This is a genomic window from Sphingobacterium sp. UBA2610, from assembly GCF_002339225.1.
Taxonomy (GTDB): Bacteria; Bacteroidota; Bacteroidia; order Sphingobacteriales; family Sphingobacteriaceae; genus Sphingobacterium; species Sphingobacterium multivorum.
This window is the reverse complement of sequence record NZ_DDKA01000001.1, coordinates 1-112,367: the sequence shown is the minus strand read 5'-3', so window position 1 is coordinate 112,367 and position 112,367 is coordinate 1. Positions and strand designations below refer to the sequence as shown.

At 39.5% G+C, this 112,367-nt stretch carries 95 protein-coding genes, 1 tRNA gene, 1 pseudogene and 1 riboswitch; of the genes and pseudogenes, 53 read left to right on the top strand and 44 right to left on the bottom strand.

Annotated elements, in window-relative coordinates; all coding sequences use genetic code 11:
* Positions 1–433 precede the first annotated feature (433 nt).
* Together nhaA and B4Z47_RS00470 are read left to right on the top strand one after the other, a co-directional pair.
* Positions 434–1,621: a Na+/H+ antiporter NhaA gene (gene nhaA, locus B4Z47_RS00475; protein WP_115045740.1), complete on the top strand. Its 1,188-nt coding sequence runs from the start codon at positions 434–436 to the stop codon at positions 1,619–1,621.
* A 143-nt stretch (positions 1,622–1,764) separates the two neighbouring features.
* Positions 1,765–2,991, top strand: a complete 1,227-nt coding sequence (locus B4Z47_RS00470) for a DEAD/DEAH box helicase (RefSeq protein ID WP_046674542.1) — start codon at positions 1,765–1,767, stop codon at positions 2,989–2,991.
* 72 nt (positions 2,992–3,063) lie between these two features.
* Here the strand turns inward: B4Z47_RS00470 and B4Z47_RS00465 are convergent, their stop codons facing one another.
* From B4Z47_RS00465 to B4Z47_RS00395, 15 genes are all read right to left on the bottom strand, one after another.
* Entirely contained in the window at positions 3,064–3,429 is a 366-nt protein-coding gene (locus tag B4Z47_RS00465) for a VOC family protein (protein ID WP_115045742.1), read from the bottom strand.
* 232 nt (positions 3,430–3,661) lie between these two features.
* On the bottom strand, positions 3,662–4,243 hold the full coding sequence (locus B4Z47_RS00460) for a DMT family transporter (RefSeq protein ID WP_286726544.1): 582 nt from the start codon (positions 4,241–4,243) through the stop codon (positions 3,662–3,664).
* A 143-nt stretch (positions 4,244–4,386) separates the two neighbouring features.
* Positions 4,387–4,530 carry a hypothetical protein gene (locus tag B4Z47_RS00455; protein ID WP_286726542.1) on the bottom strand — a complete coding sequence of 48 codons (144 nt, stop codon included), beginning with the start codon at positions 4,528–4,530 and terminating at the stop codon, positions 4,387–4,389.
* 305 nt (positions 4,531–4,835) lie between these two features.
* Positions 4,836–6,272 (bottom strand): efflux transporter outer membrane subunit, encoded by a 1,437-nt coding sequence (locus B4Z47_RS00450; protein ID WP_115045746.1) that lies wholly within the window; start codon positions 6,270–6,272, stop codon positions 4,836–4,838.
* Position 6,273: 1 nt separating this feature from the next.
* A complete protein-coding gene (locus tag B4Z47_RS00445; protein WP_115045748.1) occupies positions 6,274–9,435 on the bottom strand; it encodes an efflux RND transporter permease subunit in 3,162 nt (1,053 codons plus the stop codon).
* A gap of 184 nt (positions 9,436–9,619) precedes the next feature.
* Positions 9,620–10,738: an efflux RND transporter periplasmic adaptor subunit gene (locus tag B4Z47_RS00440; RefSeq protein WP_115045750.1), complete on the bottom strand. Its 1,119-nt coding sequence runs from the start codon at positions 10,736–10,738 to the stop codon at positions 9,620–9,622.
* A gap of 240 nt (positions 10,739–10,978) precedes the next feature.
* Positions 10,979–11,740, bottom strand: a complete 762-nt coding sequence (locus B4Z47_RS00435; protein ID WP_115045752.1) for a LytR/AlgR family response regulator transcription factor — start codon at positions 11,738–11,740, stop codon at positions 10,979–10,981.
* Positions 11,740–12,843, bottom strand: coding sequence for a sensor histidine kinase (locus B4Z47_RS00430; RefSeq protein WP_070565481.1), 1,104 nt, complete (start codon positions 12,841–12,843; stop codon positions 11,740–11,742). The genes B4Z47_RS00435 and B4Z47_RS00430 overlap by 1 nt, the downstream gene beginning before the upstream one ends.
* Before the next feature lie 384 nt (positions 12,844–13,227).
* Positions 13,228–13,710 (bottom strand): DUF4822 domain-containing protein, encoded by a 483-nt coding sequence (locus B4Z47_RS00425; protein ID WP_115045754.1) that lies wholly within the window; start codon positions 13,708–13,710, stop codon positions 13,228–13,230.
* Between the two features lie 290 nt (positions 13,711–14,000).
* Positions 14,001–14,615 carry a TolC family protein gene (locus tag B4Z47_RS00420; RefSeq protein ID WP_236560224.1) on the bottom strand — a complete coding sequence of 205 codons (615 nt, stop codon included), beginning with the start codon at positions 14,613–14,615 and terminating at the stop codon, positions 14,001–14,003.
* Positions 14,612–15,427: a TolC family protein gene (locus tag B4Z47_RS00415; RefSeq protein WP_236560223.1), complete on the bottom strand. Its 816-nt coding sequence runs from the start codon at positions 15,425–15,427 to the stop codon at positions 14,612–14,614. Before B4Z47_RS00415 ends, B4Z47_RS00420 begins: the two co-directional genes overlap by 4 nt.
* A gap of 24 nt (positions 15,428–15,451) precedes the next feature.
* Positions 15,452–18,640 (bottom strand): efflux RND transporter permease subunit, encoded by a 3,189-nt coding sequence (locus tag B4Z47_RS00410; RefSeq protein ID WP_070565477.1) that lies wholly within the window; start codon positions 18,638–18,640, stop codon positions 15,452–15,454.
* Positions 18,641–18,654: 14 nt separating this feature from the next.
* The gene (locus tag B4Z47_RS00405) at positions 18,655–19,857 is read right to left on the bottom strand and encodes an efflux RND transporter periplasmic adaptor subunit (RefSeq protein ID WP_115045755.1); all 1,203 of its coding nucleotides are present in this window, start codon (positions 19,855–19,857) and stop codon (positions 18,655–18,657) included.
* Positions 19,858–19,934: 77 nt separating this feature from the next.
* Complete coding sequence (locus B4Z47_RS00400) at positions 19,935–20,534, bottom strand: TetR/AcrR family transcriptional regulator (RefSeq protein ID WP_046674552.1); 600 nt, start codon at positions 20,532–20,534, stop codon at positions 19,935–19,937.
* A gap of 89 nt (positions 20,535–20,623) precedes the next feature.
* Positions 20,624–21,937 (bottom strand): ATP-binding protein, encoded by a 1,314-nt coding sequence (locus tag B4Z47_RS00395; RefSeq protein WP_115045757.1) that lies wholly within the window; start codon positions 21,935–21,937, stop codon positions 20,624–20,626.
* Between the two features lie 501 nt (positions 21,938–22,438).
* Here B4Z47_RS00395 and B4Z47_RS00390 point away from each other — a divergent pair.
* From B4Z47_RS00390 to B4Z47_RS00375, 5 genes are all read left to right on the top strand, one after another.
* Positions 22,439–22,894 carry a DUF1572 family protein gene (locus tag B4Z47_RS00390; RefSeq protein WP_115045761.1) on the top strand — a complete coding sequence of 152 codons (456 nt, stop codon included), beginning with the start codon at positions 22,439–22,441 and terminating at the stop codon, positions 22,892–22,894.
* 55 nt (positions 22,895–22,949) lie between these two features.
* The gene (locus tag B4Z47_RS00385) at positions 22,950–23,102 is read left to right on the top strand and encodes a hypothetical protein (protein ID WP_159333051.1); all 153 of its coding nucleotides are present in this window, start codon (positions 22,950–22,952) and stop codon (positions 23,100–23,102) included.
* A complete protein-coding gene (locus B4Z47_RS24640; protein ID WP_115045762.1) occupies positions 23,089–23,376 on the top strand; it encodes a GNAT family N-acetyltransferase in 288 nt (95 codons plus the stop codon). The genes B4Z47_RS00385 and B4Z47_RS24640 overlap by 14 nt, the downstream gene beginning before the upstream one ends.
* Positions 23,377–23,466: 90 nt before the next feature.
* Positions 23,467–26,022 (top strand): BamA/TamA family outer membrane protein, encoded by a 2,556-nt coding sequence (locus tag B4Z47_RS00380; RefSeq protein ID WP_115045764.1) that lies wholly within the window; start codon positions 23,467–23,469, stop codon positions 26,020–26,022.
* Between the two features lie 29 nt (positions 26,023–26,051).
* Positions 26,052–26,831: a helix-turn-helix domain-containing protein gene (locus tag B4Z47_RS00375; protein ID WP_115045766.1), complete on the top strand. Its 780-nt coding sequence runs from the start codon at positions 26,052–26,054 to the stop codon at positions 26,829–26,831.
* 46 nt (positions 26,832–26,877) lie between these two features.
* Here B4Z47_RS00375 and B4Z47_RS00370 read toward each other — a convergent pair whose 3' ends face one another.
* Complete coding sequence (locus tag B4Z47_RS00370; RefSeq protein WP_115045768.1) at positions 26,878–27,540, bottom strand: DUF1349 domain-containing protein; 663 nt, start codon at positions 27,538–27,540, stop codon at positions 26,878–26,880.
* Between the two features lie 266 nt (positions 27,541–27,806).
* Here B4Z47_RS00370 and B4Z47_RS00365 point away from each other — a divergent pair, with 266 nt between their 5' ends.
* Both B4Z47_RS00365 and B4Z47_RS00360 read left to right on the top strand, forming a co-directional pair.
* Positions 27,807–28,415, top strand: coding sequence for a class I SAM-dependent methyltransferase (locus tag B4Z47_RS00365; RefSeq protein ID WP_115045770.1), 609 nt, complete (start codon positions 27,807–27,809; stop codon positions 28,413–28,415).
* Between the two features lie 10 nt (positions 28,416–28,425).
* A complete protein-coding gene (locus B4Z47_RS00360) occupies positions 28,426–29,334 on the top strand; it encodes an NAD(P)/FAD-dependent oxidoreductase (RefSeq protein WP_115045772.1) in 909 nt (302 codons plus the stop codon).
* 208 nt (positions 29,335–29,542) lie between these two features.
* Here the strand turns inward: B4Z47_RS00360 and B4Z47_RS00355 are convergent, their stop codons facing one another.
* Positions 29,543–29,839 carry a winged helix-turn-helix transcriptional regulator gene (locus tag B4Z47_RS00355; RefSeq protein WP_201303552.1) on the bottom strand — a complete coding sequence of 99 codons (297 nt, stop codon included), beginning with the start codon at positions 29,837–29,839 and terminating at the stop codon, positions 29,543–29,545.
* Positions 29,840–29,981: 142 nt separating this feature from the next.
* Between B4Z47_RS00355 and B4Z47_RS00350 the strand changes: the two genes are divergently transcribed.
* On the top strand, positions 29,982–30,581 hold the full coding sequence (locus B4Z47_RS00350) for a nitroreductase family protein (RefSeq protein ID WP_070565457.1): 600 nt from the start codon (positions 29,982–29,984) through the stop codon (positions 30,579–30,581).
* Between the two features lie 41 nt (positions 30,582–30,622).
* Here B4Z47_RS00350 and B4Z47_RS00345 read toward each other — a convergent pair whose 3' ends face one another.
* Positions 30,623–31,567, bottom strand: a complete 945-nt coding sequence (locus tag B4Z47_RS00345; protein ID WP_070565455.1) for an MBL fold metallo-hydrolase — start codon at positions 31,565–31,567, stop codon at positions 30,623–30,625.
* A gap of 63 nt (positions 31,568–31,630) precedes the next feature.
* The gene (locus B4Z47_RS00340) at positions 31,631–34,897 is read right to left on the bottom strand and encodes a TonB-dependent receptor (RefSeq protein ID WP_159333049.1); all 3,267 of its coding nucleotides are present in this window, start codon (positions 34,895–34,897) and stop codon (positions 31,631–31,633) included.
* Positions 34,898–35,179: 282 nt separating this feature from the next.
* Here B4Z47_RS00340 and B4Z47_RS00335 point away from each other — a divergent pair, with 282 nt between their 5' ends.
* The 4 genes from B4Z47_RS00335 (at position 35,180) to B4Z47_RS00320 (ending at position 37,298) form a co-directional block, all read left to right on the top strand.
* Positions 35,180–35,692, top strand: coding sequence for a DUF4269 domain-containing protein (locus B4Z47_RS00335; protein ID WP_159333048.1), 513 nt, complete (start codon positions 35,180–35,182; stop codon positions 35,690–35,692).
* A gap of 17 nt (positions 35,693–35,709) precedes the next feature.
* Complete coding sequence (locus B4Z47_RS00330; protein WP_070565449.1) at positions 35,710–36,267, top strand: Crp/Fnr family transcriptional regulator; 558 nt, start codon at positions 35,710–35,712, stop codon at positions 36,265–36,267.
* Positions 36,268–36,344: 77 nt separating this feature from the next.
* Entirely contained in the window at positions 36,345–36,662 is a 318-nt protein-coding gene (locus B4Z47_RS00325; RefSeq protein WP_046674567.1) for a DMT family transporter, read from the top strand.
* Positions 36,663–36,827: 165 nt separating this feature from the next.
* Entirely contained in the window at positions 36,828–37,298 is a 471-nt protein-coding gene (locus B4Z47_RS00320) for a hypothetical protein (protein ID WP_046674568.1), read from the top strand.
* A 91-nt stretch (positions 37,299–37,389) separates the two neighbouring features.
* On the opposite strand, the gene B4Z47_RS00315 is transcribed toward B4Z47_RS00320, so the two are convergent.
* Positions 37,390–38,121, bottom strand: coding sequence for a 3-keto-disaccharide hydrolase (locus tag B4Z47_RS00315; RefSeq protein WP_115045806.1), 732 nt, complete (start codon positions 38,119–38,121; stop codon positions 37,390–37,392).
* 684 nt (positions 38,122–38,805) lie between these two features.
* Between B4Z47_RS00315 and B4Z47_RS00310 the strand changes: the two genes are divergently transcribed.
* From B4Z47_RS00310 to B4Z47_RS00275, 9 genes are all read left to right on the top strand, one after another.
* Positions 38,806–38,928: a hypothetical protein gene (locus B4Z47_RS00310; RefSeq protein ID WP_256604641.1), complete on the top strand. Its 123-nt coding sequence runs from the start codon at positions 38,806–38,808 to the stop codon at positions 38,926–38,928.
* Positions 38,929–38,955: 27 nt separating this feature from the next.
* The gene (locus tag B4Z47_RS00305) at positions 38,956–39,333 is read left to right on the top strand and encodes a DUF7674 family protein (RefSeq protein ID WP_112376186.1); all 378 of its coding nucleotides are present in this window, start codon (positions 38,956–38,958) and stop codon (positions 39,331–39,333) included.
* Positions 39,334–39,411, top strand: a complete 78-nt coding sequence (locus tag B4Z47_RS24635) for a potassium-transporting ATPase subunit F (protein ID WP_376782394.1) — start codon at positions 39,334–39,336, stop codon at positions 39,409–39,411. It begins immediately after the preceding gene.
* Positions 39,412–39,552: 141 nt separating this feature from the next.
* Complete coding sequence (gene kdpA / locus B4Z47_RS00300) at positions 39,553–41,238, top strand: potassium-transporting ATPase subunit KdpA (RefSeq protein ID WP_115045778.1); 1,686 nt, start codon at positions 39,553–39,555, stop codon at positions 41,236–41,238.
* A gap of 26 nt (positions 41,239–41,264) precedes the next feature.
* Positions 41,265–43,274, top strand: coding sequence for a potassium-transporting ATPase subunit KdpB (gene kdpB / locus B4Z47_RS00295; protein ID WP_115045780.1), 2,010 nt, complete (start codon positions 41,265–41,267; stop codon positions 43,272–43,274).
* A 25-nt stretch (positions 43,275–43,299) separates the two neighbouring features.
* Positions 43,300–43,866, top strand: coding sequence for a K(+)-transporting ATPase subunit C (locus B4Z47_RS00290; protein WP_115045781.1), 567 nt, complete (start codon positions 43,300–43,302; stop codon positions 43,864–43,866).
* Positions 43,867–43,913: 47 nt separating this feature from the next.
* On the top strand, positions 43,914–44,999 hold the full coding sequence (locus tag B4Z47_RS00285; protein ID WP_070565437.1) for a porin: 1,086 nt from the start codon (positions 43,914–43,916) through the stop codon (positions 44,997–44,999).
* A 61-nt stretch (positions 45,000–45,060) separates the two neighbouring features.
* On the top strand, positions 45,061–46,182 hold the full coding sequence (locus B4Z47_RS00280; protein ID WP_070565435.1) for a histidine kinase: 1,122 nt from the start codon (positions 45,061–45,063) through the stop codon (positions 46,180–46,182).
* 24 nt (positions 46,183–46,206) lie between these two features.
* On the top strand, positions 46,207–47,943 hold the full coding sequence (locus B4Z47_RS00275) for a HAMP domain-containing sensor histidine kinase (RefSeq protein WP_070565433.1): 1,737 nt from the start codon (positions 46,207–46,209) through the stop codon (positions 47,941–47,943).
* Between the two features lie 127 nt (positions 47,944–48,070).
* Here the strand turns inward: B4Z47_RS00275 and B4Z47_RS00270 are convergent, their stop codons facing one another.
* Together B4Z47_RS00270 and B4Z47_RS00265 are read right to left on the bottom strand one after the other, a co-directional pair.
* Positions 48,071–49,072, bottom strand: coding sequence for an aldo/keto reductase (locus tag B4Z47_RS00270; protein ID WP_286726511.1), 1,002 nt, complete (start codon positions 49,070–49,072; stop codon positions 48,071–48,073).
* 82 nt (positions 49,073–49,154) lie between these two features.
* Complete coding sequence (locus B4Z47_RS00265; protein WP_115045785.1) at positions 49,155–50,063, bottom strand: helix-turn-helix domain-containing protein; 909 nt, start codon at positions 50,061–50,063, stop codon at positions 49,155–49,157.
* Positions 50,064–50,247: 184 nt separating this feature from the next.
* Here B4Z47_RS00265 and arsC point away from each other — a divergent pair, with 184 nt between their 5' ends.
* From arsC to B4Z47_RS00235, 6 genes are all read left to right on the top strand, one after another.
* A complete protein-coding gene (arsC, locus tag B4Z47_RS00260) occupies positions 50,248–50,601 on the top strand; it encodes an arsenate reductase (glutaredoxin) (protein WP_112376581.1) in 354 nt (117 codons plus the stop codon).
* Between the two features lie 700 nt (positions 50,602–51,301).
* Positions 51,302–51,949, top strand: coding sequence for a hypothetical protein (locus tag B4Z47_RS00255; protein ID WP_201303551.1), 648 nt, complete (start codon positions 51,302–51,304; stop codon positions 51,947–51,949).
* A 33-nt stretch (positions 51,950–51,982) separates the two neighbouring features.
* On the top strand, positions 51,983–52,720 hold the full coding sequence (locus B4Z47_RS00250; RefSeq protein WP_115045787.1) for a DUF1266 domain-containing protein: 738 nt from the start codon (positions 51,983–51,985) through the stop codon (positions 52,718–52,720).
* Position 52,721: 1 nt separating this feature from the next.
* Positions 52,722–52,919: a hypothetical protein gene (locus B4Z47_RS00245; protein ID WP_115045789.1), complete on the top strand. Its 198-nt coding sequence runs from the start codon at positions 52,722–52,724 to the stop codon at positions 52,917–52,919.
* 138 nt (positions 52,920–53,057) lie between these two features.
* Entirely contained in the window at positions 53,058–53,432 is a 375-nt protein-coding gene (locus B4Z47_RS00240; protein WP_147281970.1) for a hypothetical protein, read from the top strand.
* A 91-nt stretch (positions 53,433–53,523) separates the two neighbouring features.
* Positions 53,524–53,970 carry a hypothetical protein gene (locus tag B4Z47_RS00235; RefSeq protein WP_115045793.1) on the top strand — a complete coding sequence of 149 codons (447 nt, stop codon included), beginning with the start codon at positions 53,524–53,526 and terminating at the stop codon, positions 53,968–53,970.
* A 1-nt stretch (position 53,971) separates the two neighbouring features.
* Here B4Z47_RS00235 and B4Z47_RS00230 read toward each other — a convergent pair whose 3' ends face one another.
* On the bottom strand, positions 53,972–54,421 hold the full coding sequence (locus B4Z47_RS00230; protein WP_147281971.1) for a hypothetical protein: 450 nt from the start codon (positions 54,419–54,421) through the stop codon (positions 53,972–53,974).
* Positions 54,422–54,723: 302 nt separating this feature from the next.
* Here B4Z47_RS00230 and B4Z47_RS00225 point away from each other — a divergent pair, with 302 nt between their 5' ends.
* Positions 54,724–55,158: an SRPBCC domain-containing protein gene (locus B4Z47_RS00225; RefSeq protein ID WP_115045798.1), complete on the top strand. Its 435-nt coding sequence runs from the start codon at positions 54,724–54,726 to the stop codon at positions 55,156–55,158.
* Positions 55,159–55,203: 45 nt separating this feature from the next.
* Positions 55,204–55,989, top strand: a complete 786-nt coding sequence (locus tag B4Z47_RS00220) for an alpha/beta fold hydrolase (protein WP_115045801.1) — start codon at positions 55,204–55,206, stop codon at positions 55,987–55,989.
* A 34-nt stretch (positions 55,990–56,023) separates the two neighbouring features.
* Here the strand turns inward: B4Z47_RS00220 and B4Z47_RS00215 are convergent, their stop codons facing one another.
* Positions 56,024–56,224, bottom strand: coding sequence for a YqaE/Pmp3 family membrane protein (locus tag B4Z47_RS00215; RefSeq protein ID WP_046674694.1), 201 nt, complete (start codon positions 56,222–56,224; stop codon positions 56,024–56,026).
* 285 nt (positions 56,225–56,509) lie between these two features.
* Between B4Z47_RS00215 and B4Z47_RS00210 the strand changes: the two genes are divergently transcribed.
* The gene (locus B4Z47_RS00210) at positions 56,510–56,713 is read left to right on the top strand and encodes a hypothetical protein (protein ID WP_139144971.1); all 204 of its coding nucleotides are present in this window, start codon (positions 56,510–56,512) and stop codon (positions 56,711–56,713) included.
* A gap of 107 nt (positions 56,714–56,820) precedes the next feature.
* On the opposite strand, the gene B4Z47_RS00205 is transcribed toward B4Z47_RS00210, so the two are convergent.
* Positions 56,821–57,366: a hypothetical protein gene (locus tag B4Z47_RS00205; RefSeq protein WP_115049336.1), complete on the bottom strand. Its 546-nt coding sequence runs from the start codon at positions 57,364–57,366 to the stop codon at positions 56,821–56,823.
* A 248-nt stretch (positions 57,367–57,614) separates the two neighbouring features.
* Between B4Z47_RS00205 and B4Z47_RS00200 the strand changes: the two genes are divergently transcribed.
* Positions 57,615–58,061: a GNAT family N-acetyltransferase gene (locus B4Z47_RS00200; RefSeq protein WP_115049334.1), complete on the top strand. Its 447-nt coding sequence runs from the start codon at positions 57,615–57,617 to the stop codon at positions 58,059–58,061.
* A 200-nt stretch (positions 58,062–58,261) separates the two neighbouring features.
* Here B4Z47_RS00200 and B4Z47_RS00195 read toward each other — a convergent pair whose 3' ends face one another.
* The gene (locus tag B4Z47_RS00195) at positions 58,262–59,464 is read right to left on the bottom strand and encodes a transglutaminase-like domain-containing protein (protein WP_115049332.1); all 1,203 of its coding nucleotides are present in this window, start codon (positions 59,462–59,464) and stop codon (positions 58,262–58,264) included.
* A 337-nt stretch (positions 59,465–59,801) separates the two neighbouring features.
* Between B4Z47_RS00195 and B4Z47_RS00190 the strand changes: the two genes are divergently transcribed.
* Entirely contained in the window at positions 59,802–60,587 is a 786-nt protein-coding gene (locus tag B4Z47_RS00190) for a hypothetical protein (protein ID WP_236560222.1), read from the top strand.
* Between the two features lie 105 nt (positions 60,588–60,692).
* Positions 60,693–61,832: an acyltransferase family protein gene (locus tag B4Z47_RS00185; protein WP_070565408.1), complete on the top strand. Its 1,140-nt coding sequence runs from the start codon at positions 60,693–60,695 to the stop codon at positions 61,830–61,832.
* 135 nt (positions 61,833–61,967) lie between these two features.
* On the opposite strand, the gene B4Z47_RS00180 is transcribed toward B4Z47_RS00185, so the two are convergent.
* The 3 genes from B4Z47_RS00180 to B4Z47_RS00170 all read right to left on the bottom strand — a co-directional run bounded on the left by B4Z47_RS00180 (position 61,968) and on the right by B4Z47_RS00170 (position 64,438).
* Complete coding sequence (locus B4Z47_RS00180) at positions 61,968–62,468, bottom strand: hypothetical protein (protein ID WP_070565406.1); 501 nt, start codon at positions 62,466–62,468, stop codon at positions 61,968–61,970.
* A 90-nt stretch (positions 62,469–62,558) separates the two neighbouring features.
* Complete coding sequence (locus B4Z47_RS00175) at positions 62,559–63,242, bottom strand: dihydrodipicolinate reductase C-terminal domain-containing protein (RefSeq protein WP_115049329.1); 684 nt, start codon at positions 63,240–63,242, stop codon at positions 62,559–62,561.
* A 140-nt stretch (positions 63,243–63,382) separates the two neighbouring features.
* Positions 63,383–64,438, bottom strand: a complete 1,056-nt coding sequence (locus B4Z47_RS00170; RefSeq protein ID WP_115049327.1) for an SDR family oxidoreductase — start codon at positions 64,436–64,438, stop codon at positions 63,383–63,385.
* 88 nt (positions 64,439–64,526) lie between these two features.
* On the opposite strand from B4Z47_RS00170, the gene B4Z47_RS00165 reads away from it, so the two are divergent.
* The 7 genes from B4Z47_RS00165 to B4Z47_RS00135 all read left to right on the top strand — a co-directional run bounded on the left by B4Z47_RS00165 (position 64,527) and on the right by B4Z47_RS00135 (position 70,140).
* On the top strand, positions 64,527–65,315 hold the full coding sequence (locus B4Z47_RS00165) for an AraC family transcriptional regulator (protein ID WP_115049324.1): 789 nt from the start codon (positions 64,527–64,529) through the stop codon (positions 65,313–65,315).
* A 140-nt stretch (positions 65,316–65,455) separates the two neighbouring features.
* Positions 65,456–66,022 (top strand): DUF6624 domain-containing protein, encoded by a 567-nt coding sequence (locus tag B4Z47_RS00160; RefSeq protein ID WP_115049322.1) that lies wholly within the window; start codon positions 65,456–65,458, stop codon positions 66,020–66,022.
* 32 nt (positions 66,023–66,054) lie between these two features.
* On the top strand, positions 66,055–66,642 hold the full coding sequence (locus tag B4Z47_RS00155; protein WP_046674594.1) for a TetR/AcrR family transcriptional regulator: 588 nt from the start codon (positions 66,055–66,057) through the stop codon (positions 66,640–66,642).
* A 140-nt stretch (positions 66,643–66,782) separates the two neighbouring features.
* Positions 66,783–67,085, top strand: a complete 303-nt coding sequence (locus B4Z47_RS00150; protein WP_147282053.1) for a hypothetical protein — start codon at positions 66,783–66,785, stop codon at positions 67,083–67,085.
* Between the two features lie 7 nt (positions 67,086–67,092).
* On the top strand, positions 67,093–67,323 hold the full coding sequence (locus tag B4Z47_RS00145) for a hypothetical protein (protein ID WP_046674596.1): 231 nt from the start codon (positions 67,093–67,095) through the stop codon (positions 67,321–67,323).
* 304 nt (positions 67,324–67,627) lie between these two features.
* Positions 67,628–68,683, top strand: coding sequence for an NAD(P)-dependent alcohol dehydrogenase (locus B4Z47_RS00140; protein WP_115049320.1), 1,056 nt, complete (start codon positions 67,628–67,630; stop codon positions 68,681–68,683).
* Positions 68,684–68,841: 158 nt separating this feature from the next.
* Positions 68,842–70,140, top strand: a complete 1,299-nt coding sequence (locus tag B4Z47_RS00135) for a cryptochrome/photolyase family protein (protein WP_286726497.1) — start codon at positions 68,842–68,844, stop codon at positions 70,138–70,140.
* A 76-nt stretch (positions 70,141–70,216) separates the two neighbouring features.
* On the opposite strand, the gene B4Z47_RS00130 is transcribed toward B4Z47_RS00135, so the two are convergent.
* A complete protein-coding gene (locus B4Z47_RS00130; RefSeq protein ID WP_046674599.1) occupies positions 70,217–71,002 on the bottom strand; it encodes an alpha/beta fold hydrolase in 786 nt (261 codons plus the stop codon).
* A 221-nt stretch (positions 71,003–71,223) separates the two neighbouring features.
* Here B4Z47_RS00130 and B4Z47_RS00125 point away from each other — a divergent pair, with 221 nt between their 5' ends.
* Positions 71,224–71,778, top strand: coding sequence for a cysteine hydrolase family protein (locus B4Z47_RS00125; RefSeq protein WP_115049316.1), 555 nt, complete (start codon positions 71,224–71,226; stop codon positions 71,776–71,778).
* An 85-nt stretch (positions 71,779–71,863) separates the two neighbouring features.
* On the opposite strand, the gene B4Z47_RS00120 is transcribed toward B4Z47_RS00125, so the two are convergent.
* The gene (locus B4Z47_RS00120; RefSeq protein ID WP_046674601.1) at positions 71,864–72,715 is read right to left on the bottom strand and encodes a helix-turn-helix domain-containing protein; all 852 of its coding nucleotides are present in this window, start codon (positions 72,713–72,715) and stop codon (positions 71,864–71,866) included.
* 560 nt (positions 72,716–73,275) lie between these two features.
* A complete protein-coding gene (gene map, locus B4Z47_RS00115; protein ID WP_115049314.1) occupies positions 73,276–74,037 on the bottom strand; it encodes a type I methionyl aminopeptidase in 762 nt (253 codons plus the stop codon).
* A gap of 335 nt (positions 74,038–74,372) precedes the next feature.
* On the opposite strand from map, the gene B4Z47_RS00110 reads away from it, so the two are divergent.
* Positions 74,373–75,008 (top strand): NAD(P)H-dependent oxidoreductase, encoded by a 636-nt coding sequence (locus B4Z47_RS00110; protein WP_046674603.1) that lies wholly within the window; start codon positions 74,373–74,375, stop codon positions 75,006–75,008.
* 66 nt (positions 75,009–75,074) lie between these two features.
* Here B4Z47_RS00110 and B4Z47_RS00105 read toward each other — a convergent pair whose 3' ends face one another.
* Complete coding sequence (locus tag B4Z47_RS00105; protein ID WP_115049312.1) at positions 75,075–77,486, bottom strand: TonB-dependent siderophore receptor; 2,412 nt, start codon at positions 77,484–77,486, stop codon at positions 75,075–75,077.
* A 248-nt stretch (positions 77,487–77,734) separates the two neighbouring features.
* On the bottom strand, positions 77,735–79,972 hold the full coding sequence (locus B4Z47_RS00100; RefSeq protein WP_115049310.1) for a glycosyl hydrolase family 95 catalytic domain-containing protein: 2,238 nt from the start codon (positions 79,970–79,972) through the stop codon (positions 77,735–77,737).
* Positions 79,973–80,487: 515 nt separating this feature from the next.
* On the opposite strand from B4Z47_RS00100, the gene B4Z47_RS00095 reads away from it, so the two are divergent.
* From B4Z47_RS00095 to B4Z47_RS00080, 4 genes are all read left to right on the top strand, one after another.
* Positions 80,488–83,244 (top strand): DUF1553 domain-containing protein, encoded by a 2,757-nt coding sequence (locus B4Z47_RS00095; RefSeq protein WP_115049308.1) that lies wholly within the window; start codon positions 80,488–80,490, stop codon positions 83,242–83,244.
* Between the two features lie 168 nt (positions 83,245–83,412).
* A complete protein-coding gene (locus B4Z47_RS00090) occupies positions 83,413–84,912 on the top strand; it encodes a DUF1501 domain-containing protein (protein ID WP_159333045.1) in 1,500 nt (499 codons plus the stop codon).
* Between the two features lie 4 nt (positions 84,913–84,916).
* Positions 84,917–85,789, top strand: a complete 873-nt coding sequence (locus tag B4Z47_RS00085; RefSeq protein WP_115049305.1) for a sugar phosphate isomerase/epimerase family protein — start codon at positions 84,917–84,919, stop codon at positions 85,787–85,789.
* Positions 85,786–87,198, top strand: a complete 1,413-nt coding sequence (locus B4Z47_RS00080; protein ID WP_236560221.1) for a c-type cytochrome domain-containing protein — start codon at positions 85,786–85,788, stop codon at positions 87,196–87,198. Before B4Z47_RS00085 ends, B4Z47_RS00080 begins: the two co-directional genes overlap by 4 nt.
* A 283-nt stretch (positions 87,199–87,481) precedes the next feature.
* On the opposite strand, the gene B4Z47_RS00075 is transcribed toward B4Z47_RS00080, so the two are convergent.
* From B4Z47_RS00075 to B4Z47_RS00065, 3 genes are read right to left on the bottom strand one after another with little or no spacing between them, the layout of a single operon-like run.
* The gene (locus B4Z47_RS00075; protein WP_112376215.1) at positions 87,482–88,780 is read right to left on the bottom strand and encodes a hypothetical protein; all 1,299 of its coding nucleotides are present in this window, start codon (positions 88,778–88,780) and stop codon (positions 87,482–87,484) included.
* Positions 88,781–88,810: 30 nt separating this feature from the next.
* Positions 88,811–90,565, bottom strand: coding sequence for a class I mannose-6-phosphate isomerase (locus B4Z47_RS00070; RefSeq protein WP_115049303.1), 1,755 nt, complete (start codon positions 90,563–90,565; stop codon positions 88,811–88,813).
* A gap of 50 nt (positions 90,566–90,615) precedes the next feature.
* Positions 90,616–91,953 carry a sugar porter family MFS transporter gene (locus B4Z47_RS00065; protein ID WP_115049301.1) on the bottom strand — a complete coding sequence of 446 codons (1,338 nt, stop codon included), beginning with the start codon at positions 91,951–91,953 and terminating at the stop codon, positions 90,616–90,618.
* Between the two features lie 93 nt (positions 91,954–92,046).
* Here B4Z47_RS00065 and B4Z47_RS00060 point away from each other — a divergent pair, with 93 nt between their 5' ends.
* Positions 92,047–92,781, top strand: coding sequence for a GntR family transcriptional regulator (locus tag B4Z47_RS00060; protein ID WP_046674612.1), 735 nt, complete (start codon positions 92,047–92,049; stop codon positions 92,779–92,781).
* Between the two features lie 64 nt (positions 92,782–92,845).
* Here B4Z47_RS00060 and B4Z47_RS00055 read toward each other — a convergent pair whose 3' ends face one another.
* Positions 92,846–94,180 carry a hypothetical protein gene (locus B4Z47_RS00055; protein WP_201303550.1) on the bottom strand — a complete coding sequence of 445 codons (1,335 nt, stop codon included), beginning with the start codon at positions 94,178–94,180 and terminating at the stop codon, positions 92,846–92,848.
* A 353-nt stretch (positions 94,181–94,533) separates the two neighbouring features.
* Between B4Z47_RS00055 and B4Z47_RS00050 the strand changes: the two genes are divergently transcribed.
* Entirely contained in the window at positions 94,534–96,864 is a 2,331-nt protein-coding gene (locus B4Z47_RS00050; protein ID WP_286726488.1) for a GH92 family glycosyl hydrolase, read from the top strand.
* Positions 96,865–96,927: 63 nt separating this feature from the next.
* On the opposite strand, the gene B4Z47_RS00045 is transcribed toward B4Z47_RS00050, so the two are convergent.
* The 4 genes from B4Z47_RS00045 to B4Z47_RS00030 all read right to left on the bottom strand — a co-directional run bounded on the left by B4Z47_RS00045 (position 96,928) and on the right by B4Z47_RS00030 (position 103,112).
* Entirely contained in the window at positions 96,928–98,109 is a 1,182-nt protein-coding gene (locus B4Z47_RS00045) for a homoserine dehydrogenase (protein ID WP_115049297.1), read from the bottom strand.
* 37 nt (positions 98,110–98,146) lie between these two features.
* A complete protein-coding gene (locus tag B4Z47_RS00040; RefSeq protein ID WP_115049295.1) occupies positions 98,147–99,190 on the bottom strand; it encodes a homoserine O-acetyltransferase family protein in 1,044 nt (347 codons plus the stop codon).
* A 33-nt stretch (positions 99,191–99,223) separates the two neighbouring features.
* A complete protein-coding gene (locus B4Z47_RS00035) occupies positions 99,224–100,534 on the bottom strand; it encodes an O-acetylhomoserine aminocarboxypropyltransferase/cysteine synthase family protein (protein WP_046674616.1) in 1,311 nt (436 codons plus the stop codon).
* Between the two features lie 255 nt (positions 100,535–100,789).
* A riboswitch (SAM riboswitch) is annotated at positions 100,790–100,902 on the bottom strand.
* Positions 100,903–101,084: 182 nt separating this feature from the next.
* Positions 101,085–103,112: an FUSC family protein gene (locus B4Z47_RS00030; protein WP_159333044.1), complete on the bottom strand. Its 2,028-nt coding sequence runs from the start codon at positions 103,110–103,112 to the stop codon at positions 101,085–101,087.
* A gap of 300 nt (positions 103,113–103,412) precedes the next feature.
* Here B4Z47_RS00030 and B4Z47_RS00025 point away from each other — a divergent pair.
* Positions 103,413–105,905: pseudogene (locus B4Z47_RS00025) on the top strand (TonB-dependent receptor domain-containing protein).
* Positions 105,906–106,013: 108 nt separating this feature from the next.
* On the opposite strand, the gene B4Z47_RS00020 reads toward B4Z47_RS00025, so the two are convergent.
* Together B4Z47_RS00020 and B4Z47_RS00015 are read right to left on the bottom strand one after the other, a co-directional pair.
* The gene (locus B4Z47_RS00020) at positions 106,014–108,203 is read right to left on the bottom strand and encodes a glutamine synthetase III (RefSeq protein ID WP_070565356.1); all 2,190 of its coding nucleotides are present in this window, start codon (positions 108,201–108,203) and stop codon (positions 106,014–106,016) included.
* Between the two features lie 175 nt (positions 108,204–108,378).
* Positions 108,379–111,198, bottom strand: a complete 2,820-nt coding sequence (locus B4Z47_RS00015) for a S9 family peptidase (RefSeq protein ID WP_115049289.1) — start codon at positions 111,196–111,198, stop codon at positions 108,379–108,381.
* Positions 111,199–111,293: 95 nt separating this feature from the next.
* Between B4Z47_RS00015 and B4Z47_RS00010 the strand changes: the two genes are divergently transcribed.
* Together B4Z47_RS00010 and B4Z47_RS00005 are read left to right on the top strand one after the other, a co-directional pair.
* Entirely contained in the window at positions 111,294–112,031 is a 738-nt protein-coding gene (locus B4Z47_RS00010; RefSeq protein ID WP_046674621.1) for an SIMPL domain-containing protein, read from the top strand.
* Between the two features lie 114 nt (positions 112,032–112,145).
* Positions 112,146–112,225: transfer RNA gene (locus B4Z47_RS00005), tRNA-Leu, on the top strand.
* The last annotated feature ends 142 nt before the right edge of the window (positions 112,226–112,367 follow it).

The following is a 112,367-nucleotide window of genomic DNA, read 5'->3' as shown; positions in this document are numbered from 1 at the left end:
TTATTCATTAAATTTCCTCTTTTGCCTCCTGTATAATATATAAACAATGACAATAATAGCGATGATTGCTAAAATAATGTAATGGGAACCTGAATGTTGGGTTTTATCCTCTGTCGTCTGCGCATATGTAAAATTTGCCACGAAAAGAAGTACCATGAAAATCCACTTCTTGCACATAATAAACGGTTTATTAACTATAGTAGCAAGCTAAGTATTTTTTGCAACAAAGCCAAATTATTTCATTAAAAAATGACAAAGCTTTTTATAAAAATTTAATGTATAATGTCTGTTTCTCCCATTTGATTTGTTAGGTTCGAAAAATAAAAGGGTAGCTACATTGGATATAGCCCGGGATATCGTCGCTCGAATTCGGTAAATGGTCCTAAAAATCGTATCTTGTGAACCTTTGTAAGCGTTTTTAGATATTCAAATCATGTCAAAACTTATCAATTTAACTGTCTTTAGAGAATTCTTAAAATCCAGCTTTGCAGGTGGAATTATACTTTTTTCCTGTGTTATTCTAGCATTGATCGTTGCAAATACACCTTTGTATGCCAGTGTAATGGAATTCCTGAACAAGGAAGTAGGCTTTGAGAGCGATTATGTTCATTTAAAATATTCGTGGTTATTGTGGCTCAACGATGGTTTGATGGCTATTTTCTTTTTACTGGTGGGGCTCGAGATAAAACGTGAAATTGTAGAGGGTGAACTCTCATCGCCAAGTAAAGCAATCCTGCCCATTTTGGCTGCGGTTGGTGGGGCACTTTTGCCAGCCATCATTTATTTTGTATTAAATCAGGGAACCAATACGGCAAACGGCTGGGGTATCCCTATGGCGACGGATATTGCATTTGCTTTAGCTGTTATCACGCTTCTGGGAAATAAGGTTCCTGCCAGTCTTAAAATCTTTTTGGCTGCTCTGGCCATTGTTGATGACTTACTTGCCATTTTGGTCATTGCGATCTTTTATAGCAATGGTATTCATGCGACCTATTTATTTATTGCTTTAGGCATCTTTCTGTTTTTGATCGTGTTGAATAAACTGGGCGTTAAAGCGATATGGGCTTACCTTATTCCGGGTCTATTTATTTGGTACTTTGTTCACCACTCGGGAATTCATGCAACAATAGCTGGCGTGTTGGTGGCTATGACGTTACCAACAACACCGGATGCGGAAGAATCTCCCCTGGAAAAATTGGAGCATCTATTGACCAAACCCGTCAATTTTATTATCATTCCGCTGTTTGCATTTGCGAATACGCTTATTCCAATCCATGGGGAAATGATTGGTGGTTTGACTTCAAAATTGGGGATTGGTATTATCCTTGGTCTTATCGCTGGTAAATCAATTGGTATATTTTTGATCTGTTATATTGCGAAGAAGTTGAAGATTGCGCAATTACCGGAAGGGGCTGGCTGGAAACAGATTTTTGGAGTAGGCTTATTGGGGGGAATCGGTTTCACGATGTCGATCTTCATCTCGATACTGTCTTTTGATGATAGCATGCTGATTGAAGAGGCCAAGTTCGCGGTTCTGATCGCTTCTTTATGCGCCGGCCTGCTAGGCTACGTCGTTTTGAGCGCTGTGTCAGCTACAAAGAAAACAGGGGTTATTGATTAGATTTTGAATAGATAGCAGTCGAAGGTTAAAGATTAATCCTATTTGGGCATCTATTTGAAAGCGGATAACGAGCTATAGGTATTAATTTTAGACTTTTATGAATTAGATTTAGTAATTTAGGGCACAACAATAAAAACAATACGTTGAGATTTGATGAATTTGGCTTTGTTCCGGCTTTGGAAGAAGGTTTAGAAAGTATGATGTTTGAGGAGGCTACGCCGATCCAAGAACAGACCATCCCGATTATTAAAGAGGGAAAAGATATGATTGCCTGTGCACAGACAGGTACAGGTAAAACAGCAGCTTATATGTTGCCGATCCTCGATGCAATAGCACGGAATTCAAGGGAATCTATCCTCGCTATTATCCTTGTTCCGACCCGGGAACTTGCTATGCAAATTGACCAGCAGATTATGGGCATGTCTTATTATACGGGTGCAACATCCATAGCCATTTATGGTGGTGGTGATGGTATGGGGTATGAACAGCAAAAACGGGCCATACGAGAGGGGGTAAATATTATTGTTGCTACGCCGGGAAGGTTGATAAGCCATCTTACCTCCATGAAGATTGATCTCTCTCATTTAAAGCACTTTGTTTTGGATGAAGCCGATAGTATGCTGGATATGGGATTTCAAGACGATATTTTACGTATTGTAAGTTATCTACCGAAGAAAAAGCAGATGCTTTTGTTTTCGGCGACGATGCCGATGAAGATCAGATCTTTTGCCCGAAAAATTCTGCAAGAGCCTGTGGAAGTTAATATTGCCATTTCTAAACCTTCGGAAGGGATAGATCAACGTGTATATCTTGCGTATGATCAACAGAAAATGGAGCTTCTGAAGAATATACTGAAGGATCCGAACTATGTATCTGTTATTATTTTTGCGTCCCAAAAAACTACGGTCAAACTTCTCGCTCAGGAATTACAGAAGCAGGGGATTGATGCGGAGGGTTTCCATTCGGATCTCGAGCAGTCGAAACGGGAAGATATCATGGCTAGATTCCGGTCTCGTCAGGTACGGGTACTGGTAGGGACAGATGTGATATCTCGCGGTATCGATGTGGTGGGGATCAGTTTGGTCGTTAATTACGATGTTCCACCGGATCCGGAAGACTACGTACACCGTATTGGACGTACTGCACGGGCAGCAACTACAGGAACAGCCATTACCTTTGTCAATGAGAAAGACCAAAACCGTTTCGCTCAGATCGAGAATTTAATAGGTTATCCGATTGAACAACTTCCATTGCCAGAGGGGTTTGAAGCGGGACCTACTTACAATCCTGCCAAAAAGAATCCACAGCATAAGAAGAAGCGTTTCAATAGGAATAAAAATAAAAACTATCAGAAAGCTAAAAGAGCCTGATTTTAAAATACAAAGCCCCCATATGAGAAAAATATGGGGGCTTTGTATTTGAGTATATATTGTATTTAACTTTTATTCAACAGTCCATACGGCTAATTCATATCCATCAGGATCCTGGAACTGAAATCTTTTTCCTCCGGGAAAGCTAAAAATATCTTTTAATATGGTCCCGCCAGTACGGATAACCTGATCACGCGTAGCCTGTAGATCGTCGGCATAGATAACGACGAGAATACTGCCATTTCTGGGGGCACCAAGTGTAAAACCACCATCAACATATTTTCCGCCAAAAGCCGTATATGCTGGTCCGTAATCCGTAAACTCCCAACCGAAACTCGTTGAGTAGAATGCTTTGGCACGTTCAAGGTCGCTTGATACAAACTCAAGGTATTGGATCTGCTGGTTGACAAATTTGTTTTCTGTACTGCTATTGCTCATAACGGAACTATCTATTTAATGTATATATAATAAATTGCTTGACCGGTTGTGCCGGTTTTGGAATTAACCCGAATCGTTTCATAAATATAAGGCTTTGTTGAAAATGACACACATTTTTCTTTTCAACATGTTTTTTCGGGGCTACCTGTTTATCGGGGCTACCTGCTTGGCACAAGGAGGAAACAATATTCATTTCCCAATCTTCGTTGGACTGGGAAATGAATGGAGGTTCTTAAGCGCTCTTTTTACTGCTGATCCAATACTGCAATAACACAGATGAAACTACCAAAAACAGTCCAACATAGAAGGATAGGTTTAATTCTCTTGCTTCATTAAGAAGTAAAAATGCAATCAAAATAGCATATACTGGCTCAAGATTTAAGCTTAAGTTCAATGTAAATGCTGATATCTTCTTTAAGATTTCTGTAAATGCGAGATAGACTCCCACAGTGCAACATAAAGATAGGATGATCAGATAGAAAATATCCAGGGCATTGGGAATGAAAGTGCTGATTGGATAGTGCTGAATGTAAAAAGGAAGTAGACATGCCAGCCCTATTGTTCCACCGATCATTTGATAATAATTAATGCATATTGCATTGTACTTTTTGGTCAATTTTTCATTGTGAACCGCATAGAGTGAGGCAAAAGCCGGAGAAATTATCCCTAAGACTATGCCAAGCTGGTGCGAGGTATCGAAGTGAAATATCAGTGCTATCCCACACAACGTAAGTCCACTCAACAGAAGTTCAGACAATCTAAATTTGGTTTTATTGATCATCGGTGCAAAAATAGCGGTAAAAAAACTTGCCATACAGTAGCAGATCACGCCGATGGAAATGTTTGAATATTTGATGCTAGCATAGAATAATAGCCAGGATGCTGTCAATAGTAGCCCATTTTTTGCAATATGCAGTTTCTCTTTGAAAGTAAAATCTGTAGGTATTTTATACCATTTTAGAATAAAAATAGGATAACGGCAGCTAAAAATACACGGTACCATGTGAGTATCCCCTCGTTGAGTGAAATCACTTTTCCAAATACGCCAGATAGTCCCAGGCACAGCACAGCAAGGTGCAGCATGAAATATGAATGTTTCATAAGAAATTGTCTTCCAGTTCCGCCCAATAAGGACGAAAGATGTTAAATAATAAAATTGATAGAAAATAAGAAGCACAGCAAATCGGTCCATTTCTGGTATTGGGCTTCAGTAATATCGGGAAAAAATATTACGCTACTGGAGGAGGAAGACAACTCGTTCTATTCATCATATTTGTATTTACCCGAAGATAGGGAATTTTGGGCGCAGCTGCAAAAAAGTAATGAAAAAGCCCCTAGGAAGTTTTTGCTTCTAGGGGCGTATATTTATTCAGTTGCCTTTATTTTGTGCTTTTTATTTTCTGCTTTTATGGCGTATTTGGCGGTAAAGTATCCGTTCCGCCCCCCAGTGCACGGTAAAGATCTATGGCCGCATTGAGCTTTTCCCGTTTTACTGTAATACGTTCCAAATCATTTTGAAGTGCATTGTTTTGGGCAGTTATCACTTCCAAATAGTTTGCCATCCCACTTTTGTAAAGTAAGGCCGCATCAGCGGTGGCTTTGGCGAGGGCATTTGATTTGGCGTGGATAAGTCGCAGGCGCTGTTCTGTATGTTTGATTTTTGCCAAGGCATCAGAAACTTCCGAAACTGCGACCATAACCGACTGTTTAAACTGCAAAGCTATCTTTTCGCGTTCGATGACCGATATCTCATAGTTTGTTTTCAAGGCCCCTTTCTGAAAAATCGGTTGAGCAATATTCCCTGCTATTGTTTTCACAATAGAACCCGGTAGATCAAACCATTTGCTAAATTGAATGGAGTTTGTACCAATGGATGGAGTCAAGCTTATGGAGGGGTACATTGCTGCTTTAGCGAGTCCCATTCTGCTTGTCGCAGCCACAACAGCGTATTCAGCTGCTCTGACATCTGGTCTGCGGCTTAATAGTTCGGCCGGTACCCCTGCGGCAAGTCCGTCTCCAACAATCGTATCATCTAAACTTGCTGTACGTTGAATGCCCTCGGGGAAACCTCCGCAAAGAATGCTCAGTGCATTTTCTTCGACCGCCATATTTTGATGGGCTAGGGGAATTAATAATTCAGCAGTTTTCTTCTGAGCTTCGGCTTGCTCCACAGCAAGCGAACTGACCAGTGATGAGTTGTATTGCAAACGTATCATATTCAGTGTGCTATCGCTCAATTGAACATTTCTTTGTGCAATCTTAAGCTGTTCATCCAAAGCAATCAGATTGTAATATGACTGGATGACCTGTACAATAACCCGGGTTTTCAAAGCCGATAAATTTTCCTTTTGGCCAAAAAAATTGGCCAAGGATTCTTCTTTTTGCATTTTTACCTTTCCCCATATATCGGCTTCCCAAGACAATCTGAGCGTAGCACTATAATCGTCCATATGAGGCGTCCCGATAAATTGGTCACTTAGTGAGCCATTTAAAGAGTTGCTCGATAACCAGGTTCTATTCGCTCCAATACTTAAATCAGCTGTTGGTAGTAATCCTTTCTTAGACTGCTTGTACGCGAGTTCCAATTGTTGCATGTTCAGGAGTGCTACATTGACGTCCGTATTATTGGACAAAGCCTTTTCAATGAGTGATGTCAACAGGGGATCCTGTACAAAGTTACGCCAGGATAGCTGTAGCGTATCAGACGTCACGACAACCTCGCTGTTTTTGAAATTTTCGGGCATTGCTATCTCCTGACGGGTGTATTTTTTGCCCACGCTGCATGCGGACAACAACAGGGTAGTGCTTGCGAAAATTGTTATATAGTGATGAAATTTTTTCATTTTAATCGTTTGTATTGTGTACTGTATTGTCCGTAAGTTTTTTACCCGAAACTTTTTCTTGCAAATATTGGAACACCAGGTACAGTAATGGTATAATAATTACCCCAAGGATAACACCGCTTAACATACCCATTGCTGCTCCTGTACTGATGGAATGGTTACCTGTAGCCGTTCCGCCGGTCGCAAACATCAAGGGGACCATACCCGCAATGAAAGCCAATGAAGTCATCAAGATTGGGCGTAGACGAGCTCTTGCGCCTTCTAAAGCCGAATCAATGAGTGAGGAGCCTGCTCTTCTCCGCTGTAAAGCAAATTCAACAATCAAAATGGCATTTTTTGCCAAAAGACCGATGAGCATGATCAAGCCGACCTGGACGTAGATATTGTTGTCCAATCCAATAGCACGTGTTCCTAGGAAAGAGCCGATCATACCTGTTGGGATTGATAACAGGACGGCAAGAGGCAATAAATAACTTTCGTACTGTGCTGATAGTAAGAAATAGACAAATAGCAAGCTTAATGCTAAGATAAGTACGGTTTGATTGCCTGATGACTTCTCTTCCAAGCTAAGTCCCGTCCATTCGTAGCTGTAGTCTCCCGGTAACTTGGTCAATACATTTTTCTCCAATGTTTCCATGATCGCACCATTACTGATACCAGGCGTACTAACAACGTTTATCGTGAGCGAATTGTATAAATTATAACGGGTTACCGACTCAGGACCATACACTTTACGAAGTGTGACCAAGGTATTTACAGGGACCATTTGGCCAAGATTATTCTTGACAAATATTTCGTTGAATGCTTCTTTATCGGTTCTATAAATGCCATCAGCTTTAACTGCTATCCGATAGAATTTACCGAAACGATTGAAATTCAATGATTGGTCACCCGCAAAGTAAGTTTGAACGGACGAAAGCATTTCACTGACATCTACGCCAAGTTGGGCCGCTTTGTCTTCATCTACTTCTAACTCCATCTGTGGATAATCTGCTCTGAACATGGTATAGGCAAATTGCACTCCCGGTTGTTTCATAATCTGCGCAATAACGGAGTCGGACATTGCTTTGAGCTCTACCGGCGATTTACCAGCTCTGTCCTGCAAAACGAGTTCCGCGCCATTCATCATACCATAACCATCAACAGGAGGGGAGCGAAATGCCATTGCGTTACCTTCTTTGACACTGGATAATTTTTGTGAGATAACTTGGTGAATCTGATCAATATCGTTCATCTCACCACGTTTCTTTTTATCTTTCAAGCGTATAAATCCTGTCGCATAGGCTGCGCTGGAGTTGTTACCGATCATATTGAATCCAGTAATACTTGTATGGCTTTCAATCGAAGGGATATCGGCCAGTAGTTTTTCGATTTTTTCTACTGCTTTTGTTGTTCGGTCCAGTCCCGTTCCTGGGGGCATTTCCAAACTGTATACGACAAAGTTATCATCTTCCATTGGTACGAAACTTTTGGAAGTGCTTGTCATGAGGTACCCCGCAACGCCAATTGTAGCCAGGATCAAAAGTGACGAAATCCATTTTTTCTTTGCAAGGAATTTTAATGAACCAACGTATCGATTGGTCATGTTTTCGAAGCCTGCGTTAAACGCTTTGAAAAAACGCTGAGAAAACCCAGTTTTTGAGGTCTGTCCATCTTGATTTTCGGCGTGTGTATTTTTAAGTAATAATGCACATAGTGCAGGTGTCAGCGTCAAGGCATTGATCGCAGAGATCACAATGGCGATCACAAGAGTATAGGCAAACTGTTTATAAAACATGCCCGATGAACCTGTCATAAATCCAATGGGAATAAAAACTGCACACATCACCAAGGTAATGGAGATTACAGCTCCCGTGATTTCACTCATGGCACTATGGGTAGCCTGTTTACCTGTTAAATTGGAAGTCTCCATCTTTCCATGTACTGCTTCGACAACGACAATTGCATCATCGACAACAATACCAATGGCGAGTACGAGGGCAAATAACGTCAATATATTGATGGTAAAGCCAAATACGAGCAAGAAGAAGAAGGTACCTACGATAGCTACAGGGACTGCAATTGCTGGAATAATAGTCGATCGTATGTCTTGTAAGAATAAGAATACAACGAGGAAAACCAAAATGAAGGCTTCAATTAATGTCGAGCGTACTTGGGCTGTACTTTCATCCAAGCGCTCCTTGGTACTGATCAATTTAAAAATCTTGATTCCAGGAGGGAATGAGCGTTGCGCTATTTCAATCTGTTTGTCGATTCCAATTTCAATTTCATTGGCGTTGGAGCCTGATGTCTGGAATATACCGATGGTGACGGTATTGAGACCGTTATTTTGGGAATTACCGCTATAGCTGATCGAGCCAAACTCAATACGTGCCACATCCTTTAAACGTACGATCTGGACATTATTGTTTTTAACGATAATGTTTTCATACTGCTCTGGAAGATTCTTTTTCCCCTTATAGCGTATAACATATTCAAGAGGTGCTTTTGATTCTTCACCTAATTTTCCAGGTGCAGATTCCAGACTTTGTTTGGAAATTGCAGCGATGACTTCTTGCGGCACAAGTCCATAACTTGCCATTTTTTGCGGATTCAACCATACACGCATCGAATAGTCTTTGGAACCAAATACCATCGCCTGACCGACCCCGGGAACACGCTTGATCTGTGGGATCAAGTTGATGTTCACATAATTCTGTAAAAATAGTTCATCATATTTTTTATTATCTTCTGTATAGATATTAAATATCATGATCATACTATTTTGTTGCTTGGAGGTCGTTAATCCCATCCGGACAACTTCCTGTGGCAAGATCGGAGTAGCCTGTTGTACTCTGTTTTGCACGTTGACGGCTGCTTGATCTGGGTTTACACCTGCTTTAAAGACAATGCGCACAGAGAATGTACCATCGTTACTTGCAGTCGATGTAATGTATTCCATGTCCTCCACACCATTGATTTGTTCCTCAAGGGGTGTAACAACTGATCTCAATACTGTTTCGCTATTTCCTCCGGGATAGCTTCCGGTAACTTGGACCGTGGGCGGGGCGATATCCGGGAATCGCGTTTGGGGCAGCCTAAAAAGACCGATGACCCCCAGTATGACAAATATGATCGATATAACAGTTGCCAAAACTGGCCTGTCAATAAATTTCTTTAACATTTTAGTATAATTTTTATAAAGCTTTTAGTACCATTTTTTAAAAACGCATACGGAACGTAAAGGCGTGTTACCGCTCTTTGGACGTTGCAGCTTTTGCCATGATCGCTATTGCCTAGATTTCTCCCAAATATTTAAAAAGGAACTTTTTCAGCAGCTCTGTCGTTGCTATCTACGCTCCATCTGGTTACATGGTGGATTTTTTAGTCGGTTGAACTTGCATTCCATCGTTAAGCATGTCAATTCTATTCATAACGATTTTTTCACCAGCTGTAAGTCCTGATTTAAGTAAATAGGCGTTGGCGGTATTTCCCGCAATTTCAATCTGTTTCATGGAAATTTTGTTCTTTTCGCCAATAACATAAACGAAGTAGCGATCTTGAATATCCTTGACAGCCGCCATAGGTACCAACAATACGTTTTCGTGCGCTTTTTTCAAGATTACTTTGGCTGAACCACCCGAACGGAGAATTTTATCAGGGTTGGTGAAACTTGCTTTAAGTGCCATGCTTCCGGTTGTTCTGTCGATGTTACCACTGGCTAATTCTACTTTCCCCGAATGGTTGTATGCCGTTCCATCAGCTAGTAATAGCGTTGCTTGTTGATTGGATGATTTGTTATTCTGATCTTTGATAAAGGCTATAAAATCGGCCTCACTCAATGAAAAATACACATTTACGGTATTGATTTCAGATAGCGTTGTTAACGGTGTCGCATCTGCTGCGGTAATTAAATTTCCGATCCGATTAGGAATACGGCCGATATAACCACTCACTGGTGCATTGATCAACGTAAATTTGGCATTTATTTGAGATGAACCGAGTGCAGCTTGTGCTTGCGCTACCTGTGCTTTAGCTGCGGCATAATTGGCCTCTGCAGTTTTTAACTGTAATTCGGTATACACTTTACCTTCAACAAGTGGTTTGATTTTTTCAATCTCCAATTTCGCGTTTTGTTCTGCCGATAAAGCAGCTTGGTAAGCTGCCTTGCTGTTGTTTACTTGTTCGTTGTAGATATCAGCTTTTATTTTGAAAAGGGGTTGACCCTGGGATACATAGTCTCCTTCTTTGACATAAATCTGATCTAGATATCCCGTTACTTGCGCTTTGACATCGACGTTGACGGTCCCCTCTAATGTACCAGGATATTTTTTTTCGGTCTCCGCGTGGGTAGGAGATAATTCGATAAAGTCAACAGTAACTGCCTGCTCTTGCGGTTGATCTTGGTTGCCTCCACAGGACGATAATAATGCTGCTGCTGTAATAAGTGTAAGGAAAGGTTTTAAAGTCATCGTTCTTTGTGCCATTTTATCATTTTATAATGAAACAAAGAAAAGAATTCTTTTAAGCCATAAGGCAAAGAAATCTACCGAGACGTTACAATTGCTTACTGAAACGTCACAGTGGTGAGCTGAATTTTACGATATTAAATGGTACGATCCAATTGTGTTGAAGATATTGGGCTTATAGATTAACATCCCTTCTTCATCGCGAAAACTTACTTTGCCTTTCTGACGAAAAAAGGAGCAAGCGGATCAGTTTTAACATTAATAGTCTAACCAATTTTTTAGCAGTTGAGCCTTTTCTCTGCTCACAAGGATTTCCACTTGATCGTTATTTTTAATTTCTATTTTTAGTTTTCCGTTGAAGTGGTTATGTAATCTTTTGATCGCATCTATATGTACAATGAATTGCCTGTTGGCGCGAAAAAATACTTTTGGATTCAATTGCTGTTCGAGTTCTTCCATTGTTTGAGGGACAATTTCGACAGTACCACATTTGAGTTGCGCATGGGTAAGTTTAAATTCGGAGTAAAAGTATAATATTTCTTCGACGAGAATGGTCTTATAACCGTCTTTGAATGGAATTAGAAAACGTGAGCGAAAATCTTTTGGATAGATAAAATCCAATAAACCTTGAAGCGGTTGTTGGTTGATCTGGAGATCTTTTTGATAGTCAAGTTTTTGGATGGCATTTCCCAGCTCTATTTTTTCTACAGGTTTGAGCAAATAATCTATGCTATTGAATTTAAAAGCCCTCACAGCGTATTCGTCAAATGCTGTTGTAAATATGATTGGACAGTCTATTTTTATAGTCTCTAATATTTCAAAGCTTAAACCATCGGATAAACGAATATCCATCATGACCAGGTGGGGAAGTTCATTGCTATTGAACCAATTGATGCTATCCGCAATATTATCAAGTACATCCAAAATAACGATGGATGGTTTTATTTCTTTCAAAAGTCGCTTTAAACGATCGGCATTGAGTTTTTCGTCCTCGATGATTAATACTTTGGTTATATTCATTATGCTTGCGCTAAAAGTGGGAGGATAACGTTAAATGTTTTGCCATCATTCTTTATTTGCAGTTTTAAGTTGGATAGCAAATCGTATCTTTTAATGATGTTTGAAATTCCGATTCCCGATGATTCGGATACATTCTCAATAGGAATTAATATATTTTCAACAACAAGTTGATTCTGGGCGTTGGTGTAGACTTTAATTTTCAGCGGTTTTCTCTTATTTGTCTGATTATGCTTTAATGCATTTTCTACCAATAACTGTAAGGTAAGAGGAGGTAATTGGCAATTGCGTTTGGCGGGATTGACGTTTATTTCGAAGTTTACCCCATCGCCAAATCGGTTTTTGATGAGAAATATGTATGAATTTAGAAAGTTGAGTTCTTCTTCGAGCGAGATAATGTCCTTTTTGGAATTGACAAGAAGGTAGCGATATATTTTGGAGAAGTTTTCTGCATATTCATAGCCTAATTGTTGGTCTTCGAGGATGATTTCTGAGAGCACGCTCAGGTTATTAAAGACAAAATGGGGGTCGATCTGTAATTTTAACGATTGAAGTTCTGTTTCAAGAATGACCTGATCAAGCTTTGCAGCGCGCATGGATTCATTCTTCCAGTTGGTGATCAAATGACTACCAATATTGATCCCCATGATCATCAACGCAATCAATACACTGATTGTAATGTTTTGAATCATCCCCCTTTTTTCCTCCAAAGATGGGGCTATAGTAACATTTTGAGGTCCAAAATAATATTTTGAAATCAGGTACTCCAGAAGTAAATTGATAAAGAGTACTGCAAAAAGGTTGATGACGGTTTCAAGTAGAAGTCGCTCTGTCGGACTATCTTTCCAGGTTAAGAACTTATTAAGCTTGTCATGGACAATGATACTAAATTCGGAAATGATAAAGCTATAAATGATCGTAAATGTCCATTCACCGAGTATTTCAAACATATTCCGTTTAAAATAGCCATCCCAGCAACTCGAGAATGGATCAATAATATAGGCAACGAGATAAATAAGCAGAAAGGACAGAAAGGTAAATATCAGCCTTTTTTTATTTGTACTAATTAGAGTCTTATCGTTTTTATAGATCGCTATATCCTGCATTCTTTTAACTTATCTGTATCGGTGAAATCTATGCAAATTTCGTAATTCCTTTTAGTATTGGACGACAAATTTCTGCTGAAGCGTATAAAGCCCTGACTGAAATATCAATTTGATGCACTCAGGCGTATATTGACGAAGGCTGATAGATGATCTAACCTTGGCCTATCAGTGTATAATTCATAATGAAATCCCTGTGATATTTTTTTAATATATTGTAAATCTTGTAGTTATCTTTTGTTTTATAATCATTTGATCTAATCGTGTCAAAGAGTGACTTTGAATATGGAATTCGTTTTTAGCGATAGACAGAAAGGCTTGACATCATTTCGTCAAGCCTTTCTGTTTTATTGTGGTTACTATTTTTTCGATGTGTTATCTAATAAATTATTTTGGCTCTTGATGAGTTGTTGGTGTATGGATGATATCGAAATAGATCGTTTTGTCATTAGCGTTTGGATAAACTCTATAAGTGAATTCTTTCTTTGTCAATACCGTAATATCAACCACACGAGTAAACAACGTTTCTCCAGCAGCATTTTTAGCAACAATTGTTCTCGTTTTACCATCTGCAGATACGGTCCAGTCGCCGTGCATTTTTGGAGAATTGTCAAGATTGAACATTGTAAAAGTACCATCAGGTTTGAAATAAGCAAATCCTACAAAATTTGCGACGTTAGCATCTGTTAATACTACACTTTCACCTTTATTATTCTTTGCGTTTGTTGTTTCCCATGGCGTACTGGCTAATATTTCGCTTGGGGTAAGCTGGGGCTCAACAACAGTTTCATCATCTTTACTGCAGCTCACGACTGCTAATGTGCATAAGGCGATACATACCGCTAGTGCAATCTTTTTTAAATCTCTCATTTTATAAAATTTATATTATGAAACAAAAGTAATCGCATTGGTTCAGTTGCATTTGTCTCTTTTATTCCAAGGTTTGAAGGATTTATAAATTGAATGCGATCGGGTTGTTGAAGAAATTCTAAAAAATAGAAAAAGCTTATGTATTGCCTAATTTGAAGTTTGCTTTACAGGGCGTTATGTTAAAGGTGGTGTAAAAATGAACTTCGGATAAAAATAAAACAGGGGACCCTAAGGGCCCCCCATCTACCAGATATGTATAATAAAATTAGAAAATTGCTTTTTATACCGCATTAGTTATTGCTCCATCCACCTCCCAATGAACGGTATAGATCAACAACAGCAGAAAGCTCCGCTTTTTTTACCTGAGCAAGTTCGAGCTCACTTTGTAAGATATTGCTTTGCGCTGTGATTACTTCCAAGTAGGTGGCCATTCCTGTTTCAAACAAAAGATTGGCATGCTTTGTCGCTTGCTTTAAACGCGTCGTTCTATCCGAAGTAATCTTTTGTTTTTCTTTCAATTTTTGAATTGAAATTAAAGCATCGGATACTTCCCCAGCGGCTGAAATTACTTTTTGCTTGAAGATCAATACATTCTTTTCTTGTTCGACACGCGCCAGCTCATATTGCGTTTTTAATTCCTTGCGTTGGAAAATAGGTTGTGTAATACTCCCTGTAATTGCACCAAATAATGACGCGGGCAAGTTGAACCAATTACTTGCTTTGAATGCGTTTACGCCAGCTTCGGCACTAATCACCAAGGAAGGATACATGCGCGCTTTTGCATACTGTTGATAGGCCTGTGAAGCTGTAACAGCTAGTTCGGCCTGTTTTACATCCGGACGGTGGCTCAACAAATCAGCTGGTATGCCAGTTGCTAGCTCTTCGGGGAACTGGAGGTCTGTCAATTTCTCCGCTGTCTTAATCTCTTGGGGAGTTTTCCGCTAAGAATCTGAATGGCATTTTCTTGAATAGTGATCTGCCGTTCAAAGTCAGGGATTAACGCCGCTGCGGACAATCGTTGCGCATCAACCTGTTCCAACGCAAGCAGCGTAATGTCACCAACTTCATATTGCTGTTGGACGATGCGTAAGGTTGTATCGCTTAATTGCAAGTTTTGTTTGGCAATATCACGCAATTGATATAGCATCAGCAGTTGATAGTAACCTTGTGCAACTTGTGCAATTAATTGGGTTTGAATTACTTTTTTAGCTTCTTCTGTCTGCAGATAGGAAGCTAAAGCAGCGATATTTTGATTTTTGATTTTACCCCATAGATCGGCCTCCCAGGATAAACCTAAGGATGCCGTATAATCCTCCACATGATGTTGGCCTAAAAACTGTCCGAGGCTCAATCCATTCATACTGTTATTGGATGGATTGGTGCTATTTCCCCTGATCTGTAGCTGGGCTGAAGGAAGATAGTTCGCTTTTGCTTGTTTCAGGCTCAGTTGAGACGCTTCTATGTTTTTCAGTGCTAGCTTCATATCTAAGTTATGTTGTATTGCACTGTCAATCAATGTCTGTAGGATTTGATCTTTAAAAAAATCACGCCATGGAATAGAGCCAATGCTAGTTTCCTGCGGAGCTTTAGCTTGGTCGCGGTACTGTTCGGGTAAGTTAGGGGCAAGGTGTTGATTGCTGACCAACTTATCTGTTTTACAGGACCATGCGACAAAAGATAAGATGAAAACCGTCAGTAACTTTGCTTTACTATTCATATATTTAAATTTTGTCATGATATACTAATTGTTTGTATGCACGGGTATTTCCAACGAAGCGGTCTCGCTTTCATACTGTTTTTGCTTCGGGACACCAGCTATTTTCTCTTGGATAAATTGGAAGAAAATAAAGAGAATCGGGATAATAAAGAGTCCTAAAACTACTCCGGTGAACATCCCACCCGCAGCGGCAATACTGATGGAATGATTTCCTTGAGCAGACGGACCTACGGCTGTCATCATTGGAATCATACCAACAATAAAGGCTAAAGAAGTCATTATAATAGGCCTCAAACGTAATCTTGCGGCTTTAAGTGCAGCGCTAGGAATCGATAGCCCCTGTTTGCGCCCTTGAATAGCAAATTCCACAATTAAAATGGCATTTTTGGCCAGTAAACCAATCAACATGACAAGTGCAACTTGTACATAGATGTTGTTGGCGATATCAGTGAAGCTAATTGCTGCAAAGACGCCAAATATGCCGGTCGGAATGGATAGAATAACCGCTAATGGAATGATGTAGCTTTCATATTGTGCCGCAAGCAAGAAGTAAACAAATATCAGACAGAGAATAAAAATCAATGTAGACTGTCCTCCGGAGACAATTTCTTCCTTGGTCATACCTGAGAATTCATAGGTAAATCCAGTAGGCAATTGTTGTTTTGCAACTTCCTCAACTGCACGGATAGCGTCTCCAGAACTATATCCGGGTTTTGGTATTGCATTTATGCCAATTGAATTAAACAAGTTGTACCGCGATGCTGTTTCCGGTCCATATACACGTTCTAATTTGACTAATGTATTGATGGGAACCATATCACCTAATCTGTTTTTTACAAAAATACCGTCCATTGAAGTAGGTTCACTTCTATCCTTGGCATCAGCTTGGACCATCACACGATAGTACTTTCCAAAACGATTAAAATCTGAAGCTTGGGCACTACCAAAATAGGCCTGCATGGTTTGTAATATACTTTTTGTGCTTACGCCAAGTTGCTCTGCCTTGATATCATCTACCTGGAGCTCATATTGTGGATAATCTGCTTTAAAGGTTGTGAAAGCCATCATGATTTCAGGACGTTTCATCAGTTCGCCAATAAACTTCTGGCCTACGCCACTGAATTTTCCAAGTTGTCCACCGGTTCTGTCCTGCAATACCATATCGAGACCGTCAACATTACTGAACCCTGGTACTGTAGGGAAGGTAAAGACAAAGAAATTTGCGCCTTTGATATTTGCCAGGCGTTGATTCACATCGGCCATAATCGCATTGATGTCTTTTATCTGACCACGTTCTTCATGTGGTTTAAGGAGGATAAATGCAACACCCGCTGAAGGACTTGTGGATTGTGTTAAAATATTGAAACCAGCAAGTACATTTAAAGTTTTGGTAAAATCAGCATGTTGAAGTTGCTTCTCAGCTTCGGCTAATGCCCCAGAAGTACGATCTAACGAAGCGCCTGCAGGCATGGATAAAGAAATGGCAATAAATCCTTGGTCTTCCGACGGAATAAATCCAGTAGGTGTTTTACGGATCATAAATATTGTCAAAAGTAGGGTAATCGCCAATCCTGCAAATGCAACCCACTTGTAACGGATCAAGAAGCGTAGACTACCTAAATAGTTTTTAGTCAACCGGTCAAATCCAACATTGAATCCAGCAAAGAAACGTTCCTTGAAATTAAGTTTCTTAGCATCAGAATGACCATGATGCGTTGGTTTTAAGAAGAGTGCACATAACGCAGGACTTAGTGTCAAGGCATTAATTGCTGAAATAACGATTGCAATCGCTAACGTGAAAGCAAATTGTCGGTAAAACACTCCGGTAGAACCTTCCATAAAGCCGATGGGAAGGAATACGGCAGACATCACCAATGTAATCGAGATAATTGCCCCGGTGATTTCGCTCATGGCAGATGTTGTAGCGAGCTTAGGTGGGAGATTTTCATGTTCCATCTTGGCGTGCACTGCCTCGACGACCACAATTGCATCATCGACGACAATCCCAATGGCAAGCACCAGGGCAAACAAGGTCAATAGATTGATTGAAAAGCCGAAGAGCTGCATGAAGAAAAATGTTCCAACGATGGCTACTGGTACTGCAATCGCTGGTATTAATGTCGATCTAAAGTCCTGAAGGAATAGAAAGACAACTAAAAATACCAATATAAATGCTTCAACTAGTGTATGTTTTACTTGGTCAATAGATTGATCAAGTGCATCTTTTGTGTTGTATAAAACGAGATATTTGACACCTTTCGGAAAGCTTAAAGAGGCTTTCTCCATGAATTTTTGAATCGCGATCTGAATTTCATTTGCATTCGAACCTGCCAGCTGCATTACCCCAATATTCAATCCTGCTTTGCCATTGATACGGGTGTGGCTCGCATAGGTATAGGATCCCAGTTCAACACGAGCGACGTCTTTGAGTTTAAGTACTGAACCGTCAGTGTTGGAGCGGATAATAATATTTTCGTAGTCACTTGGTTGGTTGAGTTTACCTTTATATTTGATCACAAATTCAAAAGCTTCACGGCTGCTCTCGCCGAATTTACCAGGAGCAGCTTCAACGTTTTTATCTTGAATTGCAGCCATAACTTCCTCAGGCGTTAGTTTATAGGTCGCCATTTGATTTGGATTAAGCCATACCCGCATGGAGTAGTCTTTGCTACCACCAAACGCCAATGCTTGTCCAACACCAGGTATCCGTTTCAGTTCGGGAATAATATTGATTTGCGCGTAGTTGGTAATAAAGGTCTGATCGTATTTACTCTGATCTTCCGTATAGAGATCCAATACCATGATCAAGCTGTTTTGCTGTTTTGCTGTTGTAATTCCGGCTTGTACAACCTCAGCGGGCAATTGGCTGGTTGCCTGAGCCACACGATTTTGGACGTTCACAGCAGCTTGGTCAGGGTCAGTGCCAAGTTTAAAATATACGGTAATCATTAACGAGCCGTCGTTACTGGCAGTAGAGCTCATGTAGCTCATATTTTCAACACCGTTGATTGACTCTTCGAGTGAGGGAGCTACGGCACGGAGTACCGTTTCGGCATTTGCCCCAGGATATAATGCCGTTACTTGCACCGCGGGCGGTGCAATATCGGGAAACTGCTGCAAAGGCAGTTTAAGGATACCAATCACCCCCAATATGACAAGTAATATGGAGATAACGGTAGCAAGTACAGGTCTTTCTATAAATTTCTTAAGCATGTGATTTTCTAATATTATAATGAATTGATGCTATCCCTTGATAAAGCTTGTGGCGTAATTTTCTGCCCATCCTGAAGCAGGTCAATGCCTTTGTAGACAATCCGATCTCCCGCATTCAGTCCTTTGCTTACGAGGTAATTTGCACCACTTTTTCCGATGACAGTAATGGGCTGTTGAACAACTTTATTTTCTTTGCCAACGGTGTAAACGAAGATTTTATCCTGCATTTCAAGGGTAGCAAGTTGAGGTACCAATAATGCTTGTGCATACTTCTTCTGTAGTCTTACACGGCCGGTATTTCCGTTACGTAAAACCCCTTCCGGATTGTTGAACGTCGCGCGGAGGGTAATCGCACCGGTATTTTTGTCAAACTGGCCATCCACCATATCAATTTTTCCTTTCTGATCATAAATTGTCTGATCCGAAAGAACTAAGCTGATCGGAGGTAGGTTGTGAAGCTTTTGTTGTAAATTACTACCTTCTGTATTGTTTTTGAATGCGATAAAGTCATTTTCTCCCAATGAGAAATAGACATGGAGATCCCTTACATTTGACAATGCTGTAAGTGGTTGGGAGTCTGTAGGTCCCACTAAACTCCCTTGTTTGCGCTGCAATCTACCGATGTATCCTTCTGCTGAAGCCCGTATTAGCGTGTATCCGACATTGATTTTTGCCGTTTCAACCGCCGACAGAGCCAGTTGTACATTTGCTCTAGCGGCGTTACGTGCGCTAATTGCAGTTTTTAACTGAAAGTCTGTCAGTACTTTGGTGTTCACCAGCTTTGTTTTCTTTTCCACTTCTAACTCGGCGTTTTCCAAGGAAGCTTTTGCTGCCAGCAAATTTGCCTTAGCTTGATTTAATTGTTCCTGATAAGGGCGGTCGTTAATCTTAAAAAGCGCCTGACCTTTATTTACTTTAGCACCTTCATCGACATAGATGTTTTCCAAAATCCCTTCGACTTGTGGCCTGATCTCAATATTGGCCGAAGCTTCAATAGTTGCTGGATATTCTTGATAAACCGTCTCGTTACCATTCTCGATGGTAACGACCGGAAGGTTAACCGGTGGTGGATCAATGGGTTTGCTCGTGCCTGTTGAACAACTATATAGAAAGATTGCACTGAGCACATATGCAGTCTTTACGATATTAATTCGTTTAACACTGTTAAGTGTTGGAACGTAAATCCTTTTAAGACTTGGTGATAGATTTGTTTTCATGTGATATTAAAAATTGAAGTTTTGGTATATTTAACGGTGTTAGATTTCTTAACGTTGTATTTTTTGGTGTAAAAAAATTAATCAGTCAGGGAGCGTGTGATGCCGTAAATAGCATCCTTTAAAACCTCTTGATTGGTATTGTCGCCATTGCCTTGGTTTACCAAATTGATCGAAATCAATCCATGTATAATTGACCAGTACGTAAAATACTTCCTGCAGATCAATTCTTCGGATGGGTTTTTCTCTTTCATGATTTCACGGATGACATCACTTATCAATTTTCCATGGGATTCAGCACATTTATAGGTTTTTTCAAAACCACAACAGGCCGTTCCCACACCGAACATTAATTGGTACAATTCGCGTTCTTCGAAGGCGAAATCCCAATAGCTAAACCACATTGCTTCCAATTGTTTCTCCAAATCGGTTTCAGTTGATTTGGCTTGTTTTACTTTTTTGGCAAGCAGGAGATAACCTTGGTTAGCAAGCTCCATCAGAATGGCATCTTTATTGGCGAAATACTCGTATATCATGGGGGCAGTATATTCGATGATATCTGCAATTTTGCGCATACTCAAGGCCTGCCATCCTTCTTCTTTGACGATTTGGAGCGCAGCATCTAGAATATTAGTTCTATTCTCATCTTTGAGCCGTTGTATGCGTTCTTTGCTACCCATGCTATGCGTAAATAATTTAACAGTGTTAAGCAAAAGTGATACTTTTAATTTTATTTATTGACATCTAAAAGTCATTAAATAAAAATGTGTTATTTTTTCTGCTCGGAAGAAGTGTTTTCATCGTTCACAGCGCGGGTTATAAGCTGTTTTATGCGATTCTTTTCTTTGTCAGTTAGAGGAAGTGCCTGTTCGATGATAGGGAGGATTTCCGTGCTTTTTTCCGACTGCAATAACAAGTCGATGAAACCGAGATAGGTGCGGATAAGGTCTGTTTTAATGCCGAAGAAAATGCGTGGATCTACAATAAATAGTTCCTGTATTAATGCTAACAATAGGTTTTTTCTTTTTTTATCTTGTTCCGAGCTGCTGTATTCGGGCAATAGGCCTTTTCTTTCTAGATCTGTTAATTTTACCGCGACAGCGTGCTCTAGTACATATTTTTTTTGCTTTCTATCCAGTAAATCACGTAACTCAGCATGTAAATTCCGATAAATAACTTGTTTGGCCTTCCCCGAGAAAAGATTATCTTCTGTAGATAGGAGGATATCTTGTTGTTCAAAATGATCAAAGAAGGTAGATTCAACATAGACGGAGTGGTGGAAATTGATCGCGTTATTGTTGAAACTGCTAAGTACTTTGGCAATTTCCTTTTTATCGCTATTCAGAAAATAATAATAATATCGATCACCAATTTGTTGGTTCCAGCGAATGTAATTGATGGTAAAATGATAAGAAGTATCACGATCAGGGCTATAGCCTGTCCAAGAAAGCTGGTCTGTCTCTTCGATTAAATGGTCATAAGCTAATAGCTTCCCATTGACGCGTATGGCGTAATTCCTATCCTTATTCAAGTAGAGAAACCAGCCAAACTCTTGTGCGAGGAAATTGTTAAAGTCGTCGCTTTCAAAAAATGTAGCATTAAGTCCAAAAACGCCTTCAAGAGTAACTTGCGTTCCCGTATTTTTAGATTCTACCAGCCTGCTTTCACTGATATCGTATTGCTCTTTACTTTCGCGATCAATTTGAATTCGGTAGCTTGAGAAATATTCATTCTCCTGAAAAACGGTATCCCAAATCGCACGTGTTGCAAAAAGCGAGAAAGAAAATCGACCCTTTCCCTTTTTTCCTCTGGTATAGGAGCTCCGTTTGAGACTATTTTTTTTTATAGAATCCAAAAAGTTTCCAAATGAGGAAGAAAGTGTCTCTAGGGGTATGCCTTCGCCATTGTCCTGTATGCTTACACGATTAATGTAGCCTAATTCATTACTGTCTATAGAGAGTTCAATCTGTGTGGCTTTTGCATCAAATCCATTCCAGAAATATTCAGCAATGGCATGTTTAGGGTCTTTGGGAAGTCCTGCAGATTCGATACTTTGGTTGGTTATTTTTGTGCTCCTCTTCATCGGAAAGGCGGTTTAGCTTAAAACTTGTAAAAAAAGATGGAAATAATTTGGTCGATTAATTCCATTTCAATGTACACTATTTTTTAGATCTCTTGATTAAAAATGTGAAAAAATAAGCAAGTCCAAAATAGATAATAAGATCGAAAAGAAGATAAATAGGATTGAAACTACTTCGATTCTCAGGTTCCATTGAGCGCTTGCCACCCATATATTCATAAAAAGGAAATGGAAAACCCAATCTGTCATTTCCATCGGATGGGCCATCGCATTTAGCGAAGAGAATGGTAGCCGCGACTGTTATTACACTAAAAATTACCCAAGTTTTCTTTGGGAAATTTGAAACTATCTTCATGGTTATAGCTCTTTAAGTTGTTTAAAATTACATAATATCATGTGGAGATGTATATTTCTGATTCGTATCAATATGGCTATTTAAGGCTAAAGCTGATGTGTTGATATAGAAATTGCTTTTTTGAGTAGAAATATATCTAAATTTAGTCTATGCTTATAGAAACTTTAAAAAGCCTTTTCCAACGGGACTTAAACAGGCTGCGGGATGAAATTTCATTGTACAAACAAGAAGGAAATATATGGCTTATTGAACCAAATATTGCCAATTCAGCGGGCAATCTATGTCTACATTTGATTGGAAATCTTCAAACGTACATCGGTGCTGAAATAGGAAAGACAGGGTATATTAGGGATCGAGCTGCTGAGTTTTCGTTAAAAGATATTCCTCGAACACGATTAATAGATCAGGTAGATGATACGATTGATGTGGTTACCCGCTCTTTGGATCTCTTGTCAGAAGAGAATCTGCAAGAGATATATCCCATACTCGTGTTTGAAGAAAAAACAACGACGCAGTATTTGCTCGTTCATCTGACCACCCATCTAACTTATCACCTTGGCCAAATAAATTATCACCGCCGATTGTTGGATCAACCTGATGCATAACTGAAGTATTGGGTGATCTATTCTTATTCTAAAACATAGGAAACAAATTTATAGTATGGACTTAAGAAAAGCGGTATTATCTGATGCCTTGGAGCTCGTAAGGTTGACCGAGCAACTGGGTTATCCAGCCGATATTGAAGGAATGAAAATTATTTTGGAAAGATCTATTACGGCAGCAGGAGTATGCTGTATTTGTGGGGGCCATTGACAATAAAACTGTTGGCTGGATTCAAGTTCATCAAGTTATCAGTATGGAGACTGGTGTTTATGCGGAAATCATGGGATTGGTTGTCGATGAAGAATATCGAGGTCGGGGGCTGGGTCGATTATTATTGCATGCGACATCCGATTCGGCTAGGTCAATAGGGTGTCGCCGTTTGCGTGTTAGATGTAATACCATTCGAACCGAGAGCCATAAGTTTTATCAAAATAGCGGTTTTATACTAAAAAAGGAGCAGAAAGTTTTTGATTCTTTGCTTTAAAAGGTGAACTTTAGCCCAAATAGATATCGAGACCATCAAACATTCTACCTGTATCGACTGTTGATTTCTCGATGACCCGACTTAGATAAAATGAGAAGAATCTTTACATTAATTGCCTGTTGCTGTGTTTTTAATTCGCATGCGCAGCGTATGGACAGTATTACCACGGTGATCGCACCTGAGTATGACCGAGTGGGATTATTGCATCGATTTTGGCTTGGAGATAGTTACCGTAAATTATACAATACTCCTGTTAAGATGCGTTTGATGGATCTCGCTACAGAGCGAGGTGGACTTCAGATCGTTAAGTTGGGCGGCGGAATGCAGACCCAGTCGCTTCGACTGGTAGATTCTTCGGGTAGGGAGTGGGTTCTCAGGTCCATTCAGAAATACCCTGAACGCAGTCTCCCGGAAAGCCTCCGAAAGACATTTGCAAAAGATATTGTACAGGATCAGATTTCGATACATCATCCATTTGGAGCATTGACCGTTCCGCCATTTAACAAAGCCTTAGGAATTCCTTCAGCGTCGCCGGAACTGGTTTTTGTGGGAGATGATCCAAGGTTTGGCGAGTATCGTGAGGTATTTAAGAATAGGGCCTATATGTTTGAGGCGCGTACCCCTTTTGAGGATCAAAAAACGGATAATAGCGCAAAAGTCATGCGTAAAGTGTTGGAAGACAATGATACACAAATTGATCAGAATCTCACACTACGTGCACGATTGTTAGATTTTACGTTGGGCGACTGGGATCGCCATCAAGACAACTGGCGTTGGGACCCTGAAAAAGAAAAAGGTAAAAAGATCTATACGCCTGTCCCTAGAGATAGGGATAAGGTGTATTATAAAACTTCGGGGGTATTTCCAACATTACTTTCCTATCAATGGTTGAAGGCCCATTTGCAACCCTTTAGTCCACATATCCGAAATGTGCCCCATTGGAATTTTAATGCAAGTACTTTTGATCATTTTTTTCTCACACATCTTACAGAGGACGAGTGGATTGACGAAATACAATTTGTTCAGAAAACATTGACGGATTCGTTGATTCATCAGGCTATGTTAACGATGCCTGATACCATTGTGAAAATGAGCGCGAATGAACTGGAAACAAATATTCGTTCAAGAAGGGACGAACTGATGGAAAGTGGATTAACCTACTACCGATTTCTAGCCCGTGTCGTTGAACTACCATTGTCCGCCAAATCTGAATTTGTAGATGTCGATTACAATAGTGATGGTTCGGTCACTGTCAATATCCATAACAAGAAAAAGGATGGCACCGAAGGGCGAAAATTGCTAAAACGTACTTTTGTACCTGATCAGACCAAAGAAGTTCGCATATATGGTATATCGGGCGCTGATGAATATAAGTTCCATGGATCGGGCAAATCGCCCATAAAGGTTCGGATTATTGGTGGTGATGGTCAGGATTTGTACCGTACAACAGACAAATTTGCCAATGGCAGCAAAGTTTATATCTATGATGGTAAAGAGCAGGTTCAGGGTACTATCCAGGTTGATGATGCTATTCATCTGAAATTGAGCAAAGACAGCGCTGTCCATACGTTTGACTATGACAATTTTGTCTATGATCGTAAAGGAGTTGTTTTTAATTTGGACTATGGCGTTGACCGCGGACTTATTTTTGGACTGGGGTATATGATCGAAAATCAAGGATTCAGAAAGAAACCTTATGCGTATAGGCATGAGTTTCTTGCCAGTTATTTGACCGGTCGCGAATCATTTATGTTTGATTACAAAGGTAATTATAAGGAACTCATTGCAGGGCATGATCTTTACATTCATCTTTCATCCCTTGGGCCCAAAAACCTGAGCAACTTCTTTGGGTATGGAAATAATACCATTTTTGATAAATCGGACTCAAAGCGCATTTCCTATTACCGAAATCGATTTGATCTTGTGAATGGTGATATTTTTCTAGAAAGATACCTAGCCCCCAAATTCAAGGTTTTCTATGGATCCTCCTCCGAATATTATAATAGTAAAGAATTAAATAATGTTGGACGATACTTTGAAGAGTTTCATGAAAAATATCCTTCGGAGCCTATCTACGGTAGTAATTTTTTCACTGGGGTCACCACTGGTATAGATTACGATACCCGCGATAATATCAGTAATCCAAAATCGGGAGTACATTTTCACACTAGATTGGGGTGGAATGCTGAAATCGGAGGGGAGGGCCGCAACTATACAAAATTACAGCATTCCATGAGTTTTTATAAAACGGTTGCCGACAACTATATTACTTTTGCTAATCGTGTGGGATTTGATGCGGTATGGGGAGATTCCTATTTTTATCAGCACGCACAAATTGGAGGAGAAATGAGCTTAAGAGGGTATAATTCTCGGCGATTTACTGGGAAAACAGCGCTTTATAATAATTTTGACATGCGATTGAAATTATTTAGCTACTCTTCTTATATCGTTCCTGGAACAGTCGGGGCAATTGGTTTCTATGATGTAGGAAGGGTCTGGATGAGTCATGAAAATTCCAATGACTGGCATATGGGATATGGTGGCGGAATTTATTTTATGCCAGGAGATCTATTAACTATTCAAGGAGTAATAGGGTTCAGTAAAGAAGCAACCTTGCCCTATCTCCGAATTGGACTTTCTTTTTAAAGACCTAAAACGAAGCTTTTAAGTATAAAATGAAATCGGAGATCAAAAAAAAATTAGATAGAAATTTTGCTGAGCGTAGATTACGAAATAGCAGCATCGATTTATCTGTGCTAAAACACTATAAGAGTTACGCAAAAACTTTTGCCGACATTCATAACGGTATAGTCGTACTGAGTGACCTGACGGCAAACTGGAGTTATACCTATATGGGGACAATTGCAGAACGACTTTACCTTCCTTCATATGACAGGAAGCTGGAAATAAACGGTATTTGGGAAGATTTTCTTCTCGAACGTGTTTACCCCGATGATTTGGCCATTAAGCATGCTTTGGAGCTTCAATTTCTCAACTTGGTCAAAAAAAAGGATCTGGCGGAGCGATTCAATTATCAAGCAAACAGTATACTTCGGGTCGAAGGGAGAGAGGGGCAAATCATCCAGCTGTCCCATCAGATTTTTTACTTGGACACCTCAGGACCGGAATTCCCCCAGCTGGCTTTATGCTGTTATACCTTACTACCAGAAACTGAAACTTCAATTAATCTTCGAAATTATATCCTCAATCAGGTAACAGGCGTAGTCCATCATTTAGATGGCTATGGTGCGAAAACTTCGATTAGTACACGAGAGAAAGAAATTTTAAGCTGCATCAAGGAGGGGATGATTAGTAAACGAATTGCCGAAAAATTAGGGTTGAGCATTAATACCGTTAACAGGCATCGGCAAAATATACTCCAAAAGCTTCGTGTACGAAATTCATATGAAGCAGTGAGTGTGTTTAACAAGATGCAGCAGGACATACTGACTTAAGATGACGCCCGTCTATGGGGCTGTCTTAGACGGGCGTCGATATTTTTTAGTTTGAATTATTCTCTTTCAGCCATTTGCTTCGACGTTGATCTGCAAGGTGTTTGATCGTAAAATAGTCAAATTTCGCCTGAAAGCCATTGCCGTCTGGTGAAGCTGCCATTAAACCAACCATAACAGGGTGATTATCCTGCAGCCAGGCATTCCTCATCATGATATACTCCTTGTCATCAAAAGAATAGAAAAATTCGACAGCATCTAATCGACGTATTGCTTTGATCCAAATAAAAGGGATTTCCTTATCTATTGGAATAATGCTCCAATCACTCGTTTTATGCGTAACGACTGTACTCAAATTGTATTTTCCTTCCACAAATTCTATCCCTGCTTTTATATAGTTTTCATGATCAATGCGCAGCATGAGACCTGCTTGGTCAAAGCGGGTTTGGTAGTTCGCCGAGATCTTTGCCTTGACTTCAAACTCTCCCCCGCGTAGCGTATAGAAAAAGGGGGCGTCGTCTACTGTAAATCCATAATGAGAGATACGCCAATAATCGCTTTTAGGCGTAACGAACATCGAAAGTGAATTGTCTTTGATGTTCCATTCTGTTGGTTCGTTAAACCAAAGCATCTTATCCAATTTTTGTGCGCTGGCCTGTATCGTAAGCAATGGAAATAATGAAGCTGCTAAAAATGTCTTTATAGTTTTCATGTTTTTGTTTTTGTAATGATATTCATTTTCATCAGCAAAGATATTTAAGCATAGCCCAGGTTTTCAATACTGATAAATAACCATGATTTCAATAATTCATCCTATTGTAATTTATTTGCAATTTAATTGCATTTAATGTTTTTGCTACATAGTTGCAATAGTGAAAAATACTATCTTCGCTGAGTTGACTTTTAATCCACTGTAGTACCGAATCGGTATAGCAAACAAGATCGATTTCAATTTTAAACAATATAAGCAACAGCAGTATGGAATTTTGGGAACGTAATTTTATAGAGAAGCAAGAAATGTGGGGGGATGAAGCCGCTAAGTCTACAACGTTTGCAGTAGGCTTTTTTTTGGAACACAACATCAAAAATATACTGATTCCTGGGTTCGGCTACGGTCGCAACGGTCGCCCTTTTTTGGAAAATGGAATAAAAATTACAGGCATTGAGATCTCGAAAACGGCAATAGAACTCGCCCGGAAATCCTTTGGGGCAAATACGGTTATCCATCATGGTTCGGTTAATGAAATGCCTTTTGATCAGGATATATATGACGGTATATTTTGTTACGGGCTTATTCATCTATTGGATGCTGAAGAACGTAATGCGTTAATCCAGCATTGTTTTGACCAATTAGCTGAAGGAGGTTATATGATTTTTACGACCGTATCAAAGCTAGCGAGCATCTATGGAAAGGGGGAGGCCATAGGCACTGATCGATTTGCAATGTTTGGTGGAGTACATATGTTTTTTTACGATGTCGATTCCATTCATGCCGAATTCGATCCCTATGGATTAATGGAAATTAGGGAAGTGGAGGAAAATTTTCCATTCTACTTCATCATTTGTCAGAAGAGGATTAATATTTAAATATATATTTATGAAAGATGATAGAAGCTATGAGGTAATTATCGTTGGGGGAAGTTATGCGGGGCTTTCTGCAGCGATGGCATTGGGCCGTTCCTTGCGGAATGTGTTGATTATCGATAGTGGGCTACCTTGTAATCGACAGACGCCGCACGCTCATAATTTCATTACGCATGATGGTGAAAAGCCGCTTAGTATAGCGAAAAAAGCGAGGGAGGAAGTTCTGAACTACCCGAGTGTCAAGTTCCAGAAAGGGCTTGCTGTGAGCGGCACGAAGACAGCTACAGGGTATGAAATAACCACCGAAAATGGGGACGTCTTTCAGGCTAAAAAGCTCATTTTTGCGACTGGTGTGGAAGATATTATGCCTAGTATACAAGGATTTTCAGCCTGTTGGGGAATTTCGGTTATCCATTGCCCATATTGTCACGGTTATGAATTCCGAAAAGGAAAAACTGCTATTATGGCCAATGGAGAGCGTGCACTTCACGTAGCGGGATTGGTCAATAATCTCTCGAACGACTTAACGCTATTGACTTCGGGTAAGGCTAGTTTTGATGTTAAGCAGAAAGCAAAACTGAAGTTACATGGTATTTCGATTATTGAAGAAGAAATAACTAAAATCCAGCATAAGAATGGATGGGTCCAACAGGTACAATTAAAAGACGGTCGTGAACTTGCCTTTGATGCTGTTTATGCTGCCATACCTTTCAGGCAACATTCGCTTATTCCTGCAATGTTAGGTTGCGAATTGACCGATCAGGGACATATAAAAACAGACAATTTCCAGAAAACAACAGTTGCGGGTGTTTTTGCCTGTGGAGATAATTCCAGTATGATGCGTTCGGTGGCGAATGCGGTTGCTGCAGGAAACCTAGCTGGAGCAATGGTTAATAAAGAACTTGTTGATGAGGTTTTTTAGTGGCCATATTGATCTGTTTTCCGGCAGTGGTGACACATTGTTAATTCATCAGGAAGTTTTTACAAAAACTTCCTGATGCGTAAATGCTGTCTTTATTAAATTTTTTTGTCCAAATTTTACTGAAATAATAGCTGCCGATAAGATAAACCGACACCAGGAAGTGATCCTTTATGATGGATAATCGTTTTAAAAGTCGACGGTTCCTACTCTACATTTGTTGAATACGTTCGGTCCGACTAGCCGTTTCCCGTCCCCATTCTGCAATAGATTCTAATAGCGGAATAAGCGTCTTGCCGAATGGTGTAAGTTCGTAATCTACTTTCAAAGGAGCTTTTTCGGTATGTACTGTACGCTTTACTAAACCATCAGCCTCAAGTTCCTTTAATTGTAAGCTTAATGTACGCTCGGTAATTAATGCACATTCTTTTCTTAATTCATTATAACGTTTTTTTTCAATTAGATGAATCAAAATTACTGCTTTCCATTTTCCGCCTATGTATTTCATAGTTAGGCTGGTACTGCATGGGTATTGTTTGTTGTCTATCAAATACATCTGTTACTATCAAGTTTGACCGTTATTGCAAATATATAATACTATATTTAAGTTTGCAACTATAAAATATATAGTTAATTTAATCTTGTATGTTATGGCTTTTTTAGAAACTGCAAAGCAACGTTACACAACGAAAAAGTATAATTCAGAAGCGCTAATTCCGGAGGAGAAAATCGCTGAATTAAAGGAAATAATCCGATTGAGTCCATCTTCCATCAATAGCCAGCCATGGAAATTCTTCTTTGTCTCTTCTGGGGAGATGAAACAAAAACTCGCTGCCGCATCCTATTGGAACGCACAGAAGATAAATGAGGCAAGCCATCTGGTTGTCTTTAGCGCACTTACCGATGTAGATCGCTTTGAAGAGCAGATCGCAAACACGCTTCCAGAGGGATCGATTAATTACTATAAGCAATTTTTGCAGTCGAAAGGGGAGTTCCATGTTCAATCCTGGATGAAGCAACAGGTGTATCTTTCTTTGGGATTTTTCCTTGCAGCCTGTGCTGCAAATCATATTGACGCAACCCCAATGGAAGGAATTGAAAATTCCGTCTACGATGAAATACTAGAACTCGATGGCTATCAGACGCTGTTTGCAGTTGCTATTGGCTATCGACATGTGGAGGATGCAAATCAGCCTGCAATTACCGCAAAATCACGTTTGACAATTGCAGATATAATTGAAGAGTTCTAGGTAAAAAAGATGAAACCAATAGTGGTTTCATCTTTTTTACATTAGTTTAAACTTATCTTTTTGCCCTGTTCGGGGAAAACATAATTTATTTTAAGTGGATTATTGTTGAGCAATTCGTTTTTAATGATTTCAGGGTTGTTACCAGTTGGTTTTCGGTGTGTGACCACTATGCTTAGCCCTTCCAAGTTTTTTAGTCCCGTTTTTTCTTTGAGCTTTACGAGTTCTTCTAGCAGCAAATTGGGGGTTAGGTGACCGAAGAGTAAATTTTCTGGCTGATTATTTGGGAAGGAGACTTCAATCAATATGCTGTTTAATTGTTTATTTTTGATCAGTGGGGTAATCTTATTCCAGAGCTTATCTAGCTGATCGGATTTTTCCACCCGGTCCGCGCCAGTATCGCCGAGGTAAAGGAGGTAGTGATTATCATGGCGGACAAGTGCTGCACTACTTTTATATGGATTTACATGGCTCAGCTCATATGCCGTCAAAGATAATGCTGTATTTGGTACTTGCATTTCCAGCCCCTCCTGTAAACTGTTGTAATGATACTTTCCTAGTATGGGTTTTTGGCCCTGATCCCCAAAATTGATCCAGGTATCCGTGATGAAATAGTGATTTTGTAGAATTTGAAGGACCGGATCAATAGCGAAAATGTTCTTTTTGCTATCGGCAGGTGAATTAATAATAAGACCCGATAGATGATCGAGATGTCCATGGGAAATGAAATATCCCTTTATTTGGTTATGCAAAATTGTTTCGACCGATCCATTTAGACTTTTCAACACAATAGCTTTTCTAATCCCCGTATTTATGGTTCCGGCGTCGAGGCAAAGGAAGGCCGTATCTCTTGGAGTGCCTACTAAATAAGCAGAAAGATTGTCTTCTTGTTCGCCACCATATATTCCCAGCGGGACAAGGTCAAAATGCTGTGCCTGACAGGTCATGGTCACAAGAAATGTAAAAATGGAAAGCGCTAGTTTTTTCATGATTATTAAACTAAAAACCCATCCGTTGTTATAGGATGGGTTCAAATTTACGTTATTTTTTGTTTATTGGTTGAATCGGTAACGTACACCCAGCTGAATTCTCCAGCGTGAAGTTTCATCCACACTGTTCGAGAAAGTGTTGGTTAAAGGAATCTGATTTGTTGCATCTAAATACGGGAATGAGAATGTTGGTTGTCCCTGCGCATTCAATCCTTTGTAATTTAAGATACCGTTCGCTTTGTTGGCAAATTGGGCAACTCCCCAGCTTTTGTTGATCATATTACCGAAATTAAATACATCAAAAGTAATCTGCAATTGATGTTTCTTTCCGCTGGTATTTAAAAATACATCTTGCGCGATGCGGATATCCAGTGTTCCGATCATTTTTCCTACCAATGCGTTACGTTTCGCGTATTGGCCTCTGTGCGCGTTCAGGTAATTGTCCTGATTAATGTATCCGTTCAATTGAGACCATAATTGATCAGCTGTCCGAGTGTCTTGCGCATTGTCGCCAACAAGTGCAATTTCAGCTTTACTATTTGGAATGTAGATCAAGTCATTACCAGACAAACCATCATTGTTCAGGTCACCGCCATAAGTATAAGAGTAGCGAGGTCCGTCCTGCAGTTGATAAAATAAGGAGAATGTCGTTCCTAAATGATCCAGGTATTCTTTACGGTAAGAGAAGTTGGCAATAAATCTATTTTTAACCAAATAAGTTGAATAAGATAGGTCAGCGCTATTTGGATTACCCGACACATAGCGATCACGCCACATGGATTGAGCAATAGATCCTCCATCGTTCACAGATCTTGAATCTGTATAGGTATAACCGATATTTGCAAAAAATCCACCTTTGAACTCTTTCGACAATGTTCCTGTCAAGGTATAACTATAACCTTTTGATGTATTGGACATCACAATGGCGTCGGAAATATTCGGATTTTCGGGAGTAGGTTGAGCAGCACCATAAATACGTGGAGTATTGTAACGCATACGGTTATCGGCACCAACTAAAGCTTTACCGTCCGTCGTATTTAGATTGACGTTACGGAAATAGACCGAATTGATATCTTTTGAATACATGGCTTCAAAAGTACCAATAACACCGCCTGGTAATTTTTGGTCAATGGCAAGGTTCGTTCTCCAAAGCTGCAAAAATTTGAAGTTATTATCCGTTACCGCCAAGTTATAACTCGAGTTGTTGGCTGCAGTTTGGTGGTTCACATTGCGATAAGCATCTACATCAGGTGTAAATGGGCGGTTTGTAGGATTATTAATAGATTCAGAACCAAACATAACACCATTATTGCCGGCCTGATTAGAAATCCATACTAATGGCGGACGACCCGTAAAGATTCCCGATCCACCACGTACCTGCGTTTGATTTGTTCCATTGACATTCCAATTAAATCCAATTCGTGGCGACCAAAGAATTGCACTCTTTGGATATTTTGATACATCGATCTTTTCACCTTGATCAAAATTCAACTTGGTTACATTATCATTTTTCAGTTCATTGGGGGATGATATGTTAGTCAAATCGGCTCTCAATCCAGCAGTCAATTTAAAATGATCATTTACAGCATAGGCATCCTGTGCATATAGACCAAACATACGTGCTGAAATTTCTGCATAAGGAAATGACCCATCAGGTAAAACAGAATATTGGATTTGGTATTTGGTTGCGTTGGAAACATTATTTTTTGCAGAGTTGTAGAAGTCATCTAAACTGGCAAATGTATAGGCTCCATAATAGTTCGGTGCAAATCCATTGGTGGTTTTGTAATTTTCAAAATTGGCTCCCAAGGTAATCTCATGCTTTCCGGCATAAATATTAAAGTTGTTGGTTGCTTGAAATACCTTCGTCTTTAAGCTATTAAATGCTGTAAATGGTTCGTAACCAAATGCTGTCATGCTACTACCGTCGGGGTTCATGATGTCTACCAGAGGAAATGGTTGGCCACCTTTCGACTCTCTATAGTCGTTCATGACATTGTATCCTACGGTCAATGAATTAGAATATTTGCTACTGATACGCGTACGTAATTCTAAATTCACATTGTCCATGTTGTTGTTTATACCGTAGCCTGCTGAGCTGAAAGGTAGGCCAAGGTTGGACGGTTGCCGATTATTTTTGGGCGCACCACTATTGGACGGTAAGATGTCACGATAGGAACGAAAGTAGAAATATTTAGCGCTTAAGGTATTTTTTTGATCGATATTGTAATCTAATTTAACGGAAAATTTGTCACTGCGTGTATCCAAAGGATAATCTTGATAAGATCCAGGATTATACCCGATCGATTTAAGGTAGTTGGCTAGCTCATCAAGTTTCTCCGCAGATACGGTTGAAACATTCGGCCCCGTATTTCCTCCGCGTGAAGCTATAAAATTTGTTCCTGGGTCTGTTCTTCGCTCAAGCTCGCCGCTTGCAAAAAAGAATAGCTTGTTTTTGATAATTGGTCCCCCCACGGTAAAACCATAGCCTTTTAAGCTGAAGTTGTTGACTGGTGCTCTTAGTCCGGCCGAATTGTATTTGTTGACTAAATTCTGATTTCTGAAATAATAATTTAACGAACCTTGTACTTCGTTGGTACCACTTCTTGTTACGGCATTGATTGCAGCACCGGTAAAACCATTTTGTCTTACGTCATAAGGAGCAATGTTTACTGAAATCTCCTCAAAGGCATCCATATTGATAGGTTGCGAGTTTGTTTGGCTTCCGATGGTTCCTTGTAGTCCAAACGCGTTGTTAAATAGCGCGCCATCGATGGTAAAGTTATTGGCAAGGTTGCTTCTTCCTGCAAAAGAAGGATTACCGTACTGCATCGAAAATTGAGGGGTCAGTTTGACAAAGTCTGTAAAGCTTCGATTGAGTGTGGGTAGATTTTGAATCGCTGTGCGGGAAATGTTTTGTGCCGCACCTGTTCGGCCGGAGTTGAAGACTTTGCCCTGTCTCGTACCTACAACGACAGCTTCATCCAATACTTGCGATGCGGACTGCATCTGAATATCTAATGTTGAGCTTTGTCCCAAAGCCAGTTTCTCGATCTGCTTGATATTGGGTGAATGCCCAAGATAAGTTACAGTGATTTGATAAGGGCCACCAATTCTCATATTGGGGAGATTATAGCGTCCGTCACTTCGCGATGAAGTAACGTACTTTGTCCCAGAAGGTAAATGTATGGCTTCAATTGTCGCCCCATTGATTGGCGAATTTCCCTCTCTGACGGTTCCATTCAGAGCAGAGGTGGTTTCATTTTGCGCATAGGTAAGTGAGGTACCGATTGTGCTTAGCAAAATACTGGTAATCAAATGTTTTCTCATTTGTTTTGTAGCTGTTTAAATGACTAGGTGATTTTTAAACCGCGATAAAGGTAGGAGAGTAGTATTGATTTTGTGTTAAGTAAATATTAGTTAACGGTTTCCACTGTCGTAGGTATAAACCGTTTTTTATTATTGATAATTCAGTCCAATCTTGCTTGCGGCTATTTTTTAATTTTGATTATGTTTACGTTTTTTCTTTTGTTGTTTAGTATATTCAAACCTATTTAACCGGATTGGATTTTATCGTTACTTATGACCATAAATTTTAAAAACATAGATTATTTGAAGTCTGGAAACGACGTGCAGAAAAAAGCCTATCGGTTATTGACTGACTATCAAATTACTACTCTTCTTGATGCTTATGATCCGATTGTAGTTGGTACGATACCGATTCAGCTAGATGTGGGTGGGAGCGATATAGACATTATTCTGTGTGTCAACGATTTTGATGCTCTTGAAGAAATGCTGTCTCTTAATTTTTCGAAACATGCACATTTTCGGTTACAGCGGCCGGCCGATCGTGTAATCGTCTGCCGTTTCACGATTGAAGAGCAGCTTTTTGAAATTTATGCAACGGATAAAGCAACTGAAATTCAGAATGGATACTTACATATGCTTAAAGAGCATGAAATTATTCAATTGAGGGGTGGAGAATTCGCTGAACAGGTCAGACAGCTCAAGAGGAGTGGGATAAAAACTGAGCCTGCATTTTGTCAGCTATTGGGAATTGAAGGCGATGCATATACAGAACTTCTAAAGTATAATCCAGCAGATAACACGATGAACTATGAATGATTTTAATCTATAATAGAATGAATCCCCTAGTTGAACAGTTCAAAAAATATGGCTATCTCAATGAAGCAATTGAGAAAGCGGTAGAAAATAGAACGCGTTATTTCTTTAAGAAAAAGGGCGAGCATTTTTTGAGAGAAGGGCAGCATTTATCCAGCTATTTTGTTTTAAGTACAGGATTACTACGAGCTTATTTTTTTAAAAACGGACGTGAAATGAACAGCTGGTTTGGTGAGGAAAACCAGATTTTTGGATCGATTTTACCCGTTTATACTGAAAAACCCTCTTTTGAAAATATTCAGCTTCTTGAAGATTCCGAGATCTATGCTATTTCTGTAGACGATTTAAATGAATTGTATAGAATTTATCCTGAACTAAATCTTATCGGTCGGAAGATTGCCGAGGAGGTTTGTATTATTCTTGAAGAACGGATTATGTCGCTGCATACCGAATCTGCAGTAGAACGATATCAATCGCTCATACGCTTACAGCCCAATTTGTTAAATAGAATTAATCTCGGTCATATTGCATCATATTTAGGGATTACACAAGAAACACTTAGTCGGATCCGGCGATAAGGTACGATTTTGATATAAGTCAAAAAATGCACCTCATTTAGCGATTATCTTTGCTGTAGAAATTTAAACTATTGAAAATGAATTGGATTGCATTGATCATCGCTGGCATTTTTGAAATTGGCTGGCCGCTCGGATTAAAAATGGCTCAACAGCCAGATTCAAATAAATTGGGTTGGATCATATTGGCTATTGTTTCTATGAGCATTAGTGGAGGATTATTGTTTTACGCTCAAAAGGCAATTCCTATCGGTACAGCTTATGCCGTATGGACAGGTTTGGGAGCTGTGGGAACATTGATTGTTGGAATCTTTTTTTTCGGAGATTCTGCCAATATATTTAGGCTCCTTTCAGCAACATTGATCGTCGCTGGAATTATCGGTTTAAAAATATTCTAAAAAGCCACAGGAAATGCTATTTATGTTAGGGAAGATTTAAATAAATTATATAGGTGAGCTCAATTTGCTTGACTAGAATGTTCAAAGTCGTTTGAAACGCACTTTTTTAATCAAAACTCCTTATAAAAGAGTAGGTTGGGATGATTTTTGCTTGATAATCAAATTATGAGGCAAGAACTAGCAGAAAAAATAGAATTGTATAGTAAAAGGTACGGCCTATTTATGCGGCCGGAGTATATTAGCTTTGCTCGGGACACGACAAGACTTTTGCTTCGCAATGAATGTCTCCGTGAAGGTGATATAAAAGCGTACCAAGACTATATTGCTTCTCATTATCCGGAAGATCTTCCCTGGGAAATGAAACAATATCAGGAAACGACCAAAGCATTGGAACGAATGAGTAAGGAAATGGCAATTGCTTGGGTGAATACGCATCAAATCAATATTTTCGAATCCGATATTTTTATCGATGATGAAGATTCAATTTTGCGCCCTATTCAGTCAAAGGATGAAGATATGTTTCGCTATAATTTTAATGCGTTGGAAGAACTCATCTACAATCACCAAAGACCAGAAGATCTATTTCGGCGGAATAGGGATTGTTTTTGGATAGATACAAGAATTGAATGGCGGTAGTAATACTTCTTGCGATATTTTTTATAATCGAGACGCTAAAACAATTTTTTGTTTTAGCGTCCAAGTCCTTCGCATATGTGAAGGACTTTTTTTATAAAAGCTTTATTTTTAGATTTCTAAACGATACGCCTCTCGACCAATCCTGCAGTGCTAATTTCCCATTGATATGCTTACCAAACTCCGGATAATCTTTGAAATTACTATGCTTTACTAAATCTTTCCATTTAGCTGAATTAAAATCCATTTCAGCAGTGATTTTTCCATTTAGGAAGAATGTAATTTTTCCATCTTTCTGAACGATACTGGATTCATTCCAATCATCTTGCGTTTTAATGTTGACAAAGTTTTGTTGCGGTAGAAATGTATAAAGACAGCCCGAACGCTTTAGCGGTTTATCAAAATCAGGATGGGAATCTGCCAACAGTTGGTACTCCGGTCCAGAATGGTAGGTCGCATTAATATCGGGTCTTTCCTGTACGTTGACAAAAACGCCACTATTTCCCTCTTTTTCCAGCTTCCATTCAAACTTAAACTCATAATTTTTATACTCTTTGTCCGATACCAAGTCGTATTTTTGGCTTTCACTGTTTGGGTCACAGTAAATTGTTCCATTTTTTACAATCCAGGCCGTAGGCGCATTTTTGCTATTATTGTACGTATGCCAATTGTTGAGCGTGCTACCATCAAATAAAAGTTGCCAGCCATTACGTTGCTCTTCTTCTGTCAATGTATTGGGACTGCTTTTTTCATTTTGACAGGAGAGTAAAATACAGCCCAGAAAGACCCATAAGGTGATTTTTTTGAAAAGGTTTAAGTTTATCATTGTTTTTATTTTTATAAGTGTCTCTTTAATACGTTTTCCCAACCAATATGTATTCCCTAAAATAATTTTTAATGTGAACTTTTGGAGACAATTTCATATTCCTTTGCAAATTTGTTACATAGTGCTTCTGCTAATACTTATCCCGAGGTTCACATATTCTCCCATTCATTCATGAATTTTTAAAATGTGCTGGCCCATCATTTTAAAAGATAAATCGGCTCAAGCCGTCTATACTTCTTTGGTCACCTTTCAAGCATAGATGACAAGGTACACATTATAATGATTTGATCACATTTTCAGCATAGTCATTCTCATTTTGATAAAATAACCTTATCAAAATGATAGGATTCTCCAATTCTATTTTGTGACTTATTTTTTTTATATCATCTGATTAATAGTGTTTTATGATGTTTTTCGGTACAGTGGAACAGGATTTGGCTTATGGGGACAAATGAATGTAAATATGAAAACAGGACGGAAAAGAAAAGTATGTGGTAAGAGTCCGCCGAGGGGGACGATCGGCAAAGCTACTAGCATTAAATTCAAGTTTAAAAAATGAAATCGCAAGTCACTAATAAAGTTTAACAATGGTAATAACAATTGTACTCATCATAACTGGACTATTTTTCTTCTGGTTATTCTATAAAATGGTCGACTTTTTCGGCAAAATATAAAATAAATAATATGAAAGAGAAGCAAGAAAATAAAGGCAGAGGTTCCGCTCATAATGTGTCGGGCGACCGTATAGCGAAGGTCATCGTAGTGGTATTGATTATTGCAATGATTTTTCAACTCTATATCGGGTAGATTTTGATACATAGTTTTACGAACAACATGAAAAAATTAAATCAATACGGTGCAGGTCTGTATATGGCGCTCCATTACAAAGAAATCCGATCAGAGATTAGTTTCCTATTACGGAAGCACAATTTTGCAGGAGCTTTACAGGCTGTTATTAATCATCTTCGGAGCTTAATAGTACTGCAAAGCACGGACAAAATCTGCCAGCATATTCATTTCCTCGGAATGATTTATGGACGAGGAAACAATTATGTAAAATACATTTTGGAAAATCTTTTTGTTAGATCTTTAGGAGGTCTTCGACGCATAAGTTCGGTCCATGCATGGGCAGAAATCGAAGCCCAGCTACCAACACCATTTTTAGAGGTCCTCAAAGGACAACAAATCCATAACCTTCTAATATCAAAGTAAATGACAGCTTTATTTATTGTAGCACTACTGGTTTTTACATACATCTGTTATGTACTCTTAAGGCCAGAAAGATTTTAATAACAAGATTACTCATTCGTCATTGTCAGCGATGAAACTGCGCTTTCAGTCAGTCCTTTTGGCATTACGAAGTCAAAAGAAGGGCTTAAAGTTAGCTGACGATTGATCATGATACACTTTTTATACAAATCAATTAAAGAAATGAATACAGAGATTCTTGGAATCATAGTGATGTTCATCGTAACATTACTACTCGGACTTCCCCTCGGGAAATATATAGCTAAGGTATATGGTAACGAAAAGACCTGGTTAGATCCATTGTTTCAACCATTGGAACGTTTTTTTTATCGAGTGGCAGGAATTAATCCCAATGTTCAGATGACTTGGCAAAAGCACCTCCTTGCTCTTCTGACAATTAATCTAGTGTGGTTCCTGTTGAGTATGGCTATCCTGATGAATATGGGAAGTTTGCCTTTAAATCCAGATGGAAATCCTGGAATGACTGCTGATTTGGCTTTTAATACCAGTATATCCTTTTTGGTTAATTGTAATCTCCAACACTATTCTGGGGAGTCGGGCGTGAGTTATCTAGGACAAATTTGGCTCATGTTTCTCCAATTCGTGACTGCAGGCGTGGGAATGGCTGCTGCAGTGGTTATTTTTAAAGCTTTTAGGGATAAAACAACAACGCAATTGGGCAATTTTTACGATTTCTTTGTGAAATCTTGCACCCGCATTTTACTCCCTATCTCGGTCCTGGTTGCTGCCATTTTCGTGTTCCAAGGCATGCCGATGACATTCGAAGGTAAGGACAGTATGATTACAGTTACTGGAGATACCGTACAGGTAAGTCGAGGACCAGTAGCTGCCTTTGTTCCAATTAAACATCTGGGAACAAATGGAGGTGGTTTTTTTGGTGCGAACAGTGCGCATCCATTCGAAAATCCCAATTATTTGACCAACATGGTGGAAATGATTGCCCAGTTTATTATCCCGATGGCGATGATATTTGCATTCGGCTTTTTTATTCGCAAGCGTAAATTTTCATGGATGATGTTTGGCGTGATGACCATTGGGTTTATCATCCTGACGATTCCAAATATAAAAATGGAAATGGCTGGAAATCCAGCGATCGCACAGATGGGTATTGATACGTCTATGGGGGCTATGGAGGGAAAGGAAATACGTATTGGTGCCGCAGCATCCGGCTTTTGGAGTATTGTCACAACGATGATTTCGACGGGATCAGTCAATTCTATGCATGATAGTTACATGCCCTTATCTGGTATGAACGAACTGATAGCCATGATGGTGAATGCCTTTTATGGCGGTGTGGGCGCGGGAATACTCAATTTCTTCATTTTTATTATACTCGCCGTTTTCATTAGTGGCTTGATGGTGGGGCGCACACCAGAGTTTATGGGTAAGAAAGTTGAAGCGCGCGAAATGAAAATCGCCATGATTGTTGCTCTTGCCCATCCTTTTCTAATCCTTGTCGGTACAGCACTTGCGACAGCGTTTCCAGCCCAAGGTGCTTCTACATTGAATAACCCTGGATTCCATGGTTTTAGTGAAATATTGTACGAATATACTTCATCCGCAGCCAACAATGGTAGTGGTTTTGAAGGTCTTGGAGATAATACCATTTGGTGGAACATTTCGACGGGTATCGTATTGTTACTCGGCCGATTTATACCGATTATAGGCCCAATTGCTATTGCTGGGTTATTGGCTGAGAAGAAATTTATACCTGAAGGCGAGGGAACGCTAAAAACTGATACAAGTACATTCGGTTTAATGGTATTCGCTGTGATCGCGATTATTGCAGCACTCTCTTTCTTCCCTGCGTTGGCACTGGGTCCAATTGCGGAATATTTTTCCATGTAATACGTAAAAATTAAAGAATTCTAAAAATGAGCAGTCAAAAAACATTGTTTCAGAAAGAGCTTGTACAACAAGCGTTAAAGCAATCTTTCGTGAAGCTAAATCCTAAAATAATGTTCCGTAATCCAGTGATGTTTACCGTGGAAATCGGGACGTTGATTATGGCCGTGGTTTGTCTTTGGATAATGACCGGAGAAAAATCACAAGGTACACTTGGTTATAATTTTACAGTATTTCTTATCCTATTTTTAACCTTGCTGTTTGGCAATTTTGCGGAGGCAATTGCCGAAGCCCGCGGAAAGGCGCAAGCAGATAGTCTTCGGAAAACTCGGGAGGAAACTCCTGCAACCCTGCGCGATGGTGGGGTCGTTTCATCCGCTCAATTGAAAAAAAATGATGTTTTTGTTTGTCAGGCTGGTGATGTAATTCCATTGGATGGGGAAATTATCGAGGGGTTGGCGACAATAGATGAAAGTGCAATTACCGGTGAATCAGCACCGGTGATCCGCGAGGCTGGGGGCGATAAAAGTTCAGTTACAGGTGGCACCAAGGTTTTATCCGATCGAATTGTCGTGCAGGTAACGACAGAACCGGGTGAAAGCTTTCTGGATAAGATGATCGCACTGGTCGAAGGGGCAAGCCGCCAAAAAACACCTAACGAGATTGCCTTAACCATCCTTTTGGCAGGTTTTACACTTGTTTTTATTATCGTAACGGTGACCTTAAAACCATTTGCGGATTATGCCAATGTCGGTATCACCATTGCTTCGTTTATTTCACTTTTTGTCTGTCTGATTCCAACGACAATAGGTGGTCTTTTATCGGCGATTGGTATCGCGGGAATGGATCGCGCACTTCGTGCAAATGTTATTACAAAAAGTGGCAAGGCAGTTGAAACGGCGGGTGACATTGATGTCTTGTTGCTTGATAAAACTGGAACCATTACGATCGGAAATCGTAAGGCGACAAATTTTTATCCCGCCGATGGTGTCATGAAAGAAGCGCTGGTACGTGCAGCAACATTGAGCTCCATGGCGGATGAAACACCAGAAGGGAAATCAATTGTCGAATTGGCTGGTGTCAACCCATCGAGCTATAAGGTCGAAAACCCGGCATTCATTAAGTTTACCGCCGAAACCCGTAGCTCGGGAATAGACTTTGAACAGACACGTATTCGTAAAGGTGCAACAGATGCTATTCGAAATATCATTGTAAAGGCTGGAAATCTATTTCCTCAGGAAATAGATGAGCGCGTAAAGCTTATCTCTCAAAATGGGGGGACCCCATTGGTCGTAGCCGAGAATGAACAAGTACTCGGTGTCATAGAATTGCAGGATGTGATAAAACCCGGGATTCATGAACGCTTTGAAAGGTTGCGAAAAATGGGTATTAAGACTGTTATGGTGACAGGAGACAATCCGTTAACGGCCAAATATATTGCCGAAAAAGCGGGGGTGGATGATTTCATCGCCGAAGCGAAACCCGAAGACAAGATGAACTATATCAAAAAAGAACAGCTTGACGGGCGATTGGTCGCCATGATGGGGGATGGTACAAACGATGCTCCGGCACTTGCACAAGCGGATGTTGGTGTAGCAATGAATAGCGGTACGCAAGCTGCAAAAGAGGCTGGAAATATGGTCGATCTCGACAATGATCCGACCAAATTGATCGAGGTTGTGGAGATAGGTAAGCAATTGTTGATGACCCGGGGTACGCTGACAACATTCAGTATTGCAAACGATGTTGCCAAATATTTTGCGATTATTCCGGCCCTGTTTATTGCGGCAATACCGGCACTTCAAGGTTTAAATATTATGCAGCTCAGTAGTCCACAAAGCGCCATACTATCGGCTGTCATCTTCAACGCAATTATTATCCCATTACTGATTCCTTTGGCATTAAAGGGAGTTGCATACAAACCTATAGGCGCAAGCGCATTGTTACGGAGAAACCTGCTCGTTTTTGGACTTGGTGGAGTGCTCGTTCCATTTATTGGTATCAAGGTCATAGACCTGCTGGTTTCGCTATTTATCTAATACATTTTTAATAATTAAAGCAAAGATGAAAACACAAATATATCCAGCAATAAAGATTACAATAGTTTTATTGCTCCTGCTGTCAGTTGTATATCCGGCCCTTGTTTGGGCAATAGCTCAGATAGCACCTAATCATGGAAAAGGGGAAATGCTAGCGTACAACGGGCAAAAGTATTACAGAAATATTGGACAGGCCTTTACGCGTGATGATTACTTCTGGTCGCGTCCTTCCGCTGTTGGTTATAATGCAGCAGGATCGGGAGGAAGTAACAAAGGACCCTCTAATGGGGAATATCTTTCGGAAGTTAAGGCCCGTATTGATACGTTCTTAGTCCACAATCCCACCGTAAAACGCGAACAGGTACCGGTAGACATTGTTACAGCCAGTGGCAGTGGTTTGGATCCAGATATCTCGGTAGAGGCCGCAAAAATACAAATCGATCGTGTTGCGAAAGCAAGAGGTATATCGGTAAATAGCTTACAGTCTCTCGTTGATGCTCACGTTCAGACCCCTCTATGGAATATGTTTGGACCTCGCAAAATCAATGTCCTTGAACTAAATATTGCTTTGGACAAGATGGTTGAAAAATAAAATTGACCTGATGGGTCATTGATTTACACTTTACAAGAACGATATACATGAAAAAACTAGCGATGTTGGCCTGTTTACTCGCAGGAGCAACACAATTATTTGCACAGCAAGATACAACTCAAAATACCCAATTGTCTATCAGTGGTTACCTTGAAGCATATTACCTTCGGGACTTTAACAACCCAATTGGAAATACACGCCCAGGCTTTGTATATAGTCACAACAGAACAAATGAAGTAAACATAAACTTGGCACTTTTAAAAGCTGCGTACGAAACAACAAATACACGTGCAAATCTTGCTTTTGGTGTCGGTACATATATGAATGCGAACTACAGTGCGGAACCCGGTGTCTTAAAAAATATTTACGAAGCGAATGCCGGTGTTCGTATCTCGAAAAAACATAATCTATGGATCGATGCTGGAATATTTTCATCCCACTTGGGCTTTGAAAGCGCTATAGGAAAGGATAATTGGACTGTAACAAGGAGTATTTTTGCTGATAATTCCCCTTATTTTGAAACCGGCGCAAAAATATCCTATACATCCGCATCAGGAAAACTATTTTTAAGCGGGCTTATTTTAAACGGATGGCAGCGGATTCAACGGGTGGATGGTAGCAGTTTACCTGCATTTGGACATCAATTAGTCTATAAACCGACAGCTAAATGGACTATCAATAGTGGTTCTTTTATTGGCAGTGATAAAGCGGATAGCGTCAGACAGATGCGCTATTTTCATAATCTATATGCCATTTATCAAATGAATGAAAAGCTGGGAATTACATTCGGATTTGATATTGGAGCGGAACAAAAAGCAAAAGGTAGCTCAACGTACAATGTATGGTACACGCCTGTGTTAATTGCACGATATGCGACGACCGAAAAATTTAGCTTAACAGCAAGAGGAGAATATTACAACGATAAGCATGGTGTAATCGTTTCGACTACGACAGATCAAGGTTTTCAAACGTTTGGCTATTCTTTAAATGCAGATTATGCAATTCTTCCCAATGTCGTTTGGCGCACGGAACTACGTAATCTCACCAATAAAGATGCTATTTTCCTTGATCGGACAAATAAGTTGGTGAAAAATAGTTTGACGGCTGTCACAGCACTTACAGTTAGTTTTTAAAACAATCGTTCCTGTCGTGTGTTGGATCGGCAGGAACTTTCTGAAATGAAAGGCAATAAAAATGGAAGAAAGGAAAAGCGCTGAACACTTTTTGGACCTTATCCGAAAATCGAGAAGAGGTCGCTTCAAACTTTATATCGGCATGAGTGCAGGCGTCGGAAAAACTTACCGCATGTTACAGGATGCCCATACACTTTTACAGGGAGGAATCGATGTGCGTATTGGCTATATTGAGACACATAATCGGAAGGAAACCCATCAATTGCTGGATGGTCTACCCGTTATAGCCCGACGCCATCTTTTTTATAAAGGCAAACAGTTAGAGGAACTGGATCTTTATGCTGTTTTGAATTCACATCCTGAGGTAGTCATTATCGATGAGCTGGCACATACCAATATTGAAGGTAGCAAAAATACCAAAAGGTGGCAGGATGTTATGGAGATTCTGGAAGCCGGGATTAATGTGATCAGCGCTGTAAATATCCAGCATATTGAGAGTTTAAACGAGGAGGTTAAAGCGATTACAGGGGTTGAAGTGCAAGAACGTGTCCCTGACAGTGTTATTGATTCCGCCGATGAAGTCGTTAACATTGACCTTACTGCAGAAGAACTTATCATCCGCCTAAAAGAGGGCAAGATCTATGACGCTTCAAAAATTCAGGCAGCACTTCAAAACTTCTTTAAAAGCGAACATATCTTGCAATTGCGGGAAATGGCGTTGAAAGAAGTGGCTTCCCAGGTTCAACGTAAAGTGGAGATCGAAGTTCAACCTCAACGATGGGTACGAAAGGAGCGTTTCCTGGCTTGTATAAGTTCCAATGAAATAAAAGCAAAAAACGTGATCAGAAAAACAGCGCGCTTAGCAGGATATTACAATAGCAGTTGGTTTCTGCTGTATGTACAGTTGCCAAAAGAGCGTGGCGATCGGATAGCCTTAAATAAACAGCGGCACCTGATCAATAACTTTAAGCTGGCGACAGAACTTGGTGGTGAAATTATCAAAGTGGAAAGTCATAGTGTGGCAAAAGAGATTATCGCTTTGTGCGAGCTCCGCAAGATCACCACAGTTTGTATTGGTAAACCACGATTATCTCTTTTAAGGATGTTACTTGCTAAGGATACATTTAGCAAATTGCTGACGCAACTGTCGACCGAAGACATCGACCTGATTATATTGTCATAATGATAAAGGTAAATTGTGAATAAGATGAAAATAAAAACGAAACTTACCTTTGGTGTAGGATCACTTTTTCTCATGATCTTTCTACTCGCCACTTTAAGCGGCTGGTATGTAAACCGGTTAAAAAAGGATACCGCAAATATATTGACAGCAAATTACAACACGCTGCTGTATGCCAAGAATATGTTATTGGCTTTGGAGGAAATTCCTGTTGAAAAAACTGCTTTTAAGAACTTCGAGGTCAACCTTGACAAACAACGGAGAAATGTTACTGAAGTCGGAGAGCAACAAACAACGAACGCGATTGCTGAACATTTTTTAAAACTGAAATATAAGCCCTTAGACATCACTATTATCTCGTCCATCAGAAAGGATATTGCTTTGTTAATGGAGCAAAATATGACGGCAATTTCTAGGAAGAGTATTGTTGCGGATCGCACCGCAGAACATGCAATTTTGGTCATTTCATTTGCTGGGGCACTCTGTTTTATTATTGCTTTTATATTGTTGGTCAATTTGCCGTCCAATATAGCTGATCCCATAGCAAAATTGACAGCGAGTATTCGACAGATTGCAGGACAGAACTACAAAGAACGAATTCAGGTACAGAGCGGAGGTGAGTTTGCTGAACTCGTCGCTTCATTCAATTCCATGGCAGAGAAACTTGAAGAATACGCTGAAAGTAAACTTGAAAAAATTTTAAAGGAAAAAAGTCGAATCGAGTCTCTTGTGGATCATATGCATGATCCGGTGATAGGCTTCGACGAAGAGCGACGTGTTATTTTTGTCAACGAGGAAGCGCTTCGCATCACCAATCTACATAAAGATCAACTTCTCGGAAGATCTGCTTTGGCGGTTTCAGATGAAAATGATCTTGCTAAAGATATTTTTAAAGACCTGTTCCTTCCCGTGGAGCAACGTGAAAAGAATGCTGTTAAAATTTATGCGGACGATAGAGAAAGCTATTTTGAGAAAGATGTTATCGATATCAATGTTTTGCCGACTGGTGAACTGGAATCAAAGTTTATTGGGCAGGTGGTTATCCTAAAGAATATTACGCCATTTAAGGAACTTGATCTTGCAAAAACAAACTTTATCGGCACCGTTTCTCACGAGTTCAAAACACCTATTGCTGCGATTCAGATGGGGGTTCAATTGCTGGAAAATGAACAAATAGGCCATCTGAATACCGAACAGCTCACCTTGTTAAACGGAATAAAAGAGGATTCTAACCGACTGCTTCAAATAACCGGTGAACTGTTAAATATGACCCAGGTTGAAAGTGGTTCCATCCAAATTAACTTACATACGACAGAAATACAGCCTATTATTGAATATGCTATCATGGCGAATCAATTTGCTGCGAATCAAAAAAATATACACTTTGTTATCGAGGTAGATCCCAAAGTGAAAGCTATATTTGCTGACAATGAGAAAACTGCCTGGGTTCTTACCAATTTTCTTTCCAATGCGATACGTTACTCGCATGAAGATTCGGTCATTCGTATAGGGGTGGAAAATAACGAACTTAAAACAAAATTTATCGTTACCGACAGCGGGCAAGGGATCGAGCCTAAATATCTGGATAAAATATTTGCACGCTACTTTCGTGTACCGGGATCCAAAAAAGGTGGAACAGGACTTGGTTTAAGTATTAGTAAAGAGTTTATAGAAGCGCAAGGAGGCGAGATTGGTGTTGAAAGTGATTATGGCGCAGGAAGTTCTTTCTATTTTTCATTACGTACTGCTATTCCCGATAATTAATACATACTAATCGGATGGTGTCTGTTCCTATAGTGTATTATGACAACACGACAAAGTTGGATCAGATGAGAACAGTTTTTGAGATTATAAGTGGTGCCGGCGAGCCACTCATAATCTCAAAAATGGATTAATGGTTAACTAAAGCCATAGCACCTTCGCTGTATCGAGCTCCGATATTAGGGTATTTATGGAGTATTTCATCGATTGTTTTTAAATCATCATTCGATAATTGTATGTCAAGGGCGCCCACATTTTCTTCCAGGTATTTTCTTTTTTTAGTTCCTGGAATGGGAATGATGTCATTTCCCTGTGCCAGTACCCACGCTAAAGCGAGCTGTATAGGACTACAGTTTTTATCTTTTGCCAGTAGAGAGAAGTCGGCGACCAATTGTGCATTGTTCAAAGCATGTTCGCCTTGATTACGCGGTAAGGTTCTTCTAAAGTCGTCCGAAGCGAGATTTTCTAGATTTAAAGAATTTGAAAATAATCCACGCGCTAGCGGTGCATAAGGAATTAAACTTATCCCCAATTGACGTACAGTCTTTAGGATTTCTTTTTCTACATCGCGTGTAAGGAGCGAATATTCGCTCTGTAAAGCAGCTATAGGGTGTACGGCATTTGCTTTGATGATTGAGGCGGGGGATGCTTCGCTTAAGCCAAGATACCTCACTTTTCCTTCTTTAACCAATTCCGCCATAGCGCCTACGGTCTCTTCGATGGGAATATTGGGATCTACGCGATGTGCATAATAAAGATCTATGGTATCTATTCCAAGGCGTTTTATACTTTTTTCCACCGCTAATTTTATCCATTCGGGCGAGCCATCGAAGTAGGTGTTTGCCGTACCACTTGGACCTGCTACTTCATCTTTAAAGCGAAACCCAAATTTTGTTGCAATAAAAACTTTGTCACGGTTGGGAACAAGTACTTTTGAAATAAGCTCCTCATTGGCACCGTTGCCGTACATATCTGCGGTATCCCAAAAATTAATGCCTAGGTCCAATGCTCTTTCCAATGTAGCAATGCTCTCTTTCTCGTCCGTAGGTCCGTATGCAAAGCTCATTCCCATACAACCTAATCCAATCGCAGAGAGTTTTTCATTTGTTGTTCCAAGATTTCTATTTTTCATAATAATGACATTTTGTTTAATACAAAAGTACACATGGAATAAACGAAGGGAGTTAAGACAATCAAACAGATTGTTATACAATTCAAACAGAACCGCTTCGGACTTGGTTTGGGGACATCCCCGTTTGCTTTTTGAAGAAATTGGTGAAATAGGAAGGATATTCAAATCCTAGGCTGTAGGCAATATCCGATATATTCCAATTGGTATGCAACAACAAAGCTTTGGCTTCTTGGGCCACACGGTTTGCAATGTGTGTACTGGTGGTTTTGCCTGTGGCTTCTTTTACCGACCTGTTGAGGTGATTGATATGAACCGAAAGCGCATGAGCATAATCTGCAGGGCTTTTCAACTGTAGGCTAAGCTGAAGGGTATTGATTGGAAATTGTCTTTCTAACAGCTCAAGAAATAGTCCCGATACCCTGGTTGAAGCGTTGGTATAAGATCCAAAACTCGCTGCGGGACTCGATTTCATGGTTTCATGAATTAGAAGATGTAGATAACTTCGCAACATATCATCTTTATGAACGTAGCTTGAGTTCATTTCAACTATCATCTTCTGGAAGATTGCAGAAATTTCTGCTAATTGTGTTTCATCCGGAAAATAGATCGGATTGCTGCCTATCTTGAACAGCGGGGAGTCTTTTAGACTTTCTATCCGTTCACTATGCTGTATAAATTCCTCTGTAAATATACAATACCATCCTGATTGTTCTGAGGATTCCGGTTCCCAAGCATAGGGGACAACCGGATTCGCAAATAACATTGCCGGTTTATCGATTTGTATCCACTTATCTGCGTAATATAGTTTTCCACGCCCTATAATAAGGGAGGTTTTATAAAAATCACGGCGATTGTACGGAGATACGACAGTACAGGATTCTCTACTGAAAACATTGAAATGCCCAATTCCGGTATTATTTAGCGGCAAATCCAAATTAGTTAAACCTGGTTGCCTTTTGTAAAAATCTGTTACACTTTCGGCTGATTTCATATCACTAAATTAAAAAAAGTGAAACAATCCTAGGTCATAAATGGATCAGTTTCTCAAAAATGAATTCCAATTTTTGGTTAGCTAATGGTATTTTATTTAAACTGTTTGTGATCTTGTTCGTATTTTTGCGTTATCCAATAATTGTTTTTCTTTATCACAAAGATACCCTTTACATGTTATGGCCATGATTAAAATTTATCATAATAAAAATTGTAGCAAGAGTTGTAATGCATTGGAAGTGCTACAGCATCAAGCTGTGGATATAGAAGTGCAGGAGTACTTAAATGATGTTCCAACCAGAGACCAGTTGATTGAATTATTGGGACAACTCAATTTAAAACCTTTGGAACTTATCAGAAAAGGAGAATCTGTTTTTCAGGAAAAATTCCAAAATCTTCATTTGACCGATGAGCAATGGATCGATGCGATGTTAGCGTATCCGATCTTAATTGAGCGACCTATCGTTGTAAAGGATGGTGTAGCCGTAATTGGTCGACCTATTGAAAAAGTTGTAAAGCTCATTCTGGCTAAACAATAAGTTGGCTTGATCTTTGTAACTTCTTTTTTATGAAGCATTTTATGAATATATTGACAGCCTTGTTCGATATTTTTAAACTATTTGTCTGATCTAACTCATACTTATCTTCAGTGATCTGAACAGACTATTATTTGAGCAAATTAAGTTTATTGATGTCAAATAGGCTATCTATGGTTATGTTTACTTAATCAAGGGCTTGCTGACGTGTTCGGATGCAATATGCTGGTCATTTTTTTCTTATCATTTTCAAGGGCAACAAAGGGAAGATCAGACAGTACTCGGATTCTAACTTTCGACAGTGCTTGTTCAGTGATTACTCAGTGCTTGTTCAGTGATCATTCAGTGTAGACTGAATAAACAATGATTGACTACTGTCTAAAAATTGATTTAAAACTGTTATTAGATACAATTTGGTATCAATGTATTTCAGTTTTATCCTTGATGTCTATGACCTACTCTAGTAAATACGGAAATCATACAGTCTACTTGTATTTAATTGGTTAAAATATTTGAAATTAACTATTGTCATGTTGTTTTCAAATATTGATTATTAAGCTACAAATATCGCTAAGTTTTAACCTAATATGGGTTGCAGATTTAATGGATGAATAATTATGTGCAGATTTACGGTGATCAATGAAAACATGGGATATGTTTTCACGATTTTACAGATTTAAATACTTCATTAAATATTTTTAGTTTGAAAAGAGTCCTCATTATCCTGTTCATATTGCTGGTTTCATTTTTAATTGCAGCGTTTTTTATAAAAGTCAACAAGAGGGAAACCTTACTCTATAAGATACAGCAGTGGGTTAGCTACGATGCAGCAGATTGGGAAAATTACGAAAAAAATAAGCAGCTATTGGCTTCCGGAGCCACCGAAGTAACGACGACAGAAGTGACGGCTGCCGAAGATGATCTATATCCGGTCGATACGAATCGCATATCGCCGGAATTTAGGGCTTTAGAAATCGAAAAAATTAAAAAAGCAGATTTTGGGCGATTAGTAATAGCAAAGTTACGACCCGATCATGAGGATGCACAAATTGCATTAATTCATCTCACAGATCGTAAATTGACCGATGTGATAATCAATCAGAAGATTAATATTAAAGTTGGAACTTGTTTTGAAAACCCAAAAACAGCAGGTAATTATCGCTGTGTAAGTTGTATGATTTTACTTTACAATCGAGAGAAGAAAGATTGGGTTGAAGCTCCAAACGGCGAGAATTTCTTGAAAAATGCCTATGATTTCTACCAGGCGTCCGAAGGGGATATTTGGCAAGCACGCGAGCTGTCCATGAGAATCCCGTACGATTATGCGCTGGTAGCAAAATATAGTAAGTAAGATTTCTTTTAAGTAGTTAATATCAATACCGTTATGTTTAAATTTTTGAAAGAATTATTGAATGCGGCAAAGGAAGGTGTAAATGAAGCCAAAGATGAACTTACTTTGAAAGCCGAAGAGGAAAAAAGGGCGGGAAGTTTAGTACCTGATAACACTATACTTCTGAATATTCCTTATGAAGAACAGTTTGGTAATGCGCTAGGAGCCGCATTTAGAGTGATTGTTTTTGGGGATTGGTTTACAGTATTCGGAAGTACCGGAGATGATGGTAGTTATCCCATTCACTTATATCAATTTGGTAATTATCCAAGAATTGATCAATATAGAAGTGATTTTATCAAATTGCTACAGAGAGATTTTGGTATAACGGATAGAGAAACTTGTCTTCAAATGTTGAGTTCATACTTTACGTTACTTGGGATAGAAAAGACAGGGACCGCATTAGAGGGAAAAAACTGCAAAATTGATACATCCATTTGGGATATCTCCAAATCAGGGGTAAATGCCTTTGTTGTTGCTGTAGTAAGTCATATTACGACATCCGCAACAGACGTTGGATATTTACCAAAACCTGTGGCATTAAATGTTCTCAAGAGTTTGTCACTATATGCGAGAAAGCATTTTATTGATTGGTTGCAATTTTCCGATTATTTCCTGGAAGGAGAAGATCAAGTTGGTGTAAACAGTAAAATTGGGAAATCTTACTTGAAAAGGTATATTGGGTATCTTAAAGAAAAGAAAGGAAGTCCTTGGAATAATATCGCATGGTAGAATGGTAATCATTCCGTCTGAGTGTTGTCTCACGTGGCCTTCACATCCACTACATTTTACAGCTTTGGATTTGCTTTATCAATTTGAACAACAAATCGCTCAGAAACAACTCGGTGACCATAGGTATTTCGAAGGATTAGATGCTATCGAGAAAGATGAAGGGGGAATTCCGATGTTCTATCTGACTTGTGGAAGTTAATTTCTTTTTGTGGAATAAATGAATTCTAAAGGCATCATTTTGGTTCTCAGTTGTGTGTTGATCGTTGTCATGTTGATAGAAGTCTATAGGAAAAATGTAGCTAAGAAATATTTATACGGTGTTAAAAAAAGCTATGAAATGAATGATCATTTTGAGACAGATAAATTAAGAAAACTGTCATCACGTCCCTTTTTATTTGGTATAGAAGATAATCTGCTAAGTGACGAAGATTATTTTTTTGATGAAAATTATTTCTACGCTGTCGGTCGAAGAGGCGGGGCAGGTAGATCCTTTAGGTTAGTGGATATCATTGCGCTTCGTAGGACATCGACTCAAATTAATAATCACTATATCTGGCAAGTCGTCGTTCAATTGGATAGTAAGGGACAGTCCATTTTCAGTTTTACGCATAACTATTCCCTCTGGAATAGGAATTTCTATGCTTTTTATCAAAAAATACGGGAACTAAATCCACATGCAATCAAATCAAAATGGAGTTTGTGGAGGATGTAACAAATTCAATTTCAGCGTTTGTTTTGTACTGAAAAAGTTGTCGTAACTAAAACCGTAATCTAATAGCTTTTGTTATCCTAAGTAAAAGTTTATGGGCAAATTACGATTATTGATCATGAATGTGTTGGCAATTTTTATTTATGGAGCTTGTCAATTTCCTCAGCGCCCACCACAATCCAGTACAAATGAATCTAAGCACAAGGCACAGGAATTACCTTCTAACGTAACCTTTTTTGGTGGTGGAAGATCTAAGGAAATGAATATGGTATCAGGGAAAACAGATACTATTTTCATTTCAGTCCATCAGGCAGATTCGGTTCTTATCAAAATAAAAACTCCCATGGATACAGCCAATGTACGAATTAGTCAGCTTTTTCTGCCCGATGGTTCTTCTGATGGTCCTTTTGGCAAGGAGTTTACCTATAGATTTAAAGATATTGGCCAATATCATATTACTGTGAATGAGAATAAAATGATAGGGAATCATTATTCAGGGCCATATATAGTGCAAATTGTGCCAATAGTTCAATCTTTCTAGGCTATTCGACATCACCTTTGTATTTAATCGTATTATTTACATAAAGCACTGATTTTTTAGCATCGTATCTATAGTTATCCTTCTGATAAATGTCGTTTTCAACTTTATCTAGGATAACGGTTTTTTTACTGTCATCAGGTAAGAATAATTCTAGCTTTGATTTATCCTCGCTAAGGACAACAAAGGCACTAATGACAGCTTTTCCTTCTTCTTTCTCCGTTGGATTTAGGCGTAAGCCAACATTAAAGACCTGGATACATCCTTGTTTGATCTCACTCCAAGTTTGTCCTGCCGCGACCAAGCAACCGTGCTCATCCTTGTTGCCGCCGATCGACGAGGTTGCTTCTTCCTTGCTTTGATCAACTGCTTCTTTGGATTCATTGTTCTTGGGAGTATTATTACAGGCCGTGAAAGTAACAAGACTCATTGCTATAAATGCTAATTTTCTCATTTGAATCGGTTTTTATATGTTCCATGAGGTTCGTACAATAAATATACCACAGTCATCAGTTTATTCTTTATCGACCCACTACGTTAGATTTTCATCCTTTAATTAGCTATAAAGTGTATCTCTACAGTATCGCAGAAAAATGTGTAGCGTACGTCAATATTGTCATAGGACAAGTCGAATTTCTGTATAGTTTATTAATATTGTGATGTCGTTCAATGTAGCCTTTTATCTCAGTACATTAAACGGAATGATTTTAAACCGGTGTAGATAGATAAAAGGATTCTTATCATTTAAAACATCCTATGAAACATAAAGATCAACCTGTAAAAAAATTGGTTTCGGTTATTTTAGTTGAAAAGCAGCTAACCGATGTTTGGAAATACTGGAATGATGCTGAGGCAATTATGCAATGGAATATTCCATTTGACGATTGGCACTGTCCGGCTGCTGGTATCGATTTTAGGGAAGGAGGGATGTTTAATTTTAGAATGGAACAAAAATATAGTCGCGAAGGATTTGATTATGTGGGTGTGTACGATGAGATTATTTGGATGGAGTCTATTGAAAGTAACAGTGGGGGAAGAAAGTGTATTGTGGAATTTCAGGCGATTGACAACAATACAATTATTCGCGAAACTTTCGATCCTGATCCGTTTACAAGTTTGGACCTGCAACAGTCTTTTACCGATGGGGTCTTGTTAAGTTTTAAAAAATTTATAGAAAACAAATCGCTGTAGAAGCGTGTTGCTAATGATAAAAATATAGACCATTTAGTATAAATTATGCGTGAAATAGAATCGAAAAGCGGTTATGCACCTGCTAACGGGATAAAACTTTACTACGAAATATTTGGCACAGGAAAACCTCTCGTACTGATTCATGGTGGTGGCTCCTCCGGTTTTTCGGATTTTGAGGAGACTGTAAAAAGGTTGCATGATCAGTATCAGTTGATTTTGATAGATCTCCAAAATCATGGAAGATCCGATCATCGATCCTCAGCTGAAACATTCGAGCAGGATGCCAAAGATATTTTGGCTGTTCTAGATTTTCTTTCCATCGGAAAAGCTTCGTTTTTTGGCTTTAGTAATGGAGCGACAACCCTTTTGAAATTTGCGACGATGTATCCAGACAAGGTCGAAAAGCTGATAGCAGCATCTGGAAATACCAAAAGAGAGGGGCTTCTGGATGGTTTTTTTGAAAGTATGGAAGCGTCAACTATTAACGATATGCCGCCATTTCTGAAGGAGAATTTTATGAAGCTGAACCCAGATCCAGAGAAGTTTAGAAATATGTATGAAAAAGACAGCCAGCGCATGATACACTTTCAGGATTTTGACGCCGAATCCTTAACGCGTTTGACCTGCCCCGTATTTTTGCTAGGCGGAGACCAAGATGTTGTGAAAACGACACATTTAGCTGCTATGCAACAGCAGATTCCTGCTGCACGATTACTTATTCTACCGGCAAATCATGGCAACTATATGATGGCTGATTTTAATGGCGATGTCGACGTTGAACTGATTGATTTTACATTAAAACAAGTACAACAATTTTTGGAATCTAAATGATGTTCGGGTTATCGAATAACGGAGCCCTAATGATTTATCGGTAATTGCGCATATTGCGTTCCAATTTACGCATGCGCTGTTCATTTTTCCCGTCAACACGCGATGCAACCGCCCATATGGCTGCGGGTATCCAACCAAGTATAGTTATCTGAAGGATCAAACAGAGAATGCCACTTAGAATTTTACCACGTAAAAAAAACGATAACCAAGGAAGTAAAACTGCTATTAGTATCATAAGTAAAAGGTTTATAAACATTAAAATACAAAATTACGGTATTCACTACTAAAAATTGCAAATAATATCAACTTAAGCAAAATAAGTAGTTTTTTTTAGAATTGTAATGTATTGATATATAACGCTTAGTGGTTTTGTCCTGTTAGCTTATGTAAATGTTAAGAAAACTTAAAACATGCTATTGGATAGCCAAATTTAAAAATTTTAAGGAGGAGTGGCACCAAAGTTGATGTTTCCCTGTCGAATATTTTAGATGCAGATTACATATAATAAATGACGGAAAACATGGGAAACGATAATAATATTATTGAGAATTTAAACAGCAAATATCATGGATATCTAGAAGATGAGGGGAAATGGCTCAATGAAGGATTTAAGAATATTTTCATCGATGGGGAACCAAGTAAAGCAAATCTGAAAACCTCGGTTTATCTGATGTTACCCCAAGAGATCAGAGAATATGTCGATCAGTTGTTACCCAACGATTGATTATAAAATTATACGAACAAGTAAATCAAATTAAAAGTTTACTAGGATCAGTTTGTCCTGATTTTAGTAAACTTTCTTCTTTAAAAAAAAAGGACCAGTAAATCTTATTAAATGCCGAATTCTTTCACGGTTTGGCAAATTTGCTCTTTTTGTTTTCGGCTTAATACGTTCAACATGGTCAGGATTTCTTTACCTTGAAAAGTCTCAAGCTCAAGTCTCGGACCCAACCAATTGCTTTCAATAACGCGGATATTAACGATTTGAATGTAGGGCACGAATACCAGCGCATCCAGATCTGCCAAAGCCCACACACTCCCGGTCTTTTTTTCGATCCGTTTAAAATACAATCCTTTTTTATCTGTCCGGGCTCGGATAACTTTCCTGCTGTTTTTTAGAAGAAGGAAGCCGCCGATAATAAAAGATAAGTGGAGTAACAGCATAAATAATGAGACTAAAAAGCGAAATACGTCTTTAAAGTCAAGTACCATGGCGCTGAAATTCTCTTTAAGTGAATTATGAGGATGATAACCGATAAAACAAGTCGATATCCCCATTAAAATCAAAATACTGCCAATGATAATGGATCGCCAATTTGGTAGGTAATAATTGATAAAGGTTTCACTGTCTGTAGCTGCTAATTTTCTCCTTTTCATATCTAAATATAGGGACCTTATAAATTGACTGCATCGAAGAATTACAATTCGTTCAGAAGCATTTATAATTCGACAACTATTAGTTATAGGGGCATGAAGTCTGTTTTTGAAATTATTATGAACTTGTTTATTGGTCGCATCGAAATCCATGCTACCGAAGATTGGACCACTGTACATCTGCTATCTGGATGAGGTTGATACGAAAGAGTTAGGATACATTTGCACTATAAATCAAACTATTTAATGAAATGAATTATAACATTAGAAAGGCAAGTCTTGAGGATCTTGATCAAGCAGCAGCGTTATTCAATCTTTATCGAATTTTCTACAGACAGGAATCGGATTTGGAAAAAGCCAAAGAATTTTTGAGGGAGCGATTTTTGAACGGAGAGTCAGAAATCTTTTTGGCAATCCAGGGCGAACATGCGGTTGGTTTTGTTCAGCTTTATAAATTGTTTCATTATACTAAATTGCAGCGGCAGTGGTTGTTGAGTGATCTATTTGTGCATCCTGATCATCGGAGTAAAGGTCTTTCGGTTCGGCTTATAGATCGAAGTAAAGCTTGGTGTGAAGAGACTGGAGCTTGTGGTCTGATGCTTGAGACCGAGAAAACAAATGTTATCGGTAATAGTCTTTATCCGAGGTGTGGATTTGAATACGACGGCATGCATAACTATTATCATTGGTGGCGATAACTTTAATTGGATCGTCAGTGCACTCCCGCGCCTGGCGATCCAATTGGCAACTGAGATTAATTAGACGGCATCGACAGTCATTTTACCCCATTGGGCACTGCTGCCTGGATTAAGATTTTGAATCCGTGCTATCACTTCATCACTCACTGTTTGGTCAAAAATATTTTTCATAATTTCAATTTACGAAATAATAATCTACATTAATTGAAGTATAATATCACATTTAAAGGCTCATCATTTACAGTTACTTTCTTTTCGGTAGGCCCATTTTTATTGCTGTACCTCAATGTATAAGACTGATTTTTTTTCACGATAAATGTTAAATGATCATTCGCATCCTGCAGTTTAGTAGCAGTCGAGCCTCCGCCAATTTGATCATTTCCTTGGAAGATATCTACATTGCATTTTGTTCTTCCTTCCGGTTGACATTGATCCTTACTGAGATACATGGTTACGTTTAGACGGGTGTAAGATTTGTCCTTCAATTGTTGGCTATATTGCTGATTGAATAGATCAATATAGCGCTGAGAAACATTATCGGCATACACTTCTGTTTCACTCCACGCCGGGAATGAGGTAGCTGCCGGTTTGTAGGAAGCCGCATAAATGGAATGTTCCTTGCTATTCGGATCGGCTTTACCCGCGTCTGCTAAAAACCAGCTGTAATTCAGGTCTTTGTCCGGATAATATTCAGTAAAATACCATTTACCATTAATCCACACCTCGACCCAACTGTGGTTACCACGGTTGTCATGCCAGTTTGGCGTTCCCGCAATCCGAGCCGGTATACCTACTGATCGCAATGCGTCGATCAATAAAATGGATAATCCGGTACAAGAAGCCATTCCTTGGCTTATCGATTCAGATGGATTTTGATTTGCTTTTTTTCGTTGCGTATTGTAATCGACTTTCACTTCATCTCTGATATTCTTATTTATGGCTACAATGGCATCTTTTATCGTTTTGCTATTTGTCACATATTTTGAGAAACGATCGTAGAAGTCACCACGCCAATCGTCGAGATCTTCAGAAAAAACCCGATAGGGCAATACCTCATTTAGAAAAATTGAATCTGGAATTTCCTTTGCCCAGGAAAACGTTGATCTTGCCTGGTAAGCCTTTTCAATATTATGGATAAGATGATCACTCTTAATAGTCGTTAAATCATTCTTGGGCATATAAGCTATGAGAAAAGCCGCCCCTTCACGCATTTCTTTGGGTAGATTCGCTAGTACTTTCTCTAATTCAGTGCGATTCATGCCGGCAGCTTTTAGTGCATTTTTGACCGGTTTTTGATACTGACTTGGCAACGAGGAAAGCTTGAAATCTTGTGCAGATACGTTGAAAAAAATGGCTGTAGACAAACAGCAGAAAACGAAAGAAAATACCTTTTTGAACATCATATGAGCTTGCTTGTTCTTGATCTATTTAAATTAACACAATTTGTATATTTCAAACATAGATAAATTGATTTTTATATGCAAGAATACGTTTTATAGTCTGACTAGTAGCTTGGAAGCCCAATTTACTTAGTGATGTTTCTGAATTTGAGCAGAAGGACTCCCAAATAGCAAGCGACCACGAATGATGTACTTTGGATTGCGCTGCACTTCTAAAAAGTCAAAAGGTGTTAATCCCGCACAATTTCATTTGCAAATGAATACAAATTTATTTTAGTTTGAAGATCTTTACGGCAAAGTAAAGATCATAACCCAAAAAATAATTTAAATGACAATTCCGATGAAGCCGTTTCATTTTCTATATTATAGTGTATGCTGTCTGATCCTTTTATCGGGTATGCTGTATTCCTGTCAATCGCAAGATCCAGACAGGGTGATACTTGAAAAATTGGATAGAACCTTTAATGCATCCAAATTTTATGGCCCCAAGATAAAAAGGAGCGAAGAGTTGCTGCATGCAGACGTTAAAAGTATGGATAAGAAAGAGTTGAAAGAAGTCTTTGAAACCGCCATATTTAAAAAGGATACGCTTGCTGTTTTTAATTCAGAAGGGAGTTTGCCAACACCATTTTATATCGAGTCTACTGCAGTCTGGGGAACACGAAAATTAAAGCCGGTCAGAGATTTCGGTTATCGTTACACCACGGTTTCTTACAATGAAGATAAGGACACCATAGCTATATTAAACGGAGTTCCTTTTCCAGCGTTGACAGTGGCAGAGGATAAAAATGGTGAATTTGCTTATCTATATGCACTGAAGACTTCAAAAAATAAAGATGATTTTCAAAATATTTACAACTATCTACAGAAGACGTTTACAAAATTGAAGGTTCAAGATGATGCTGGAAGTGATATAAAAGGTTGGGAAAATAAAGACTTTTACTATTTTTTGCATAAAAAAAATAGAAGGGAAGAACAGATTTTTTCATTTGGAGAAGATGAAGACGACAAGCCGATGACTACAGACATCACCGATATCCGTTTGGAAATTTATTCTAAAATTTACATCCAAGATATGCAAAAAGAGCAGGTTTACTTACCGGATTATATTCCCAGTGTTAATTAACAGCCTTTAAAAATGGAGCACCGGTAAACTTGTTACAAATCTGCATGGACGATTTTGTTTATATTTACGCCCTTGTAAAAAAATCAATCAAATCGTTTTGTTTTTATGTCCGATACTCAAATACCGACTTCCGTTTATGCAGATACCAAACCACATTATGCAGTACTTGACGGGTTACGCGGTGTAGCAGCTATAACTGTTGTTTGCTTTCATATTTTTGAAGCCTTTGCGACGAGCCATTTAGACCAGCGTATTAATCACGGTTATTTGGCCGTTGACTTTTTCTTTATGCTTTCAGGTTTTGTCGTGGGCTATGCTTATGACGATCGTTGGAAGACAATGACAATAAAAGAATTTATCAAGCGTCGGATAATACGTTTACATCCGATGGTTGTAATGGGTGCGATCATTGGAGCAGTCATGTTTTATTTTCAGGGATGTTCTGTTTGGGATGTGACTAAGGTGACATTTTCTTCGCTGGCAATCGCGACCCTTTTGAATGCCTTGTTGATTCCTGCCATTCCAGGGCAAGAAGTGAGAGGGCTTGGGGAGATGTTTCCATTAAATGGGCCGAGCTGGTCGTTGTTTTTCGAATACATCGGTAATATTCTGTATGCATTGATTATTCGTAGATTTTCAACCAAAGTATTGGCTGGGCTCGTTGTTTTATTCGGGATAGGGTTGGCGGCCTTTGCGATATTGGGACCTTTGGGAGATATCTGTGCTGGTTTTTCACTCACAGAAACGGAATTTACGGCGGGTTCACTTCGTCTTTTGTTTTCATTTACAGCAGGCTTATTCTTATCTAGAGTATTTAAGTCTTTACAGATCAAGGGCGCATTTTGGATTTGTAGTTTGATCCTAGTGCCACTTTTGGCTATGCCGCGCATTGGTGGTGCCGAGCAACTATGGATGAATGGTTTATACGACACGCTATGTTGTGTCGTGGTTTTCCCTTTACTCGTTGTGTTAGGCGCTTCTGGCAAGGGCGGTAATGGTATTACAAGTTGGCTTTGCAAGTTTTTAGGTGATATATCCTATCCTTTGTATATGGTACATTATCCCTTTATCTATCTATACTATGCTTGGGTTAAGAATGAAAATCTGAGTTTTGAAGAGTCGTTGCCCGGAGCAGCGGCTGTTGTGATCGGAAGTATTGTGCTTGCATACGGCTGTTTGAAGTTATACGATATACCCGTACGGCAATATTTGTCAAAACGATTTCTAAAGGCAAAAGGGAAATAGATGCTAGCAAACTAATCCTATTATTTATTGTAAAATAAGAAAACACCATTTTTTGGTGTTTTTTTATGCATGTTACCTAGGACAGTGATCTGTACATAGAGAAAATATCTTGTCATGTTAAATAACGCTTCAATGTCAGTCTTTTTCAAAAAAAACGTTGTTATATTTCGACGAATAAAATACCAAATAGAAGCCTAAAGGGCTTCGGTATACCGTTGGATCTGAAGCAAGAATATGATGAGCGGGGAAGTCCATCCACAGTTTTAAGCGTGCGGATTGGTAAGGACAGACTGTTTCGATCTTGCCTTTGTAAACTTTGGATACTTTACCCGCACTTACGACGTTGAAATAAATCGAATCGTTATCCTTTATGACAAAATTGTAGCTATTATATTGCCAGTCAGCTTGTTTTCCTGGGAACAGGTCACGCTTTATGTGGTAGGTACCATAATAATCTTCTTTTTTTAGGATTTTTGGGCTCGTGATCCATTGAAAAAATTGAGACAAAGAAAAAAGTATAATTGCGCCACCGATCAGAGATAAAATTGCATACCCGAAGAATCGTCTTTTTGTGATAACCCCGCATAACAGCAGAATTATCAGCAACGGTATAAAGATAAATACTCCAAATCCCATATTTTTTGATGTTGTGGCCTTAGAAGAAAATCAAATGGATTTTCCTCTTACTCCTCTTGTAGAAAGCTCCTTTCTAAATTGAAAGTTTAACTAAAGTAGCCCCATAGCTACCAAATCCAACACAGTATGCCTTCTATTGGCTAATTTATTGTTGACACATGCTTCAAGGATTTTTTTGACACCATTTGAATAAGAATCATGTCCGAGGACCTTGGTCTCAATTTTAATTTCATCATTTTTATCTTTGATCACAATCTGATGGTAGGCATGCTTTTCTAAGTAGGCAACGGGAATATTGATTTTATAAGCTTGCGTTTTTGCATCGCGAATAGAGATAACGCGTTCATGAGCGACATGTAAAGAATTGGCTATATGATAAGCTGTACCTGGTTCAGTAAGCTTGGAAGACTGATGAGACTCCATAATAGATATTTCGTAGTCTTTGAAATTATGACCAAATTGTTGAAGCATATGGAGTGTTTTTAGCAAAAGTATGGAGGTATTTGGGCAAATGACAAGTGGAAATGCAGTCTCGAGCTTTTCGGTCTCTAGCCCTGTAGACAATTCAATGAATACCGAATCCGTACGTGCACAAAAATCAAGACAATCTTGCAGCTCCCGACCCGATCCGGCATGTATAATGATCGATGGCGACGACGTTGTAATGGATGGCTGCCAAGGTAGAATTTCTACATTGGGGATGGAATAATCGGCTTCCAGTATCGCGTTTGCCAGTTTTCCTGATCCAACTACAAAGGCTTTTTTTGTATTCATATTGTTTGTTTTATGAAAACATCCGCTATCCTTTTGACTATGAAACGATAAAATGATACCGGATGAAATTGCAATGAAGTAAAGGTTATGCTTGAGCCGGGTAAGTTACAAAAATAGACGGTAAAATTTAATCTTTGCTATTATGGAATTATTCTTTTTTTACGCATTTCGTCAAAGAGCTGATAAAACATTTGTTCGGTGTCAATAAATTCATGAAAGCCGAGACGCCTTGCCTTTGTGCCATCGGCAAAAAAATCATAATCCCAAGAAAATACAAAATCGCCAAAAGGCCAAGCTGAAACTTGATCATAGCTATAGCTTAATAAATGCTTTTCTCTTAATTTTTGCCATATAGGCTCCTTATCTGCCATCATTGTGTTGAGTGATAGCGGAATAGGATCAGCGCTTTCCATACCAAAATAGGCCGCTAATTTGGGCCATAGTTCCTTCCAGCGGAAGAGATCGCCGTTGTTAATGTTGAAGGCTTGATTGGCCGCTTGTGGATTGGTCGAGGCCCATACCGTTGCTTTGGCTAATAGTGTTGCATCGGTCATTTCCATCAATGTCTGAAAAGCGCCAATTTTTCCTGGAAATCGAAGTGGAATACCGAGTTCTTTTGAGATAGATGCATATACAGCAATGAGCATCGCTAGATTCATGGGATTATTGGGGGCCGTTCCACCAACAACTGACGGACGCATCGCTGACCAAGTCCATTTCTTACCCTTTTGCAATTGTTCGAGGTATTGCTGTTGGCTGGTATTGAATTCCGGCGGCATATGTCCGGCATCTGATTCTTTGGCTGGTGTTTTGAAAGGGCCCAGATGAGCACCATATACTTTATACCCTTGCATTAAGCTGATGTGCTGAAGATCACTTGCTACCGGTTCCACCGCGGTCAAAACATTGCTTAGCATTTTCATATTGGGCTCCACTAGCTCAGCCCAGGTCGGTCTATCCTGATAAGCAACGTAGTAAATATGGGTTACGGTATCCAAGTTGCCTAGCTTTTTGAGACAATCGGCTATATCCAATAAATCTACAGCGATAAAACGAACGTTAACCCGATCGGCATTTGCTCGTCGTGATAAACCTATAATTTCCCATTCCTCCATCTTTTCAAGATAGTCTATGAGATTGTTGCCAATAACGCCATTGGCGCCAACAACTAAAGCGGTGTTTTTTCTAGTCTTCATCTTTCTATATTACTTATAGGGCCAAAGTTAGTTGGAAGCCTAGTGGGTTTTAATGTAAAAATCCAATATAATTAGGTATATTTCTGAAATGAAACGTTATCGTCAGTTTGAACCGGTGCTTATTTCAGGGTTTAAGATGCTTGAATGGACTCATCCGGAACACAATCACAATCATTACGAGTTCATTTTTATTCGTGAGGGGACAGGGCGACATATTGTTAATGGGCATTCATTTCCTTACAAAGCAGGGTCGATCTTTCTACTAGGGCCAGATGACCAACATTATTTTGAAATCGAACAACTCACCCATTTTGTATATCTTAAGTTCACCGACGCCTACCTTGGTCGTAACAGTTCGGGTTCTACGTCCGCTATACAACAGCTGGAATATCTTATAAAAAGTAGAGAAACTCATCAGATGGGGTTTCAATTAGTTGGAGAAGATAATGCGATAATAACACTGATCTTTGATACCCTTCTCTTATTAAGAAAAGATCAAATTGGAAATCAGGAGCTTATTTGGTTCCAATTATTCAGTGTTGTGCATGTTTTGCAGCGGAATATGCCCGAATTGCGTAGCAATAGTTTTAAAAGCCGTGACCTGCAGGCCATGTTTTGTTATATCCATAAAAATATTTACGATCCCAATCGTTTACGGATACAAATAATGGCGGAGCATTTTAACATTGCCAACGATTATCTCGGTATTTACTTTAAACGTCAGGCAGGAATTACCTTACGCGAATATATTCAAAACTACCGCAATACCTTAATACGTCAAAGAATAGCAACAGGAAGAGTTACCTTAAAGGAAATTGTCGCTGAATTTGGGCTGACTGATGTAAGCCACCTGAATAAGATTATACATAAAACGTAGTGTATTTCCGTCGATGTATTCAAATCAAACGTAATCTAGCAATAGTTGAGCAAAATAGCGTATGAATGTAATAGGTTACCGGCCGAGGGGGAAAGGATTTAGAGAAGTAAAATACGTATTAAAAATTTTAGAAAATTGAGATGTTATATAGAAATATTGCGGAAGAGATTATCCGATTAGGGCAGGACGAAGAATCAATGCGGGAAAAGTTATTGCAGAGGGGAGAGCTTCATGGGGGATATCATGTGGAGATGGAAACCATTCACCGACGGAATGCAAAAAGATTACGTGAAATCATTGCCGAAATAGGTTATCCAACTATTTCAAAAGTCGGCGAAGCAGCTAGCAATTCAGCTTGGCTGATTGTTCAGCATGCGATAGGAGAACCTCAATTTATGCAAGATTGTTATCAGTTGCTTCTTGATAATATCATGGACATCAATCTCGCAAATCTGGCTTATTTGCACGATCGAATTCAGGTTTTCAAAAGTAAGCCGCAACGTTATGGGACACAGTTAAGCAGCTGTGGCAGTATTTATCCCGTGGAAGATAAAAATGCAATAAACAGCTTAAGGAGCACAATGAACCTTTTACCCCTTAATCCTAAAGAAATGAATAAAATTGAAGATGTGGAGCGAATTCCATTTCTGGATCAGGAGAACGACACCTACAATGAGTGGCGAAAAAAAGTTGGCTGGGTGAATTGATTTTTCGACATTTTTTGTAGATTTGTCGAGTAATGACAGGTCAACAAGAAAATATTAAAGAGGAAATTATCTTATCATCCATGAAAGTGTTTGAAACCTATGGATTTGCAAGGGTTTCCATGCAGGATATTTCAAAAGCTTGTGGAAAGGGGCGGAGCACGTTGTATTACTATTTTACCAGTAAGATGGATGTCTTTGATGCGATTGCGGAGTACTTATGTCAGCAAGTGTTTGAGGTCGCGAGTAGAACTTATAACAGGGAAGCTTCACTGGAAGATAATTTAGTTGGTTTTTTACAAGCAAAACTACGTCAGATTAATTTAATTACGAAACGCTTTCATCTCGCATTCGAAGATATGAAATCCGACCCAGCCTTGATGGTTTCAAAAACACGATACATGCTGGATGACGAGATTAAGCTGATTCGTGAAATGATTGAATTAGCCGTTAGGAAAGAAGAAATTCAGGCCTTGGAGGAAAAGGATATCCTGTTTTTATCGGAAATGTTAGTGACAACATCACGTTGTTTTGAGCAGGAAGTTTTACTTTTTGATCGTTTTCCGGATTTTGAAGCGAGGCTTTCCTGGTTGACAAGTATATGTGTTAAGGGGCTGCGCTAGCCATTCGACAGGATAACGAGAATAAGTTATTGTAAATAGTAGGGACGTATATCGTTCTTTTTTTAGGAGGTGGTTTCGACAAAAATACAGAATATGTCTATTTTGATTGATCGATTCTTTTTATACAGACAATAAACAGGATGACAACTATGGTGTTAAATGCGAAAGTAGGCAAGTCGGTGGATAGCTTTGCATCAGAAAGATGCGTTTTGGTCATGGTGGAGACAGAGGAAACGATCCGCCCTGAAATGATGGGGGTACTGGATCCCGATATCGATTGTTATTTATTGATACACAATGATGTGGAGCGCTTGGATAGCCTCGCTCTTGCGCTGGAAAATGAAAATAAAAGGGTTCGACTAGCCCGAGATTTTGAGGAACTGAAACAGATGCCTTTTTTGAACCACCAATTACAACAAATTGCCGTTAAAATTTTGAAATAATCTAAATATGTATAAAGTTGTTTATTCTTTATCTCGTAAGCTGAAGTGGAAAGCCAGCGAGATTTATCATTTTCTCTATCAGAGTTTCCCGGAGATAAAAAATATTGATTTATTGTTGGATGATCAGCAATTTTTGCTTGTCCTGCGGATTAGTACCCGATTGGAATTTTCTATTCTGAACATCTGCCAGAAACAGGGGTTGGCAATGCAATTTGTACAGGTAGAAGATACTGATTAATCCGTCTGTACAGGTAGAAGATGCTGATTAGTTCGTTTGAACAGGTACAAAATCCTGACGAACCCGTGCGGTTTACAAAGCTTAGCTTATCACAGATGTTCAAGCATGATGCGATGAGCCGTAAAGAAACAGCAACTTGAGCTTTATGGCAACATAATTCTGAAAGTTGCTTTTTACTTTTGTTATCGTTCCTTCAAAACATTTTTTCCATCCATTGGTTAATTTTATCGTGCGGATGGAATCTGTGTTGTACATAGGAATTTTATGCAGTCATTTAAAACAGAAAACAACAATTTTATCAAGTATGAGTACATTTTCAATTAGAGCTTTTGGAACAAGTGCACCAACGGCCGATCTAAAACAGATGGATATTGAACGTCGCGAAGTGACGGAGAAAGATGTCGAGATTGATATCTTATTTTGTGGAGTTTGCCATTCGGATTTACATACAGCGCGAAACGAATGGGGTGGGACCGTTTATCCGAATGTACCCGGCCATGAAATTGTGGGGCGAATTACTCAAGTTGGCTCAGCGGTGACCAAGTTTAAAGTCGGCGATTTGGCTGGTGTAGGCTGTATGGTAGATAGTTGTCGCGAATGTGAAAGTTGTAAGGAAGGACTGGAACAATATTGTGAAAGTGGAAATATTCAAACCTACAATGGACACGATAAGCACCTTAATAAACAGACATTCGGCGGTTATTCCGAACGCGTTGTAGTAGACCAGGATTTTGTGCTCCAAATTCCTGAAAATTTGGATCTTGCAGCAACAGCGCCTTTATTATGTGCTGGAATTACCACTTATTCGCCTTTGAGGCATTGGAATGTGGGACCAGGAAAAAAAGTAGGTATCGTAGGTATCGGCGGCTTGGGACACATGGGGGTAAAAATAGCGAAAGCAATGGGAGCACAAGTTGTTGTCATTACAACGTCTGCGTCTAAAGTGGATGACGCCAAACGTTTAGGTGCCGATGAAGTGATCTTGTCAACTGATGCAGAACAAATGAAAGCGCATGCGGGAACTTTACATTTCATTTTAGATTGTGTTTCGGCACAGCATGACATCAATGCCTATTTAAGTTTATTGAAACGAGATGGTTCCCTGACTCTTGTTGGTGCTCCGGAGCATCCACTTCCTGTGGCTCCTTTTAGCCTGATTCCAACACGTAAGAGTTTTTCAGGTTCGATGATCGGGGGGATAGCCGAAACACAGGAGATGCTTGATTTTTGTGGTAAACACAATATTATATCCGACATAGAGCTGATTAAAATGCAGGATATCAATCATGCTTATGATAGACTATTGAAAAGTGATGTTAAATACCGGTTTGTTATTGACATGGCAAGTTTGAAAAACTAACACAATAAAATTATTCAATGCTGAACCATCAAGGGGAATTTCAAGTACCTTTGATGGTTCAGTCTGTTTATAGAGGTATTTTTACCTAATTATTGAGTTAACCTTTTACCCTTTAAAATTGTTAACATGGGTAATGATGGTAAATATTGGTCGTTTTTATGGAAAAAAATAAAATTATTGTGTTTTGGTTTCGTCGTGATTTACGGCTGGATGATAATGCCGGGCTTGCTCGCGCGCTGGCTTTGGGTTATCCGGTACTACCTATATTTATATTTGACGAGGAAATTTTGATGCAATTGGAGGATAAAAGGGATCGACGTCTTCATTACATCCATCAGGCTTTAACCCGTATCAATACTATACTAGGGGAAAGTGGTGCAACGTTGAATACGTTCTATGGTAAACCTATCGCTATCTACAGGAACTTGGTTGAAAAATTTGATGTGCAGGGCGTCTATTGTAATCGGGACTATGAGCCAATGGCAATTGCGCGGGACAAAGAAATTTTTGAGTTCTTTCAAGCTAAGGGAATTCCCTTCAAAGCTGTGAAAGATCAGGTTATTTTTGATAAAGCAGATATCTTAAAGAATGATGGGACACCATATACGGTTTATACGCCTTATGCAAAAAAATGGCGTGAGAAATTACGTCCTGAGGACCATCGTTCCTATACCTACGCAATGGAACCCTTCGTTCAGCAAAAGCATCAGCAGATCATTTCTTTGGAGAACTTAGGTTTTTTAGAGACCGATCTTAGCTTTAAAGAACCACACCTGGATGCTACTATCATTGATCACTATGATAAAACCCGCGATTATCCAGCGTTAATGGGCACTACTCATTTGGGGATAGCACTTCGTTTTGGAACAATCAGTGTACGTCGGTGTGTTACCTTTGCTTTAAAACACAATGCGACCTGGTTGTCTGAATTGATCTGGCGTGAATTTTTTATGCAGATTCTCTATCACTATCCGCATGTTGTTACCGAATCCTTTAGAAAGCAATACGACGCCATACAATGGCGGAACGATGAGGTAGAATTCCAGCAATGGTGTGAAGGACAGACCGGATATCCTTTAGTAGATGCGGGTATGCGCCAATTGAATAATTCCGGTTATATGCACAATCGCGTACGAATGGTCGTAGCCAGTTTTCTTTGTAAACACCTTTTGATTGACTGGAGGTGGGGGGAGGCCTACTTTGCGCAAAAATTAAATGATTATGATCTGTCGGCCAACAATGGTAACTGGCAATGGGCCTCAGGCAGTGGCTGCGACGCAGCCCCGTATTTCAGGGTTTTTAATCCGACGCTTCAGGCTGAGAAGTTCGATAAAAATCAGGAGTATATAAAAAAATGGGTTCCTGAATTAGGTACTCCAGCCTATTGTGAGCCTATGGTTGACCATCAGATTGCCCGTGATCGTGCGATAAAGACCTACGCAAAGGCGTTGAAATAATAGTCTTGAATGTCTACATCTTACGAGAGGTTTTAAGGACCAGCAAGTCGGAGTAGACATTCAATGTATCTCATTTTTATCGATCTAAAAACTCGGCAACGAATGCGTCGAATGCCTGTGGATTTTCAGCTTGAACCCAGTGACCAGCATTAGGAATTGTTTTAAATACGGCATTTGGAAATTGTTCCCTGATCTTAATCTTATCTTCAGGTAATATATATCTTGATTTTTCTCCTGGTAGAAATAATGTGGGGCCGTTGAATATTCCTGATTTTACCCCGACAGTAATAAACTCCGTATATTTATTTTTTAAAACATCCAGATTAAAGCGCCAATCTAATTTTCGATCTTCTCTGATATATACATTTTTTAATAAAAATTGGATAACACCCGGATCACTCAAGTAGTGTTCAATCTTTACTTGTACATCTTTCCTGTTTTCTAGTGTTGTAATATCTACAGCAGATAGCGCGTCGAATATGTCCTCATGATGTGGAGGATAAGCTTTCGGGGCTATATCAGCGATGATCAGTTTTTCAATCTTTTCAGGATGGTCAATAGCAAATTGCATCGCTACTTTTCCGCCTAGAGAATGGCCCAATAGCAATACTTTATCTGCTCCAATGGATGCAATATAGGATAGCAGATCGTCTACCATAACTTCCACCGACATATCTTCACTATGGAAACTTCGTCCGTGATTACGAAGATCGAGTAGATGTACCTGTCTTTTCTCGCCAAAACTACGACCAAAGGATCCCCAGTTGTCTGCCATGCCAAAAAGCCCATGTAGGACAATTAATGGAGTGCCACCGTTATCTGCGCCATATATTTTGCTGTGTTGTAATTCTTTCAATGCCATGATATCTATTATTACGATTTATCACCTGTATGTGACGTTTATATGCAGCGAAGTTAGCTTTTGTTGGTGATTTTTTGATCGAAATTATGTAAAACATTACATAACTTTCTATCCATCCCGTCTTATCGCTCTTATCAAAATGGTAGTATTTGGTGATTTATTGGTAGGTCATCGCCGCTAAATCCAGCTTAATTTTGTATTAAACTTAATTCATAAAATAGATGAGAAATAGCGCATTAATAGTCATTGATATTCAAAACGAGTATTTTGAAGATGGCGGAATGGAACTTGTGGATCCCTTAAAGGCAGGGATGAACGCCAGAAGAGTGATCGACCAATTTAGGCGAGAAAAATTGCCGGTGGTCCATATCCAACATATTTCCTCAGATCCAAAAGCAATGCCATTCTTTATTGATGGCACAAGAGCTGCCGAAATTCATGAAAGCGTGAGTCCAATGCCAAACGAGCTAGTAATACGTAAACATTTTCCCAACAGCTTTAGAGAGACAGAATTATTGGATTACCTTCGCAGCAATAAGGTCGAGAAACTTGTTGTCGTAGGCATGATGACCCATATGTGTATCGACGCTACGGTACGCGCCGCTGTCGATTTAGGTTTTTCATGTACTGTAATTGCTGATGCCTGTGCAACGCGCGATCTTGAGATTAATGGTTCCGTAGTTGCTGCACTGGATGTTCAGCATGCCTTTCTTGCTGCTTTGGCGTTCTTTTATGCGCAGGTTCAGGATATCGAGACGTACTTGGCACGCTATTGATTTATTGGGAAATCGGGCCATGGGGAGGCCGATCTGCATGGCGCGATTTCCATAGCGACAATTTGTATAATAGATAATTCAACATTTATTTGAATTCCTGAATAAATGCACTTATGGTTTTTCCAGTTTGAGTTTTAAAAAAACGCATTAAATGATTGGGTTCTGAAAAGTTAAGATCAAAAGCAATTTGATTAACGGAATGGTCAGAGTGGATCAGCAGATCCTGAATCTCGAATAGTAACCGTTGTCGAAGTAAGTGGGCTGCTGTGGTATTAAACTGTGCCTTAACGGCCTGATTTAGTGTAATCCTACTTATTCCCATAAGTGTCGCATATTCGTTTACCCGTTGTTTCTCCCGAATGAACTGTTCCATAAGTTCTTTGAATTGATAGGCGAAGTTATTTTCCGCTTTTTGGTTCGGAAGCATATTTAAGCGTGCATATTTTCGGTTTAAAGTTTGCAATAGGTAATAAAGTAAAGAACGAATAATATGGACACTATCTGCTTGGGTTTCCATGAGTTCAAGTTTAATTTCGGCGAGAAGACCTAAGAATTTTGACATATGTGTGTCATCTGCTATAATCTGGGGTACATAACTAAGCTGGTAGAAATATAATAGTTTGTATGTGAATAATTTATCCGAAAAGAAATCATTTAAAAAGTCTTCCTGAAAAATCAATGTTGTAAACTCAAGGTGTTCAGGATCCAGTTCCCAGGTATGTTTCTGAAAAGCTGAAATAAAGATAATTGAATTGTCGGACAAGGAGAGGATCTCTTGCCCCAATATCAATCTGCCTTTCGCTTTTTTGAAAAATAGAATTTCAAAAAAGTCTTTATGGTAAGTTTCTTGATGTGTATAATCCGTTTCTATTTCGTTGAGGACATTCAACAAGAAGTCAACACCGCATTCTCCCTTATGGAATTTTATTGTTCTCAATCTAGATTACTTTAATCGATCAAAAATACTAAACTTTATAAGTTACACCAGCCTAAATACAAATATTATCGTAGCGTTTTATCCCACATGTTTATTCAGGCAGCTGAGCAAGGATTAAGGGTTGGAAGCGAAGAGTTTGGAACAAAGGTTTTCTAATGTTTGGTGTTTTTCAAAATAGTTTTCAAAACAGTTAAAAGACAATAGTTGAGGGGCATGTGAAGACGAGTGAAGCTGAATTTTGAATACGAGAATAAAATTTTTATGAAAAGTGATTTTCATCACTTTTTTGCTGAGAAGAATAAGCTATTTTTACTGCTGTAGTCAGTTATCCAGTGAGATTAATCTTTGGGTTTGACAAAAATTATTTAGCCATAAAAATATATTATTTGGGGGTTTTCTCGTTATGAGAGGCCCCTTAATTATTTTAACAACCTCTATCCTGATGTAAAGGGTTGATGCACTATACCACAAGTTTGGAGTCTTGTTTAAAGAAAATAGGTCTTTTCGATAGCTTTCAATAATTTGCTCGAAAAGACCTCTAAGTATCTTCTTATGACTGGTTAGTAAATTGCATTCTGTGCAGTTAATATAACGGGATAGCCATCGGTAATGAGAATCGTATGTTCGTGTTGTGCCATGAATCCACCCTTGTCCCCAACCATTGTCCAGCCATCGTTGAGTTCGGTTGCGTATGTGGAGGTCGTTGAAATAAAGGTTTCAATAGCAACAACGGTATTTTTTCGAAATCTTCGTTGGTCGAAGCGGTTTTTATAGTTAAGCAGTTCGTCGGGCTCCTCGTGCAGACTTTTTCCTACACCATGTCCCCCAAGGTTCTTGATGACTTTATACCCTCTTTTTTTAGCCTCAGTTTCGATTAGATGCCCAATATCCGCTATTTTCACACCACCACGAATATTATTGATTGCCTTTTGAAGAATTTCTTTCGATGCATTGACCAATTTTTCGTGTTCAAAGATGTCCTTTCCTATAACAAAGGAACAACCATTATCAGCCCAATATCCATCTAATTCGGCAGATACATCGATATTGATCAAATCGCCTTCTTGCAATATCCTTTCCGCCGTAGGTATTCCGTGGCAAAATTCGTTGTTTATACTGATACACGTGTAACCTGGGAAATCATAAGTGAGAGCGGGAGCAGATTTTGCACCCATGCTTTTTAATATTTCGGCTCCATATTCGTCAAGCTCCTTCGTGGACATGCCCACTTGAGCATGTTCTATCATAGCTTTTAAGGTGATGGCAACAGCATCGCTCGCTTTTTGTATGCCTGTTAGCTCAGTTTCATTCGTTATAGACATTGCTGATGTTTTTATTGTGGAGCACGTAAGCCCTGTTTTCTATTTTGTTAAGGTATTACCACCGAGAACAAATGGTTCAAGGTCATTTTGTTATACCCGATGCAAACTAATACAAAGGTCCTAATAAAATTGAATAAAATAGGCATTTGTTTGCGATTAGAAGTAAATGTACAGTATTTTAGCCTTAAAAGTTTAGTAGCAAGTGCTAAATAACAATCTGTTTTTGTCCTAATTTTATTGCCTTAGTTCTTGATTTTGATGTTTAGACATTTATTTTTTTATGTATCTTTACATAACTTTATAAAGTTGCTATTGATCATTTAAACTAGAACAAAATGGCTTTATTGGATACCCTAGAATGGCGTTATGCCACAAAAAAATACGACCCCACAAAAAAGGTCGCTCAGGAAGACTTGGATAAGATTTTGGAGGCAGCACGGATGGCACCTAGCTCTTCTGGACTTCAACAGTTCCGTGTAATTGTGATTACGAATCAGGAATTAAAAGAAAAAATTGTGCCTGTGGCTTGGGGGCAACAAATAGTGGCTGATAGTTCACATCTATTGGTGTTTGCAGGATGGGATAGATACACCGACGAACGCATTGATAAAACCTTCGACAAGATGAATACCTTGAGAGGTTTACCTTTAGACACCACTGACGAGTATAAAAATAGGCTGAAAGGCCAATTAGCAAGTTTTACAGAAGAACAACAAGCGGCACATGCGGCGAAGCAAGCTTATATTGCTTTTGGTTTGGCAATTGCACAGGCAGCAGAACTAGGCGTTGATGCAACGCCTATGGAGGGTTTTTCAAATGCCGAATTGGATGAATTACTTGGTTTAGATAAGCTAGGATTGAAGAGTGCGGTTATGCTTCCGTTGGGTTATCGGATGGAAGAACAAGATTGGTTGTTGAAGCTGAAAAAATTTAGACTTCCAAAAGAGGAATTTTTGATTGAGCTCGCATAAATTGTAGTTCACGTTAAAAAAAGCGTTTCCACCATTGTCGAAACGCTTTTTTTATAGAAAATATTTTTAAAATTGATAGGCAACACTTCCAAGTACATTTCTAGGCATTTGCGGGTTTACCGTTGTCCATCCTTTGAAATAAGTTTGATTTCCTAAATTGTTTGCTTTGAAGGCGAATTCAAAATGTTTAAATCCATAAGATAGACTCGCGTTCAGGAGTGTGTAAGACGGAAGGGTAAATGTGCCAGTTGCAACACTATTGGTAATTACATTTTCACTTGCATAATTCATGCCGATACCAAATCCTAGTCCTTTTAGTTTTCCTTGCTGTAAGCTATAGTTTGCCCAGATGTTGGAAAGATGTTTAGGCCCAGCTTCTGTCGGACGTAGGTTGTTGACATTCTTGTCTGCTTTAGTCATCTTACTATTGTTATAACTATAGCTCATAATGAGGTTTAGACCTTGAATAGGGGCCAATGTTACATCAAAGTCAACTCCCCGGCTCAAGCGCGTGCCGTCCTGTACACTAATATTATAGGTTTGTCCGTCAATGGTGACTATGTCAGGACGAAGCATATTATCTACTGAAATGTCATAGTAACTTGCTGTCAGGCCTAATTTGTTGTTTAAAAGGTCTAATTTGACTCCGGCTTCCCATTGTTTGGCTTGTTGGGGCTTGAAGTCTCCCGAGATGCTGGGATGTGGCTGTACAACTGGAGATACATTTTTAAACCCATTTTGATAATTGGCGAATAGTGATACCTGACCTTTTACAGCTTCATAAACCAAGCCAAAACGGGGTGAGAAAGCAGTCTGATGGTAAGTCCCAGTCGTTGTGTCTTTATCGAAGTTGTAGGTTCCTTTATTATCAAAATAATCCATACGCAACGCTAGGTTTAGATGTAGCTGCGATGTGAGATCCAATACATTTGAAACATAGGCTCCCAATACTTGATTTCGACCTCTATTGTTCGTTTTGGCTGCCGTTGAAGCGCTTATGGCTGCGTCAATGGTTCCTGCATTAAATTTATAGTAATCTGGATCATCTATTGCTGTGTTGATCTGGTCTACAAGGACATAGGGCGAATTATGTGTTTCTGTTTGCTGGTATAAATAATCCAGACCGACAAGTAGTCTATTGCGAAGCTCACCGATATGAAAATCACCAATAAAGTTCTGTTGAGCATTGATATTTTTTGCAGCATAATTTTGTTTACCAGCATATCTGTTAATAAGTGTGTCATTGCTGTTTTGTAGGTACATCACATATTGAAAGTAGCCATCGGCCTTCCGGTTGTTCCAGTTTACAGTGGTATTGGACGTCCACCGCTCATTAAACCGGTACACTACATTTCCGCGGAGGTTGGTGGTTGGGTTTTTGAATGTGACGTCGTTAGCAGTATAGGACTTATCAAAATCGAATTGGAGTGCCTCGGGGGTTCTGGCAAATAATTGACGTGAACGATTGAGAAAAACCATCAGTGGATTAGTAGCCTTGTTTTGGTAAAGTTCAACATCGAGTTGGATATCCAGTTTCTCGTTTGGTTTATAGGTTAGTGAAGGTGTAATAAACACCGACTTATTAAATCCTGCGTCTTGATAGGTACCTGTATGGGATAATGCTGTATTGATTCGTCCGAGCAATTTTTTATCTGCTGTTAATGGGCCATATATATCTGCCGTAAGGCGATGTTGTGCGAAACTTCCAAAAATATAATTTACCCGACCGCCCACGGTATCTAAAGGTTTTTTCGTGATATTATTGATTAATCCACCGAAACCAACAGCCGCACCGCCATATAATGAACCAGAGGGCCCTTTAATCACTTCAATTGTTTCGAGATTCGCAGGGTCTGGACTTGTACTGGAAATACCTACTACACCATTAATCATGGCAGCCTGCGTACTAAAACCGCGCAACGTGTAGTAACTAACACCGTCTCCGGGCCGTCCAGTCGCCGACCAAAGCTTATCAATTCCTGAAACGTTGGCTAATGCATCATCATAATTTGTATTCACCTGACTTTTTAGCAACTCTTTGGTAACGACAGCATACGACTGTGCGTTCTCCATATTTTTCAGTGGCATTTTGGAAACATATAAACTCTGTTTCCGTGTGAATTTGTTATTTCCTTTACCATTAATAACGATCTCTTGCAGTGTCGCTTGATTTTCAATTAAGTAAATATCAGGAACCCTATTTTTACCATCCGTAATTTCGACTTCCTGCTCATGTGGTTGAATACCTATGGCTGAGATGGCTAATTTTGCCTGACCCGGCTTAAGTGATTTAAATTGATATGAACCATTAGATCGTGTAGAAGTTGTTATGTTTTGCGGTTGTAGTCTGACGGTTATCCCTTCAATGGGCTTTCCGTCGGACGAAAGGATTTTACCCAGTATTTCTGCTTTGTGCTGTGCTTGCGCAAGTAGAGCTCCTGGGACAAGCAACATAAGGTAGATGATGATGCGATGCATTGAATATTTTATTTAGATTAATTATAAACAGAGGTAAAGTTATTGGTCCTATTGCATTTTTCAAAGGATTATCTATTATTTTTTATAATCATTCTAAATAATGTAATGTAACAATGCAAAGAACCCAAATTATCGCTTCGGATGATTTGGGTTCTTTGCATTGTTTGCACGCTATCAGCTGACTTAAATTGACTGTATCGGTACTGTGTAAGGTGTTTTTTTAATTTGGTAAGGCAAATCCATTGTTTTTATAGGCTACATAGGTTGACTGTTTGTCCCTTTTTTAATTTCACATATTGTATGGTGTTATCTCTCTGTATGAGCTTCTTAGTGCTGATGTGCATGAGTGCCTTGGGTTCAAAAATTCGAAAGGTACCATCTTCGGTAGCAGTTATTTTCAGCAGAACAATTTTATTTTCTTTTTTTTCAGCGCTTACGATAAATCCACCCATCGTTCTCAAATTTTTGAAAGACGCTGTTGCCCATTCAGCAGGTAAAGCCGGAAAAACTTCTACATAGTTATTTTTGCTCTGAATGAGCAATTCGTGTATTCCTTGTGCAAATGCAAAGTTACCTTCTAAGGTAAATGGTCGATACGTAAAGTCTGAATATTGCCCGCCTTTTTGGTCGCCATTCAAATGAAAGGAATTGGAGGAACAAAAGTTCTGCGCAAATTTTCGAAGATTGGTTACGGCTTCCTTTCCTTGTTTAGCGCGCGCGTGTAAACAAGCCATCCATGCAAAGGAATAACCAACCCACGCACGTGTACCCAGTTTTTTAATGTGATCTAGGGAGCTCTCAATGAGCTCTTTTTCCTGCGGATTATTGATGTCTAATAAATCCAATGGATAAATTGCCATATAGGGAGACATGTGACGGTGGGAATGTTTCATTGGAAGATTTACAGCAACCTGTAGCCCAGTTTCATCGGTCGCATAGTGAGGTAGTTGGGCCTTGCATTTTAACCAATTCTCTGCTTCTTGCGGTTTGCCCATTGCTGTACTCACCTCTGTAGCAGCCTGGAAAAGAAAATGCGCTAAACTAAGATCGAAATTAGTCCAATTGTCAAACCATGCTGATACACTATTGTCGTTGTATTCGGGACTGCTGCTCAAGGGCAGGTAACGGCGTTCATTTTTTAGTGTGGTTATATTTTTAAGGTAAGTTGCAGATTCCATGATATAGGGATAGGCTTGTTCTTTTAGAAAGGTTTTATCCATGCTATATTTCCATTGCCAATAAAAATGCTGGGCCGCCCATGCACCAATAGTAGGAGAAAGAGAATACTGAATCCATCCACCCATAGGGTCTCCATTTAATGTGAGGACACCGGGTACATTCAGCCCATCGACACCAAAATATTGCTTTGTAAAGTCCTTGTTTTTTTTGCGGATCTTCCAGAGCCAATCCGTATAGCTTTTGGCTTCGGCCAATCTATTTCCCGAATAGGCTGGCCAGTAGCTTAATTGTGTATTAAGGTCATTGTGAAAGTCGCCTTTCCAAGGAGGAAGACCACCATTATCCGCCGTCCACACGGCCTGAAGCGTAATTGCTGGAGCACCTTCTCTTGCGACAGCACCGAGTTTATAAATATCAAGATAATATTGTTTTTCAAGATTTTTATCAGGAATGGTTATACTTGATTTGGACCAATAGTTTGACCACCACTGCAAATGGCTTGCTTTTTCTTCGGTGTATTTTTTGAGGGAAAGTGCAGATGGGCTTGCCTTTTGATCATTGACGATTGTCCAATAACCAATCAGCTTTTTAGCTGATATTTTTTCCCACCTCAATACAACTTCAAAAAAATGATCATCATACGTTTTTTGGTGCAGCACTTCATAGTTGCTGGTGCGGATTATATTTCCTTGCTTATACCCTAATCTTGCTAAATCTTGACCTTCGACAACGCTTTTGTTTTCGTCTTTGTTTGCGTTATTTTCATATTGATGTGGAATTAATTGAGGTAAAAGGTCACTAACATTGTTTCCTGTGATTTCAAAATAGCCAAATGGTTTATAGGCATGTATGAAGGTTTTTAATATCCTACCATCTTTAAATCTAAGAATATTGGTGGCCTGTTCCAGATCAAGTACGTTTGAAACGACAGTGCCAAATTTCGCCAAGTCAAAAAACAGCGACGCTGCTGGAAGCTTGGTGGGATAGGGGGATCTGTCATAAGGAGCGTCTCCCCACTGTTGTACAATGCCGTAGCTGTTGTTTTTTATTTGTTGTTGGACCCAATTGAAATTGTGGTTTTCTATTGCAAAGGCCTTTCTTTCGTCCCATAGGTCTGCACGATCAAGCGAAAATCGAATCGTATTGTCTTTTTTCCAGATCAGTGCACCCAATTGACCATTTCCCAAGGGAATGGCTTCATCCCATCGCGAAGCCAAGTGATCGAAATGGAGGTTGTTGTCAGGTGTTGGTTGCCCGAAAGAAAACACGGTAAACGAACAGCATAGTATTAAATACAGATATTTCATGTTTGAAAGGGTTAGCTTGTAAATTTAAAACTCTGGATGGGGAGGTACTGACACTATTGTTACTTTTTTGCATACTATTTTAGCAAAGCGATGGCCCTGATCCTGGAATCACGTTTAAGCAAATTTAACTGAGATGTATGCAGTGTATGAAATCAAAAAAGTGAGTTCGTATCGAAATTGTTATACTTTTTGAGACGAAAGAATATGGTATAAAAGTACCGTTTTTAGGGACTGCAGTTTAACCGAAAAGAGTACATCATGCTGTTTTAAATCAATCTTTTGAGCAAGTGGGAATATAGTATCCAGAAAATCTTGCAAGAGCAAAGGGTAATATTGTTTATGTTTCTGTTAATCCAGTTTTAGTATAATCCAGTGTTGTTATCTAATTTTATCCTACTCGAAACTAGCACATTTATCGGATAGTTTCGGCTCCGCTTAACGAAAAAAACAATCATTATTTATTTCGTTGTAGTGCATAAACCTAAAATATTATAGAGTAGATATATCCCAATGCTATGAGAAAAAAGATTGTGGTGCTAACATTATTGGCGCTTGTGCTTATTGGTACGAGCATTTTGACCTTTGGAAAGAAAGAGCCAATTGATTTTAGCGCTGATGTTAAACCGATATTGAATAAACATTGTATCACATGCCATGGTGGGGTTAAAAAAAATGGCGGACTGAGTTTTCTTTTTGAAAATGAGGCCTTTGCCAAAGCCGAGTCTGGCAAACCAGCAATTATTCGTGGCGATGGCGAACATAGTGAATTGGTAAAGAGACTGATTTCCGATGACCCTGAATTGCGTATGCCTTACAATGCCCCTAAACTGAACGATGATGAAATTGATATACTCAAAAGATGGATCGATGAAGGTGCCAAATGGGGAGAGCATTGGGCATATACAACGCCCAAGGAGACTGAGGTACCTAAACCTTTTTCATGGCTCGGCATATTTGGTGTCAAACCTAAAGGGGTGAACAATACGATTGATTTTTTTGTTTTGGATAAGATGAAGGAGAAGAAATTATCCTTTGCTGATGAGGCCGATAAAGCACTGTTGTTACGGAGAGTGTATTTAGATCTGATTGGTATTCCACCCACGTTGGCAGAAATTCAAGCCTTTGAAGCAGATCAGCGTGATGATGCTTATACCTTGCGTGTAGATAGTTTGCTGGCGTCGCAGAAATATGGCGAAAAGTGGGCGAGTTGGTGGTTGGATATGGCGCGATATGCAGATACGAAGGGTTACGAGAAGGATGGTTCGCGCACGATATGGTCCTATCGGGATTGGGTCATTAAGGCCTTGAACAAGGATATGCCTTATGATGAATTTACGATTGAACAGCTCGCTGGGGATTTGCTCCCGGAGCCAACGAAGGATCAACTTATCGCAACCGCCTTCCATCGCAATACCATGAATAATGATGAAGGGGGGACCGATAGTGAGGAATTTCGGATGGCTGCGGTTTTGGATCGCTTAAATACAACCTATCAAGTATGGTTGAGTACAACCTTCGAATGCGTGCAATGCCATAGTCATACTTATGATCCCTTTAAATTTGAAGAGTATTATAAATCGTTAGCTTTTTTTAACAACACCAGAGATGAAGACACCCAAGGTGATCATCCTAAACTTCGTTTTTATACGGCACAAGATGAAAAGCGAATTGACAGTATAAAAAGGTGGTTGTCGACTACAGGAAATGCAAGCTTGGTAAAATCAACAGATCTATTCCTTCACACTCTTGAACCCAAAATACATGCGCATTACAGCGATCAAATAGTAGATGGTGCGCTTTATGATACGAAATGGTTGGGGGTTAGAACTGGAGGATCGGCTCGGTTAAGGGCAATAAACTTGGATAATAAACAGCAATTTTTTATGAATTTCTGGACAGGCGCGGTAGATGGAAAATTAGAAATTCACGTGGATAAACCTACAGGACCAATTCTCGCCGTTATTGATTTGCCGAGTACAAATGGAAGACAGGTTATTCAGTCTCCCATACTCCCGACTCGCGGTGTACATGACTTATATCTGGTTTTCAAAAATCCATCTGTGGCGCATGGGCAGCCGATCTGCATGATTGAATGGTTTGCATTTCGTGAGAACTTTCCACATGAAAAGTCACTGGATAATATGAATTTTCAAAAGACTTTTCTCCAGTTGGTCAACATGCAACCCGAAGGTGTGCCAATCATGATTGAAAATCCCAAAGACATGCATCGTAAAACAAATGTATTTATACGTGGTAACCGTCTGTCTCTGGGGGCGGAAGTACAGCCTACAGTTCCGGCTTCACTGAATAGTTTCCCGAAAGGCGCTCAGCGCAACCGTCTGGGGTTTGCGCAGTGGATTGTCAGTAAGGAAAACCCCTTGACAGCACGAACCTTAGTTAATCGCGTATGGGCACAGCTATTTGGCCGGGGCCTAGTTGAACCATTGGGAGATATGGGCACTCAGAGTATCCCGCCAATTCACCGAGAGTTATTGGATTACCTTGCCCTAGATCTGATGAATACCAAAAAGTGGAGCGTTAAAAAACTGATCCGCGAGATTGTCTTATCCGGAACGTATAAGCAGTCCTCTAGCTTGAACAATTCCAATTTTGAGAAGGATCCACAGAATTATTATTTGGCAAGGGGACCTCGGTTTAGATTATCTGCCGAACAGATTCGTGACCAAGCTTTAGCTGTAAGTGGATTGCTTAGCAACAAAATGTATGGACCAAGTGTAATGCCCTACCAACCTGATGGGGTATGGATGACTGTATATAGCGGTGAGTCCTGGGTGAAAAGTGCTGGAGAAGATCAATACCGAAGGGGCATCTATACGTTTTTAAAGCGTACGAGTCCTTATCCGTCTTTTGTTTCTTTTGATGCTTCTAGCAGGGAGGTTTGTTTGGTCGACCGTATTCGCACCAATACACCGCTGCAAGCGCTTGCCACATTAAATGATCCTGTTTATCTCGAAGCGGCTAAACATCTGGGGGCTATTATGGAGAAAGAGGGAAATGGAAACCTTCGGAATGGTATTCGTGTCGGTTATAGACGTGCCATGTTGAAGGATGCCGATGAAAAGAAACTCAAGGAACTGGAACATCTTTATCAAAAGGCGTTGGTTGATTTCAGCAAAAAACCTGATTCAGCAGCCAAATTTTTGAATGAGGATTTAGCAAAAAGTAATGTAAAGGTCCTGTCTTCAAAAGCTGCCTACATGCTTGTTGCCAATGCAGTGTTGAATTTGGACGAATTTTTAACGAAATCATAAATATTGAAATGATAAATATGGACCGAAACTTCTGAATAAGGACTATCGTATGAAAACGAAGTCTTTTATTGAGAAGGTTAGACCTATAAAATAGTAAGAATATAAAACGAAATGAGCTACGCACTAAAATTTTAGAGACACAGCTCGTTCATACGTAATGATAGTCAGATGAAAGACCTAAATAAGCTAATAAAAGAAGCGCAACAATTTGAATTGCAGGCTGTCACCAGAAGACATTTTCTAAAAGATTGTGTGGCCGGTATCGGCGGTATTGCTTTGGGGAGTTTGTTAACGAGTTGTAATGGATGGGGACAGTCAAAATCAGCAGAAAAGTTGGATCTGAATGCACTCAATCCACTTGTGCCCAAGCCACCTCATTTCCCAGGTAAGGCTAAAAGTGTCATTTACCTGCATATGGCCGGTGCTCCATCGCAATTGGAGTTATTTGATTACAAGCCTGCCTTGCAGAAATTACATAATCAACCTTGTCCGGAGTCCTTACTTGCGGGAAAGAAATTTGCTTTTATTCGTGGGATTCCAAAAATGCTGGGACCACAGGCTACTTTTAAACAGTATGGAGCAAGTGGGGCTTGGGTATCAGATCATTTGCCTCATTTTAGTAAAGTCGTTGATGAAGTGAGTTTTCTGAAGGCTGTGCATACCGATCAGTTCAATCACGGCCCGGCCCAATTGTTTATGCATACAGGAAGTGCCCGTCTCGGTCGCCCTAGCATTGGTTCATGGGTAACTTATGGTCTGGGATCTGAAAATAGCAATTTACCCGGTTTTGTTGTGTTAACATCGGGAGGTAAAACGCCTGATGCTGGTAAAAGTGTCTGGGGAAGTGGATTTTTACCATCGGTATACCAAGGCGTTCAATGTCGTTCAAAGGGTGATCCCGTATTGTACATTGCCGATCCTGAAGGAATGGGAAGGGATATGAAGCGTGATTTGATTGATGCCATAAATAATGTCAACAAAACAGAATACGATACCTTTAAAGACCCCGAAACCTTGTCGCGGATCGCACAATATGAGATGGCTTATAAAATGCAGGTAGCCGTACCTGAAGTGATGGACATCAATAATGAACCGGCTTATATTCACGAATTGTACGGAACAGACCCTGGTAAGGAATCGTTTGCCAATAATTGCCTTTTGGCCCGGAAACTCGTAGAACAAGGGGTGCGATTCGTTCAGTTATTTGATTGGGGCTGGGACAGTCACGGTACAAATCCAGCAGATTCAATTGATCTCGGTTTTAGAAATAAATGCCGAGAGATTGATCGACCAATGACCGCATTAATTATGGATCTAAAGCAACGTGGTTTGCTGGAAGAAACACTGGTAGTGTGGGGCGGGGAATTTGGGCGCACACCGATGCAAGAAAATAGGGACAACAGCGACATGCCATTCCTGGGACGTGATCATCATACCGATGCCTATACCATCTGGATGGCAGGTGGAGGAGTTCGTAATGGTATAAGTTACGGTCAAACCGATGATATCGGGTTCGCCGGGGTAGAAGGGCGTAGTTCTGTACACGATGTCCATGCGACCATGCTTCATCTTTTGGGTTTTGATCATGAGAAATTTACATACGATTTTCAGGGAAGACCATTCCGATTGACAGATGTGGAGGGTGAACTAATTCAAGCTATAATTTAAAAAAATGAAACAATTTCTAGTATTAATTTTATTTATGAGCAGTTTTCTATCCATGACTGCCCAGCAGTTGCACATTAAATATTATTGCACCAATTGGGGAAATAGTGATTCCTGGGATACGTTCTGTCTCCGTGTGAAAAATGCAGGTTACGATGGTGTTGAATCCTGGTTACCTGGTAGTCCCAAAGAGCGCAAAGAGATGATCGATGCGTTACATAAACATGGATTGAGTTTAGGGTTACTTTCAGGGGGATCTGGTGGAACTTATGAGGAATATAAAGAAAGTTTTAAGCGTAATTTGGATGAAGCAGCACAGCTGAAACCCGATTATATTAATTGCTATACAGGTAAAGATTATTACTCGCTTGAACAGAACAAAACATTGATTGAGCTTGCTGATGCAGCTAAAAATAAGTACCATATCCCCGTTTATCATGAGACTCATCGCGGAAGATTTAGTTTTGCAGCCCATGTAACAAAAGAATATTTAGAGAGGATTCCGACGTTACAACTTGCGTTGGATATTTCGCATTGGTGCAATGTACACGAATCAATGCTTTCTGATCAGACCGAGGCTGTAACAAAGGCACTGTCCAGAACTGAGCACATTCATGCACGCATTGGGCATCCCGAAGGACCACAAGTCAACGACCCCGCCGCTCCCGAATGGAAGAGTATTGTTGCACAACATTTGGCCTGGTGGGATAAAGTTGTTGCTAAACAAAAGGAAAATGGGATGAAGTTATTAACCATAACAACCGAGTTTGGCCCAGCGGGTTATTTACCCACATTGCCATTTACACAACAACCGGTGGCCGATCAGTGGTCAATCAATGTCTATATGTTGCATTTACTCAAAGACAGATATAAAGAATGATGGTTTTCTTTGATGAATTATTGGGCTTTTCGGGACGACTTCATCCTCTTTTGGTCCACCTACCGATCGGCATATTGTTGTTGGCTTTTGTTATGGCAATTATTGCGCAGTTTAAAGGCGGAGCTATGTATTTGCCTGCTATTAAGCTCTCCTTATTCCTAGGGACTATAGCCGCCATAGTGGCTGCTTTATCGGGTTATCTGCTTTCACGAAATGGAGGTTATGAGGAGGATGTACTGAGCTATCACAAGTGGTTAGGAATTGTCGTGGCGTTGAGCAGCTTATTATTGTGGTTTCTCTATCGTAAAGAATCTTCTGCTGCATTTCGCTTTTGGCTTTTTTTTCTCGTAGTAATCATGATTGGGGTCACTGGACACTATGGTGGAACATTGACGCATGGAAAGGGCTACTTTGTCGAAGCTATGCCAGTGGCACTAAAAAAGCTGTTTAAAACGGAAGAAGATAAAGAGGAGGTTCTTATAGTTCAAAATGCACAGGAAGCAGATGCCTATAATGGAATTATTCAACCTATTCTTAAACAGCGTTGTCAAAGCTGCCATGGGAAAAAAAAGCAGGAAGGGGGGCTGGCATTGGATACAAAAGAGAATTTGTTAAAAGGAGGAGAGAATGGCACAGTACTGCATGCAAGCGATTCGAAAAAGAGTGAATTATATGCCAGGTTGGTATTACCTGAGGGACATAAGAAGCGAATGCCACCTAAAGGTCGTACGCCGATAACTCCTGATCAGATCAGACTGATTGCCTGGTGGATAGATCAAGGAGCCAATTTTGATAAAAAAGTGCGTGAAATACCACAAACGGAGGAAATCGCTCATTTGTTGAAAAAATTGGAAACAGGGGAAAAAGACACTCCATCGGTATTATATGCAGATTTACCTGCAGCGCCAGCTTTGCCAAAAGATAAAATCGATGCTTGGCAGGCTAAGGGTATTAAGATCATCCAAGTTGCAAAAGGTAATAACTTTGTGTTGGTTAATGCCATTAATTATCCTCAATTTAATGATAAGGACCTACAGGAATTATTAAGTATTAAGGATAATATTGTACAGCTGAAATTAGGAAATACAGCTGTTACAGATCTTGCTTTCTCAATATTTTCGGCAATGCCGAGTCTTTCCCGCCTACATCTAGAAAATACAGAAATTTCCGATGCCGGATTGAGCCAGTTGAAAGGTCTGTCAAAATTAACGTATTTAAATCTGACGGGAACAAAAGTTACCTCAAAAGGTCTGTCAAAACTGAACGACCTTCCGAGTTTAAAAAACGTCTATCTCTATAAAACCGCAAATCAGGAAGTCGCTACGATAAAGCAGCTGAACGCTAAGATTAAGGCAGATACCGGTAATTATAGTTTGCCTTTTATTGAAACCGATACAATCAGGTTTTGAGCTGTTGTTGGAATTGCTGGCTATACGCTGGAAATCCGCAATCCGAATGAAATATTATTGTATAATTTAACGATTGGGTAAGACGGGAAAGTTATTAAGGAACATAAACAGGATATCTTAGCAGATACGAAGCGAATGTATAAGGGGAATGATACAAAATGCGCTAGAGTGGGATAGGAGGAATAGGAATAGGAATAGGAATAGGAATGCGGAGGTGACGATTTCAAATAAAAGAGCAGCAAGGAATTTCCTACTGCTCTTTTTACATCACGATAAGCTGTTTTTATTTCGTGCCAGCACCTTCTAATAACTCGATGGCATCGTAAAGGACACCTGCTTCACCTCTAAAAGTTCCAGAGCCCTCTGGTTTGTTATCTTTTGTGTACCATTCATAAAATCCTTTGTTTTTGATAACACGAGCAAGCATCGGCTGTATTTGCGCATAAGCTTCCTGTTGAAAGCCATTTTTAACAAGCTGCTGAATCATACGACCACCAAACCAGGTCCAGTCCCCACCATTTTGATAACCGTAAGGATACATGCCTTTGTTCTTAAACGAGCCTGCCGGATAAGTCGGGTACACAGTAAGTCCAATTGTTGCTGCACCAGCATCTTTTACATTTTTAATCATTTTATCCAATGAAACTTTTATTTGCTCTTTGCTGAGCAAATTAGCCTCAATAGCAATTGCTGTTCCACCATGATAATAGATTTGATTTTCATCAAAATCAGCCGCAAATGGAGAGCCTTTGATATAAATATGGGGAATAAACTTTTGGTTCTTTTCGTCCCAAAGGTGTTTCATGGTATTACTTGCTATAGACGCTCTGATTTTTCCCCACTTTTCTTTTTTCTCAGGGAAAAGATCCATGTAATTGTCAAGCGCGATCAAAAACATTGCATTGTCGTAGATGTCCAAAGCAATATGCGAATTTTCATCCAGGTGGACACCCCAATCGTGTTCAGGTTGAACGTCACCCCAATCGACTGTAGTTGCGCCCCAAAGTAAACCATAAGTAGCATTATAACGTTTGTCCAATAAAAATTGTAAAGCATGCTCCATGCGATCCTTTACAGCCGCATTTCCAATTTTTTCATCGAGAAAAGCCTTATCTTTCGTTGCAACGATATATTTATGTACCGCTTGGATCAAAGAAGACTCCTGGTCCGTTTCAACTGTATTTTTGTGTGCTGCATAATCAGGAGCTAAGGGACTAGTGATGGTATAATAGTCCGATACGCCATTTTTTAAGCTGGATTTTTTGACAAAACCATCGGCAATATTACCATCAGGACCTTGTAGCTTAAAAAACAAAGCTAATTGATCTTTGATCTGTTCATGGGGATGGACTTTTGTTGCTAAGGTGATAAATGTATTGTAATCTCTAATCCACACCTCACTGTATCCATCCCCCGCATTGAATCCACTTTTAATGACGTTCGTAGCCATATCTTTGACAAGATTGAAGCTGCTGTCTTTTTGGATGCTGTCCTGTAAATTGCTTGTCGAAACCTTACCGCCAGCATTTTGGCAGGACAGTAATAGGAGAGACGAAGATAACGCAAAAAATATAGTTCTCATTGTGCTGTTAGTTTATAGTAAATGGTTTGATTAACATTTGGATTCTTTGACAAAAGATTGGATAACCTTTGCCTTATCGTTTCCTAAATTACGCAATGTATAGGATCCGGCAGCAGCAGGAACAGCAAAAGTCTCAGCATAATGAAAGACTTTCTTCATGCCATTTGCTGTCGTCAGCTCAATTGCCTCCCCCTCCACAAGCATCATGATGTGACACTGTCCTTGTGTTTCAATTGCAACATCCTGATCGAATTCGTATCTAAAAACATCGTAGAAATGATCTTCATGCGTTGGCAAATGTATTCTTGTTGCTTGCGCATCAAGGGCTACTTCAGTGGGCTGAGCGAGTAGCGTGTTTTTTACGACATCACCTTTTCGGCTAAAATTGAGGTTGGCGAATGCTCTATCAATATTTAATGGGCGTGGTTTCCCATCTAAATCCGGACGCACCCAGTCGTACATTTTAAAGGTATAATTGTAAGGTGTTGCACTGATTTCGAGTACGAGATTATTCACGCCGGAAGAATGTACAGTACCATGTGGTATCAAATACAATTGGTGTTTCTTGGATTCGAATTTTTGAACGTATTGCTCGATATCCATGGCTGTTCCGGTATGGAAGCTCTCTTCTAAAGCTGAGCGAAATTTGTCTGCATCAATGGATTGCTGAAAGCCCAGATACACTTGTGCGTCCTCTTTTCTATCAACGATATAGTATGATTCGTCCTGTGTGAAGTTTTCTCCAAATTCTGTTTTTGCATAGGCTGGACTAGGGTGACATTGAATGGATAGGTTGCCGCCATCAAAGGTATCCAGAAAATTGAAGCGTATCGGGAATTCAACATCGAAACGTTGCTGGGCATGACCAAGCACATTGGCACTTTCTTGAAACATCAATTGATCAAATGAAATTTCGAGTGTATGTCCATCTGCTTCGAGCAAAATGCCATTCTCAGGGACAATCATTTCGAAGGACCACGCATAGTTTTTGACATGCTGATCTATGCCTGAAAGGTGCTCTTTCATCCACTGTCCACCCCATACGCCGGGTTCAAAAGTTGGTCGTACGCGGAAGTAATTTTGGGACATGGCCAGCAAAGTAGCATGTAGATCCTTCCCTGTGATCCATGGTAGGTTTTGGGACGATTGTTGATCGGCAAGAATTTCGACACGGGAAAGGATAGACCTTTTATGTCTATTCAATATTTCCCAGTCGACAAAATAGTAACGTTTGTAAGTTTCCTTTTGATTGGTCTGTCTTGAACAACCTAAGTTTGAAGCTTCTCCCGCACGCATACGTTGAATTAGCACGTTTTTGGGCAGATCAATAAACATCAGCTGACTAGACGTATCGACTAATGATGCTCCAGGGCCATAAAAGATGGTATACTCAGCTTGTATTGATTCGGCGTTTGCTCGTATGATTTGAAGGTCCGCAAGCTTTTGGGTGTCAAAGTATTCAATGAGTTGAATCCCGGCCTTTTTTCCAAATAATGGATCGTCGCCACCGAGGTATGGTGCGACAAGCTCCTGGATCGCTGATTCAGTTTTTAAAGCTGAATCCATGGCAATAAATCGTGGAGTTACGCCCTGTTTTTCAAATTCTTGCTTTAGCTTGGGGATGATTGTAGCCCAGTCAACACCTACAAAACCATCAATGCTATGTATATTATGTGTAATGAGATGTGCAACAAGATCCGTGTAGGAATTTGATAGTGTTCCTTGAACCGGAAACGTCGGTGTGATTTCGTACTGAAAAGGTTTTGTTTGAGTATTAGAATACATATAATGTAATTTATTGCAAATGAATGATGTTGGATTAAGTCGCTTTTTGCTTACTTGTTTGTTGATTTTTTATTGTGCTTTTCAATCCAGAATTTTTCGATCTCTTCCAAAGGTTTACCCTTTGTTTCCGGAAGGAATGCCAGTACAACAAGGAATGCGATGGCACAGAAAAATGCAAACAACCAGAACGTATAGCGGGCCCCCCAGGAAGCGAGTAGAATGGGTGTTAGTTGTCCCACGATAGCATCGGAAATCCACATCACCATAATACTGATACCCATGGCACGAGCCCGGATGGCATTTGGGAAGATTTCGGCCGCCACAACAAATTTTAGCGGACCAATGGAAAAAGCAAAGAAAAATAAGAACGAAAGTATAGCGATAATCAATGCGATATTATTGACTTGACCTTGATTAAAAAGATACCCAGTAACCAGCAAACTCAGGGTAGCACCTACCGTTCCCAAAAGATATAAGGGACGTCTACCCCAATTGTCAACCTTCCAGATGGCAAAGAAAGTAAATAACACATTGGCGGCTCCAAAGAATAGTTGAGCATGATAGGAATTATTTAATGAAATACCAGATTCAAGCAATATGCTCGGACCATAGTAGACAATTGCGTTTATGCCACTGAGCTGTGAAAATAAAGGAAGGAATAAGCCCAATAGGAAGGCCTTGCGATAAATAGGCGAGAAGAGATCACCTAGATTTCCCTTCGAGGAAACGTTGCCGACCTCTTGTATATCCGATAGTCCTAATGCGCCACTGATCGCTGCTACTTCCGTGTTCCGCCCATTTTTGGATAGCCAACGTGGACTTTCAGGAATAAAGTAAACTCCGATGCATAACAATAAAGCCGGTACTGCACCAACTAAAAACATAGTTCGCCAGAGTTCATTTTGCTGTGCGGAGCTATATTCGAGAATCAAATAATTGCTGATATACGCAAAAAGGATACCGAATGTAATAGCGAGTTGGTAACAGGTGACTGATCTTCCTCTAAATTTACTTGGCGATATTTCCGCGAGATATAAGGGCACAACGATTGAGGCTATTCCAACACCCAAGCCCCCAATGCTTCTACTTGCAATTAATATGCTATAAGAAGGACTGAATCCACAGCCAATTGCTGAGCATAAAAAGAGCAGGGCCGCAGTAACAAAGGCTGGTTTTCTGCCGTATTTATCTGTTAATGGTCCTGTGAAAAATACACCAACAATACAGCCTAGCAGGGCTGAACTGACAAAAACGCCCTCTTGAGCAGGAGATAGTCCGAAAAATTGCTTTACTAACGGCAATGCACCTGCAATTACAGCCATATCGAAACCGAAAAGGAGTCCTCCAAGTGAAACGATACATAAAATGATGATAAATCTCTTTGACATCTGCGGTTTATATTAATATGTATATACATACAAACATATATCTATTTTTTTAATTATGCAAAAAATCTTATTTTAGCACAAGCAATCCAACTGATGAATTTAAAAATAGATCATAAAAGCCCTGTTCCGCTGCATATACAAGCAGAGAATCTGTTACGCGAATTAATTAAGCAGCCTGAATATATAGAGGGTAAGTTATTGCCCAACGAAATTGAATTAGCAAAAAGATTGGCAATTTCCCGTTCTACTTTGCGTTTGGCGATCAATAAACTAGTCTACGAGGAGTTGCTCATTAGAAAGAAGGGAATAGGCACGAAGGTGGCCAGTTCCAAATTTAGTTCCAAATCCAAGAATTGGCTGAGTTTCTCACAAGAGATGAAAAACAGAGGAATTGAGGTAAAGAATTTTGAGCTTCACGTCAGCTGGGTTGTTCCGGACAAAGCAGTCTCGAAGTTTTTTAATGTAGATGAGGACCAAAAGCTATTAAAACTGGAACGTCTGAGAGGAAAGAAAGATGACCCATTTGTTTATTTTATCTCTTACTTTCATCCGCGTATAGGTTTAAACGGCGATGAAGATTTTAAGAGACCTTTATATGAGATCTTAGAAGCAGATTATCATGTCGTTGCAGATCTTTCTCAGGAAGAGCTGGATGCAATGGCCGCAAATAAATTTATAGCTGATAAATTGGAGATTAATATCGGTGATCCTATTCTGTCCCGCAAGCGCTTTGTATTTGACCAATCTGGGAAGCCGATTGAATATAATTTGGGGTTCTACCGCGCGGAAAGTTTTACCTATACTGTCGAAAGCAGAAGAGATTATTAGGGAATTCACTCATCCTTTTTGAATGGATCAATTGGATGAGTGAATAGCTAATTTATTTATTCTTTTAATGATTCTTTTCCAGGGTAGTTTCAGCCCAGCTTTCTAGGAGAGCTATTGCTTTACTCAGCACGCCTGCTGAACCTTTGAATTTTCCTGATCCACTGGGTACGTTATTTTGACCATACCATTCGTAAAATCCTTTGTTTTTCACAACCCGATCGATCATCGGTTGGAGTTCGGTATAGGCTTCCTGATAAAAGCCATTTAAAACGAGTTGCTGGATCATCCGCCCGCCAAACCAGGTCCAATCACCACCATTTTGGTATTGGTAAGGTTGAGCCATTCCGCCAATGAAAAATCCGACGGGATAGGTTGGGTACAAGGTCAATCCAATACTCGGCATGCCAGATAACCGCACGTTTTCAAGCATTTGTTTGTTGACTGTTTTTATTTCTGAAGGAGTTAGTAGCCCCGCTTCTATAGCGATAGCGGTGCCGCCATGATAATGGATCGTATTTTCATCAAATCCTTTAGGAATAGGTGATGTCTTAGGGTATATGTGCGGAATGAATTTTTGTTTTTTCTTATCCCATAAATAACGTCTACTGTTCGTTTCGAGATTCTTTTTTAATCCTTTCCATTCCGCCACCTTGGGAGAGTTGGGCTGGATATCAATCAATGCCTGCAATGCAATAATAAACATCGCGTTGTCATAAATATCGATTGCCTCATTGGAAAGTTGGTCATTCCAATCACAACCAAAGCTGTCGTTGGGCTGTACATCTCCCCAATCTGCTGTCATCGCACCCCACAGTAGCTGATACTTTTGGTTGAACCGTTCCTTTTTCAGATAATCCAACATAAGTTGGATACGGTCTTTTACAGAAATTCCACCGATAGACTCTTCCAAGATACTGTAATCCTTTGTTTTTATTATGTATTTACCCAACAATTGGATGAGTGACGTTTCCTGGTCGGTTTCTACCGTGTTTTTAAAACCCACATGATCAGGAGCGTTTTTTGAATAGTAGGGTGTATCATCATGCCAGGTAAAGTCTTTCTTTAGTACATAGCCGTCTACCATTTCGCCATTGGGCTGTTGCATCCTAAAAAATACTAAAATAGCCCCTCTAATGTCCGCTTGGGACCGCTCTTCCAATGCGGTTTCGATGAATGTATTGAGATCTCTGGCCCAAATTTGTGAGTAGCCACTTCCCGCATTGAAACCTTCTTTGATGACCTCTCGGGCAAGGCTGTCCACATATTTTAGGTTTTGATCCGCTAGAATGCTTTTTGCTAACTTAAGTTGCGCGATACGGTCGGATTTTGTTTGTTGTGCTGATAGTTGGGTTCCGAGTAACAGAAGTATTAGACTAAAAAATGTGGTGTTTTTTTTCATTGTGGTTGTATTGTAATTAATTAGGATTGACAAGTGTACCTGTCAATCATTGGTATTTATTTCAACGTTAATTTGTATTTATTTCAGGCTTGTGATCGAAGATCAGCCGTTCGATGTGTATTTTTTTGAATTTATTTACTGGTTATATTTTAATATGTATGTACAATCAAAGTTATGGAAAAATGTCAGTATTTAAGCTTTAATAGTGTTTTATTTGATTAGTATTTAAAATTTTACAAATTTAGGCGTTGCGATGCAATCTGTTAAGTCGTTAAATTAAGTAATAAAATCTAACTCATGTTTATACATACTCTATTTTTTTGTAAGTTTGCTGTAGAACCTAATTGAGAACAATGGTAAAGCGTATCATTTATTATTTTTGTAGTTTATTTGTGAGTACGGCAGCTGTTTCCGCACAGCAGAAAACAGATTTGACCGTTTTTGTAAAACCTAATATTGGATCCGTCCATAGTCGGTATTTCTTTTATACACCAGCAGCCGTACCTTTTGGAATGGCTAAGCTCGCTCCGAGCACAAATGGAAGCTATGGGAACAAGTCGGGCTGGGAGGCCGTGGGTTATGACGATAGGCATACCTCAATAGAAGGCTTTGCTAATTTTCACGAATTTCAGGTAGGCGGAGTGGTATTTGCACCATCCGTCGGAAAATTGAAGACAATGCCCGGTCAACTTGATCGTCCAAAAAGCGGTTATCGTTCCGATTTTGACAAGAAGGATGAATTTGCCACTTCTGGCTATTACCGTGTCATGCTAAAAGATTATAATATACTTGCTGAGCTTACGGCAACGAAGCGTGTCGGTTTTCACCGCTATACTTTTCCAAAAACGGAAGAAGCCAACCTTATTTTCGATATTGGCCATGTGATGGGGGAAAGTGGACCGGTCGTTGATGCCGAAGTAAATTATGACAAACAGCACGTCTGGGGATATGTGGTTACCAATCCTGTCTATGTACAAAAATATCAGCAGGGGGCTACGGTCAAAATGTTTTTCTTTGCGGAGATCAACAAACAACCGAAGTCTTTTGGGACATTTAGAGATTCTATAACTTTTGACCAACATACGCGCATAAAAGGAAAAGGAGCTGGAGTATATCTGAAGTTTGGCACTGAAGCAGGCGAATCAATAGACATCAAGACGGGTTTATCTTATACTTCTGTAGAAAACGCACAATTGAATTTGCTTAAAGAGGCGAAGGATATGTCGTTTGATGCTGCAAAGAATAATGCCTTGCAAACCTGGAATAGTGAACTGGGAAGAATTTTGGTGGAAGGGGGCAAAGCGGACGACCGCATTAAATTTTATACGGGATTGTATCATGCTTTACTTGGCCGTGGGCTTGCAAGCGATGTAAATGGTGCATATCCCAAAAATGACGGCTCGGTAGAGCAGATTGCCCTAAATAAGCAAGGGCAACCGATTCATCATCATTATAATACCGATGCTATCTGGGGCGCATTTTGGAATTTGACACAGTTGTGGTCTATTGCGTATCCAGACTATTACAACGACTGGATTCAGAGTCAATTGTTGGTCTATCGCGATGCAGGTTGGTTAGGAGACGGTATTGCCAACAGTAAATACGTTTCGGGTGTAGGAACTAATTTTACGGGTTTGGCAATCGCAGCGGCCTACAATGTCGGTATTCGTGACTATGATATGAATCTTGCTTATGATGCGGTACGCAAAAATGAATTGGAAGCGAAGGACCGTCTGCCTGGAGCAGGAAAGTTAGATGTGGGAGTTTTCGTCCGCAAAGGCTACTCACCGTATATAAAAGATGATCATGGCAGTCCCGAATTAATGACCAATGGATCTCCTTTTGGCGCTTCGCATACCTTGGAATATGCTTTTTCCGCTGGAGCGGCTGCGCAATTTGCAAAATCATTGGGGCGTCAAAAAGACTATGTTAAATTTCAGGAATTATCCAATGGATGGCGCAATCTGTATGATGCCGAGACGAAGTTTATGCGGCCAAAGGATAGTACTGGACGATTCATTTCAAACTTTAACCCTTATGAACCATGGCGTGGATTTCAGGAAGGAAATGCATGGCAGTATACGTTCTATGTTCCGCATGTCCCACAAGAATTGGTTAAACTCGTTGGAAAGGATCTGTTCAATCAGCGGTTGGATAGTATCTTTACGGTGTCGCAGAAGAATGTGTTTGGAGGTGGTACACAAATTGACGCCTTCGCAGGGATTGAAAGTCTTTATAATCACGGTAATCAACCGAACCTGCATATCTCTTGGCTGTTCTATTTTTCTGGTAGACCTGATCTAAGTCAGAAATGGGTACGGGCAATTTGCAATGAGTTTTATGGTAACGATGCAATACATGGCTATGGCTATGGACAAGACGAAGACCAAGGACAGCTTGGAGCATGGTATGTCTTGTCAAGTATCGGCCTATTCGATGTACGAAGTCTCACGACCGAGAAGCCCGCACTTCAGATTGGCGCGCCACTTTTCGATCGGGTAACGATACAATTGCCTAAGGAATTAAGAAAAAATAAATTTATAATCCAGGTGAAGAAAGAGCAGGCCAATAGTTATATTGTTGATCAAGCTCGGTTGAATAATCGCCTGTGGAAAGGTTTGCAACTTCCTTTTGAACGTCTGGTGGAAGGTGGGATTTTAGATCTCAAGTTAAAAGGTAACTAAGTTTAAAATAAAAAAATAGCCCCATTCGGGGCTATTTTCAAGGTAGGTTGGTTTGTTGATTGCCTACGCGATTTCAGCAATAAAATTGCCCTCTTGATCCAAATCAGCTTTATGGGCTGCAATTTGTTGAAGATTAATATGTCCTATGACATATTTGAAATCTGGTGCGTAATATCGTTCTGTGATTTCACTGAAATTTAACTTTTCAATCAGTGAATCATCTGTATATCTCAAATAAACCTTAATTAAATAATCTTGGCTATAATTTAATGTGCTGGATTCTAAATGTTTTTTATATTCATAACGGTATCCGTAGCGAAGGGCAGCGATATCTGATAGCACAGCAGAACCTGTTGGGTGGCCACCTGCTCCTTTACCATAGAAAAATTGTTCGTCTGCAAAGGCCGCTTTTACCAATACACCATTGTTCTCATTTTCTACATTATAGAGCATGCTGTCCTTGCCTACTAAGCGTGGTAATACGTAAAGTACAACTTTGTTGCCGTCGATCTCTTTCGCCGTTGGTATCAATTTGATCTTGAGGTTCTTTTCTTTCGCAAAACGAATATCCTGCTGTCCCAATTTGTCAATACCAATATTAAAGACATCGTCTGGCTTAACATAGATTCCATACGCATGGGAAGCAACAATACATACTTTAAATTTGGGGTCAAATCCACCCACATCCAAGGTTGGATCTGTTTCTGCAAAACCAAGTTCTTGTGCTTTCTTTAAAGCATCTGTATATTGCTGATTTTCGTTGAAAACTTTAGATAAAATGTAGTTGGAAGATCCATTAAAAATACCGCTGACAGAATGAAGTAATTCATTGTCATAGTATTCTTCTAAATTCCGTATAATGGGGATACTTCCGCAAACGGCACCTTCATACAATAAACTGGTTCCGTATTCATGTTGGATATCAACCAGCTCTTCCAAATGACTGGCAATCATTTTTTTATTAGCAGATACCACATTTTTTCCGGATTTCAAGGCACGAACAGTTAGTTGGTATGCTGCTTCAGCATCATCTATTAGTTCGACAACAGTATTAATTTCTGGGTCACCTAAAATTGTTTCGGCATCGGTAGAAAATAAATCTGCTGGTAGCGAGCGTTTTTTATCACCGTTTTTAATGACAAATTTCTTGATTTCCAGATTAAGATTTTTGGTTTTGATGATATCGTAAAGACCTTGGCCTACTACACCAAACCCAAACATCCCTATTGTTAATTTATTACTCATATCTCTTCTTAAATTCTCTTATATATTATTTATTCTCTTATACTAATTCGTTCATGTATTCTTTTTGTTCCCTTAGAAAGCTGCTAATGATTTTTGTGAGTTTTTTTGTTTCGATCAAAAAGCCATCGTGGCCATAGGTCGATTCAATCTCCTGATAATGAGCATTGGGGACATGTTGCGCGATGAATTGTTGCTCTTGTGGCGGAAACAACAAATCTGTATTGACGCTCAGCACTAACGTTGGACAATCGATGCTCGCTAAAGCGGATTCAATAGATTGTCTTCCCCGACCTAAATTGTGGCTGTCCATTGCTTTGGTAAGGAAATAATAGCTGTACGCATTATAGCGTTTTACCAATTTTTCACCCTGATAGTTTTGATAGGAGGATGCTTTATAATGATCGAGTTTTTCGTTATCATCCTCCTTTTGCGTGTTGGCATACGTTGTATAGTTGCGGTAAGACAGCAGCGCCATAGCGCGTGCAACTTTCAATCCTTTAGCTCCGCCATCAGGGTGATTGGCGTAAAAGGTTCGATCAGTTGTAATGGCAAGACGTTGACTTTCATTGAATGCAATACCCCATGGTGAATGGACGGCATTTGTTCCAACCACAATGAGATGGCTGATGGCTATACTATGCGATGCAGCCCATTCCAACGCTTGTTGACCGCCTAATGAGCCCCCGATAAGGATCTCGATGTTTTTGACCTCCAAGTGGTCTGCAAGGAATTGATGTGCGTTGACCAAATCTCTTACTGTAAATTCGGGAAAAGATAGGTAATAGGGCTGTCCCGTTGCTGGGTTTACAGATAGCGGATTACTGCTATTATATGCTGATCCTATAACATTGGCACAAATAATATAATAATCGTTTGAATCAAACAATTCACCTGTTCCAAAAAGACCGGACCACCAATCCAGCACATCTGCATTGGCCGTTAGTGCATGGCAAACCCAGATCACATTACTGCGATCTGCGTTGGGTTTGCCAAATGTTTCATAACTGATTTGTAAATCAGTAAGCTCTCTTCCATTTTCAAATACAAAAGGCTCCGGGTGCAGATATATATGCTTACTCATTTTACGTTTAAGTTTTAAGCCGAAAAAATCTGATTATTTAATTTTATCAAAAGCTTGTTGTAAATCGGCTTTGATATCATCAATATGTTCTATTCCTACAGAAAGCCGTAATAAGCCTTTGAACACTCCAGCATTGGCTTGATCTTCATCACTCAATTGTTGATGAGTCGTCGCTGCTGGGTGGATAATCAATGACTTGGTATCACCAACATTGGCCAAGTGACTGATTAATTCTAAGCTGTCGATAAAGCTATTGGCCTTTTGTGCTGCGTCACCTTTGAGTTGGAAAGAAAGCACTGCACCATAGCCATTTTTAAGGTATTTTTGTGCGTTAGCGAAGCTTGGAGAGCTTTTTAATCCCGGATAATTTACTTTTTCTACCTGTGGATGCGCCTCCAGCCATTTAGCGACCTCTAAGGTATTGTCTACATGGCGTTGCACCCGTAAAGACAGGGTTTCAAGCCCTTGTAATAGTAAGAATGAATTGAAAGGGGAGAGTGCCGGCCCGAAATCCCGTAGGCCCTCCACACGTGCCCGAATGGCAAATTGAATATTTCCAAATGGTCCGCTTTCACCAAAAACTTCGGAAAATACTAAGCCATGATAGCCTTCAGATGGTTCCGAAAATTGGGGATATTTTCCGTTGCCCCAATTATAGTTTCCACCGTCGACGATGACACCGCCAATGCTTGTGCCATGTCCACCAATCCATTTAGTTGCCGATTCAACAACGACATTTGCACCATACTCCAAAGGTTTAAATAAATAACCTCCGGCTCCAAAAGTATTATCGACGATTAATGGTAAGTCATATTTTTTTGCTACGGCAGCAATTTTCTCAAAGTCGGGAATATTGAAACTTGGGTTTCCAATTGTTTCAACATAGATCGCCTTTGTTTTATCATCAATGAGCGCTTCAATTTTATCGGCCTCGGCGTCCGTTGCAAAACGAGCTTCGATGCCCAGGCGTTTAAAAGAAACTTTAAACTGGTTGAATGTACCGCCGTATAAGTTGGATCCTGCAACAAAATTGTCACCACTTTCCAAAATATTATTTAAAGCTATAAACTGTGCCGCCTGGCCGGATGCAACAGCAACAGCTGCAACTCCGCCTTCCAGTGCCGCAATACGTTGTTCGAAAACATCCGTAGTAGGGTTCATAATCCGTGTATAAATATTACCGAACTGCTTTAATGCAAATAAGTTTGCGCCGTGTTCGGCATTTTCAAATACAAAAGATGTTGTTTGATATATAGGAACTGCTCTAGATCCCGTAGTAGGGTCAGCGACTTGACCAGCGTGGACCTGGAGAGTTTCGAATTTTAAATTTTTGTTTGAAGACATAATATATCAGATTTTAAGGGTTCAAAAAGAAATTGCAAAGTAAAAAGAGAAGCATACACACCTCCTTGAAGGGTCTGTTAAATCTTTATCCAAGAAAACGGAAATGATTTTTAACAAGCATGGAAGTGCATATGCATACGCATTCGCATCGATACAATTGTACGATGGGTTACACTTTCGCTTATCGTGCGGTTCACTTGTGTTGAACCTGAATTTTTAATGGACTTCAGTAATTTAATAATCATTGTCTTATGTCATTTATATGCTCCAAAACGATATTGTTTTGGACAGGAATTGGCACCTTTTCAAACAAATTGAAGGTTGCCAGTGGGTCATTGAGCCAGTCTCTCGCCACTTCTTTATAAATCAAGACCTACTGATGAAGGGAGGTGTTGATTAGAAATCTTCTTTCGAAGACGACACAAATATAAACTCTTTTTTTATTAAAGCAAAAGAAATGCTATTTTTTAGTTAAAGGAATTTTGAATAACATGCCGATTGGCATCACATATCTTCCGATGAAACCGCAAAAGTAACTGTCAATCGGGTATTATGATTTCTTTAAATTGATCCGTTCTGCAGTTTGATTTAAATCTGTTAGAAGAGGTTTAAGCGCATCGATTCTACTATGGATATCATAGGCGAGGTGGCGATTCGTCTTTTTGCTTAACGATAGCGAAAGGCCCACCAAATGGGAATTGACCTGATATGCGAGTGCCTGAAAATGGTGAATATGTGACCAATCCATCCATTTGTGCTCGGGTTCTTTTTTCATTTGATTGATGGCGTCTGAAAACAGGGCCATAGCGGTCTGCGCCTTTTTACGAGCCAGTCGTATATCAAACGAACTTTGTCGTTCGTCCGACAGACGGTTATTGATGATCTGGAAATAATGCGCGTTGTAAAGGGATACCTCTTTTGCCAGCTGAACCATGCCTGTGCTCTGGCGTACAGGTATCAAGAAATAACCCGCTATAGCCAAGAATGCTCCAATCAGTGTGAAAAGTATTCGGCTGCCTAAAATGAGATTGATGTTGCCTTCGAACAGATTGAGCGCAATTACAATTCCCAAGGTAATGAAGATGACACTGACCATATAATTAGATCGGTTGAACAAAAAGAATCCAAAAAGACCCAATGCAGCTATGGTTAGGAGTGCTGGAAGAAAATGAATAGAAATTAAGCAGAACACACCAACTATAATACCCGAGAATGTACCGACAATACGTTCTATATTACGGGTTTTTGTCATTGAAAATGCTGGCCTGGCAACAATAGCGATCGTCAGTAAGATCCAATAGGTATATTTAAAATCCAAAAATAAAATACCGATCAATGCACCTGTTCCAAAAAGAAGAGCCATCCGAACCGCAAATCGAAAAAGCGGATTATTCAGATGGAGTTTACTTTTTAGATCAGCGAGATTACGTAATGGTCGACTGATAAATTGTTGGTACTCGCTGGTGTCAATCTTATCCTGAATTTCCTGATTTTGATAAAAAGCGACCTGGATTCTGTTGAGTACATCAATAATTGCTTCGATGTTGCTTATGATCGAACATAATATACCTTTTGCTGGATCGGCCTGTTGTTCTTGAATTTCTTTTAAATCCCGTAAGAGGGCATTAATTTTAAAGTTATTATGGTATAATTGATGTGCATACCGGAACCTCTTGTTGGGTTGTGAAAAGCTATCGATTTCTAACGCTAATAATTTGATTGTGTGACGAATTAAGGGGAGGCTGCCCGTGTCTGCAAGATTTTTGCGAATTGCATCGTAGTCATGATCAAGCGCAATAATTAACTCATGGAGGTCAATTAATCCATAAACCTGACTGAGCCAATAATTGCTTTTATGCCACTGTTGGCTTATGATTTTTTTTTCTCGAAACAGAAGAGACCTGATTTGTTCCTGCTGTTCGCTGATCTGGCCATGAATTTTTCCTACGCGACTGTACGTAATATTCAAAGGAATATCGGGATCGTAAGACTGTGATCGTATCAATAGAAATTGGGACAATCCATGAAAGCCATTAGCCATGGCATGTTTCAAAGAGCGATAAGGTTGTATATAGGCTTGTAAAAGGCTAAAAAAATAATATATTATGGAACCTGTTGTAATCTGTAAGCCAACCGCAAAGGGGTGTTGTGGGGCCATTCCGATCACAAAACTCATGAGAATCAATGTCATGTTTCCAATTGCAGCATAGCGGGCTCCAAAAATGCCGTATAAGGTGCATATAAAACCGGCTGCCGCTAGCACGATAACCAAAGGCCAATGATAGGGAAATACAATAGCTGTAAACAATGATGCAACAAAGAAGGTGGGAATACATACTAGAGCTGAAGAAAGTTTATCTTTTCTGTTGCCAGGAGGATCGGTGAGTGTCGTTAACAACGATCCGACACCGATTCCGATAGCCGTGCTCGCTTGCGCTCCCAATAAATAGATCGCCAAACTTGGCAAAATACTGATGGCAACATTACGTAATGCGTCTCCAGCATGCTCGCCATGCATAAATCGTATCATAAGGATATAAATACGGTAGAGTCTTTTCTTCAATGATACAGTGCTCATGAATCAGTTTACTAATTTTCGATGCAAAAATACAAATATTATGCTTAATATTTTTTGTATACAATTTATTTGTTTTGAATTTTATTTGTTTTTTGAATTTTTATTTTGATTCGATGTTTTTTTTCTACGAGATGTTTCAGAAGATTCAAAATTAGCTCGCATGATCCTATCCGCTGTAAAAGCGATCAGCGAAGGATAGGGTTTACCGATATTATTTGGTTGTCTACCGAGTGAATCGCACTACCTGTCTATTTCTGCTAGTCAACGTGTAATGAATACACGAGGTTTGTTGTCATTATTATGAAGTTGACTATCCGATCGATAGCCCAAAGAAATTACATTATGAAACCACAAAAAATTAAATTGCTCTTATTTTCTATTGTTTTATTCCTGTGTTCTAATGCCGGACCCGTTTCAGCACAGTCTGACGAGGGGAAATTACGTACTGTCGTTGTTGGGCAGGACAACAAGCCCATTGCTGCCGCAAATATTTCACTGTTTCGTAAACCCAATGATGTCTTGTTAAAAGGAACCTTATCCAACGAAAATGGAGAAATTGTGTTGTTTGCGATACCCGAGGGGAAGTACAGCTTACAGGTGTCCACGGTGGGTTATGGTACTTATCGTTCTGGGGAAATAATGCTGCGTGCGGGTGATTTCAAGGTGCTGGATACGATTCGATTACAGCTGGAAAGTAAAGTGCTGGATGAGGCGCAGGTAATTGGCAAGAAGCCATTAATTGAAAGTCACCTTGATAAAGTTGTGCTCAATGTCGAGAACAGTATTTTGGCAACCGGAAATAACGCATTGGAACTCTTGCAAAAGGTCCCGGGGGTAACTTTAGACAACAAAAAGATCAACCTTCGTGGAAAAAGTAATGTGATCATCATGATTGATGGTAAGCCTACTTATCTTTCTGCAGATGAAGTGTCGCGCTTATTGGAAAATACAGCTTCAAATGCAATAGCCTCGATCGAAGTACTCACCAATCCACCTGCAAAATATGATGCGGCAGGGAATGCAGGAATTATTAATATTAAGACGAAGAGGAATACGCAATTTGGAAGTAATGTTAGTTTAAACCTCAATTTAGGGCAGGGTAAATATACAAAGGCTGATGGTGGCTTTCTCATAAACCATCGTAACAATTGGGTGAACTTATTTTCTTCCTATAACTATGCAACTGCCTTAGGCTTTAATGATTTAGATATCGATAGGGCTGTAGATACCAAAAGCGGGACGACTTTTTTCAATTCGGATTCTTATTCGAAATTCCGCTATCGAGGTCATAATTTCAAATTTGCGGCAGATTTTAACCTGGGGAAACAGGAGGTCATTGGATTTGTGGTTAATGGTAATGTAAGCAATGGTCATTCAACACGGGAGGGAAGCAATCTGATCGCTTCTCAAAAAGGAAAGCTTGATTCGGTAGTATTAGGAAGTAATTTGTCAGATTTTAAATACCATTACCTCACTTATAATCTGAATTACAAAAAGACATTTGATACCTTAGGGACTGAATTGACATTTAATGGGGACTATTCATATTCGAAAAATAATGACAATAGCACTGTTGGAAACCATTTTTTGGACGCAAACTGGGAAGAATTTAAATCACCGCATATTTTCCGGAATGATATGCTTTCTAAGGCAAAAATATTAGTTTTTAAAACCGATTTTGTGCATCCTTTTAATAAAACGACGAAACTCGAGGCGGGGTTAAAATATAGCCGCGTAAAAACAGATAATAATTTGTTGTACGAAGATCAGGATCAGCAAGGCGAGTTTGTGCAAAATAATGGTCAAAGTAATCATTTTTTGTACAATGAAAATATAGCAGCAGCTTATTTCAGTTTAAATAAATCGTTCGGAAAGTTTTCGGTACAAACTGGACTGCGTGTTGAAAATACGAGCTCCCTAGGAAACTCAGTGACGCTTGGGCAACAAACAAAACGTACCTATACCGATTTTTTTCCATCAATATTTGTACAGCAACAGATTAATGATAATCACAAGTTTGGTGCGAGTTATAGCAGACGTATTGACCGTCCTGATTATGGGTCATTGAATCCTTTTGTGTATTATTTGGATCAATACACGTATCAGTATGGCAACCCTTATTTAAATCCACAATATACCAATTCGTATGAAGTAAATTATACCTTTAAAGATCGCTATTTACTGAGTTTGGGCTATAAGAGGACCAACGATGCAATCACTCAAGTGATAGAAAGTAATTCAGAGACTAAAGCTATTGCACAGACCGATCGAAATTTGGCTTATTTTGATTATTAAAACATGAATGTCAATATACCCGTTAAGCTTTTTAAATGGTGGAGTATTTCTAACAATGCCAGCGCTTTTTATAATAAGTTTAGTTTTGATGAGCACTCCGGAGCGCAACGCCAATTGGAAAAGTTATCGTTTCAGGTAAGTTCCAATCATGATATCCGAATTGGGGAAACAACAAACCTGGAGCTGACGGGCAATTATTTCTCGCCAGCAGTATATGGCGTATTTAGTTTTCAGTCTTACTATGGCATTGATCTAGGTGCAGGTAAAACATTTCTTGACAAAAAATTGAATGTCAAGTTGGGTATAAATGATGTCTTGAATACAAGAGGCCAGCGCAGACTGTCGAGTTATCAGGAAAATGGATACTATCGTATACGAAATGCATATGATAGTCGGGTTATCCGATTGTCTGTTTCTTATCGTTTTGGTAATATGAATATTAAGTCAGCCAATAAAAAGGGAGGGAATAATGACGAAGATAATCGATTAAAAAAATAGGAGCTATTGTTGTGAGAGGAGATAAGGAGCAAGAGATGACGAACGTTCCCCTAAAACATAAAGAGCCAGCAATATCGCCGGCTCTTTTTGTTTTATTGGGAAGTTATCTTAACTTAAAAATAAGATCTCTCTCAATTTTGGAAGAGGCCATTTTTTGTCATCAACAATTTTCTCCAATTTGTTGACATGATAACGGATCACATCGAAATATGGTTTAACCAATTCATCGTAAGCGATTGATCTCTCACGTACATCATCAATTTGGTTTGCTTTTTTACGTTCTTGACGCATTGCTTCAGCTTGCTCCAAGATGGTATTTACGTGTGTTGAAATACGTTCTACAAAGTTCAATTGAGAGCTGAATGCTGCTTGTGCCAGACCCAGGTCTTTTAATCCTTTGACGTTTTCAATCAATTCATTTTGATAAATGAAACATGCCGGGGCGATTTGGTTGTTAACCATCTCTTCGATGACACGCGCCTCAATTTGTAATTTTTTATAGAAGTTTTCAAGCAAAATTTCGTGGCGAGCTTCTGATTCACGTTTGGTATAAATACCTAGTGATTCAAACAGGGCTAAAGATTCTTCTTTTACATAAACATCTAATGCTTTAGGTGTCGATTTGATGTTAGAAAGACCACGTGCTTCTGCCTCTTTTTCCCATTCTTCGCTGTATCCATTGCCTTCAAAGCGGATAGCTTTTGAATCTTTGATGTATTTGCGGACAACATTTAAGATCGCAAGATCTTTTTTCGTGCCTTTTTTGATTTGTTTATCTACTTCTGTTTTGAACTCGATCAATTGCGCTGCAACGATTGCATTCAACACGGTCATCGGTAAAGCGGAGTTTGCAGAAGAACCAACAGCGCGGAATTCAAACTTGTTACCTGTAAAGGCAAATGGTGAAGTACGGTTCCGGTCTGTATTGTCCAGTTTTAATTCAGGAACTTTAGGAATACCATGCCATAAGTTTGCCTCTGCTTTTACTTTTTTAGCAACACGAGCAGATTCAACTTCTTCCAAAAGCTCATCCAATTGAGAGCCTAAGAAAATTGAAATAATTGCTGGTGGAGCCTCATTTGCACCCAGACGGTGATCGTTGCTTGCACTAGCGATAGAAGCGCGCATCAAATCAGCGTATTCATAAACAGCTTTGATGGTATTGACAAAGAAAGTCAAGAACATCAAATTGTTTTTAGGTGTTTTTCCAGGAGATAATAAATTTACACCAGTATTTGTGATTAAAGACCAGTTGTTGTGTTTACCAGATCCGTTGACACCAGAGTATGGTTTTTCATGCAACAATACTTTGAAGTTGTGTCTTAAAGCAACTTGTTCCATGACATTCATCAACAATTGGTTGTGATCGATGGCCAAGTTGATTTCTTCGTACATTGGAGCACATTCAAATTGAGAAGGTGCAACTTCGTTGTGACGAGTCTTTAAAGGAATACCTAATTTTAGCGCTTCGTTTTCCAAGTCCACCATGTACGCTAATACGCGCTCTGGAATCGCACCAAAATAGTGGTCTTCCAATTGTTGGCCTTTGGCCGACATGTGGCCAAATAACGTACGGCCCGTTAACTGAAGATCTGGACGAGCATTATATAAGGAAAGGTCAACCAAGAAATACTCTTGTTCAATACCCAGAGAAGCGTTTACTTTAGTGACCGATTTGTCAAAATATTGAGCAACATCCGTTGCCGCTTTATCTACTGCGTTGATGGCTTTCAATAAAGGAGCTTTATAGTCTAATGATTCACCCGTATAGGAAACAAAAACTGTTGGAATACATAATGTTTTACCAGCACCTGTTTCGTAAATGAATGCAGGAGAAGATGGATCCCAAGCTGTATATCCTCTAGCTTCGAATGTATTACGGATACCACCATTTGGGAAAGAAGATGCATCGGGCTCTTGTTGAACTAATGCGTCAGCAGTGAATTTTTCAATGGCTTCACCGTTTTCGTCTGGCTCAAAAAAAGCATCATGTTTTTCAGCAGTCGAACCCGTTAAAGGTTGAAACCAGTGTGTGTAGTGAGAAACGCCGTGGTTAAGTGCCCAAGTTTTCATGGCCTGTGAAATGTGTTCAGCCAAATCTCTTGAAATAATCTGTCCCTCTTCAATGGATGCAACTAACTCCTTGTATGAATTTTTAGGAAGGTAGTCTTTCATTTTGTTTACGGAAAAAACATTCTTTCCGTAAATGTCAGTTGCTTTTTTAGTTTCAACTTTTTCAAATGAAGCAATTTGGCGTGAGCCTGCTGCTTCTACTGCTTTGAATCTTAGGTTCGACATTTGTATTTTGTAGTTAAATTACAGTTTTGTTGATTTTGTTTTTCAAAAATATTGTGTTTTTATTGAAAACTGAAATTTTTTTTGATGTTTTTTGTGAAATAATTCAAAAAATATGGTTTTTGGCTAATAAAAAAGGTGTGATTTATATAAATCACACCTTTTTTATTGTTTTGTGTTATAATTCGAATCCCCAGTCTATTCCTTTTTCGGTGGCAGGTACTCCTTTCTTCATCCAAGAAGGAGCGGGGGCACCTTTTAGGAAATGATCGAAGAATTGCTGTTCGCGAATTTGTATATCCTTACGGTTTTGTCGAAGTATGAGGTTATGTTCATCACCATTATAATTCAGCATCCATACAGGTTTGTTTAATCGGCGTAACGCAGTAAACATTTCAATACCTTGATACCATGGCACGGCCCCGTCGTTGTCATTAGCCATAATGACAACAGGAGTTTTAACTTTATCCAAATGGAATAAAGGTGAATTTTCGATATATAGTTCTGGAGCTTCCCACAGGGTTTTTCCGATGCGGCTTTGTGTATGTTCGTATTGGAACTGGCGGGACATACCACTTTGCCAGCGTATTCCGCCATAGGCAGATGTCATGTTGACGACAGGAGCACCAGTCCATGCTGCAGCGTACATATTGGTCCGCGTAATGAGGTGAGCAACTTGATAACCGCCCCAACTTTGGCCCTGTATTCCCATCTTTGTGCTATCAACCCATGCATTCTGAGCGAGGTATCTCATCCCAGAATTGATGTATTCTTCAGCTGATTTACCCGGATGACCTGTTTTGTAGCTTATATTTGGCGCAAATACCAGGTACTCGTTACTTACAAAATAGGGGATGTTCAAACGCGATGGCGTAGGAGCAGGGGGTTGATACGTATATAATCCATCTGAAAGCTTTTCATAGAAGTAAGCTATAATGGGATATTTTTTTGCAGGATCAAAATTTTCTGGTTTATAAAGAATTCCCTCAGCCTGATTTCCTTCGGGCGTTGTCCAATGGACTAACTCCGCTGTCCCCCAGTTGTAATTAGCCTGTTGCTGATTAATATTGGATAGTTGTAATTCGTCTTTGAACTTTATGGTATTGGTGTAGATATTAGGCGAATTCATATAATCCTCTTTACTGTACAGTATCGTTTGTTGATCCGCTGAAGAGCTGATATTCCTGAACGTTTTTGCCTCCACCAAAAGACTTTTAGGATCGCTATGCTGCCCCTTGAACTGGTAGAAACCAGATTCTTTGGTTTTATTGTCAAAGGAAGTTAGAAAACCACCCTTTTTATAGTCGAGTGTTGTGGCTTGTTCGCGGTCCTCTTCTCTTTTTAGCGGTAAGTAGCGGAAAGTTGTCTGCGATGCAGCTCCATAGCCGTTGGTCAAGATGGATTTGTTGGAACCGTCCAAGTTAAAATACCAGATATCATACCTCGAATTGACGTAAATCCCTTTAAAGTCCGGACTCCATGCTGCCATGCCATATCCTTGCGCGGCAGTAGGCATATCATTTTCCTCGTCAGCAAAGGACGCTGGTATACCGTCATTTAGCACCGTCTTTTTCTTTGAACTAACCTGATAGGAATTCCAGGAACCTTTATCTTGGTCGAAATATACGATGTATTTTGCGTCAGGACTTAAGATTGCATTTCCTGAAAAGTTTGAAAGGATTAACTCTTTATTTCCTGTTTTTGTTGAAACCAGGTAAATGTCGTCTCGTGTACTGCCTTCCCATTGACTTGCGATGCGCTTGCCAAAATCAGTGCGAGCTAAGATATACTCTTCATTTCCGTCCGGTGTAAGTGCGGTGGAGTTAAATGTTTGGTCCGTAAGGGGAATAATGTTGCGATTATATTTGGGGTAAGTAACCGCTAAGAAATTTCTTGCAAGATCTTTCTTTAAATTGACCAACTGCATGGGCTGTAAATAGTCGTCTTGCCAGTTCCAAACGTCCACTTTAGCATGCTCAAAATCAACCAAAGTGGTGTCTCTGACACGTGGTATTGGTGCTATGCCGAAAAATAGCTTCTCCCCATTTTTGCTGAAACGGATATCGCCATCCCCACTAACGGCCCAGTCTTTAGGTATACCATTGCTTGTTTTTGTTGCGAGGTATTGGGCTGTATCTATACCATTGGCATAATAATATAGATTGTAATTTTTTAGTAATGCCTTTTCATTGGAGAGATCCCCCAGGTAAGCGAGCTGATTACCTGATTCATCAAATTTGAAATTTTTATAATTACCTTTTCCATTTGATATCTTTTTAAGCTTTTTAGTTGCTATTTCGTAAAGGTAGACTCCAGATTCTTTTGATAGGCTATCTTTTGAATCTGTTTTTTTTGAAAAAACGATTTTTGATCCATTTTTATTCCATTCGTATTGATCTACAGATGAGAATTGCACCGAATCACCAGAATTTAGATCATATAAAGCAAGCGTTGCCACTGTTTTTTTCTTTTTATCGCTGCCTTTCTTTGCTTGTGTGGCATCAGTAGCCGTTTTTGAATCAGGTTTTTCATTTATTTCCTTGTCGAAAAGAAAAGAGACGAAATTGTTGTTTTGATCAGCAATTTTATAGGATTTTACCTGCGCAAATTTGACAAGGGATGACGTTGTTACATTGTAGATTGCCAATGAATCTTTTGGGAGATCTTCGGCTTTCTTCTTTTTGATCTTGGCTTCGCGGGTTAAGGCAAATGGCGCTTTGACCAAACTTAACAGATGATTTTCGGTATCTGTTAGTTTTCCATTATACCCACGGGGAATTTGAATGATTTCTTTGTTCTCTTTGGTTTTGAGAAAAAGCTGATTGTCGCCTTCTTGTGGAACGACCTGGAATAGGATAAATTTTCCCGATTTACTGATATAGGGTGATGATACGCTTTGCCAACTATCATATACCGTATGATCCAATGGTTTCTTTTGCGCATGGGCAGCGAATGCAGCCAGAAAACAAAATGGAATACAGATACTTTTCTTATTCATATTTTTAAACCTTTTTGTCGCAATTTATTCATAAAAAATAAATAAACATCGATTTTTTGGTATATTCATTGTTACGTAAACATAAAAAACTGGTTATGAAATCATCATCCGCTGTTATTATTTCGATTATAATGGGCGTTGTGCTCTTGCTCGGCACCTGGATATTGGGTACAGCTTATCGCTATAAGTTTAAATCGACGCAGACAATCACTGTTAATGGTAATGCCAAAAAAGATTTTGAATCCGATTTAGTCAAATGGAGTGCTACTTTTAGCCGAAAGAATTATGAATTGAGTGCTGCTTCAGCACAATTGGCTACCGATAGAGATTTAGTGCGGGACTTTTTAGTACAACAGGGGGTTAAGGCTGACGAGATCCGTTTCGAGGCTGTTAATATTGCCAAAGACTTTGAATATCATACCGATGGAAAAGGCAATGGTTATAATACTTTTTCCGGTTATACCTTATCGCAGGCCGTCAGTGTCGAATCAAAAGACTTAAATAAAGTTGACAATGCTTCAAGAGAAATATCGACATTAATTTCCAAGGGGATAGAACTTAGCTCCAGTACCCCTAACTATTATTACTCCAAGCTAGAGGATCTAAAGCTGGAACTTATTTCACAGGCTTCGAAAAATGCACATCAACGTGCAGAGAATATCGCAAAGGAATCGAATGCCGGATTGGGTAATCTGGTAAAGGCCGATCTGGGAATTTTTCAGATAACGGGACAAAACGACAACGAAGAGTACTCTTCAGGTGGTGCATTTAATACAGCATCAAGAAAAAAAACAGCTAATATCACAGTTAAAGCAAGTTTTTTGAGTAACTAATGAAAAATTATTTGACTGAATCTCAGTTCTATATTGGTTTTGATTGAAAATTTATTCAAAAAGTTTTCTCCTTTTCAATAAAAAACCTACTTTTGCATCATCCCAAACGGATATGCCCGGATGGCGGAATTGGTAGACGCGCTGGTCTCAAACACCAGTGGGAAACCGTGCCGGTTCGACTCCGGCTCCGGGTACTGAAAGCCTCTTTACGATACGTAAAGAGGCTTTTTTTATACACCTATGTTTTTCTGACCTGATGATTTCGGACCAAGCAGACTTCTTGGGGGATTATCAAAAATTTCCTAGTTTAGCATCTTTAATACAGATATCCCTTGC

Bases quoted from the DNA above. Each gene is read 5' to 3' on its own strand.
- nhaA (WP_115045740.1), top strand. From the start codon at position 434: ATGTCAAAACTTATCAATTTAACTGTCTTTAGAGAATTCTTAAAATCC.
- B4Z47_RS00465 (WP_115045742.1), bottom strand. From the start codon at position 3,429: ATGAGCAATAGCAGTACAGAAAACAAATTTGTCAACCAGCAGATCCAA.
- B4Z47_RS00460 (WP_286726544.1), bottom strand. From the start codon at position 4,243: ATGGCAAGTTTTTTTACCGCTATTTTTGCACCGATGATCAATAAAACC.
- B4Z47_RS00455 (WP_286726542.1), bottom strand. From the start codon at position 4,530: ATGAAACATTCATATTTCATGCTGCACCTTGCTGTGCTGTGCCTGGGA.
- B4Z47_RS00450 (WP_115045746.1), bottom strand. From the start codon at position 6,272: ATGAAAAAATTTCATCACTATATAACAATTTTCGCAAGCACTACCCTG.
- B4Z47_RS00445 (WP_115045748.1), bottom strand. From the start codon at position 9,435: ATGTTAAAGAAATTTATTGACAGGCCAGTTTTGGCAACTGTTATATCG.
- B4Z47_RS00440 (WP_115045750.1), bottom strand. From the start codon at position 10,738: ATGGCACAAAGAACGATGACTTTAAAACCTTTCCTTACACTTATTACA.
- B4Z47_RS00435 (WP_115045752.1), bottom strand. From the start codon at position 11,740: ATGAATATAACCAAAGTATTAATCATCGAGGACGAAAAACTCAATGCC.
- B4Z47_RS00430 (WP_070565481.1), bottom strand. From the start codon at position 12,843: ATGCAGGATATAGCGATCTATAAAAACGATAAGACTCTAATTAGTACA.
- B4Z47_RS00425 (WP_115045754.1), bottom strand. From the start codon at position 13,710: ATGAGAGATTTAAAAAAGATTGCACTAGCGGTATGTATCGCCTTATGC.
- B4Z47_RS00415 (WP_236560223.1), bottom strand. From the start codon at position 15,427: ATGAATAGTAAAGCAAAGTTACTGACGGTTTTCATCTTATCTTTTGTC.
- B4Z47_RS00410 (WP_070565477.1), bottom strand. From the start codon at position 18,640: ATGCTTAAGAAATTTATAGAAAGACCTGTACTTGCTACCGTTATCTCC.
- B4Z47_RS00405 (WP_115045755.1), bottom strand. From the start codon at position 19,857: ATGAAAACAAATCTATCACCAAGTCTTAAAAGGATTTACGTTCCAACA.
- B4Z47_RS00400 (WP_046674552.1), bottom strand. From the start codon at position 20,534: ATGGGTAGCAAAGAACGCATACAACGGCTCAAAGATGAGAATAGAACT.
- B4Z47_RS00395 (WP_115045757.1), bottom strand. From the start codon at position 21,937: ATGAAGAGGAGCACAAAAATAACCAACCAAAGTATCGAATCTGCAGGA.
- B4Z47_RS00390 (WP_115045761.1), top strand. From the start codon at position 22,439: ATGCTTATAGAAACTTTAAAAAGCCTTTTCCAACGGGACTTAAACAGG.
- B4Z47_RS00385 (WP_159333051.1), top strand. From the start codon at position 22,950: ATGGACTTAAGAAAAGCGGTATTATCTGATGCCTTGGAGCTCGTAAGG.
- B4Z47_RS00380 (WP_115045764.1), top strand. From the start codon at position 23,467: ATGAGAAGAATCTTTACATTAATTGCCTGTTGCTGTGTTTTTAATTCG.
- B4Z47_RS00375 (WP_115045766.1), top strand. From the start codon at position 26,052: ATGAAATCGGAGATCAAAAAAAAATTAGATAGAAATTTTGCTGAGCGT.
- B4Z47_RS00370 (WP_115045768.1), bottom strand. From the start codon at position 27,540: ATGAAAACTATAAAGACATTTTTAGCAGCTTCATTATTTCCATTGCTT.
- B4Z47_RS00365 (WP_115045770.1), top strand. From the start codon at position 27,807: ATGGAATTTTGGGAACGTAATTTTATAGAGAAGCAAGAAATGTGGGGG.
- B4Z47_RS00360 (WP_115045772.1), top strand. From the start codon at position 28,426: ATGAAAGATGATAGAAGCTATGAGGTAATTATCGTTGGGGGAAGTTAT.
- B4Z47_RS00355 (WP_201303552.1), bottom strand. From the start codon at position 29,839: ATGAAATACATAGGCGGAAAATGGAAAGCAGTAATTTTGATTCATCTA.
- B4Z47_RS00350 (WP_070565457.1), top strand. From the start codon at position 29,982: ATGGCTTTTTTAGAAACTGCAAAGCAACGTTACACAACGAAAAAGTAT.
- B4Z47_RS00345 (WP_070565455.1), bottom strand. From the start codon at position 31,567: ATGAAAAAACTAGCGCTTTCCATTTTTACATTTCTTGTGACCATGACC.
- B4Z47_RS00340 (WP_159333049.1), bottom strand. From the start codon at position 34,897: ATGAGAAAACATTTGATTACCAGTATTTTGCTAAGCACAATCGGTACC.
- B4Z47_RS00330 (WP_070565449.1), top strand. From the start codon at position 35,710: ATGAATCCCCTAGTTGAACAGTTCAAAAAATATGGCTATCTCAATGAA.
- B4Z47_RS00325 (WP_046674567.1), top strand. From the start codon at position 36,345: ATGAATTGGATTGCATTGATCATCGCTGGCATTTTTGAAATTGGCTGG.
- B4Z47_RS00320 (WP_046674568.1), top strand. From the start codon at position 36,828: ATGAGGCAAGAACTAGCAGAAAAAATAGAATTGTATAGTAAAAGGTAC.
- B4Z47_RS00315 (WP_115045806.1), bottom strand. From the start codon at position 38,121: ATGATAAACTTAAACCTTTTCAAAAAAATCACCTTATGGGTCTTTCTG.
- B4Z47_RS00310 (WP_256604641.1), top strand. From the start codon at position 38,806: ATGAAAGAGAAGCAAGAAAATAAAGGCAGAGGTTCCGCTCATAATGTG.
- B4Z47_RS00305 (WP_112376186.1), top strand. From the start codon at position 38,956: ATGAAAAAATTAAATCAATACGGTGCAGGTCTGTATATGGCGCTCCAT.
- B4Z47_RS24635 (WP_376782394.1), top strand. From the start codon at position 39,334: ATGACAGCTTTATTTATTGTAGCACTACTGGTTTTTACATACATCTGT.
- kdpA (WP_115045778.1), top strand. From the start codon at position 39,553: ATGAATACAGAGATTCTTGGAATCATAGTGATGTTCATCGTAACATTA.
- kdpB (WP_115045780.1), top strand. From the start codon at position 41,265: ATGAGCAGTCAAAAAACATTGTTTCAGAAAGAGCTTGTACAACAAGCG.
- B4Z47_RS00290 (WP_115045781.1), top strand. From the start codon at position 43,300: ATGAAAACACAAATATATCCAGCAATAAAGATTACAATAGTTTTATTG.
- B4Z47_RS00285 (WP_070565437.1), top strand. From the start codon at position 43,914: ATGAAAAAACTAGCGATGTTGGCCTGTTTACTCGCAGGAGCAACACAA.
- B4Z47_RS00280 (WP_070565435.1), top strand. From the start codon at position 45,061: ATGGAAGAAAGGAAAAGCGCTGAACACTTTTTGGACCTTATCCGAAAA.
- B4Z47_RS00275 (WP_070565433.1), top strand. From the start codon at position 46,207: ATGAAAATAAAAACGAAACTTACCTTTGGTGTAGGATCACTTTTTCTC.
- B4Z47_RS00270 (WP_286726511.1), bottom strand. From the start codon at position 49,072: ATGAAAAATAGAAATCTTGGAACAACAAATGAAAAACTCTCTGCGATT.
- B4Z47_RS00265 (WP_115045785.1), bottom strand. From the start codon at position 50,063: ATGAAATCAGCCGAAAGTGTAACAGATTTTTACAAAAGGCAACCAGGT.
- arsC (WP_112376581.1), top strand. From the start codon at position 50,248: ATGATTAAAATTTATCATAATAAAAATTGTAGCAAGAGTTGTAATGCA.
- B4Z47_RS00250 (WP_115045787.1), top strand. From the start codon at position 51,983: ATGTTTAAATTTTTGAAAGAATTATTGAATGCGGCAAAGGAAGGTGTA.
- B4Z47_RS00245 (WP_115045789.1), top strand. From the start codon at position 52,722: ATGGTAATCATTCCGTCTGAGTGTTGTCTCACGTGGCCTTCACATCCA.
- B4Z47_RS00240 (WP_147281970.1), top strand. From the start codon at position 53,058: ATGAATGATCATTTTGAGACAGATAAATTAAGAAAACTGTCATCACGT.
- B4Z47_RS00235 (WP_115045793.1), top strand. From the start codon at position 53,524: ATGGGCAAATTACGATTATTGATCATGAATGTGTTGGCAATTTTTATT.
- B4Z47_RS00230 (WP_147281971.1), bottom strand. From the start codon at position 54,421: ATGAGAAAATTAGCATTTATAGCAATGAGTCTTGTTACTTTCACGGCC.
- B4Z47_RS00225 (WP_115045798.1), top strand. From the start codon at position 54,724: ATGAAACATAAAGATCAACCTGTAAAAAAATTGGTTTCGGTTATTTTA.
- B4Z47_RS00220 (WP_115045801.1), top strand. From the start codon at position 55,204: ATGCGTGAAATAGAATCGAAAAGCGGTTATGCACCTGCTAACGGGATA.
- B4Z47_RS00215 (WP_046674694.1), bottom strand. From the start codon at position 56,224: ATGATACTAATAGCAGTTTTACTTCCTTGGTTATCGTTTTTTTTACGT.
- B4Z47_RS00210 (WP_139144971.1), top strand. From the start codon at position 56,510: ATGGGAAACGATAATAATATTATTGAGAATTTAAACAGCAAATATCAT.
- B4Z47_RS00205 (WP_115049336.1), bottom strand. From the start codon at position 57,366: ATGAAAAGGAGAAAATTAGCAGCTACAGACAGTGAAACCTTTATCAAT.
- B4Z47_RS00200 (WP_115049334.1), top strand. From the start codon at position 57,615: ATGAATTATAACATTAGAAAGGCAAGTCTTGAGGATCTTGATCAAGCA.
- B4Z47_RS00195 (WP_115049332.1), bottom strand. From the start codon at position 59,464: ATGATGTTCAAAAAGGTATTTTCTTTCGTTTTCTGCTGTTTGTCTACA.
- B4Z47_RS00190 (WP_236560222.1), top strand. From the start codon at position 59,802: ATGAAGCCGTTTCATTTTCTATATTATAGTGTATGCTGTCTGATCCTT.
- B4Z47_RS00185 (WP_070565408.1), top strand. From the start codon at position 60,693: ATGTCCGATACTCAAATACCGACTTCCGTTTATGCAGATACCAAACCA.
- B4Z47_RS00180 (WP_070565406.1), bottom strand. From the start codon at position 62,468: ATGGGATTTGGAGTATTTATCTTTATACCGTTGCTGATAATTCTGCTG.
- B4Z47_RS00175 (WP_115049329.1), bottom strand. From the start codon at position 63,242: ATGAATACAAAAAAAGCCTTTGTAGTTGGATCAGGAAAACTGGCAAAC.
- B4Z47_RS00170 (WP_115049327.1), bottom strand. From the start codon at position 64,438: ATGAAGACTAGAAAAAACACCGCTTTAGTTGTTGGCGCCAATGGCGTT.
- B4Z47_RS00165 (WP_115049324.1), top strand. From the start codon at position 64,527: ATGAAACGTTATCGTCAGTTTGAACCGGTGCTTATTTCAGGGTTTAAG.
- B4Z47_RS00160 (WP_115049322.1), top strand. From the start codon at position 65,456: ATGTTATATAGAAATATTGCGGAAGAGATTATCCGATTAGGGCAGGAC.
- B4Z47_RS00155 (WP_046674594.1), top strand. From the start codon at position 66,055: ATGACAGGTCAACAAGAAAATATTAAAGAGGAAATTATCTTATCATCC.
- B4Z47_RS00150 (WP_147282053.1), top strand. From the start codon at position 66,783: ATGACAACTATGGTGTTAAATGCGAAAGTAGGCAAGTCGGTGGATAGC.
- B4Z47_RS00145 (WP_046674596.1), top strand. From the start codon at position 67,093: ATGTATAAAGTTGTTTATTCTTTATCTCGTAAGCTGAAGTGGAAAGCC.
- B4Z47_RS00140 (WP_115049320.1), top strand. From the start codon at position 67,628: ATGAGTACATTTTCAATTAGAGCTTTTGGAACAAGTGCACCAACGGCC.
- B4Z47_RS00135 (WP_286726497.1), top strand. From the start codon at position 68,842: ATGGAAAAAAATAAAATTATTGTGTTTTGGTTTCGTCGTGATTTACGG.
- B4Z47_RS00130 (WP_046674599.1), bottom strand. From the start codon at position 71,002: ATGGCATTGAAAGAATTACAACACAGCAAAATATATGGCGCAGATAAC.
- B4Z47_RS00125 (WP_115049316.1), top strand. From the start codon at position 71,224: ATGAGAAATAGCGCATTAATAGTCATTGATATTCAAAACGAGTATTTT.
- map (WP_115049314.1), bottom strand. From the start codon at position 74,037: ATGTCTATAACGAATGAAACTGAGCTAACAGGCATACAAAAAGCGAGC.
- B4Z47_RS00110 (WP_046674603.1), top strand. From the start codon at position 74,373: ATGGCTTTATTGGATACCCTAGAATGGCGTTATGCCACAAAAAAATAC.
- B4Z47_RS00105 (WP_115049312.1), bottom strand. From the start codon at position 77,486: ATGCATCGCATCATCATCTACCTTATGTTGCTTGTCCCAGGAGCTCTA.
- B4Z47_RS00100 (WP_115049310.1), bottom strand. From the start codon at position 79,972: ATGAAATATCTGTATTTAATACTATGCTGTTCGTTTACCGTGTTTTCT.
- B4Z47_RS00095 (WP_115049308.1), top strand. From the start codon at position 80,488: ATGAGAAAAAAGATTGTGGTGCTAACATTATTGGCGCTTGTGCTTATT.
- B4Z47_RS00090 (WP_159333045.1), top strand. From the start codon at position 83,413: ATGAAAGACCTAAATAAGCTAATAAAAGAAGCGCAACAATTTGAATTG.
- B4Z47_RS00085 (WP_115049305.1), top strand. From the start codon at position 84,917: ATGAAACAATTTCTAGTATTAATTTTATTTATGAGCAGTTTTCTATCC.
- B4Z47_RS00080 (WP_236560221.1), top strand. From the start codon at position 85,786: ATGATGGTTTTCTTTGATGAATTATTGGGCTTTTCGGGACGACTTCAT.
- B4Z47_RS00075 (WP_112376215.1), bottom strand. From the start codon at position 88,780: ATGAGAACTATATTTTTTGCGTTATCTTCGTCTCTCCTATTACTGTCC.
- B4Z47_RS00070 (WP_115049303.1), bottom strand. From the start codon at position 90,565: ATGTATTCTAATACTCAAACAAAACCTTTTCAGTACGAAATCACACCG.
- B4Z47_RS00065 (WP_115049301.1), bottom strand. From the start codon at position 91,953: ATGTCAAAGAGATTTATCATCATTTTATGTATCGTTTCACTTGGAGGA.
- B4Z47_RS00060 (WP_046674612.1), top strand. From the start codon at position 92,047: ATGAATTTAAAAATAGATCATAAAAGCCCTGTTCCGCTGCATATACAA.
- B4Z47_RS00055 (WP_201303550.1), bottom strand. From the start codon at position 94,180: ATGAAAAAAAACACCACATTTTTTAGTCTAATACTTCTGTTACTCGGA.
- B4Z47_RS00050 (WP_286726488.1), top strand. From the start codon at position 94,534: ATGGTAAAGCGTATCATTTATTATTTTTGTAGTTTATTTGTGAGTACG.
- B4Z47_RS00045 (WP_115049297.1), bottom strand. From the start codon at position 98,109: ATGAGTAATAAATTAACAATAGGGATGTTTGGGTTTGGTGTAGTAGGC.
- B4Z47_RS00040 (WP_115049295.1), bottom strand. From the start codon at position 99,190: ATGAGTAAGCATATATATCTGCACCCGGAGCCTTTTGTATTTGAAAAT.
- B4Z47_RS00035 (WP_046674616.1), bottom strand. From the start codon at position 100,534: ATGTCTTCAAACAAAAATTTAAAATTCGAAACTCTCCAGGTCCACGCT.
- B4Z47_RS00030 (WP_159333044.1), bottom strand. From the start codon at position 103,112: ATGAGCACTGTATCATTGAAGAAAAGACTCTACCGTATTTATATCCTT.
- B4Z47_RS00020 (WP_070565356.1), bottom strand. From the start codon at position 108,203: ATGTCGAACCTAAGATTCAAAGCAGTAGAAGCAGCAGGCTCACGCCAA.
- B4Z47_RS00015 (WP_115049289.1), bottom strand. From the start codon at position 111,198: ATGAATAAGAAAAGTATCTGTATTCCATTTTGTTTTCTGGCTGCATTC.
- B4Z47_RS00010 (WP_046674621.1), top strand. From the start codon at position 111,294: ATGAAATCATCATCCGCTGTTATTATTTCGATTATAATGGGCGTTGTG.